Origin of the sequence: Paraburkholderia yinzeri (assembly GCF_046581065.1) — a bacterium.
Lineage (GTDB): Bacteria > Pseudomonadota > Gammaproteobacteria > Burkholderiales > Burkholderiaceae > Paraburkholderia.
Map to the genome: position 1 here is coordinate 1,493,267 of NZ_JBFOCJ010000002.1, position 110,549 is coordinate 1,603,815.

111 protein-coding genes and 3 pseudogenes (2 of these 114 running past the window's edge) are annotated in these 110,549 nt (G+C 65.4%); 62 read left to right on the plus strand and 52 right to left on the minus strand.

The annotated features are described in order from the left end of the window. Positions 1-297 carry the 3' portion of an NADPH-dependent FMN reductase gene (locus WJ542_RS23730; RefSeq protein ID WP_411191919.1) on the plus strand. 258 nt of this gene lie to the left of the window's left edge, so the window shows 297 of its 555 coding nt (coding positions 259-555); the start codon falls outside the window, past its left edge; its stop codon occupies positions 295-297. On the opposite strand, the gene WJ542_RS23735 is transcribed toward WJ542_RS23730, so the two are convergent. Then, positions 282-938, minus strand: coding sequence for a hypothetical protein (locus WJ542_RS23735; RefSeq protein ID WP_411191920.1), 657 nt, complete (start codon positions 936-938; stop codon positions 282-284). The two genes, WJ542_RS23730 and WJ542_RS23735, sit on opposite strands and share 16 nt — an antisense overlap. A gap of 97 nt (positions 939-1,035) precedes the next feature. Next, positions 1,036-3,300 carry a hybrid sensor histidine kinase/response regulator gene (locus WJ542_RS23740; RefSeq protein WP_411191921.1) on the minus strand — a complete coding sequence of 755 codons (2,265 nt, stop codon included), beginning with the start codon at positions 3,298-3,300 and terminating at the stop codon, positions 1,036-1,038. A 419-nt stretch (positions 3,301-3,719) separates the two neighbouring features. Here WJ542_RS23740 and WJ542_RS23745 point away from each other — a divergent pair, with 419 nt between their 5' ends. The 8 genes from WJ542_RS23745 to WJ542_RS23780 all read left to right on the plus strand — a co-directional run bounded on the left by WJ542_RS23745 (position 3,720) and on the right by WJ542_RS23780 (position 11,388). Next, positions 3,720-4,088 carry a response regulator gene (locus WJ542_RS23745; protein WP_411191922.1) on the plus strand — a complete coding sequence of 123 codons (369 nt, stop codon included), beginning with the start codon at positions 3,720-3,722 and terminating at the stop codon, positions 4,086-4,088. After that, the gene (locus WJ542_RS23750; protein ID WP_411191923.1) at positions 4,081-4,704 is read left to right on the plus strand and encodes a chemotaxis protein CheC; all 624 of its coding nucleotides are present in this window, start codon (positions 4,081-4,083) and stop codon (positions 4,702-4,704) included. The genes WJ542_RS23745 and WJ542_RS23750 overlap by 8 nt, the downstream gene beginning before the upstream one ends. After that, on the plus strand, positions 4,701-5,645 hold the full coding sequence (locus WJ542_RS23755; protein ID WP_411191924.1) for a sensor domain-containing diguanylate cyclase: 945 nt from the start codon (positions 4,701-4,703) through the stop codon (positions 5,643-5,645). Before WJ542_RS23750 ends, WJ542_RS23755 begins: the two co-directional genes overlap by 4 nt. 254 nt (positions 5,646-5,899) lie before the next feature. After that, a complete protein-coding gene (gene hpnD, locus WJ542_RS23760; protein ID WP_411191925.1) occupies positions 5,900-6,751 on the plus strand; it encodes a presqualene diphosphate synthase HpnD in 852 nt (283 codons plus the stop codon). After that, positions 6,751-8,022: a hydroxysqualene dehydroxylase HpnE gene (gene hpnE / locus WJ542_RS23765; protein WP_411191926.1), complete on the plus strand. Its 1,272-nt coding sequence runs from the start codon at positions 6,751-6,753 to the stop codon at positions 8,020-8,022. Before hpnD ends, hpnE begins: the two co-directional genes overlap by 1 nt. Beyond that, a complete protein-coding gene (gene shc, locus WJ542_RS23770) occupies positions 8,019-10,079 on the plus strand; it encodes a squalene--hopene cyclase (RefSeq protein ID WP_411191927.1) in 2,061 nt (686 codons plus the stop codon). Before hpnE ends, shc begins: the two co-directional genes overlap by 4 nt. A gap of 20 nt (positions 10,080-10,099) precedes the next feature. Next, positions 10,100-10,816, plus strand: a complete 717-nt coding sequence (locus WJ542_RS23775; protein WP_411191928.1) for a phosphorylase — start codon at positions 10,100-10,102, stop codon at positions 10,814-10,816. 116 nt (positions 10,817-10,932) lie between these two features. Next, a complete protein-coding gene (locus WJ542_RS23780; protein WP_411191929.1) occupies positions 10,933-11,388 on the plus strand; it encodes an acyl-CoA thioesterase in 456 nt (151 codons plus the stop codon). A gap of 105 nt (positions 11,389-11,493) precedes the next feature. Here WJ542_RS23780 and WJ542_RS23785 read toward each other — a convergent pair whose 3' ends face one another. Beyond that, the gene (locus WJ542_RS23785; protein WP_411191930.1) at positions 11,494-12,633 is read right to left on the minus strand and encodes an MlaA family lipoprotein; all 1,140 of its coding nucleotides are present in this window, start codon (positions 12,631-12,633) and stop codon (positions 11,494-11,496) included. After that, positions 12,630-15,260, minus strand: a complete 2,631-nt coding sequence (hpnN, locus tag WJ542_RS23790) for a hopanoid transporter HpnN (RefSeq protein ID WP_411191931.1) — start codon at positions 15,258-15,260, stop codon at positions 12,630-12,632. Before hpnN ends, WJ542_RS23785 begins: the two co-directional genes overlap by 4 nt. A gap of 194 nt (positions 15,261-15,454) precedes the next feature. Here hpnN and WJ542_RS23795 point away from each other — a divergent pair, with 194 nt between their 5' ends. Beyond that, the gene (locus WJ542_RS23795) at positions 15,455-16,057 is read left to right on the plus strand and encodes an MlaC/ttg2D family ABC transporter substrate-binding protein (protein WP_411191932.1); all 603 of its coding nucleotides are present in this window, start codon (positions 15,455-15,457) and stop codon (positions 16,055-16,057) included. Between the two features lie 55 nt (positions 16,058-16,112). Here WJ542_RS23795 and WJ542_RS23800 read toward each other — a convergent pair whose 3' ends face one another. Beyond that, the gene (locus WJ542_RS23800) at positions 16,113-16,748 is read right to left on the minus strand and encodes a response regulator (protein WP_411191933.1); all 636 of its coding nucleotides are present in this window, start codon (positions 16,746-16,748) and stop codon (positions 16,113-16,115) included. Beyond that, positions 16,745-18,229, minus strand: a complete 1,485-nt coding sequence (locus WJ542_RS23805; RefSeq protein WP_411191934.1) for a cache domain-containing protein — start codon at positions 18,227-18,229, stop codon at positions 16,745-16,747. The genes WJ542_RS23800 and WJ542_RS23805 overlap by 4 nt, the downstream gene beginning before the upstream one ends. A 106-nt stretch (positions 18,230-18,335) precedes the next feature. Here WJ542_RS23805 and WJ542_RS23810 point away from each other — a divergent pair, with 106 nt between their 5' ends. The 9 genes from WJ542_RS23810 (at position 18,336) to WJ542_RS23850 (ending at position 28,998) form a co-directional block, all read left to right on the plus strand. Continuing rightward, positions 18,336-19,301 carry a glycerophosphodiester phosphodiesterase family protein gene (locus WJ542_RS23810; RefSeq protein WP_411191935.1) on the plus strand — a complete coding sequence of 322 codons (966 nt, stop codon included), beginning with the start codon at positions 18,336-18,338 and terminating at the stop codon, positions 19,299-19,301. 238 nt (positions 19,302-19,539) lie between these two features. After that, positions 19,540-21,630 (plus strand): carbon starvation CstA family protein, encoded by a 2,091-nt coding sequence (locus WJ542_RS23815; protein WP_411191936.1) that lies wholly within the window; start codon positions 19,540-19,542, stop codon positions 21,628-21,630. Between the two features lie 17 nt (positions 21,631-21,647). After that, a complete protein-coding gene (locus tag WJ542_RS23820) occupies positions 21,648-21,854 on the plus strand; it encodes a YbdD/YjiX family protein (protein ID WP_321911701.1) in 207 nt (68 codons plus the stop codon). Between the two features lie 405 nt (positions 21,855-22,259). Further along, complete coding sequence (locus WJ542_RS23825) at positions 22,260-23,207, plus strand: AraC family transcriptional regulator (RefSeq protein WP_411191937.1); 948 nt, start codon at positions 22,260-22,262, stop codon at positions 23,205-23,207. Positions 23,208-23,328: 121 nt separating this feature from the next. Next, positions 23,329-24,387 carry an ABC transporter substrate-binding protein gene (locus tag WJ542_RS23830; RefSeq protein ID WP_411191938.1) on the plus strand — a complete coding sequence of 353 codons (1,059 nt, stop codon included), beginning with the start codon at positions 23,329-23,331 and terminating at the stop codon, positions 24,385-24,387. Between the two features lie 91 nt (positions 24,388-24,478). Then, on the plus strand, positions 24,479-25,285 hold the full coding sequence (locus WJ542_RS23835) for an ATP-binding cassette domain-containing protein (protein WP_411191939.1): 807 nt from the start codon (positions 24,479-24,481) through the stop codon (positions 25,283-25,285). A gap of 11 nt (positions 25,286-25,296) precedes the next feature. Further along, positions 25,297-26,556, plus strand: coding sequence for a sugar ABC transporter permease (locus WJ542_RS23840; RefSeq protein ID WP_411191940.1), 1,260 nt, complete (start codon positions 25,297-25,299; stop codon positions 26,554-26,556). Positions 26,557-26,581: 25 nt separating this feature from the next. Continuing rightward, complete coding sequence (locus WJ542_RS23845; RefSeq protein ID WP_411191941.1) at positions 26,582-27,310, plus strand: SDR family oxidoreductase; 729 nt, start codon at positions 26,582-26,584, stop codon at positions 27,308-27,310. A gap of 41 nt (positions 27,311-27,351) precedes the next feature. Further along, on the plus strand, positions 27,352-28,998 hold the full coding sequence (locus WJ542_RS23850) for an FGGY-family carbohydrate kinase (RefSeq protein ID WP_411191942.1): 1,647 nt from the start codon (positions 27,352-27,354) through the stop codon (positions 28,996-28,998). Positions 28,999-29,061: 63 nt separating this feature from the next. On the opposite strand, the gene WJ542_RS23855 is transcribed toward WJ542_RS23850, so the two are convergent. Together WJ542_RS23855 and WJ542_RS23860 are read right to left on the minus strand one after the other, a co-directional pair. Then, positions 29,062-29,337, minus strand: a complete 276-nt coding sequence (locus WJ542_RS23855; RefSeq protein WP_411191943.1) for a hypothetical protein — start codon at positions 29,335-29,337, stop codon at positions 29,062-29,064. A gap of 688 nt (positions 29,338-30,025) precedes the next feature. Next, entirely contained in the window at positions 30,026-30,859 is an 834-nt protein-coding gene (locus WJ542_RS23860) for an oxidoreductase (RefSeq protein ID WP_411191944.1), read from the minus strand. A 154-nt stretch (positions 30,860-31,013) separates the two neighbouring features. On the opposite strand from WJ542_RS23860, the gene WJ542_RS23865 reads away from it, so the two are divergent. Next, complete coding sequence (locus tag WJ542_RS23865) at positions 31,014-31,925, plus strand: AraC family transcriptional regulator (RefSeq protein WP_411191945.1); 912 nt, start codon at positions 31,014-31,016, stop codon at positions 31,923-31,925. 44 nt (positions 31,926-31,969) lie between these two features. Here WJ542_RS23865 and WJ542_RS23870 read toward each other — a convergent pair whose 3' ends face one another. The 6 genes from WJ542_RS23870 to WJ542_RS23895 form a co-directional block, all read right to left on the minus strand. Continuing rightward, on the minus strand, positions 31,970-33,007 hold the full coding sequence (locus WJ542_RS23870) for a threonine aldolase family protein (protein WP_411191946.1): 1,038 nt from the start codon (positions 33,005-33,007) through the stop codon (positions 31,970-31,972). A 107-nt stretch (positions 33,008-33,114) separates the two neighbouring features. After that, complete coding sequence (locus WJ542_RS23875) at positions 33,115-33,924, minus strand: AraC family transcriptional regulator (protein ID WP_411191947.1); 810 nt, start codon at positions 33,922-33,924, stop codon at positions 33,115-33,117. A 163-nt stretch (positions 33,925-34,087) separates the two neighbouring features. Next, positions 34,088-34,813: an aspartate/glutamate racemase family protein gene (locus WJ542_RS23880; protein WP_411191948.1), complete on the minus strand. Its 726-nt coding sequence runs from the start codon at positions 34,811-34,813 to the stop codon at positions 34,088-34,090. After that, positions 34,810-36,027: an S-methyl thiohydantoin desulfurase domain-containing protein gene (locus WJ542_RS23885; protein WP_411191949.1), complete on the minus strand. Its 1,218-nt coding sequence runs from the start codon at positions 36,025-36,027 to the stop codon at positions 34,810-34,812. Before WJ542_RS23885 ends, WJ542_RS23880 begins: the two co-directional genes overlap by 4 nt. Beyond that, positions 36,017-38,335 carry a sigma 54-interacting transcriptional regulator gene (locus WJ542_RS23890; protein WP_411191950.1) on the minus strand — a complete coding sequence of 773 codons (2,319 nt, stop codon included), beginning with the start codon at positions 38,333-38,335 and terminating at the stop codon, positions 36,017-36,019. Before WJ542_RS23890 ends, WJ542_RS23885 begins: the two co-directional genes overlap by 11 nt. Positions 38,336-38,870: 535 nt before the next feature. Further along, complete coding sequence (locus WJ542_RS23895; RefSeq protein WP_411191951.1) at positions 38,871-39,821, minus strand: LysR substrate-binding domain-containing protein; 951 nt, start codon at positions 39,819-39,821, stop codon at positions 38,871-38,873. A gap of 157 nt (positions 39,822-39,978) precedes the next feature. On the opposite strand from WJ542_RS23895, the gene gtdA reads away from it, so the two are divergent. The 5 genes from gtdA to WJ542_RS23920 all read left to right on the plus strand — a co-directional run bounded on the left by gtdA (position 39,979) and on the right by WJ542_RS23920 (position 45,270). Then, complete coding sequence (gene gtdA / locus WJ542_RS23900) at positions 39,979-41,040, plus strand: gentisate 1,2-dioxygenase (protein WP_411191952.1); 1,062 nt, start codon at positions 39,979-39,981, stop codon at positions 41,038-41,040. A 138-nt stretch (positions 41,041-41,178) separates the two neighbouring features. Next, positions 41,179-41,877, plus strand: a complete 699-nt coding sequence (locus tag WJ542_RS23905) for a fumarylacetoacetate hydrolase family protein (RefSeq protein ID WP_411191953.1) — start codon at positions 41,179-41,181, stop codon at positions 41,875-41,877. Positions 41,878-41,909: 32 nt separating this feature from the next. Next, a complete protein-coding gene (gene maiA, locus WJ542_RS23910) occupies positions 41,910-42,560 on the plus strand; it encodes a maleylacetoacetate isomerase (RefSeq protein WP_411191954.1) in 651 nt (216 codons plus the stop codon). Positions 42,561-42,592: 32 nt separating this feature from the next. Further along, the gene (locus WJ542_RS23915; protein ID WP_411191955.1) at positions 42,593-43,801 is read left to right on the plus strand and encodes a 3-hydroxybenzoate 6-monooxygenase; all 1,209 of its coding nucleotides are present in this window, start codon (positions 42,593-42,595) and stop codon (positions 43,799-43,801) included. A gap of 95 nt (positions 43,802-43,896) precedes the next feature. After that, positions 43,897-45,270, plus strand: a complete 1,374-nt coding sequence (locus WJ542_RS23920; RefSeq protein ID WP_411191956.1) for an MFS transporter — start codon at positions 43,897-43,899, stop codon at positions 45,268-45,270. 10 nt (positions 45,271-45,280) lie between these two features. On the opposite strand, the gene WJ542_RS23925 is transcribed toward WJ542_RS23920, so the two are convergent. The 4 genes from WJ542_RS23925 to WJ542_RS23940 all read right to left on the minus strand — a co-directional run bounded on the left by WJ542_RS23925 (position 45,281) and on the right by WJ542_RS23940 (position 48,844). Continuing rightward, the gene (locus WJ542_RS23925) at positions 45,281-46,129 is read right to left on the minus strand and encodes a GNAT family N-acetyltransferase (RefSeq protein WP_411191957.1); all 849 of its coding nucleotides are present in this window, start codon (positions 46,127-46,129) and stop codon (positions 45,281-45,283) included. A gap of 655 nt (positions 46,130-46,784) precedes the next feature. Then, positions 46,785-47,399 (minus strand): hypothetical protein, encoded by a 615-nt coding sequence (locus WJ542_RS23930; RefSeq protein WP_411191958.1) that lies wholly within the window; start codon positions 47,397-47,399, stop codon positions 46,785-46,787. Between the two features lie 57 nt (positions 47,400-47,456). Beyond that, a complete protein-coding gene (locus tag WJ542_RS23935; RefSeq protein WP_411191959.1) occupies positions 47,457-48,248 on the minus strand; it encodes a molybdopterin-dependent oxidoreductase in 792 nt (263 codons plus the stop codon). 2 nt (positions 48,249-48,250) lie between these two features. Next, a complete protein-coding gene (locus WJ542_RS23940) occupies positions 48,251-48,844 on the minus strand; it encodes a cytochrome b/b6 domain-containing protein (RefSeq protein WP_411191960.1) in 594 nt (197 codons plus the stop codon). 187 nt (positions 48,845-49,031) lie between these two features. On the opposite strand from WJ542_RS23940, the gene WJ542_RS23945 reads away from it, so the two are divergent. The 13 genes and pseudogenes from WJ542_RS23945 (at position 49,032) to WJ542_RS24005 (ending at position 58,065) form a co-directional block, all read left to right on the plus strand. Further along, on the plus strand, positions 49,032-49,964 hold the full coding sequence (locus WJ542_RS23945; protein ID WP_411191961.1) for an HD-GYP domain-containing protein: 933 nt from the start codon (positions 49,032-49,034) through the stop codon (positions 49,962-49,964). 109 nt (positions 49,965-50,073) lie between these two features. Continuing rightward, positions 50,074-50,607 (plus strand): DUF6431 domain-containing protein, encoded by a 534-nt coding sequence (locus WJ542_RS23950; RefSeq protein ID WP_411188275.1) that lies wholly within the window; start codon positions 50,074-50,076, stop codon positions 50,605-50,607. Between the two features lie 129 nt (positions 50,608-50,736). After that, the gene (locus WJ542_RS23955; protein ID WP_411188276.1) at positions 50,737-52,059 is read left to right on the plus strand and encodes a DDE-type integrase/transposase/recombinase; all 1,323 of its coding nucleotides are present in this window, start codon (positions 50,737-50,739) and stop codon (positions 52,057-52,059) included. A gap of 3 nt (positions 52,060-52,062) precedes the next feature. Next, complete coding sequence (locus WJ542_RS23960) at positions 52,063-52,857, plus strand: ExeA family protein (RefSeq protein WP_411188277.1); 795 nt, start codon at positions 52,063-52,065, stop codon at positions 52,855-52,857. Further along, positions 52,854-53,078, plus strand: coding sequence for a hypothetical protein (locus WJ542_RS23965; protein WP_411188278.1), 225 nt, complete (start codon positions 52,854-52,856; stop codon positions 53,076-53,078). Before WJ542_RS23960 ends, WJ542_RS23965 begins: the two co-directional genes overlap by 4 nt. Positions 53,079-53,254: 176 nt before the next feature. Continuing rightward, positions 53,255-53,905: pseudogene (locus WJ542_RS23970) on the plus strand (HD domain-containing phosphohydrolase); the annotation flags it as partial. 260 nt (positions 53,906-54,165) lie between these two features. Beyond that, a pseudogene (locus WJ542_RS23975) lies at positions 54,166-54,366 on the plus strand (methyl-accepting chemotaxis protein); the annotation flags it as partial. Between the two features lie 315 nt (positions 54,367-54,681). Then, complete coding sequence (locus WJ542_RS23980) at positions 54,682-54,960, plus strand: hypothetical protein (RefSeq protein ID WP_411191962.1); 279 nt, start codon at positions 54,682-54,684, stop codon at positions 54,958-54,960. A gap of 540 nt (positions 54,961-55,500) precedes the next feature. Beyond that, positions 55,501-55,929: a hypothetical protein gene (locus WJ542_RS23985; protein WP_411191963.1), complete on the plus strand. Its 429-nt coding sequence runs from the start codon at positions 55,501-55,503 to the stop codon at positions 55,927-55,929. A 131-nt stretch (positions 55,930-56,060) separates the two neighbouring features. Further along, positions 56,061-56,686: pseudogene (locus tag WJ542_RS23990) on the plus strand (tyrosine-type recombinase/integrase). A gap of 193 nt (positions 56,687-56,879) precedes the next feature. Next, positions 56,880-57,266: a hypothetical protein gene (locus WJ542_RS23995; RefSeq protein ID WP_411191964.1), complete on the plus strand. Its 387-nt coding sequence runs from the start codon at positions 56,880-56,882 to the stop codon at positions 57,264-57,266. A gap of 172 nt (positions 57,267-57,438) precedes the next feature. Further along, complete coding sequence (locus WJ542_RS24000) at positions 57,439-57,663, plus strand: hypothetical protein (RefSeq protein ID WP_411191965.1); 225 nt, start codon at positions 57,439-57,441, stop codon at positions 57,661-57,663. Positions 57,664-57,729: 66 nt separating this feature from the next. Then, positions 57,730-58,065, plus strand: coding sequence for a hypothetical protein (locus WJ542_RS24005; protein WP_411191966.1), 336 nt, complete (start codon positions 57,730-57,732; stop codon positions 58,063-58,065). A gap of 71 nt (positions 58,066-58,136) precedes the next feature. On the opposite strand, the gene WJ542_RS24010 is transcribed toward WJ542_RS24005, so the two are convergent. After that, positions 58,137-58,673, minus strand: a complete 537-nt coding sequence (locus tag WJ542_RS24010) for a hypothetical protein (RefSeq protein ID WP_411191967.1) — start codon at positions 58,671-58,673, stop codon at positions 58,137-58,139. Between the two features lie 649 nt (positions 58,674-59,322). On the opposite strand from WJ542_RS24010, the gene WJ542_RS24015 reads away from it, so the two are divergent. Continuing rightward, the gene (locus WJ542_RS24015) at positions 59,323-59,982 is read left to right on the plus strand and encodes a hypothetical protein (protein ID WP_411191968.1); all 660 of its coding nucleotides are present in this window, start codon (positions 59,323-59,325) and stop codon (positions 59,980-59,982) included. Positions 59,983-60,193: 211 nt separating this feature from the next. Continuing rightward, entirely contained in the window at positions 60,194-60,625 is a 432-nt protein-coding gene (locus WJ542_RS24020; RefSeq protein WP_411191969.1) for a GFA family protein, read from the plus strand. A 252-nt stretch (positions 60,626-60,877) separates the two neighbouring features. Here WJ542_RS24020 and hpnH read toward each other — a convergent pair whose 3' ends face one another. Together hpnH and ispH are read right to left on the minus strand one after the other, a co-directional pair. Then, positions 60,878-62,029: an adenosyl-hopene transferase HpnH gene (gene hpnH, locus WJ542_RS24025; protein ID WP_411191970.1), complete on the minus strand. Its 1,152-nt coding sequence runs from the start codon at positions 62,027-62,029 to the stop codon at positions 60,878-60,880. Positions 62,030-62,041: 12 nt separating this feature from the next. Next, the gene (gene ispH, locus WJ542_RS24030; RefSeq protein ID WP_411191971.1) at positions 62,042-62,986 is read right to left on the minus strand and encodes a 4-hydroxy-3-methylbut-2-enyl diphosphate reductase; all 945 of its coding nucleotides are present in this window, start codon (positions 62,984-62,986) and stop codon (positions 62,042-62,044) included. Positions 62,987-63,406: 420 nt separating this feature from the next. Between ispH and hpnC the strand changes: the two genes are divergently transcribed. Both hpnC and WJ542_RS24040 read left to right on the plus strand, forming a co-directional pair. Then, entirely contained in the window at positions 63,407-64,276 is an 870-nt protein-coding gene (gene hpnC / locus WJ542_RS24035; RefSeq protein WP_411191972.1) for a squalene synthase HpnC, read from the plus strand. A gap of 24 nt (positions 64,277-64,300) precedes the next feature. Beyond that, entirely contained in the window at positions 64,301-65,476 is a 1,176-nt protein-coding gene (locus tag WJ542_RS24040; RefSeq protein ID WP_411191973.1) for a glycosyltransferase, read from the plus strand. Positions 65,477-65,488: 12 nt separating this feature from the next. Here the strand turns inward: WJ542_RS24040 and WJ542_RS24045 are convergent, their stop codons facing one another. Further along, positions 65,489-66,004 (minus strand): hypothetical protein, encoded by a 516-nt coding sequence (locus WJ542_RS24045; protein ID WP_411191974.1) that lies wholly within the window; start codon positions 66,002-66,004, stop codon positions 65,489-65,491. Between the two features lie 152 nt (positions 66,005-66,156). Further along, positions 66,157-67,167 (minus strand): hopanoid-associated sugar epimerase, encoded by a 1,011-nt coding sequence (gene hpnA, locus WJ542_RS24050; RefSeq protein WP_411191975.1) that lies wholly within the window; start codon positions 67,165-67,167, stop codon positions 66,157-66,159. 200 nt (positions 67,168-67,367) lie between these two features. Between hpnA and WJ542_RS24055 the strand changes: the two genes are divergently transcribed. Beyond that, positions 67,368-67,664, plus strand: a complete 297-nt coding sequence (locus WJ542_RS24055; protein WP_411191976.1) for an acylphosphatase — start codon at positions 67,368-67,370, stop codon at positions 67,662-67,664. 57 nt (positions 67,665-67,721) lie between these two features. Here the strand turns inward: WJ542_RS24055 and egtD are convergent, their stop codons facing one another. Beyond that, positions 67,722-68,717: an L-histidine N(alpha)-methyltransferase gene (egtD, locus tag WJ542_RS24060; protein WP_411191977.1), complete on the minus strand. Its 996-nt coding sequence runs from the start codon at positions 68,715-68,717 to the stop codon at positions 67,722-67,724. A gap of 345 nt (positions 68,718-69,062) precedes the next feature. Here egtD and rarD point away from each other — a divergent pair, with 345 nt between their 5' ends. Next, a complete protein-coding gene (gene rarD / locus WJ542_RS24065; RefSeq protein WP_411191978.1) occupies positions 69,063-69,956 on the plus strand; it encodes an EamA family transporter RarD in 894 nt (297 codons plus the stop codon). Here the strand turns inward: rarD and WJ542_RS24070 are convergent. Beyond that, positions 69,953-70,474: an Mpo1 family 2-hydroxy fatty acid dioxygenase gene (locus WJ542_RS24070; protein ID WP_411191979.1), complete on the minus strand. Its 522-nt coding sequence runs from the start codon at positions 70,472-70,474 to the stop codon at positions 69,953-69,955. The genes rarD and WJ542_RS24070 overlap by 4 nt on opposite strands. Before the next feature lie 103 nt (positions 70,475-70,577). Between WJ542_RS24070 and WJ542_RS24075 the strand changes: the two genes are divergently transcribed. The 3 genes from WJ542_RS24075 (at position 70,578) to WJ542_RS24085 (ending at position 73,397) form a co-directional block, all read left to right on the plus strand. After that, positions 70,578-71,306, plus strand: a complete 729-nt coding sequence (locus WJ542_RS24075) for a Crp/Fnr family transcriptional regulator (RefSeq protein WP_411191980.1) — start codon at positions 70,578-70,580, stop codon at positions 71,304-71,306. 193 nt (positions 71,307-71,499) lie between these two features. Continuing rightward, entirely contained in the window at positions 71,500-72,159 is a 660-nt protein-coding gene (locus WJ542_RS24080; protein ID WP_411191981.1) for an HAD family hydrolase, read from the plus strand. After that, complete coding sequence (locus tag WJ542_RS24085; RefSeq protein WP_411191982.1) at positions 72,156-73,397, plus strand: dienelactone hydrolase family protein; 1,242 nt, start codon at positions 72,156-72,158, stop codon at positions 73,395-73,397. Before WJ542_RS24080 ends, WJ542_RS24085 begins: the two co-directional genes overlap by 4 nt. 16 nt (positions 73,398-73,413) lie before the next feature. Here WJ542_RS24085 and WJ542_RS24090 read toward each other — a convergent pair whose 3' ends face one another. Next, the gene (locus tag WJ542_RS24090) at positions 73,414-73,674 is read right to left on the minus strand and encodes a hypothetical protein (protein ID WP_411191983.1); all 261 of its coding nucleotides are present in this window, start codon (positions 73,672-73,674) and stop codon (positions 73,414-73,416) included. A 197-nt stretch (positions 73,675-73,871) separates the two neighbouring features. Here WJ542_RS24090 and WJ542_RS24095 point away from each other — a divergent pair, with 197 nt between their 5' ends. After that, complete coding sequence (locus WJ542_RS24095; protein ID WP_411191984.1) at positions 73,872-74,447, plus strand: nucleotidyltransferase domain-containing protein; 576 nt, start codon at positions 73,872-73,874, stop codon at positions 74,445-74,447. Beyond that, positions 74,431-74,880 carry a hypothetical protein gene (locus WJ542_RS24100; RefSeq protein WP_411191985.1) on the plus strand — a complete coding sequence of 150 codons (450 nt, stop codon included), beginning with the start codon at positions 74,431-74,433 and terminating at the stop codon, positions 74,878-74,880. The genes WJ542_RS24095 and WJ542_RS24100 overlap by 17 nt, the downstream gene beginning before the upstream one ends. A gap of 12 nt (positions 74,881-74,892) precedes the next feature. Here WJ542_RS24100 and WJ542_RS24105 read toward each other — a convergent pair whose 3' ends face one another. Both WJ542_RS24105 and WJ542_RS24110 read right to left on the minus strand, forming a co-directional pair. Beyond that, positions 74,893-75,669 carry a DNA/RNA non-specific endonuclease gene (locus WJ542_RS24105; protein ID WP_411191986.1) on the minus strand — a complete coding sequence of 259 codons (777 nt, stop codon included), beginning with the start codon at positions 75,667-75,669 and terminating at the stop codon, positions 74,893-74,895. 225 nt (positions 75,670-75,894) lie between these two features. Continuing rightward, positions 75,895-76,254, minus strand: coding sequence for a DUF3564 domain-containing protein (locus WJ542_RS24110; protein ID WP_411191987.1), 360 nt, complete (start codon positions 76,252-76,254; stop codon positions 75,895-75,897). Positions 76,255-76,571: 317 nt separating this feature from the next. Between WJ542_RS24110 and WJ542_RS24115 the strand changes: the two genes are divergently transcribed. From WJ542_RS24115 to WJ542_RS24125, 3 genes are all read left to right on the plus strand, one after another. Then, entirely contained in the window at positions 76,572-76,994 is a 423-nt protein-coding gene (locus WJ542_RS24115) for a rubrerythrin family protein (protein WP_411191988.1), read from the plus strand. A gap of 164 nt (positions 76,995-77,158) precedes the next feature. Continuing rightward, positions 77,159-78,496 carry a heterodisulfide reductase-related iron-sulfur binding cluster gene (locus WJ542_RS24120; RefSeq protein ID WP_411191989.1) on the plus strand — a complete coding sequence of 446 codons (1,338 nt, stop codon included), beginning with the start codon at positions 77,159-77,161 and terminating at the stop codon, positions 78,494-78,496. Between the two features lie 48 nt (positions 78,497-78,544). Then, a complete protein-coding gene (locus WJ542_RS24125; protein ID WP_411191990.1) occupies positions 78,545-79,126 on the plus strand; it encodes a DUF3501 family protein in 582 nt (193 codons plus the stop codon). Between the two features lie 44 nt (positions 79,127-79,170). Here WJ542_RS24125 and WJ542_RS24130 read toward each other — a convergent pair whose 3' ends face one another. Continuing rightward, positions 79,171-79,632, minus strand: coding sequence for a GNAT family N-acetyltransferase (locus WJ542_RS24130; RefSeq protein ID WP_411191991.1), 462 nt, complete (start codon positions 79,630-79,632; stop codon positions 79,171-79,173). Positions 79,633-79,749: 117 nt separating this feature from the next. Between WJ542_RS24130 and pdxR the strand changes: the two genes are divergently transcribed. Next, positions 79,750-81,231 (plus strand): MocR-like pyridoxine biosynthesis transcription factor PdxR, encoded by a 1,482-nt coding sequence (gene pdxR / locus WJ542_RS24135; protein WP_411191992.1) that lies wholly within the window; start codon positions 79,750-79,752, stop codon positions 81,229-81,231. Here pdxR and WJ542_RS24140 read toward each other — a convergent pair whose 3' ends face one another. Then, positions 81,232-82,212 (minus strand): aldo/keto reductase, encoded by a 981-nt coding sequence (locus WJ542_RS24140; protein WP_411191993.1) that lies wholly within the window; start codon positions 82,210-82,212, stop codon positions 81,232-81,234. 316 nt (positions 82,213-82,528) lie between these two features. Between WJ542_RS24140 and WJ542_RS24145 the strand changes: the two genes are divergently transcribed. Further along, positions 82,529-83,191, plus strand: a complete 663-nt coding sequence (locus tag WJ542_RS24145; protein WP_411191994.1) for a hypothetical protein — start codon at positions 82,529-82,531, stop codon at positions 83,189-83,191. Positions 83,192-83,204: 13 nt separating this feature from the next. On the opposite strand, the gene WJ542_RS24150 is transcribed toward WJ542_RS24145, so the two are convergent. Next, positions 83,205-83,699 (minus strand): hypothetical protein, encoded by a 495-nt coding sequence (locus WJ542_RS24150; protein ID WP_411191995.1) that lies wholly within the window; start codon positions 83,697-83,699, stop codon positions 83,205-83,207. A gap of 184 nt (positions 83,700-83,883) precedes the next feature. Here WJ542_RS24150 and WJ542_RS24155 point away from each other — a divergent pair, with 184 nt between their 5' ends. Further along, a complete protein-coding gene (locus tag WJ542_RS24155) occupies positions 83,884-84,261 on the plus strand; it encodes a phiTE_015 family protein (protein ID WP_411191996.1) in 378 nt (125 codons plus the stop codon). 4 nt (positions 84,262-84,265) lie between these two features. Here the strand turns inward: WJ542_RS24155 and flhC are convergent, their stop codons facing one another. Next, a complete protein-coding gene (gene flhC / locus WJ542_RS24160) occupies positions 84,266-84,985 on the minus strand; it encodes a flagellar transcriptional regulator FlhC (RefSeq protein WP_411191997.1) in 720 nt (239 codons plus the stop codon). A 249-nt stretch (positions 84,986-85,234) separates the two neighbouring features. On the opposite strand from flhC, the gene WJ542_RS24165 reads away from it, so the two are divergent. Continuing rightward, positions 85,235-86,191: a tyrosine-protein phosphatase gene (locus WJ542_RS24165; protein WP_411191998.1), complete on the plus strand. Its 957-nt coding sequence runs from the start codon at positions 85,235-85,237 to the stop codon at positions 86,189-86,191. 32 nt (positions 86,192-86,223) lie between these two features. On the opposite strand, the gene WJ542_RS24170 is transcribed toward WJ542_RS24165, so the two are convergent. The 3 genes from WJ542_RS24170 to WJ542_RS24180 all read right to left on the minus strand — a co-directional run bounded on the left by WJ542_RS24170 (position 86,224) and on the right by WJ542_RS24180 (position 89,064). Then, positions 86,224-87,486, minus strand: a complete 1,263-nt coding sequence (locus WJ542_RS24170; RefSeq protein ID WP_411191999.1) for an ATP-binding protein — start codon at positions 87,484-87,486, stop codon at positions 86,224-86,226. Then, positions 87,483-88,223, minus strand: a complete 741-nt coding sequence (locus WJ542_RS24175) for a response regulator (protein ID WP_411192000.1) — start codon at positions 88,221-88,223, stop codon at positions 87,483-87,485. Before WJ542_RS24175 ends, WJ542_RS24170 begins: the two co-directional genes overlap by 4 nt. A 79-nt stretch (positions 88,224-88,302) precedes the next feature. Next, positions 88,303-89,064: a lysozyme inhibitor LprI family protein gene (locus WJ542_RS24180; protein WP_411192001.1), complete on the minus strand. Its 762-nt coding sequence runs from the start codon at positions 89,062-89,064 to the stop codon at positions 88,303-88,305. A 398-nt stretch (positions 89,065-89,462) separates the two neighbouring features. Between WJ542_RS24180 and WJ542_RS24185 the strand changes: the two genes are divergently transcribed. Continuing rightward, positions 89,463-90,071: a hypothetical protein gene (locus WJ542_RS24185; RefSeq protein WP_411192002.1), complete on the plus strand. Its 609-nt coding sequence runs from the start codon at positions 89,463-89,465 to the stop codon at positions 90,069-90,071. 72 nt (positions 90,072-90,143) lie between these two features. Continuing rightward, entirely contained in the window at positions 90,144-90,905 is a 762-nt protein-coding gene (locus tag WJ542_RS24190) for a response regulator (protein ID WP_411192003.1), read from the plus strand. A gap of 39 nt (positions 90,906-90,944) precedes the next feature. On the opposite strand, the gene WJ542_RS24195 is transcribed toward WJ542_RS24190, so the two are convergent. The 4 genes from WJ542_RS24195 to WJ542_RS24210 form a co-directional block, all read right to left on the minus strand. Further along, the gene (locus tag WJ542_RS24195) at positions 90,945-91,589 is read right to left on the minus strand and encodes a flagellar basal body L-ring protein FlgH (RefSeq protein WP_411192536.1); all 645 of its coding nucleotides are present in this window, start codon (positions 91,587-91,589) and stop codon (positions 90,945-90,947) included. A gap of 112 nt (positions 91,590-91,701) precedes the next feature. Then, positions 91,702-92,406: a hypothetical protein gene (locus WJ542_RS24200; protein ID WP_411192004.1), complete on the minus strand. Its 705-nt coding sequence runs from the start codon at positions 92,404-92,406 to the stop codon at positions 91,702-91,704. Positions 92,407-92,420: 14 nt separating this feature from the next. After that, positions 92,421-92,591: a DUF6726 family protein gene (locus tag WJ542_RS24205; RefSeq protein WP_411192005.1), complete on the minus strand. Its 171-nt coding sequence runs from the start codon at positions 92,589-92,591 to the stop codon at positions 92,421-92,423. Between the two features lie 68 nt (positions 92,592-92,659). Continuing rightward, positions 92,660-92,845, minus strand: coding sequence for a hypothetical protein (locus tag WJ542_RS24210; protein ID WP_411192006.1), 186 nt, complete (start codon positions 92,843-92,845; stop codon positions 92,660-92,662). A 339-nt stretch (positions 92,846-93,184) separates the two neighbouring features. Between WJ542_RS24210 and WJ542_RS24215 the strand changes: the two genes are divergently transcribed. Both WJ542_RS24215 and WJ542_RS24220 read left to right on the plus strand, forming a co-directional pair. Continuing rightward, positions 93,185-93,322 (plus strand): HHHH-motif protein, encoded by a 138-nt coding sequence (locus tag WJ542_RS24215; RefSeq protein WP_411192007.1) that lies wholly within the window; start codon positions 93,185-93,187, stop codon positions 93,320-93,322. 55 nt (positions 93,323-93,377) lie between these two features. Continuing rightward, positions 93,378-93,824 (plus strand): DUF3761 domain-containing protein, encoded by a 447-nt coding sequence (locus tag WJ542_RS24220; protein WP_411192008.1) that lies wholly within the window; start codon positions 93,378-93,380, stop codon positions 93,822-93,824. 9 nt (positions 93,825-93,833) lie between these two features. Here WJ542_RS24220 and WJ542_RS24225 read toward each other — a convergent pair whose 3' ends face one another. The 13 genes from WJ542_RS24225 to WJ542_RS24285 form a co-directional block, all read right to left on the minus strand. After that, a complete protein-coding gene (locus tag WJ542_RS24225) occupies positions 93,834-94,349 on the minus strand; it encodes an IS5 family transposase (RefSeq protein ID WP_411190446.1) in 516 nt (171 codons plus the stop codon). Continuing rightward, positions 94,241-94,651, minus strand: coding sequence for a transposase (locus tag WJ542_RS24230; RefSeq protein WP_411187075.1), 411 nt, complete (start codon positions 94,649-94,651; stop codon positions 94,241-94,243). Before WJ542_RS24230 ends, WJ542_RS24225 begins: the two co-directional genes overlap by 109 nt. 251 nt (positions 94,652-94,902) lie before the next feature. Then, complete coding sequence (locus WJ542_RS24235) at positions 94,903-96,207, minus strand: NAD(P)/FAD-dependent oxidoreductase (protein ID WP_411192009.1); 1,305 nt, start codon at positions 96,205-96,207, stop codon at positions 94,903-94,905. Next, positions 96,207-97,499 (minus strand): NAD(P)/FAD-dependent oxidoreductase, encoded by a 1,293-nt coding sequence (locus WJ542_RS24240; RefSeq protein ID WP_411192010.1) that lies wholly within the window; start codon positions 97,497-97,499, stop codon positions 96,207-96,209. The genes WJ542_RS24235 and WJ542_RS24240 overlap by 1 nt, the downstream gene beginning before the upstream one ends. A 63-nt stretch (positions 97,500-97,562) precedes the next feature. Continuing rightward, positions 97,563-99,149 (minus strand): DUF3138 family protein, encoded by a 1,587-nt coding sequence (locus WJ542_RS24245; protein WP_411192011.1) that lies wholly within the window; start codon positions 99,147-99,149, stop codon positions 97,563-97,565. Between the two features lie 261 nt (positions 99,150-99,410). Continuing rightward, complete coding sequence (locus tag WJ542_RS24250) at positions 99,411-100,322, minus strand: ABC transporter permease subunit (RefSeq protein WP_411192012.1); 912 nt, start codon at positions 100,320-100,322, stop codon at positions 99,411-99,413. Continuing rightward, a complete protein-coding gene (locus WJ542_RS24255; RefSeq protein ID WP_411192013.1) occupies positions 100,319-101,284 on the minus strand; it encodes an ABC transporter permease subunit in 966 nt (321 codons plus the stop codon). The genes WJ542_RS24250 and WJ542_RS24255 overlap by 4 nt, the downstream gene beginning before the upstream one ends. Before the next feature lie 13 nt (positions 101,285-101,297). Then, entirely contained in the window at positions 101,298-102,452 is a 1,155-nt protein-coding gene (locus WJ542_RS24260; RefSeq protein ID WP_411192014.1) for an ABC transporter ATP-binding protein, read from the minus strand. A 234-nt stretch (positions 102,453-102,686) separates the two neighbouring features. Then, positions 102,687-103,808, minus strand: a complete 1,122-nt coding sequence (locus WJ542_RS24265; protein ID WP_411192015.1) for a polyamine ABC transporter substrate-binding protein — start codon at positions 103,806-103,808, stop codon at positions 102,687-102,689. Between the two features lie 77 nt (positions 103,809-103,885). Further along, positions 103,886-105,319, minus strand: coding sequence for an aspartate aminotransferase family protein (locus WJ542_RS24270; RefSeq protein ID WP_411192016.1), 1,434 nt, complete (start codon positions 105,317-105,319; stop codon positions 103,886-103,888). Between the two features lie 19 nt (positions 105,320-105,338). Next, on the minus strand, positions 105,339-106,673 hold the full coding sequence (locus tag WJ542_RS24275) for a glutamine synthetase family protein (RefSeq protein ID WP_411192017.1): 1,335 nt from the start codon (positions 106,671-106,673) through the stop codon (positions 105,339-105,341). Positions 106,674-106,703: 30 nt separating this feature from the next. Continuing rightward, positions 106,704-107,513 (minus strand): gamma-glutamyl-gamma-aminobutyrate hydrolase family protein, encoded by an 810-nt coding sequence (locus WJ542_RS24280; RefSeq protein ID WP_411192018.1) that lies wholly within the window; start codon positions 107,511-107,513, stop codon positions 106,704-106,706. Positions 107,514-107,824: 311 nt separating this feature from the next. Beyond that, positions 107,825-108,049 (minus strand): hypothetical protein, encoded by a 225-nt coding sequence (locus WJ542_RS24285; protein ID WP_084168570.1) that lies wholly within the window; start codon positions 108,047-108,049, stop codon positions 107,825-107,827. 433 nt (positions 108,050-108,482) lie between these two features. Between WJ542_RS24285 and WJ542_RS24290 the strand changes: the two genes are divergently transcribed. After that, complete coding sequence (locus WJ542_RS24290; RefSeq protein ID WP_411192019.1) at positions 108,483-109,034, plus strand: cupin domain-containing protein; 552 nt, start codon at positions 108,483-108,485, stop codon at positions 109,032-109,034. 101 nt (positions 109,035-109,135) lie between these two features. Next, positions 109,136-110,549, plus strand: partial view of an aldehyde dehydrogenase gene (locus WJ542_RS24295; protein ID WP_411192020.1) — the 5' portion only. It continues 77 nt past the right edge of the window; only the first 1,414 of its 1,491 coding nucleotides appear in the window; its start codon is at positions 109,136-109,138; its stop codon lies off the right edge, out of view.

Genomic DNA, 110,549 nt, shown 5'->3' on the forward strand with positions numbered 1-110,549 from the left:
AAGAACGCGCTCGACTGGGGCTCGCGTCCGTGGGGCAAGAATTCATGGGGGGGCAAGCCGGCCGCCATGCTGGGCACGTCGGTCGGCGCGACCGGCACGGCGCTCGCGCAGCAGCATCTGCGCAATGTTCTCGCCTATCTCGATGTCGCGCTGCTTGCCCAGCCCGAGATGTACATCAAGCACGACGGCAGCCGCGTCAACGAAAAGGGCGAGATTCTCAACGACGACACGCGCAAGTTCCTGCAGACCTTCGTCGATCGTTACGTCGAGTGGGTCAAGCTTCAGCTCGGACGCTGACGCCAGTTGCGTTCTCCCCCGCGCCGCCGCGGTCGCTCAATGCAGCGTCCGGTGGTGCGCCGGCGTGTCGTCCTCGTATTCGAGAAACTCGTCGGGAATCTGCGGGGCGACGTCCTTCTCCGGCTGCGTCGCGACGGGCGCGCCCGGCACTTCGACGGCGTGGCCCATGATGGCGCCTGCGCCCGGGGCGCTGGCTGCCGCGGCGCGTCGTGCTCGGGGGACGGCTGCGTCATCGTCCGGCGCCACACGGCGGTGGCCAGGTCGGCGAGGCCCAGTTCGTCGAGGGCCGAACGCTCGCGCGCCGGCGACTCGTCGGGCGTCGCCCAGCTCCACGGGTCGGTACGAATTGCGACTTCGACGGCATGCTCCGCGCCGAGGGTCGCGCAGGCCAGCTCGGCGTGCGCGTCGTCCATGACGTGGACGGCAAGCAGGACCTTGTCGTCCAGGGTATGAGGCGCACCGCCCACGCGGTGTTCCGTGGCAAAGAAGCTCGCCATGAGGCGCTCGATTCCCGCCAGCACGCCCGGCGCATGCGCCGGCAGTTCGATGTCGCCCGCTGCGAAGCCCTGGTGCAACAGCACGTCCTGCGCATGGCGCGCGTCGTCCCAGGTCCTGAAGCGGCCGGTTACGGTCTGTCTCATGGCACCCTCCTCGATGGGTTGCATCGGTTGCTCACATGATGCGCCCGATCCTGCATCGTGCGTCGCCCGGTGCCGCAATCTTCGTGCCGCGCGCCCCTCAAAGCGTCGCGTCGCGCTCCCGCCTGGCGCGTGACGGCTGCTCGCGCTGAATCTGCTCCAGCATCTTTTCGAGCAGGCCGATATCGAACGGCTTCGACAGCACCCGCACCTCGGCGTGGCGCGCGCGCTCGAGTTCTTCCGCGTAGCCGGTCACGAGGATGATCGGCAGCGCCGGCTCGATGGACTGCACCGCCTCGGCGAGATCGATGCCGTTCATCTCGCCCGGCATGTGGATGTCCGAGATCATGAGGTCGAAGCGCGGCGCGCTCCCGTTAACGGCGCGCGCTTCTTCGATGAGACGCTGCGCGCTCGCGGCGTCGTTGGCGCAGGTCACCTCGTGGCCCATCATCTGCAGCAGCGCCTCGGTGCCGGCGGCGACTTCGTCGTTGTCTTCCACGAGCAGGACGCGCAGCCCCTGGGGCTGTCGAACCTCGTCCGCGCGCGGTTCGGGCGCGCGCTGGGTCGCCGGTGCATGGAGCGCGCGCGGCAGGTAGAGGTGCACCGAGGTGCCCGCGCCGATCGCGCTGTCGATGGCCGCGAGACCGCCCGAGCGTTCGCAGAACGCGAACACCTGCGGCAGCCCCAGCCCCGTCCCCATGCCCTTCGGCTTGGTCGTGTAGAGCGGCTCGAAGGCGCGCGCGAGCACTTCGGGCGGCATGCCGGAGCCCGTATCTTCCAGCGAGATCTGCACGAAATCGCCGTCGAGCGGAAAGCCCTCGCCGGGCCGGAAGCTGATATTGCGCGCGCTTACCGTGAAGCGCCCGCCGTTGGGCATGGCGTCGCGCGCGTTGACGGCGAGGTTGATCAGCGCGAGCTCGAACTCGGCGACGTCGACGAGCACGGGCCACACTTCCTCGTCGATATCGACGACGAGCGACACCTTCGCGCCGAGCGAGGCGCGCAGCAGTTCGCGGGAGGCCGGCAGCCAGCGTCCGACGTGGATGGTCTCGTTGCGCAGCGGCTGCTTGCGCGCGACGCCGAGCAACTGCCGCGTGAGCGACTGTCCGCTCTTGAGCGCGCGCTCGACCGCGGAGAGCTCGCGCTCGAGCCCCGCCGCGCCGCGCCGCCGCGCGATCTGGACGTTTGCCGAAACGATCATCAGCAGATTGTTGAAGTCGTGCGCGACGCTGCCGACCAGGTTGCCGAGCGCCTCCATCTTGCGCGCCTGCCGGTAGGCCGATTCGATCGAGCGCCGCATCGACGCTTCGGCCTGCCAGCGCTCCCAGGCTTCCTCCTCGGCGGCGAGGCGGCGCAGCGAGAGCCAGATCACGCACCAGAGCGCCACGGAGGGCGTGAACATCGAAACCAGCAGCACGCTCAGGTGCGTCCACCAGGCGGCCCAGATCTCCGACGTGCGATAGCCGCACGACACGTACACGGGATAGGAGCCGACACGCCGGTACGCGAGGATCACGTCGTCGTTGACGAGCCGCGAGTGCATGCGCACGACGCCGCTCTCCGCGCCGCGCGCGAGCGCCACGGAGAGCGGCGAAGGGGACGTGACCGAGGTCGCGTCCGCGCGCGGCGGCGGATAGAACGCGAGAATCGAGCCGTCGCTGCGCACGAGGCCCATGTCCATCGGCGAGCCGGCGCCCAGCAGTTCGCGGTAGAACGCGCTGAAGTAGCCGGTGCGCAGCGCGACGGAGACGATCCCCGCGAAGTCGCCCGCGGCGTCCGCGCGCGCGACGCTCATGTTGAATACGGTTTCACCGCTTATCGCCCCCACCATCACGCGCGAGACATGATCGACCGTGCGGCCGGCACGAATGCCGATGAAATCTTCCCGCCCGGCAATCGAGACGGGCGGCGGCGGGGAATAGCGGCTGCTCGCGAGCAGCTCGCCGTCGCGCCCGAAGATCGACACGGACGCGACCTGCGGGTAGCCGCCGCCGATGGCATCGAGCTTCGCGTGGAACTGGGTTTCGTCGGCGCGGATACCGTCGTCGTCGAGTCCCTGCATGAGGTCCACGACGCGCGCATCGAGCGCCTCGTTCAGGTCGAACACCTTCAGCGCGTGCTCTTCCGCCACGCGCACGGTGCGCAGCGTGGTGTCGGCGGCGTCGGCTTCGCGCGTGCGAAGGTCGTTGTAAGCCATGGCGGCGACATAGACGCACGGCAGCACGATCGCGGCGATCAGGAGCGCGATCAGCGTGCGGCGGCGGACCGTGAAGTCGTGGCCGGGCGCCGCCGGAAACGGCGGCTCGTCGTTGCGGTGCGGCGGGGGCGTGCGATCGTCGGGCCGTACGGGACGGTCAGGAGTCATCTTGCAAAGAGCCGGAAAGGCTAAAGCGGGCAACAGAAGCTGACGACATCATAAACGACCGCGCCCCCGCGCTGGTCCCTCGGCCGGTCGACCCGCGGCATCCCTGCCGGCGAAGCCGACCTTGCATGGGGAGAGATTTTTCCCCGGAAATCCAATTCGCGAAATTTCACGAAGCGCAAACGTACACAAAAGCATAATCGCCGATATTTATTTCGGAACGTGATCGATTATTTCCAGTAAATCGTGAAACTGGAGTCGATTCCGTCCATTTCGCTGTTATCGGCGAGTTGCATTTCACTCCGAATGATTCGAGAATCGCGGTCACGTCAAATGGGAGCGTCGCGCCTAAAGAAAGCGCTCGCGCCGCCGTTAAACCGTCCTAATGCATTCCGTCCAACGCACAGTCAATTAGCATACTCATGTCCTTGCCCATCGTGATCGCCGACGATTCGCTGCTTGCCCGCAAGGTGCTCACGAGGGCGCTGCCCGAGGATTGGGACGTCGAGATTTCGTACGCGTCGAACGGACACGAGGCGCTTGCTCACTATCGCGCCGGCCGTGCAGCGGTCATGTTTCTCGACCTCACGATGCCCGACATGACGGGGTTCCAGGTCCTCGAAGCCTTGCAGAGCGAGGATCTGAACTCGTTCGTGATCGTGGTGTCCGCCGATATCCAGCCGCTCGCGCAGGAGCGCGTGCGTTCGCTCGGTGCGGTGGCGTTCGTCGCGAAGCCGGTCACCCAGGAGGCGCTGCTACCCATCCTCAAGGAGTACGGGTTGTATGCCTGATCCAGTCTTCACGGAATTGCAGCGCGACGCGCTCCAGGAAATCGCCAATCTCGGCATGGGACAGGCGGCCACGCGGCTGTCGAGGCTGCTCGACGCGTTCATCGAGCTTTCGGTGCCGCGCGTGCGCGTGGTCGCCGTGCGCGAAGCCGCGCAGGCGTTGCGCGAGATGACCGGCATCGACGGTCCGGTAACGGCCGTGCGCCAGGGCTTCCGCTCGGAGATCAAGGGCGAGGCGCTCGTGATCTGCCGCAGCGGCGAGATCGCCGAACTCGGCCAACTGATCGGCGGCGCCTTTACCGAAACGGCCACCGAAACGCTCACCGAAGAAGAACTGATTTACGACGTCGCGAACGTGCTGACCGGCGCGTGCGTCTCGTCGATGCTCGACCAGCTCGGCCGCCTGCCGGTCTTCACGGCCCCGGGGCTGCTCGGCGAGCAGATCACGCTCGACGAAGTGTTCCAGCCGGGGCTGCTCGCCTGGGACCTCGCCCTGCTCGTCGAAGTGAACTTCGCACTGGAGGACCAGCGGTTCCGCGCCCATCTCGTCATGCTGATGGCCGAGGAATCCATCCATTACGTGAGCCGGGCGATCGACACCATGCTGCATAGTCTATGAACGCACACGCTGGCTCGCCGTCGCTGTCGGATCTCGTGGTCGAACGGGTGGGTTTCGGCCTGTTCGTGCTGGATCGCGAGATGAAGGTTCTGATGTGGAACCGTTTCATGCAGGATCATAGCGGGCGCAATGCCGACGAAGTGATCGGCCGGTCGATCTTCGAAACGTTCCCCGATCTGCCGCACGCGTGGCTCACGCGCAAGGTCGAAAGCGTGTTCCAGCTCGGCAGCTTCGCCTTCAGCTCGTGGGAGCAGCGTCCCTACCTGTTCCGCTTCGACCACGACCGGCCCATCACGGGCGGTGTGGACTACATGCAGCAGGACTGCACCTTCATGCCGCTCATGCGCGAGCGCGAGGTGATCGCGGTCTGCGTGACGATCTCCGACGTGACGCACGTGAGCGTCATGCAGCGCGAGCGCGAGGAGGCCGTGGCCAAGCTGCGCGACTATGCCGACCGCGACGGCCTGACCGGCATTGCCAACCGGCGCTACTTCGAGACGCGCCTCTCGGAGGAGTTTTCGCGCTGGCAGCGGCACGGCGGCGAGTTGTCCGTGTTGCTGTTCGATCTCGACCACTTCAAGAAAATCAACGACCAGTTCGGCCACGTTGCCGGCGACACGGTGCTGCGCGTGATGGCGCAGCGGGTGGCCAACGTCGTGCGCAAGCAGGACGTGTTCGGCCGCTTCGGCGGGGAGGAGTTCGCGCTCATGCTGCCCTGCACGCCGCTGGGCGACGCCATGCGGGTGGCCGAGAAGATCCGGCATGCCATCGGCGATGCGCCGATCGAAGTGCAGGGCGTCGTCGTCCCCGTGACGGCGAGCGTCGGCGCCGCCACGGCGCGCACCGGCACGTCCGGCTACGAAGGCATGGTCAGCGAGGCCGATGCGGCCCTTTATCGCGCCAAGCGCCAGGGGCGCAACCGGTCCGTCGCGCTCGCCTGATTCGCAGCGGGTTCGTCGGAGCCCCGCGGCCGTGTTGCCGCAGGACGGGCATCGCGGCCCGTACGCCGGGGCTTTGCGGGCGGCAGCAGGCAAAGATTGTTATACTTTGGCCCGTTTCCGGCCCTGCGCGCACGTCTCCAGGACGTCCCGCGGCCGGCTGCCTCGCGCGTGGCCGCGCGCGCGGGCGACCCGCAGCATTGCGGGCCCGAATATCTGAAACGCCCCGCATGCGGGCGCCTCCAGCGGAGATCGTCTTGGCCGTTTCCAACCTCGTCGTGGACGATACACAACAAACCGACGCCGCTGCCGCTTCGTCGGGCAGCTCGTTTTATCTGGCGATGCGCATCCTGCCCGCCGCGCAGCGCGACGCCATGTACCAGGTGTACGCGTTCTGCCGCGCCGTGGACGACATCGCGGACAGCGACCTGCCGCGCGCCGAACGCGCGGCGGGGCTCGACCGCTGGCGCGCCGACATCGACGCGTGCTACGCCGGTACGCCGCCCGCGGCGCTGGCGTCGCTGACGCGGCAGATCCATACGTTCGGCCTGCGCCGCGACGACTTCCACGCGATGATCGACGGCATGGCGATGGACGCCGCCGAAGACATCTGCGCGCCCGACGAAGCGACGCTCGATCTCTACTGCGACCGCGTGGCGAGCGCGGCGGGCCGCCTGTCGGTGAGGATATTCGGGATGGACGAGGCGCCGGGCATCGCGCTGTCGCACCACCTGGGCCGCGCGCTGCAGCTCACGAACATCCTGCGCGATATCGACGAGGACGCGGACATCAACCGCTGCTACCTGCCGCGCGAGCTGCTCGCGCGCGAAGGCATCGGGGCGACGAACCCACACCGGATCGCGGCCGATCCGGCGCTGCCGGGCGTATGCGCGACGCTCGCCGAGCGGGCGAAGCAGCATTTCGCGCAAGCCGACGCGATCATGGACGCGGCGCCGCGTGCCCACGTGAAGGCTCCGCGCATCATGTCGGGCGTCTATCGCGTGCTGCTCGAACGCACCCTCGCGCGCGGTTTCGACCTGCCGCGCACGAAAGTCAGCAAGCCGAAAGCGCGGCTGATGTGGATCGTCGCGCGCTACGCGCTGTTCTGATGCCACTGAGGCTCGTCCACGTGATCGGCGCGGGGCTCGCGGGCCTCGCGGCGGCGGTGCGGCTGCAGCGGCGCGGCGTGCAGATCGCGCTTTACGAGGCGGCTTCGCAGGCGGGCGGACGGTGCCGCTCGTATTACGACCGCACGCTCGGCGCGACGCTCGACAGCGGTAATCACCTGATGCTGGCGGGTCACGCGGCGATCGTCGACTACGCGCGCGCGATCGGTGCGGCCGACGAGCTCGTCGGTCCGGCGCAGCCCGGCTTCGCGTTCATGGATCTTGCGGCGCACGCACGCTGGAGCGTGCGCTTCTCGCGCAGCCGCGTGCCGTTCTGGATCGGCGACACGGATGCGCGCGTGCCGGGCACGAGGACCGCCGACTACCTCGCGCTGCTGCCGCTCCTGTTCGCCAAGCCGGGGCGCACGCTCGCGCAGAGCATGCGCTGCGACGGCACCTTGTGGGACCGGCTGCTGCGCCCGTTCTTTCTCGCGGCGCTCAATATCGAGCCACGCGGGGCGAGCGCCGAACTCGCGGCGACCCTGCTGCGCGAGGTGCTGGCGGCGGGCGGCGACGCCTTGCGGCCGCTCTTTGCGAAGAACGGCTTGTCGAGCGCGTTCGTCGATCCGGCCCTGCGCATGCTTCAGCACGGCGGCGCGGCCATCCGGCTCGACGCGCCGCTCAGGGAGATCGTGTACGACGACGCGGCGGGCCGCGTCGCCGCGCTCGATTTCGCGGCGGACCGCGTGGCGCTGGCCGAAGGCGAGGCGGTCGTGCTGGCCGTGCCGCCGGCGGCGGCCGCCGCGCTCGTGCCCGCGATCCAGACGCCGCGGCGCCACACGGCGGTTGTCTGCGTGCATTTCGCCGTGGAGCCGCCGCCGGGGCTCGCCACGCCGATGGCCCTCGTGCACGGCACGGCCGACTGGCTGATGGCCGCGCCCCGGCGCGTGTCGGCCACGATCCACGACGCCCAGGCGGTGCTCGACCTGCCGGCCGAAACGCTCGCCACCAGAGTCTGGGCAGACCTGGCCGCCGCGGCCACGCTGCCGCCCGACCCCTTGCCGCCCTGGCAGATCGTGGCCGAGCCGCGCGCGACCTTCGCGCCCGTGCCCGAAGAGGAGCTGCGCCGTCCCGCGACGCGCACCCGCTGGAACAACCTGATGCTTGCAGGCGACTGGACGGCTACCGGTCTGCCCGCGACGATCGAAGGCGCGATCCGCTCCGGCCGCAAGGCCGCGGATCTGCTGCTGACAGAAAATATGGAACGCCGATGAACGACCTTTCCCAAGCCATGCCGACCGAAGACCTCGCGAGCGGCCTCGCCACCGCCGCCGATCCGTCGGCCGACGTCGTGCCCGCAGTGTCAGCGATGGCACCTGCGATGGCACCCGCTGCGGCACCGGCCGACGCCCTCGACGCCGCGGTCATGCGCGCGACCGACGCGCTGCTCGCGCATCAGCAAGCCGACGGCCACTGGGTCTACGAGCTCGAAGCCGACGCGACGATCCCGGCCGAATACGTGCTGCTCGTCCACTACCTCGGCGAGACGCCGAACCTGAAGCTCGAACAGAAGATCGCGCGCTATCTGCGCCGCATCCAGTTGCCGGACGGCGGCTGGCCGCTCTTCACGGACGGCGCCATGGACGTGAGCGCGAGCGTGAAGGCCTATTTCGCGCTGAAGATGATCGGCGACGCGGAGGATGCCGAGCACATGGCGCGCGCGCGCCAGGCGATCCTCGCGGCGGGCGGCGCGGAAGCCGTGAACGTCTTCACGCGCATCCTGCTCGCGCTCTTCGGCGTGGTGACGTGGTACGCGGTGCCGATGATGCCGGTCGAGATCACGCTGCTGCCGAAGTGGTTCCCGTTCCACCTCTCGAAGGTGTCGTACTGGGCGCGCACGGTGATCGTGCCGCTGCTCGTGCTGAACGCGAAGCGCCCGGTGGCGAAGAATCCGCGCGGCGTGCGCATCGACGAGCTGTTCCACGGCGCGCCCGTTTCCACGGGCCTCAACAAGCGCGCGGGACACCAGAGCAAGGGCTGGTTCGCCTTCTTCCGCGCCGTGGACGGCGTGCTGCGCGTGGCCGATCCGCTCTTTCCGAACTACCTGCGCCAGCGCGCGATCGACGCGGCCGTGGCCTTCGTCGGCGAGCGCCTGAACGGCGAGGACGGCCTGGGCGCGATTTTCCCGGCCATGGCGAACAGCGTGATGATGTACGACGTGCTCGGCTATCCGGCCGATCACCCGCACCGCGCCATCGCTCGCCAGTCGGTCGAGAAGCTGCTCGTGATCCACGAGGACGAGGCCTATTGCCAGCCCTGTCTCTCGCCGGTGTGGGACACGTCGCTGGCCGCGCATGCCCTCCTCGAAACGGGCGAGGCCCGCGCCGAGGACGCTGCGCGCCGCGGTCTGGAATGGCTGCGCCCGCTGCAGATTCTCGACGTGCGCGGCGACTGGATCTCGCGCCGCCCCGACATTCGCCCGGGCGGCTGGGCCTTCCAGTACGCGAATCCGCACTACCCCGACGTGGACGACACGGCGGTCGTCGCGATGGCGATGCACCGCGTGGACGTGCTCGACAAGACCCGCTCGTACGACGAACCGATTGCCCGCGCGCGCGAATGGGTCGTGGGCATGCAGAGCAGCAACGGCGGCTGGGGCGCGTTCGAGCCGGAGAACACGCAGTACTACCTGAACAACATCCCGTTCTCGGACCACGGCGCGCTGCTCGATCCGCCCACGGTCGACGTTTCGGGCCGCTGCCTCTCGATGCTCGCGCAGCTCGGCGAGTTGCCGGCCGCGAGCGAGCCGGCGCGCCTCGCGTACCACTACATCCTCGAAGACCAGGAAGCCGACGGCAGTTGGTACGGCCGCTGGGGCATGAACTACATCTACGGCACGTGGACCGCGCTGTGCGCGCTGAACGCGGCCGGCCTCTCGCACGACGACCCGCGCATGAAGCGCGCCGTGAACTGGCTCGTGCAGATCCAGAACGAGGACGGCGGCTGGGGCGAGGACGGCACGAGCTACAAGCTCGACTACCGTGGCTACGAACGCGCGCCGAGCGTGGCGTCGCAGACGGCGTGGGCGCTGCTCGGCCTGATGGCGGCCGGTGCGGTGAACCACCCGGCGGTGGCGCGCGGCATCGAATGGCTGCAGAGGGAGCAGCGCGAGCACGGCCTCTGGGACGAAACGCGCTTCACGGCAACGGGCTTTCCGCGCGTGTTCTATCTGCGCTACCACGGCTATCGCAAGTTCTTCCCGCTGTGGGCGCTCGCGCGCTATCGCAACCTCAAGCGCAGCGGCACGACGTTCGTGACGGTCGGAATGTGATGGCGGGGGCAGCGGCACCCATGCGCGCAGGCGCGACGCCTGCGCGGCCTGTTATCGCCGTCGCAGGCATGGCGTTCGAGGCGGCCATTGCGCAAGGCGATGGGCGCGACGGCGTCGTGGCGGTTTATGCGGCACGCGCCGATCTGCTCGAGCGCGCGCTGCAGGCGGCGCTCGATCGCGGCGCCTCGGGCATCGTGAGTTTCGGTACGGCAGGGGGGCTCGCACCCGATCTGGAGCCGGGCACGCTCGTCATTGCCGACGCCGTGGAAGGTCCGTTCGGCCGGATCGCCACCGACCCCGCCTGGACGGCGCGGCTTGCCGGGGCGCTGGCGGCGTCGCCGCTCGCGGCGCGCGTGCGGCGCGGCGTGGAGGCGGCGGTCACGGCCCCGCTGACCGGCGCGAGCGAGAAGGCCTTGTTGCATCGCTCGACGGACGGCGCGCTCGCCGTCGACATGGAATCGCACCTGGCGGCGGCCGCCGCCGCCGAACGCGGGCTGCCGTTCGCGGTATGCCGCGCGATTGTCGACCCGGCCTGGCGCAGCCTGCCGAAGGCGGCGATGGCCGGCCTGCGCGACGATGGCACGACGGCCGTGCTGCCGGTCCTGCGCGAGCTTGCGCGCGCGCCGTTGCAGCTCGGCGGCCTGCTGCGCGTCGCCGCCGACGCCAAGGCTGCGCGGCAGACGCTCGCCGCCGCGCGGCGCGCGCTGGCGGCCTCTGGCGCGCTCTTTCCCGCCTGATTCATCCGGAATATTGAAATCCTAGGGAAAACCCTTATTTTTGTTATGATTTAGGTGTTAACCCTGATTTTTCGATGTTGTACGGGGTCGGATCAAATTGCCGGGAGTTGCCAATCATGAATTTTCACACTCGCAAGTGGGTCAAGCCTGAAGACCTGAATCCGAACGGCACGCTGTTCGGCGGCAGCCTGCTGCGCTGGATCGACGAAGAAGCCGCCATCTACGCCATTTGCCAGTTCGACAATCAGCGCGTGGTGACGAAGTTCATCTCGGAGATCAACTTTGTCAGCTCCGCGCGCCAGGGCGACATCATCGAGCTCGGGATGACGGCTACGGACTTCGGCCGCACGTCGATCACGCTGCGCTGCGAAGTGCGCAACAAGATCACGCGCAAGAGCATCCTGACGATCGAAAAGATGGTGTTCGTGAACCTTGGCGAAGACGGCAAGCCCGCGCCGCATGGACGCGAGCGCATCCGCTACGCCGACGAAGCCTATGCGCGCTATCGTCAGACCGCCCACGCGGCGGCCGATGCGGCCATCGAGCCGAGCGAAGCGGACGCGGTGCACTGACACGCTTGCTCTTTCGGCTGCGTTCCGAAACCGGAAAAGAAAAAACCTCGGCAGACGTTATGTCTGTCGAGGTTTTTACATCGTCGAAACCGATCTCGCAACGCGTCAGGGCGCGGAGGCCGGAGCCGGTGCAGCGGGCCTGGTGACGGCATTCGCGGCACTGTCGGCCGACGCGGCAGCAGGTGCCTGGGCGGCAGCGCCCGAAGCGGCCGCCGCAGCCGATGCCACCGCTGGCGCAGCCGCCGTGGCCGCGCCTGACGCGGCACCGGGAGCCGCGGCGCCCGTAACGGCACCGGCCGTGCCCGCACCGCCCGCAGCAGCGCCAGCCGCCGCCGTGCCGCTCGCGCCCGATTTGCCCGGGTCGTAGTAATCCGGCAGACCGTTGTTCGCCCCGCCCTTGTCTGCGCCTTTGCCTCCTGTCGCGCTCGAGCCCTCGGCGCCGCCCGTATTGCCCGTATCGCCCGGATCCTCGTAGTTCGGTAGCCCGTTCGAATTGCCGGGGCTGGCGGAACCCGACTGCCCCGGATCGCCATAGTTCGGCAGGCTCTGGTTGTCCGACTGCGAGCCGCGCAGCAGCGATTCGCGCTGCTGGCGGTAGGCATCGCGCACGAACGAGTACTTGTCGAGCGCCGCCTGCGAGAGCAGGTCGGTGGCGCCGAGCAGGTCCGCCCGCGTGCTGATGAACTGCGCGATGTAGAGCGGATTGCGCACGGCCGGCTCGATGTAGTTGAGCACGTTGAATTTCACGTCGACGGCCATGCCGATGCCGTCGCGCACGTCGCTCGGCCCGAACAGCGGCAGCACGAGATACGGCCCGGCGGGAATGCCGTAGCGCCCCATCGTGAGGCCGAAGTCCTGGTGGTGCTTCGGCAGCCCGGCGGGCGTCGCGAAGTCGACCAGACCGCCCACGCCGAAGGTCGTGTTCATCGCGAGGCGCATCAGGTCCTCGGTGGCGTCGGTGATCTTCAGTTGCAGCAGGTCGTTGGCGAAGTTGCTCACGTCGCCCAGGTTCGAAAAGAAGTTGCTGATCGCCTGGCGCAGCGGCTGCGGCGTCACCTTCGTATAGCCTTTCGCGACCGGCTGCGCGATGGTGCGGTCGATGACGTCGTTGAACTTGAAGATCGCGCGGTTCGCAGGCTCGAACGGGTCTTCCGGCTTGCGGTCGGGGCCCGTGGCGCAGCCCGACGCCGCGAGGAGCGTCAGGGTCGCCGCCGCCATGCCCAGCGCGGCTCGTTTGTTTTTCATTGGTCGATTCCCTGGAGTTGCGATCTTTTGCGTTTTGTCACGCGCGGTTTGCCCATCAGCACCGGCTGGAACACCACGGCGCCGATCAGCGTACAGAAGAGCGAGAGCGCGAGCAGCTTGCCCATGCTCGACGTACCCGGATGGTGCGAGAGCCAGAGGCTCCCGAACGCGGTGGCCGTGGTCGCCGCGGAAAACAGCACTGCGTGTGTGAGGCTCGAATGGAGCAGGCCCGTCTGGCCCTCGCGCCACGCCATCACGAAGTAGATCTTGAACGCGACGCCCACGCCCAGCATCAGCGGCAGCGCGATGATATTCGCGAAATTGAGCTGGATGCCGAGCACCACGCAAAGCTCCAGCGTCACGAGCGCCGAAACCAGCAGCGGGATGAGCGTGCGCAGCACGTCGCTGAACTGGCGCAGCGTGATCCACAGCAGGATGGTGATGAGCACGACGGACCAGGCCGCCGCCTCGAGAAACGCGAGGATGATCACGTTCGCCGAATGCAGGATCGAGATCGGCCCGCCGATGGCGCCCGGCTCCGCGGCCTTCACGGTGTCGGCAAAGCGCGCGAGCATTGGGTCGTCGTTCGGGTCGACGCCTGGCGGCACGCGCGGCGCGATCTCCACGATCGCCTGGCCCGTCGGCGCGATCCAGTCGCGCACCATCGCGGGCGGCAGCGTGTCGCGCGTGATCGGCGAGGGCTGCAACAGGCGCGCGAGCTGCGCGAGCGCGAGCTTCAGCGGCAGGCTGAAGGCCTGCTCGGCGCGATCGCGCGTGGCCGCGTCGGCGTTGGCGAGTTTCGCGAGCGCGGCGGACAGATGCGAGGCTTCCGCCGCACCGGGGCCCGGGTGATCGCCGGCCGCGAGCGCAAGCTGGTTCGCAGCGCGCTTGAGCGTTTCCACACGCACCGCGTCGGTGGCCGGCGCGGACGGCTGCTGCGTGAGCGCGGGCAGCAACTGCTGCGCGGCGCCGGAGATCAGCATGAGCTTCTGCTGCTGGTCGTCGGGGATCAGCGAGCTGAGCGTCGTGGCGCGCCCCACTTCCGGCAGCTTCGAGAGCTTCGCGGCGATCTGGTCGGCGCCGGCCAGCGTGGGCGCGAGCACGCTCACGTCGTTGATCGAGATGACGGGCGAATTCTTCAGCGCAATCAGCGTCGCCATCGACTCCGTGTGCGGGTCCTTCAGATGCAGCGGGTTGAAGTCGAAGCGCAGGTGCAGGAGGAGCGGCGTGGCGCCCACCACGACGATGAGCGTGCCGATCAGCACCGGCTTGCGGTGCGCCGCGAGCCAACGGTCCACCGGCGCGAGAAATGCGAAGCCGGGCGAGGCCTTTTCGCCGCGCGGCTTGAACACGCTGATGAGCGCGGGCATCACGGTCATGTTCGCGAAGTAGGCGACGAACATGCCCACCCCCGCGATCTGGCCGAGTTCGGAGAGCCCTTTGTAGGCCGTGGGCAGGAAGGAAAAGAAGCTTTCCGCCACGGCGATGGCCGCGAGCGTGAGCGGCACGCCGATCACGCGCGCCGTCTTGAGGAGGGCGGCGTCGAGCCGGTCGTCCTGGTAGCGCTCCTCTCGGTACTTCACGCCGAACTGCACGCCGAAGTCCACGCCAAGGCCGACGAACAGCACCATGAAGGCGACCGAGAGCATGTTGAGCGAGCCCACCATCATGAGACCGAGCGCGGCCGTGATGACGAGGCCGATCACGAGCGTGATGAGCACGGCGACGATCAGCTTGCCCGAGCGCAGCGCGAGCCAGAGGATCGCGAGCACGACGACGGCGGTGAGCGCGCCGTTGAACGCCGCACCGTCCTCCACCGAGGCGAATTCTTCGTCGGCGAGCGGCTGTTCGCCCGTCAGGCGCACGCGCGCGCCGTATTCGTTGTCGAGATGCAGCGACGCCGCGGTGGCGCGGATCGCCTGCGAGGCGCTCGCGCCCGCCTTCAGCGCCGCGAAATTCAGCACCGGCTGCACGGTCACGAACGCGAACGCGGGCTGCGTGGCCGAATCCTTGTCCACGAGCGCGCGCCACGAGAACGCGGCCGGCTTGCCGGCGAGCACCTGATCGACCGTGTCGGCGGCGCTGCCGAGCAGGTGCGCCATGTCGGGCAGTTTCACCTGGCCGATCGTGAGCGGCAGCAGCAGCGTGGTCGTGAGCGTGCCGGCCAGACCGGTGAGGCTCGGGTCTTTAGCGAGCTGGTTGACGAGCGGGCGGGCCTGCACGAGCTGGCCCGTGGTCGAGAGCACCTCGGCCGTGGACGGGAACAGGAGGCCGTTGTGCTCGAAGAACGGGCCGCCCGCGGGCTGCGAGACCGCGCTGAATTCGCGCGAGTCCTGCTTGAGCGCGTCGGCGAGCTTGTCGGCGGCGGCGTCCGCGAGTTCGGGCGCGTTGGCCTCGACGACCACGAGCAGCGACTGGCCGCGCTGCGGGAAGGCTTTATCGATGGCGTCGCCGAGCGCGGACCATTGGGCGTCGTTTTCGACGAGGCCGCTGACGTCCGTGTTGATCTTGAAATGTTTGACGACGTATACGCCGCAAAGCGCGGCCAGTACGAGCGCGAGTGCAATGACCCACGCCGCGCGGCGCACCGACCAGGCGACGAGGTGAACGATGAATGGCTTCAGCATACAGGCGAGGGGGCCCTGTCCATGACGGTTTTTTTTCTGGCGAAGCGCGTCAGTATACCGGCACCGCCCATTGCGGCGCGGCTTGCACACACGGGGGGGCGCCGGCAAAGCCGTTATACTGGGCCGGCCGGCCCGCGAGTAGCCCGCGAGAAGCGCGGCGGCCCGGCGCTTGAATCTTACTTCCCGATGAGCGTATGAAACGTTATTTCACTGCATTTGTCGCCGCTGCTGCCTTTGTGTCGGGTTCCGCCTGGGCCCAGAGTTCGCCGGACGCGATCGTCAAGGATGCCGTAGAAGGCACCGTCAAGGCGATGCAGGCCGACCCGCAGGCGCGCGGCGGCGACATGGCGAAGATCACCGAGACGGTCCAGACCCATTTTGTGCCGGCCACCGATTTCCAGCGCACCACGCGCATTGCCATCGGCAAGGCCTGGACGACGGCCACGCCCGACCAGCAGCAAAAGCTCTATGAGCAATTCCAGCTCCTGCTCGTGAAGACCTACGCGGCTTCGCTCTCGCAGTTGCGCGATACGCAGGTGACCTTCAAGTTCCTGCCCTCCAGCACGGGCGCGGGCGCGAAGGACACGGTCGTGCAGTCGCACGTCCTCAGCAACGGCGGCGACGACGCCATCGACTACCGGCTCGAACGCACGGCTTCGGGCTGGAAGATCTACGACATCAACATGATGGGCGCCTGGCTGATCCAGGTGTACCAGACGCAGTTCGCCGACCAGATCGCCAAGGGCGGCATCGACGGCCTCATCAAGTTCCTCGTCGATCACAACGCGCGCACCTGACGCGCTTCCTGCTTTCCTCCGGGCGGCCGTTACCGGCCGCCCACCCGCCTTGCTCTCACTTCCTGCGGTTTTCCACCGCGAACTTGATCAGCTCCGCCTGGCCGTCGATATCGAGCTTGAGGTTGAGCCGGTGCGTCTCCACGGTGCGCACCGAAAGCCCGGTACGCTGCGCGATCTGCTTGCTCGAAAGGCCTTGCGCCAGGGCGTCGAGGATGTCGCGCTCGCGCGGCGTTAGCCGTTCGATGGGCGCCTCTTTCGCCGATGCCTGGATCATGCGCGCGCCCAGGCCCGCGCTGAACCAGGTATGTCCCGCGAGGACGGCCTCGATCGCACGGACGATTTCCGCGGACGGCGAATCCTTCAGCACATAGCCGCTCGCGCCCGCGCGCACCGCCGCGGTCACGTATTCCACGTTGTCGTGCATCGAAAGCATGAGCACCCGGATGGCCGGAAAGCGCTCGTGGAAGAGGCCCGCGAGCGCGATGCCGTTCATCCCGGCCATGCCGACGTCCATCAGCACGAGGTCGGGTTCGACGGCGGCCGCGAGGGCGATGGCCTCGTCGGCATTGCCGGCCTCGCCCGCCACTTCGAGGCCCGCGACCGCTTCGAGCCGCGCACGCAGGCCGTCGCGCACGAGCGGATGGTCGTCGACGAGCACGAGGCGCGCCGGCCTGGATGTGTCGTGGTTCATGGCGTTGCTTTTCCTGCTGATGGCATGGCTTCCGCGGGTTTTTCCACCCCTTCCCGGGCGGCAGCCGCAACCGGCACCCACGCGGTCAGGACCGTGTGGCCGGGCTGCGAGCTAAGCGTGAGCTGGCCGCCGAGCGGCTCCAGCCGCTCGCGCATGTTGCGCAGGCCCAGGCCCGCGCGGGGATCGGCCTGGGCTTGCGCGACATCGAATCCGCGCCCGTTGTCGGCCACGACCAGCGTTACGCCGCCGTTGGTCACGTCGAGCGTGAGGGCCGCGCGCGGGGCCTGCGCGTGGCGCACGATGTTCGTGAGCGCCTCCTGGGCGATGCGAAAGAGCACCGTGTTCACGGCATCGGGCAGTGGCGCGGCACGCGCCTTGGGCGGCGGCGCGGGCGCGCCGGTCTGCGCGAAGACGATCTGCACGCCCGATTCCTCGCCGAGCTCGCGCGTGAGTTGTTCGAGCGCGGCGGCGAGACCCAGGTCGTCGAGCATCGCGGGACGCAGTGCGTGCGAGATGCGGCGCACCTCGCGCAATGTTTCGGAAAGGCGCGTGAGGCCGGTGGCGAGCGAGGCCTCGGCGGCCGGCACGCGAGCCTCGCCTCGCTCGAAGCGCGCGAGCGCCGATTCGAGCAGCAGCTTCACGGACACCAGCATCTGGCTGATACCGTCGTGCAGTTCGCGCGACAGCCGCGCGCGCTCCTGCTCCTGCGACTCGACCACCTGCTGGGCGAGGCGCTTGAGCCTGGCGTCGGCGCTGCGGTGCTCGCTCACGTTGAGCACGAGCGCGCCGAGCGCGATCACGGCGACGCCCGAGAGCGCGATCACGCCGAGCCACAGCAGCGTGCGTTCGATATTGGCCGTGGCGCGCTCGTCGATGTGCGCGAGCGTCGAATCGACGTCGTCGAGATAGATGCCGGTGCCCACCATCCAGCCCCAGCGCGACAGCGGCACGACGTAGCCGAGCTTCGGCGCGAGGCGGCCCGTGGAGGGCCGATGCCACTGGTAGCGCACGTAGCCGCCACCGCGCGAGGCCGCGGCGATGAGCTGCTGGATCGTCAGTGCGCCTTGCGGGTCGCGCAGGTCCCACAGGTTGCGGCCGACCAGATCGGGCTCGCGCGGATGCATCAGCGAACGGCCGTGCAGGTCGTAGACGAAGAAATAGCCGTCCGGGCCGAAGTCCATTTTCTGCAGCACGGTCAACGCTTCGCGCTGGCGGGCGGCGATCTCCCCGGGTGTTGCATCGGCCGGGGCGTCGTAGAGCGGCGCGATCGCGCTCGTGGCGAGCTCGACATAGTGGCGCAGCTCGATTTCCTTGCTCGTCAGATATGTCGCCTGCAGGGTCGCGTGCTGCGTCTGCGCGAGCGTGGTGGCCTGCTGCCGCACGCCGATGCCGATGCCGGCGATGGCGGCGAGAAACGGCACGACCGCGAGCAGAAAGATCTTCGTCTTCAGGCGGTCGTTGAAGAAAAATGGGGCAGGCATGGCGAAGGTCGAGCGCGGGGTGAGCAAGCATAACCGCGTGCGCCGCACCATGCAGGGAAATCGTTGTATATGTTCCCATCCTGAACGATCCGACTGGAACTTGCCGATGCCCCTTCGTCCCCTGCTCGCCTGTTTTGCCGCATCGGCCGTGCTGCTCGTTGCCGCCTGTGGCGGCAACGCATACAACCCTCCCGGCCATCCTGCCGCCACCGCGGCGCCGCTCGTCATCGCGCATCGCGGCGGCACCGGCGACGCGCCCGAGAACACGCTGGCGGCCATCCGCATGGCGATTGCGAACCACGCCGACATGATCTGGCTGACCGTTCAGTTGAGCCGCGACGGCGTGCCGGTGCTGTACCGCCCCGCGGACCTTTCGGCGCTTACCGACGCGAGCGGCCCGGTCGCTTCGAAGACCGCGGCCGAACTGGCGGGCGTCAATGCGGGCTGGCGGTTCGCGACGAAGGACGCAGCCGGCAACATGATTTATCCCTACCGCGCCGCGCCGGTCGGCATCCCCACGCTGGCGGCGGCGCTGGCCGGGATCCCGCCCGGCATTCCCGTGATCCTCGACATGAAGGCGTTGCCGGCGCGGCCCCAGGCCGCCGCCGTGGCGCGCGTGCTGACCGCCGGTGAGGCCTGGGGGCGCGTGCGCCTCTATTCGACCGAAGCGGCGTACCAGCAGGCCTTTGCCGCCTGGCCGCAGGCGCGGCTATTCGAGTCGCGCGACGCGACGCGCGAGCGCCTGGCGACGGTTGCCCTGGCACGAGCGTGCGAGGCGCCACCGCCTGCCGGAACGTGGGCCGCATTCGAATTCCGCCGCCAGGTGGATCTCGTGGAGCGCTTCACCTTGGGCGAAGGTCGCTCGGCAGTGAACGACGCCACGTTATGGAGCGCGTCCGCCGTCCAGTGCTTTCGCACGCATCCCGACGTTCACCTCGTCGCCATCGCCGTCAACAGCGCCGCCGACTACAAGGCCGCCGCCTGCGCGGGCGTCGACGCCGTTCTCGCCGATTCGCCGAAACAGATGGTGCCGGTGCGCGAATCGCTCAGGCGCGGCTATACGTGCCCTTGAACGCGTCCTTGCTACGTATTTTTACGTAGGACGCTTACGTAATTCTCCGGTTGTGGGCGCCTGGGCGAAGGCCAATACTACGGGGCCGCCGCATGGTGCAGCTACGCCATGCGCCGCACCGAAATCCGCTACGCTGCTTCAGGCCTGATTCAGGCACGACGCGCATCGGGGCCCGGTCCGAATCCGGGGAATCGCGCGCGTAAACACCGCGCATAAACACAAACAACAAGGAGACGCCATGAGTCGGGCATCCAGTTTCGTCGTCTGGACGATCGTCGCGCTGCTGGGCGCGTTCGCGTTCGGCACCATCGCGCTCGCGCACGGCGAGCGCATCAGCGCACTCTGGATCGTGGTCTGCGCGATCTGCGTCTATCTGATCGCCTACCGCTTCTACAGTCGCTTCATCGCGAGCGCCGTACTGCAGCTCGACGGTCTGCGCATGACGCCGGCCGTGCGCCACAACGACGGGCTCGACTACGTGCCCACCAACAAATACGTGCTGTTCGGCCACCACTTCGCGGCGATCGCGGGCGCGGGGCCGCTGGTGGGCCCGGTGCTGGCCGTGCAGATGGGCTACATGCCCGGCATGATCTGGATTCTCGCGGGCGTGGTGTTCGCGGGCGCCGTGCAGGACTTCGTGGTGCTGTTCCTTTCCACGCGCCGCGACGGCCGCTCGCTCGGCGACCTCGTGAAGATGGAGCTCGGGCCGGTGCCCGGCGTGATCGCCCTCTTCGGCACCTTCCTCATCATGATCATCATCCTCGCGGTGCTGGCACTGATCGTGGTGAAGGCGCTCACGAACTCGCCGTGGGGCACGTTCACCGTCGCCGCGACGATCCCCATCGCGATCTTCATGGGTCTGTACGTGCGCTACATTCGCCCCGGCAAGATCGGCGAAATCTCGGTCATCGGCTTCGTGCTGCTGATGGCCTCCATCGCGTTCGGCCAGCACGTGCACGACTCGCCCGCGCTCGCCGCGATGTTCACGTTCACGGGCATCCAGCTCACGTGGATCCTGATCGGCTATGGCTTCGTCGCCTCGGTGCTGCCGGTGTGGCTGCTGCTCGCGCCGCGCGACTACCTTTCGACGTTCCTGAAGATCGGCACGATCCTCGCGCTCGCCATCGGTATCCTGATCGTCGCGCCGGAGCTCAAGATGCCGGCCTTCACGAAGTTCATCGACGGCACGGGCCCGGTCTGGTCGGGCAGCCTGTTCCCGTTCCTCTTCATTACGATCGCGTGCGGCTCGGTCTCGGGCTTCCACGCGCTGATTTCGTCGGGCACGACGCCCAAGCTGCTCGATAACGAGACCAACGCGCGCTTTATCGGCTATGGCGCGATGCTGATGGAGTCGTTCGTCGCGATCATGGCGCTCGTGGCCGCTTCGGTGATCGAGCCGGGCGTGTACTTCGCGATGAACGCGCCGCTCGCCGTGCTCGGCACGACGCCCGACGCGGTTGCCCACACGGTCGGCACCTGGGGCTTCGCGCTCACGCCCGACATGCTCACGCAGACGGCGCACGCCGTGGGCGAGACGACCATCGTCGCGCGCGCGGGCGGCGCCCCGACGCTGGCGGTGGGCATGGCGCAGATCCTGCACCAGGTGATAGGCGGCGAAGCGATGATGGCCTTCTGGTATCACTTCGCCATCCTCTTCGAAGCGCTCTTTATTCTCACCGCCGTCGACGCGGGCACGCGCGCGGGCCGCTTCATGCTGCAGGATTTGCTCGGCACGTTCCATCCTTCGCTCAAGCGCACCGAGTCGCTGCCCGCGAACCTGATCGCCACCGCGCTGTGCGTGGCGGCTTGGGGCTACTTCCTCTACCAGGGCGTGGTCGACCCGCTGGGCGGCATCAATACGCTGTGGCCGCTCTTCGGCATTTCGAACCAGATGCTGGCGGGTATCGCGCTGATGCTGGCCACCGTCGTGCTGTTCAAGATGAAGCGCGAGAAGTTCGCCTGGGTCACGGTGCTGCCTACGATCTGGCTGCTCATCTGCACGCTGACGGCCGGCTGGCAGAAGATCTTCGACAGCAATCCCAAGGTGAGTTTCGTCGCGCATGCGCAGAAGCTTTCCGCCGCGCTCGCGGAAGGCCAGATCGTCGGGCCCGCGAAGTCGCTCGAACAGATGCAGCGCATGATCTTCAACGACTACGTGGATGCGGCGCTTTCGGGGCTCTTTATTTTCGTGGTGGTGAGCATTGTCGTGTACGGGCTGATCTCGATTGCGCGTGCGCGCCGGGTCGATCGTCCGACCACACAGGAAACGCCCTATGAGCCGATGCCGGCCGGCGCGGGGTTGGCCCAGCGCGTGGGCGGCGCACATTAACGGAGGCGAGGCGCATCATGTTCTCGGGACTGCGTGACAACGTGCAAACGGCCGGCCGCTATCTGGGGCAGGCCATGCGCCTGATGGTCGGTCTGCCGGACTACGAAGGATATGTCGCTCATATGCGCGCGACCCATCCGGACCGGCCAGTGATGACCTACGAGGAATTCTTCCGCGAACGGCAGAACGCGCGGTACGGCTCGGGGGCGGGGAAATGCTGCTGATGTGCCGCTAGCTGCGCGTGACAGAAAGCGCAACGGGCCGGTGTCCGTTGCGCTTATTTTTTGTCCTTGCCTCAGCGCCAGCGGGCCGCTTCGCCGGAAACCCGTAATCGTGCTGCGTAGGCGCCATGGCGCCATCTCGCGATTCGACCTCTGTCCGTGATCGTGCCACGCGGGGCGAAAGGAACGGGATCTCCGCGAGCTATCTATCCGTCCCCGACCTGTTGCCTTGCACAAAAGTTGACTTTTGATGCGATACGGGCTTACCCGAATGCAAAAAAGTATCAGTCGGCGGTCTTATTTTCAGTGGTGGGATGGCGCTCGCATGGGTAACTTTCAGGTCATGGCGGCGTTCGACAGCAACGCGAGCCCGACAACAAGGAACGAACCGCCGCAGGAGGAAGACAGATGCAAGCCACGGAGGACGCGGCGCCCAGGGATGGCCGCAAGACCTGGATCGACAAGCCGGACCTGGAACTGGTGGCCGTGCCGCGCGACGAGTCGTTCAAGGTGTGGTCGCACGGCTATCCCTATCGCACGGTGCGCTGGCATTTTCACCCCGAGTACGAGATCCACCTCATCACGTCGACCGTGGGCAAATACTTCGTCGGCGATCACATCGGCAATTTCGCGCCCGGCAATCTCGTGATGGTGGGACCGAACCTGCCGCACAACTGGGTCAGCAGCGTGCCGCAGGACGAACGTGTGGACGAACGGTGTCTCGTGCTGCAATTCGATGCCGGGTTCATCGCACGCACGAGCGAGGCGTTTCCCGAATTCCGCCGCGTGGAGCCCCTGCTCGAGGCCTCGCGCTCGGGCCTGCTGTTCCCGTCGAGAACGGGCGCGATTGCCGAACCGGTCATGCGCGAGATGCTGGGTGCGCAAGGGCTGCGGCGCATCGTGCTGTTCATGGCGCTTTTCGATCTGCTCGGCCGCAGTGCCGAGCCCGTGAAGCTCGCGAGCGACGCGTACCGCGCCGACCCCACGCGCTACGCCGGCACGCGCATCAATCACGTACTGGGCTTCATCGGCAAGAACCTCTCGCAGGAGCTGCGCGAGACGGAGCTGGCCGAACTGGCGGGGCAAAGCGTCAGCGCCTTTTCCCGCTACTTCCGCCGGCATACGGGCGTGCCTTTCGTGCAGTACGTGAACCGTCTGCGCATCAATCTCGCATGCCAGCTACTTCTATCAGGTGAACTGAGCATCACCGACATCTGCTATCAGGTCGGCTTCAATAATCTGTCGAATTTCAACCGCCAGTTCCTGCAGCTCAAGCAGATGTCACCTTCGCGCTGGAGAGCGTGGCAACAGTTGAACGCGGCCAGCGCGGCCGCCGACGCGCACGCGCCCGGCTAGCTCACGACAACAGGCCGTGCCGACACGCCGGGCTCAGGTCTTGCGGCGGTGGGCAAGGCTTGTCTGCGGTCCCCCGATAGCCATGGCGGCATCGGCATTTTTCCAACAACGGAGACACCTCATGACCCGACTTTCGACCCCTCTGATCGGCGCCGCCATAGTGACCCTGGCGCTGACCGGCACGACCGCGGCGCTGGCCGCGCCGAGCGGCACCGTGGCCTTTCTGATGCCCGATCACGCCTCGACCCGCTACGAGCAGCACGATTTCCCCGGCTTCAAGGCCGAAATGGCGAAGCTCTGCGCGGGCTGCAAGGTGCTCTACCAGAACGCGAATGCCGACGCCGCGATGCAGCAGCAGCAGTTCAATTCGGTGATCGCGCAGGGGGCGAAGGTGATCGTGCTCGATCCGGTGGATTCCACCGCGGCTGCGTCGCTGGTCCATATGGCGCAGAGCCAGGGCATCAAGGTGATCGCCTATGACCGGCCGGTGCCCTCCACACCCGCCGACTATTACGTCTCGTTCGACAACGAAGAGATCGGCAAATCGATCGCCCAGTCGCTCGTGCAGCACCTGAAGGACGCGGGCGTTGCCACGGGCAAGGGCGGCGTGCTGGAGGTCAACGGCTCGCCGACCGATGCGGCCGCGGGGCTCATCAAGAAGGGCATTCACGAAGGCCTGGAAGGCAGCGGCTACAAGACGCTCGCCGAGTACGACACGCCCGAATGGGCGCCGCCCAAGGCCCAGCAATGGGTGAGCGGGCAAATCACGCGCTTCGGCTCGCAGATCGTGGGCGTCGTGGCCGCCAACGACGGCACGGCGGGCGGCACCATCGCCGCCTTCAAGGCAGCCGGCGTCAACCCGGTGCCGCCCGTGACGGGCAACGACGCGACGCTCGCCGGCCTGCAGCTGATCGTTTCGGGCGACCAGTACAACACGATCCTCAAACCGAGCGAGATCGTCGCGGCGGCGGCCGCGAAGGTGGCGGTGGGCTTCCTCTCGGGCGACAAGCCGAAGGGCGAGACCAGCCTCTTCAATACGCCGACGCAGCTCTTCAAGCCCGCCGTGATCACCGCGAAGAACATCAAGGCGGAGGTCGTGGACAAGGGCTTTGCCAGCGCCAAAGACCTGTGCGCGGGCCGCTATGCCGACGGCTGCAAGAAGCTGGATATCGCGAACTGATCAGGTTTGCAGATGAACGGGGGCTGGCGCGAGCCGGCCCCCGCCTGAAGCAATCCGGAAGCCCTCCGGAAGCAAAAGAGCAGGGACTACCATGACTGAGAACCCCACATCACGCGCGGCGCCGGGCGAGCTCGTGCTGAGTTTGCGCGGCGTTTCCAAGCACTTCGGCGCCGTCTCGGCCCTCACCGACATCGAGCTCGACGTGCATGCGGGCGAAGTGGTCGCCCTCGTCGGCGACAACGGCGCCGGCAAATCGACGCTCGTGAAGATCCTGGCCGGCGTCCATCAGCCGAGCGCGGGAACGATCACGTTCCGCGGCCAGCAGGTCACGCTGTCCGATCCCGCCACGGCGCTCGATCTGGGCATTGCCACCGTGTTCCAGGATCTCGCGTTGTGCGAAAACCTGGACGTGGTCGCGAACATCTTCCTCGGCCGCGAGCTGAGCCCGATACGGCTCGACGAAGTCCAGATGGAAGTGCGCGCGTGGACGCTCCTCAACGAGCTCTCGGCGCGCATTCCGAACGTGCGCGACGTGGTCGCCTCGCTCTCGGGCGGGCAACGTCAGACCGTGGCGATCGCTCGCTCGCTGTTGCTGGACCCGAAGCTGATCATGCTCGACGAGCCCACCGCCGCGCTGGGCGTGGCGCAGACGGCCGAGGTGCTGAACCTGATCGAGCGGGTGCGCGCGCGCGGCCACGCGGTGATCATGATCAGCCACAACATGGAAGACGTGCGCGCCGTGGCGGACCGGATCGTGGTGCTGCGCCTTGGCCGCAACAACGGCGTCTTCTATCCCGATTCATCCAACGCGGAACTGGTGGCCGCCATCACCGGCGCGACCGAGAATGCCGTCTCGCGCCGCGCGGGCCGGCGCCAGGCGCAACAGGACATGCAATGAGAGGTGCGATCATGAGCAAGGAAACCCAGGACGCCACGCCGCCGTCCCCGCTGCTCGACCGCAGCGATGTACGCGTGAAGCACGCCACCGGTATCGGCGAAAGCCTCTCCGCCTTCGTCGACCGGATCCGGTCGGGCGACCTCGGCTCGCTGCCGGTCATCGTGGGTCTCGTCATCATCTGGACCGTGTTCACGAGCCTGAACCCGGTCTTTCTTTCCGCCGACAACCTCGTGAACCTGCTGTTCGACTGCTCGACGGTCGGGGTCATTTCGCTCGGCATCGTCTGCGTGCTGCTGGTGGGCGAGATCGACCTTTCGGTGGGCTCGATGAGCGGCTTCGCCTCCGCGCTCGTGGGCACGCTTTGGGTCAACGAAGGCTGGCCCGTGCTGCTCGCCATCGTGGCCGCCGTGGTCGTCGGGGCACTGATCGGCGCGCTCTACGCGTTGCTGCTGAACCGTCTGGGCATGCCGAGCTTCGTTTCCACGCTGGCGGGCCTGCTCGCTATCCTCGGCATGCAGCTCTACGTCCTCGGCGCCGACGGCTCGATCAACCTGCCCTATGGTTCGACCGTGGTGAACTTCGGACAACTGATGATCATTCCTGCGTTCGTCTCGCACGCGCTCGCGCTGCTGCCGGGCCTCGCGATCGTGCTGATCGGGCTACGCACGCGCGAGCGCCGCCGCGCGGCCCGTCTTTCGGCGCCCTCGGTAGGCAGCCTGCTCGCGCGCGGCGTGGTCATCACCGTGTTCCTCGAACTCGTCGTGAGCTATCTCGACCGGGGGCGCGGCGTGCCGCTGATGTTCGGCCTTTTCCTCTTTCTCGCCGTCGCCATGAATTACGCGCTCATGCGCACGCGCTGGGGCCGTTCGATGAACGCCGTGGGCGGCAATCGCGAAGCCGCGCGCCGCGCCGGTATCAACGTCCACCGCATCTACACCAGCGCCTTCATGCTCTGCGCGGGCCTCGCCGCGCTCGGCGGCGTGCTCACGGCCGCGCGGCTCGCCTCGGCGAGCCAGCAGGCCGGTACCGGCGACGTGAACCTGAACGCCATCGCGGCGGCCGTGATCGGCGGCACGAGCCTGTTCGGCGGGCGCGGCAGCGCGTGGTCGGCCGTACTCGGCATCATCGTGATCCAGTCGATCGCGAGCGGCCTCACGCTGCTGAATCTGTCTTCCTCGCTGCGCTTCATGATCACCGGCGCGGTGCTGGCGATCGCGGTGATCGTCGACTCGCTGGCCCGGCGCTCGCGTGTCACGCACGGCCGCGCGTAATTCCCTGCATCCTGGAGAGTCGTCCATGTCTGAATCGATGAATGGAAAAGTGGCCGCCATCACGGGCGCGGCATCGGGTATTGGCCTCGAATGCGCGCGCACGCTCGTGACCGAGGGCGCGAAGGTCGTGCTGATCGACCGCGCCAAAGAGCGGCTCGAAGCCTGCTGCGCCGAACTGGGGCCGAACGCGCTCGCCTTGCAGGTGGACCTGCTGCAGCCTGCCGAGGTGTCCGCGATGCTGCCGAAGATCCTCCAGCTCGCGGGCGGTCTCGACATCTTCCATGCGAACGCGGGCGCCTATATCGGCGGCGAGGTCGTGAACGGCAATCCCGACGACTGGGACCGCATGCTGAACCTCAATATCAACGCGGCGTTCCGCTCCGTGCATGCGGTGCTGCCGCATCTGGTCGCGCAGAAGTCGGGCGACATCGTCTTCACGAGTTCGATTGCGGGCATCGTGCCGGTGGTGTGGGAGCCTATCTACACGGCCTCGAAGTTCGCCGTGCAGGCCTTCGTTCACACCACGCGCCGCCAGGTGGCGAAGCACGGCGTGCGGGTGGGCGCGGTGGCGCCGGGGCCCGTCGTCACGGCGTTGCTCGACGACTGGCCGAAGGCCAAAATGGAAGAGGCGCTGGCCTCGGGCAGCCTGATGCAGCCGAAAGAGGTCGCCGACGCGGTACTCTTCATGCTGACGCGGCCGCGCAACGTGACCATCCGCGATCTCGTGATCCTGCCCAACAGCGTGGATCTCTGAGCACGTGCGCCGCCTTCTTTTCTCCTGACATGCAAACAGCGATGAGCACAGACAATCCGGCTGCAAGCGCGACCGCAGGCGTACCGCACGGCACGCGCTACGCGATAGGCGTGGACGTGGGCACAGGCAGCGCCCGCGCGGGCATCTTCGATCCCTCGGGTGCGATGGTGGCCTCGGCGAAGCACGACATCACCGTGTTTCACGCGAGCGGCGCGATCGTCGAACAGTCGAGCACGGAGATCTGGAGCGCCGTCTGCCGCGCCGTGAAAGACGCGCTCGCGGCAGCGGCCCTTGCGCCCGACGCGATCGCCGGGATCAGCTTCGACGCCACCTGCTCGCTGGTCGTGCTGGGCGAGGGCGGCCGGCCCCTGCCGGTGGGGCCGACCGAGAAGGACGAGCGCGACATCGTCGTCTGGATGGACCATCGCGCGGTCGGGCAGGCGCAACGCATCAACGAGACGGGACACGCGGTGCTCGAGTTCGTGGGCGGCACGATCTCGCCGGAGATGGAAACGCCCAAGCTGCTCTGGCTGCTCGAAAACCGGCCCCATGTGTTCGAAGCCGCCTGGCAGTTCTTCGATCTGACCGACTTCCTGACCTGGCGCGCGAGCGGCGATCTCGTGCGCTCCACCTGCACCGTCACCTGCAAGTGGACCTACCTCGCCCACGAACGGCGCTGGGACGAAAGCTACTTCCGCGCGGTGGGTCTTGGCGTGCTGGCCGACGAAGGCTTTGCGCGCATCGGGCAGCGCGTCGTGGAGCCCGGCACGCCGCTCGGCGGCGGGCTGACCGCGCAGGCCGCGGCGGAACTGGGCCTGAGGGCGGGCACACCGGTTGCTGCGGGCGTGATCGACGCGCACGCCGGGGGCATCGGCACGGTGGGCGCGGACGGCGCGCCCGAGTCCTGCCTTGCCTATGTCTTCGGTACCTCGTCGTGCACGATGACGACCACACGCGAACCGGTCTTCGTGCCGGGCGTCTGGGGGCCGTACTTCTCGGCGATGGTGCCGCAGGCGTGGCTCAACGAAGGCGGCCAGTCGGTGGCCGGGGCGGCGATCGAGCGGCTGCTGGCGATGCATCCGCTGGCCGCCGAAACGCAGCGCCGCGCCCAGGAAGCGGGGCAGTCGCTGCCGGCACTGCTCGCCGGTCTTGCTGTGCAGGCCTCCGACGATCTTTCGGCGGCGGTCGGGCTCGCGCACGGTTTGCATGTCGTGCCCGAATTCCTCGGCAACCGCGCGCCGTTTGCCGATCCCCACGCGAGAGCGGTGATCGCGGGGCTCGGGATGGAGACGGACCGGGACAGCCTTGTCGCGCTCTATATCGCCGGGATTTGCAGCATTGGCTACGGGCTGCGCCAGATTATCGAAGCGCAGACCGCGGCCGGCGCGCCGATCGAGCGGATCGTGATCAGCGGCGGCGCGGGGCGGCTCGCGCTCGTGCGCCAGTTGCTGGCCGATGCGACGGGCAAGCCCGTGCTCGCGACCGAGGCGGAAGAGCCCGTGCTGCTGGGCGCGGCGATGCTGGGCGCCGTGGCGGGCGGGCTTTGCGAGGACGTGCGCGCCGCCATGGCGAAGATGTCGCGGATCGGTAAGATCCATGCGCCCGCGAGGGGTGAGACGGCGGCCCTGCACGACGCGCGGTATGACGCGTTCAGGCAGTTGCAGGGCGTGGCGAGGGCCATACGTTAGTGCGGTCAATGCGGTTAATACGGTCAATGCGGCCGGCACGACCCGAAGCACGCGACCTGAAGGCTAGCCTTCCCCGGTCAGCCGGCTCAGCAAATGACTGAGGCGGCGGGCTTGCGTGTGCATGATCCCCGGCGTCAGGGCGATCTGCTGCACCCGGTCGAACCAGTAGCGACGGCCGAAGACGGCGACGTGATTGTCGGCTGCGATGGCGGCTTCGAGATGCGCGATGGCATCGTCGAGATTTTGTACCGTATAGGGGCTTTCGCCCGCGAGCCACGTTTTCATGTTCGATGGGGGAGTCACAGTGCGCGCACTGTGATCGGCAAGCTTCGGGTGCATGTGCGTGCCCTGTCTGGTTTCGCCTGTCCAATGCAACCGCTCGACCCCGTTCACCTCACTTGCACGACAGGATCGCTTCGGCGCTCTTCTTTGTGTCGTCCCACTCAGCAACGTTCGAATCGCCCTGCCTCGCTCATGCGAAAAGCAGAGGGTAATCGGTACATTCGGCAAAAATAAGCAGTGCCTGGAAAGCGCCCGGGTCTCGTGAAGGCGCACCGTCCCATGACGGGTCTGGTGGAATTCGCGCAGGCGAATAGAAGATTGGCCGCCGCGCTCTGCCCTCGGAATATGAGCAACGGCGGCCAAGACAGCGGCTCGCCTGGGACATGGCCAGGCGATTCCCGCCGTTTCAGCGTCACGCAGGGGCGCCGTCCTTTGTGGATGCGGACTGGTCGCCAGATAGCGGCACGTGACGACTGCGGTTACTGCACAACTCTCTCTAAATTTATGAAATCGGCGTTTTTAGGTTCCGGACTGACTAAGCAATGACCGTGCCATGTGGGCGCGTCCCTGCTGACGGGAGGTTGACGGCTATCGGGGGCACGCCCCAGGACGATTTCGTCCACAGTTTGGAGTGGGATTGGACGATTTCGTCCAATTTATGCGTGGGAGGGGCGTGATGTGCCGATTTCGTCCACTTTCGGGAATGGTCGGAACGGATTGGGTAGCGCGGCCAGGCATTTTCGATTCAGCCATCCGTCGAGATCGTGACAGCCTCCCACGCACGGATCTCGTCCTCCAGCGCCGACAACTTGCCTCGCACGAGCCCGAGCGCGTCGCTGCCCAGCAAGAGATGCGCCGGGGGCCGGTCCGCATCGATTGCCGCGAGCATGGCGCGCGCGGCTTTCCTGGGGTCTCCCGGTTGCCTGCCGCTCTTTTCTTCGCGAGCCCGACGGACAGGGTCAAAGATATCGTCGTAGTCCGGAATCGAGCGGGGCGTTCGCGTCATCGAGCGGCCGGCCCAGTCCGTGCGGAACGAACCCGGCGCGACGGCGGTCACCGCGATGCCGAAAGGCTTCACCTCTTTGCCCAACGCCTCCGAGATGCCTTCAAGCGCGAACTTGCTTCCGCAGTAGTACGAGATTCCCGGCATGGTGATGTAACCGCCCATCGACGTGATATTCAGAATGTGTCCACGGCGGCGTTCGCGCATGAAGGGCAACACGGCCTTCATCATCGCGACCGCGCCGAAAACATTCACATCGAACTGTCGACGCATCTCCGGCAAAGGCGATTCCTCCATGATGCCTTCGTGGCCATAGCCCGCGTTGTTGACGAGGACGTCGACCGGCCCCACGTTCGCCTCGATTTCCGACACGGCGCCTGCGATGGCGTCGAAGTCGGTCACGTCGAGTACGCGTCCCACAGCGGCATGCGCGGACAGCGACGTGAAATCACGCAATGCCTCCTCGCTTCTCACGGTCCCGACCACGGTGTGACCGACCGCAAGCGCCTCTTGGGCGAGCGCGCGGCCGAAGCCGCTGCTGACGCCGGTGATGAGCAGCGTTTTGCTGGATGTCATGGAAGCACGCTCCGAATGTTGTCTGGAAAGTGCATGCTAGTCTGAGAAGGAGGGCAAGATAAGCCAGATTCCGCTAATTTTCTTGCATAAAACTATGAGAAGCCAACGCGCCTTCCCCGGTCAACCCGAGCTGTCCCCGCGAAGCCAGAAGCGCATGGTTTCCCTGCTGCGCGGGTTGGCCCCGGACGAGGGCTACAACCTGACGGCGCTGCCGGGCGTCCGCATCCTGCGTTCGAACCGGGCGCTGCCGCGCACGCCGGTTCTGTACGATCCCGGCATCGTGATCGTTTGCCAGGGCCGCAAGCGCGGCTACTTCGGCGACGAGCTCTATCTGTACGATGAGCGTCACTATCTGGCCGTGTCCGTGCCCGTGCCGTTTAGCATGGAAACCGATGCGACCCCGGAGCGCCCGCTGCTCGCGCTGTATCTGCACCTCGATTTCGCGATGGCCGCCGAGCTGGCGGCGCAGATCGACCGCGAAGGCCTGACCGAGCGCAGCCAGGCGCCCCGGAGCATGACCTCCACGCCGATGGATGACGCGATGCAAACGTCCGTGTTGCGCCTGCTCGAAGCCATGCATCGGCCGCTCGAAGCCGCCGTGCTGGGCCAAGGCTTGCTGCGCGAACTGTACTTTCGTGTGCTCACCGGAGCCCAGGGCGGTTCGATGCGGGAAGCGCTGGCGATGCAGGGGCAGTTCGGCAGAATCGGCAGATCGCTACGTCTCATCCACGCTGCCTACGCGCAGTCGCTCGACGTGGCGCAGCTTGCCGAAGAAGCGGGGATGAGTGTTCCGAGCTTTCACAGCCACTTCAAGGCGATCACGCAAGTTTCGCCCATGCAGTACGTGAAGTCCACGCGCCTGCATCAGGCCCGGCTGCTGATGTTGCGCCACGACCTGACCGCCGAAGCGGCGAGCCACGCCGTGGGCTATACGAGCGCGTCCCAGTTCACGAGGGAGTTCAAACGGCTCTTTGGCTTGACGCCCGCCGCGGAGGCCAGGCGTATGCGCGAGAGTTTCGCCATTCCCGAGGCGTTCGAGGGGGCAACGTATGTCTCGTCGCACTGAGCTATCTTGCGACCCCGGAGTCGAAAAGCAACCGGGGCGAGCGGTCAGCCCAACGCCAGTCGATTCAAAAAGGCATCGACCCGATGGGTTTCCGTGGCCCACGACGTGACCAGCCGAACCACGGAATGGCGCTCGTGTGCCGGTCCCCACACGTAAAAAGCGAAGTCTTGCTTCAACGCCGCGATAACGGAATCGGGCAAGATCGCGAATACCTGGTTCGTCACCGTTTCCGCCTGAAGCGCGTAGCCATTCGACACGATTCCCGCGGCGAGTCTTGCTGCGGCCGCGTTGGCGTGCTGGGCGTTGGCAAAGAAAAGATTGGCGCTCCCAAACAATTCCTGAAACTGGATACCCAGCAGCCGGCCTTTTGCCAGCATGGCGCCGCGCTGCTTGATGTGGAAAGCAAAGTCCTCTTTCAAGGCGGGATTGCACACCACGATGGCTTCACCCAGAAGCGCACCCACCTTGGTTCCGCCGATCCAGAAAATATCGACAAGAGCGGCAATATCGGCGAGCGTTGCGTCGTTTTTGTCGGAAGCCAGTGCTGCGGCAAGGCGCGCGCCATCCAGAAATAGAATGAGGCCCCGTTCTCTGGCGAGCGCGGAAATTTTCCGCAGTTCCGCAAGCGTGTAGAGCGTGCCGGTTTCGGTCGCGTTGGACAGATAGATCAACCGGGGCTTCGCCATATGCGGGAAATGGGCATTGCTCGCCAGTGCGGCCTCGATATGTTCCGGCGTGAGCTTGCCGTCAACGGCGGGAACGGCGATGAGCTTGTGGCCCGTCGCCTCGATCGCACCGGCCTCTCTCACCACGATATGCCCCGAACTTGCCGCAATGACGGCTTCGTGCGGACGGAGGCAACTGGCGATCGAAACGATGTTCGCCATCGTGCCACTGGCTACGTAGTGGATCGCACCGTCGAACGTATCGCCAAGGCGCGCCTTGATCCGTGCCGTTGCCTCGGCGGAAAAGGCGTCGTCGCCATACGCCGCGTGCTGGCTGGTGTTGGTTTCGGTCAGGACGCGGAGGATGTCCGGGTGCGCGCCCTCGCTGTAGTCGTCGAGAAAGCTGAAAGTCGTCATTCGGTGCTTCTGCGTTGGGTGGAGGCAGCCCAGGAGAGGGGCGAGGCCAGAAATGGCAGCGTACCGACCCATTGCCCGATCGCCTTGTAAAAAATTGCAGGGGTCGCTCAGAAGCGCGCGGGCGTCACCCCGTAGGCGTCGCGAAACGCGCGGGTGAAATGGCTTTGATCGAAGAAGCCGACGGCGTGCGCAATGCCGGTGATCGGCATCTGCCGGTTCGCGGCCATCAAGGCGACGGCCTTTTCCAGCCGCATGCGTAGCAACCAGGCGTGAGGCGTCATGCCGACCGTGCGTTTGAAGCGCTTCAGGAAGCGAAACCGGTCGAGACCGACGAGGAGGGACAAGTCCTCCAGGACGATCTTGTCGGCGAGATGGGCGTCCACGAAATCCCGGATCTGTCGAAGCTGCTGCGGCGACAGCGCGCCGGAAATCGTCTGGGGAGCGGGCTGCTTCAAGCGGGCGAACAGTGATTCCAGCAGTTCGAGAACGAGCGTTTCGTTCGTCATCCCGTCGGCCGTCGTGTGCTGGAGGGCCGCATGGAGGTGGAGCAGCCGGTCGGCGAGGCCGCGGTCTTGCAGCACGATGGCGGGCTGCGAGGGGAAAGCGTGCCTGCCGGTGATTTCCTCGCCGAATCCGTTCAGCAGCGCGGGCGACAGACGAAACGTGTGCAGCGTGTAGGGGTGATCCGCATCGGCGACGCCGTCGTGGACTTCGCCCGGCGGCATGATCTGAACGGCGCCGCGCGCGAGCAGGAACGATTCGCCCCGCAAGGATTGACGCTGCACGCCGCTCGCAACCAGCCCGATATGGCAGTCGAGATGATAGTGGGGTTCGAAGCGAAACCCGGCGTATCGGGCCGTGCCGAGCGTCAAGCCTGGGACGCCGATGGAATGACGGTACTGGACTTCTTCGGACATGACTCATCTTGGGCTCGCCGCCCGCAGTCTGGCGGCCCACCCCGCGCGTTACGCTGTGAACGGGTCATTATCGCAGCTTCATGCTGGATTGCATGGGACTGCGCAGGACCGGAGCACAAGCCGGCGGCACGGCACATGGCGTGCCGTGCCGCTGGCCGCCCGCTCAGCCCTGCAGGCTGACCTTGCTGTACGTCAGCCGGCTTGGCCGCACCTGCATCCGCACGAGCGAGACGAGGAAGCTGAAACCGGCCTGATTCGGATCGATCACCGGCACATAGGCACCGAGCGCCTCGCCAAGCAGCGTCGACACACGGCTGGCAACGTTCACGAACCCCGTGCAGCCGAGCAGGATGGACTGGGCGCCGTCCTCCTTGATCGCTTTCATGGCGGCCTCGAACGTGCGCGCGACCACCACGTCCACGTTCTCCAGTTGAGCGACCGGGCAGTCGATCGCGCGGATCGACACGAACGTGTCCTCGATGCCATAGGTTTGCGGATGCGCGCGCTGCATGGCGAGCGTGCTTTGCAGGATCGTCACGATCGAGAATCGCTGGCTCAGCATCAGCGCCGCAAAGGCGGAAGGCGGAAAGCCGCCGATGATCGGAATGTCGATCACTTCCCGCGCCGCTTCGACGCCGCACATGTCGAAGTCGGTCAGCCAGATGCCGTCGAAGCCGTCCTTCTCGATCGCCTGGGCAAGTTCGACCACCGGCATGCCGTTCTGCAGCCAGTTGGTGCGGTTCTCGATGTCGGGGTGGCCGGACGTGATGTTGCGGATCTCGACCTGTACGTCCGCCGGCAGGACCGGCGCGATGGCTTTCATGATGCGGTCGTTGTACTGCGACGTGGCGACCGGCACGAGCACGCAGATGCGAATTGGCGAGTTCATGCGGCACCGCCTTCGCGACCGTGCGCAAGCGCTTCGAGCGGCACGTAGGGGCCGAGATAGCCGAAGCTGTTCAGCAGGTCCATGAAGCTGTCGAGTATCAGGCCGGGCTTGCGCAGCTCCGGCTCGGCGCGCCAGGCGATCAGCGTGACGGGCCGTTTGCCGATGGCGGGATTCAACTTTCCGTTGTCTTGAACGAGATCGCCGTTGGTGAAGATCGACTGGCCCTCGCCTTCGACGAAGTACGCCACGCTGTCCGGCGCCAGCACGATCGGCTGCGCACTGGCGCTGTCCCACGCGAGCAGCGATTCGTTCTGGTAGACCACCGTGTAGCTACGCTCGCCGGCACGAATGGAGACCTGGCCGCCGTCGAAGCCGCCGCTCGTTTTCACGGCCGCCGAAACGAGCTCGCCCGGCTCGGAGATCGCGCGGGCGGCGATGTCGCAGCGTTCGGCGAGATAGCCGATCATTTGCGAAGGACTGCGAATCTGGCCGGCCTGAACGGTGCGGCCCAGCTCCAGCGCGCGTTTGAGCGTGCCGCGCACCGGCGTGGCGCGGCCGATATCGGCCGGCGTCATCACCCACATTGCGAGGCCGCCGAACTGGCCGAACTCCGGATCGGCGACGACGGGACGCATCATCTGTTCGACGATGGCCGAGACGTCGCGCTGGTGCGACGGGCCGCCGTGGTTTCCCTTGCGCGGCGTCACGTCGAGCTCGACGCAGAGGCCGCCCTGGCTCACGAGGAAAGCCGGGCGCGGATCGATTTCCGCGGCGGCAAACGTGAGCATGGGCAGGGACGGCACGGCGCGGCCCGCGCCGTCGGCGTCGATCACGGCGAGGCCGAGCTTCGCGGCAACGAGGGCCGCCACCGTGAAGCCCAGCGCACCGCTCTCGGGCGGCATCACATAGGCGAGCTTCGCGGGCTGCGAGGCGAGCCGGGCCTGCACGTTCTGCGCGGCGATGACCGGTCCGATCGGGTGGGTGGCCTTGTTGATCGCTTCGGGCGCGCCGAGGTAGGCGACCATGACGGCCGCGCCTTCGGTGGCTTCCTCGACCGACACCACCTTGATCTTGTCCGTGGGGTAGTAGTCGCCCGCGACGAAATGCTCGGCGAGGTGCCGCGCAGACTCGATCGTGCCGCCGCCGCCGCTGCCGAAAAATGCCGCCCCGAGCAGCAGGGGTTCCAGATCTTCCCGGGTTAATTCATAGGCCATGGGTCGTTCCTTTGTTTTGAGGGTCAAGGGAAACATCGCGCCGAAGCTCGGCGAGCAAAGCGACTGCATCGATAATGCGGGTGGTGGACTCGGGCGGGAGCCCGCGCAATCCGCGGTCCAGCGTGTCGATCGCATCGGCCTCGCGGCCGGTGGACCGGAAGAGTTCGGCAAGATAGCGCGCGGCGTCCACGCGCGCGGGCACCGAACCGAAGGCAAGCGCCGTGGAGAGGGCGGTGCGCAGCCCCTGCTCCGCGGCTGTCAGGTCGCCGAGCGCCCATTGCGCGCGCGCCCGGGTGACCAGCAGTTCGCCCAGGTAGGCGCGCTCCTGGCGGGCGAGGGTTTCATCGACGGCGGTGGCGAGTATCGCTTCGCATTGCTCCGCACGGCCGGCGCGCAGCAGCAGTTCGCCGTGCTGCCAGGTCTTGAAGGAATAGAACAGCGCACCGCCGTTGCAGACCATATGGTTATCGTAGCCGTCGAGCATGACGGCTTCCGCTTCGTCGGCGTGGCCGAGCGCGCTCAACTGGCAGCCGCGGAATATCTGGCCGACGCCCCGATAAAAGGCGAAGCCGTTGGCGATCGATACCGATTCGAGCTCGCTCGCGAGCGGCCCGAGCCGCTCCCGATCGTCGAAGAGGCAGGCGAGCCACACGGCGCCCTGCAGATTGACCGCGTGCGCGAGCGCATGCGTGCCCGGTTCGGAAGCGCGCAGGATCAGCATTTCCATCGCGTGCCGGGCCTGCACGAACGCGCCGATCTGGTAGGCGGCGAGTCCTTCGAACGTCAAGGCGAGGCTCGCGAGGTCGATGCCTTGCGAGCCGGTGCGTACGTCGTTGCGGGCTACGCCAAGCAGATGGCCGCGCGCGAGACAGGCGAGCGCCTCTTCGCTGTCGCCAAGCCAGAAGAGCGTATTGGTCATGGCGAAGTGGGCTTCGTCGAGCGAGATGGCATGGCCGCTGTTCTGGGCGCGCTGCAGCATGTCCTGCGCGGTGGCGCGCGCCTGCTTGAGCTGGAGCGTCGTGAGCTGGGTCGTCCAGATGCCGAACTGGATCGCCGCGATCTCGGGCGGCTCGCAAATGCCTTCGCCCACGGCGAGCGCCGCCGCGTAACAGGCCGTGGCTTCCGCGTACAGCCAGCCGTGCACGCTGCGCAGGCTCATGCCGAGCAGCCGGTAAGCGTCGAACTGGAGACGCCGCACCGGTCCCTGTTCGGGGCCGGTCTGCAGCACGTCGAGGCAGCGCCGCAACGGGGCAATGGCATCGGCGAAGCGCGAGGCTTCGATGAGCGCGCTCGCGGTTTCCAGACATTTGTGCGCTTCGCGATGGTGCTCCTCGCGCGATTTCAGGCGGCGCTCGATCGTCTTGCGGCCCACGCCGAGCAGCGTGGCCGCGGCGCTCTTGTTGCCCGCGCTGCGCTCTAGCGCGCGGTCGATCAGCAGATCTTCGGCGACGGCGAGCTTGTCGCGTCCTTCGAGTTGCAGCAGCATGTCGGCAAGGCCGGCGCGCGAAATGGATCCCGCCGTCTCGTTGACGAGAAACGGCTCGAGCGCGTCCACGTCGATGAGCGTGCTTTCGGAGAGCACGCTTAGCCGGCTGATCAGGTTGCGCAGTTGGCGGATATGACCCGGCCAGGTGTGCCGGCTGAGCCGCCGGATGGCGGCCGGGGAAAATTCGAGGCGCCGCGTATGCTGCGAAGCAAAATGCGCGACCAGCGCGGGAATGTCCTCCACGCGCTGGTCGAGTCCGGGCAGCGCCAGCACGAAGACCGCGAGGCGGTAGAACAGATCCTCGCGGAAGAGCCCCTGGCGCGCGAGCTCGCGCAGATCCCGGTGGGTTGCCGCCACCACGCGCCCTTCGAAGCGCATGCTGGTCGAGGCGCCCACCGGGCGGAACGTGCGCGTTTCGAGCACGCGCAGCAGCTTGGGCTGCAGCGCGAGCGGCAACTCGCCGATCTCGTCGAGCAGCAGCGTGCCTTTGCCCACTTGCTGGAACAGTCCCGGGCGGCCTTCGCCCGCGCCCGTGAAAGCGCCTTTGACGTGTCCGAACAGTTCGGCTTCGACGAGATGTTCCGGAATGGCGCCGCAGTTGACGTCGACGAACGGTTGATCGTGCCGCAGGCTGCGCAGGTGCACGCGGCGCGCGACCAGTTCCTTGCCCGAACCGGTCGGCCCGATGATGAGCAGGGCGTGATCGGTGGGCGCGACGCGATCGAGCATGCGGACCAGTTGGCGAAACGCCGGCGCGTCACCGATAAACGCGCCGTGATCCGTTTTGTCTCGCGCGAACGGCACGACGGGGGAAGAACTCATGGCCTGGTGGGCTCCGGAAAAGCGGCGTGTGATTTGACCAGCAACGCGATCTGAAAACAGCCGCGGAACGCCCGTTTGGAGACCTCGCATCGGTCTGCTGCCTTGCGATTGCCTTCCGGTTTTCGGTGCGGGTAGGGGGCGTCCGCGCGGCATAGGCCGGATACGACAGCCTATGCCGACATGATCATTCAAAATTAATTAGTGTGCCAGGTGCCCGATGCGATATTCGCATTACATTGCTGACTCTTTCGTGTCAGAGAACGGGGGCGGCCAGAGCACTTTTGCAGCTTGTTGCCATGCCTGAAAACCCGCCCGGGCATTCGCACAGGATGACCATAAAATTCTGATTCGCCATGCATACAATTCGAATTGGCAGGGGTCATGTTGTGCTTATAATGAGGTCCTCTCAGGTTCTAGCACGGCCCTCGGAATGGCTAGAATCTCCTGACCGTCTCCTTGGAGACGGTTTTTTTTTGCCTCTCCGGCGCTGCCCACGCGCCATGAATTGCTTACCCAATCTTGATGATTAGTATATCTAATCAGGTTGCGAATCGGTATCGACCGCAGCATGGGCACCGTCGCGCAAACAATCGAGCGTGAGTGCGACGGCGCGGCGGCCGAGGCTGTCCGGCCGCCAGTACATCGCCACCGCGCCGGAGCTGCCGAGCGGCATCGGCATCGCCAGCACGCGCAAGATGTTAAGGCATTCGAAGCGTACCGCCGCGCGATGCGAGGCGGCGCCGATCAGTTCCGACTGGTTCAGCAGCGTCACGTTCAGCATCGAAGAGTTCGACTCCACGCAGTCGCGCGGCATGGCCCGACCCGCGGCGGCCAGCGCCGATTCCAGCGCCGTTCGTATGGGCGTGCCCGACGGCCAGACGATCCAGCGATAGTCGAACACGTCGTCCCAGGCGACCGACCGGCGTTTGGCCAGCGGATGGCCGAGGCCGACCACGAAGTTCACGGGATCGCGGTACAGCGTTTCGGTCTGCAACGCGGGATCGAGCTGGGCATTGGCGGCGCGGCCGACCACGATGTCGATTTCGCCGCGCACGAGCAGCGGCATCATCTGGTTCATGGTGCTCTCGACGAGGCGCACCTGCGCGCGCGGCATGCGCTCCACGAGCCGGGCGACCGCAAGCGGCACCGTGTCCGCTGCCGAAACGCCCGAGGTGCCGATCGACACCAGCCCGCTGCCGCCGTCACGCAGCGCGGACATGTCGTCGCGGGCGCTGTCGAGGTGCCCCTCGATGCGCCGCGCGTGCTCGATCAGCGCCTCGCCGTAGGGCGTCGGCCGCAGGCCGCGCGCGTGCCGTTCGAAGAGCGGTAGGCCCACGTCCTCTTCCAGGTCCTTCAGCCACTTCGAGAGCGCCGGCTGGGTGGTGTTGAGCGCCTCGGCCGACTGGCTCAGGTTGCCGGTCTGACCGACCGAAATCAGCATGCGCAGGTGCCGCAGCCGCAGGCGGTCCGTCCAGTCCGTGGTCATGGTGACCTCCTGGAGATATGCCGTAAATCATATACATGAGAACAATTTATGATTTTACAGGGTATAGCTCGTCGGCCTATAAATGCGTTCAGCACAGCAACGATACGAACCGCCCGTTTCGCGCATGGCGCGAGACGGACCAGATCAGGAGACTTTCATGTCCGCTTCCCTGTCCGATAGCGCGCAGGCGTCCGTCCGCGAGGCTTATTACGCGCAGATCGCGCGCCATAGCATGGCGCCGCTCTGGGAATCGCTGCACAGCCTCGTGCCGAAGGCGCCCCTGCCGCTGGCCGTTCCCGCTATCTGGAAGTACGCCGGGCTGCGCGAGCTGGTCATGGAGGCGGGCCGCGTGATCAGCGCGGAGGAAGCCGTGCGCCGCGTGCTGATCCTCGAAAATCCCGGCCTGCCCGGCAAGTCGAGCCTCACGCCGAACCTGTATGGCGGCCTGCAACTGATCCTGCCGGGCGAAATCGCACCGAGCCACCGTCACACGCAATCGGCGCTGCGTTTCATCGTGGAAGGCAAGGGCGCCTGGACCGCGGTGAACGGCGAGCGCACGACCATGCACCCGGGCGACTTCATCATCACGCCTTCGTGGACCTGGCACGATCATGGCAATCCGTCCGTGGAAGAGGGCGGCGAGCCTGTGGTCTGGCTCGACGGCCTCGATATCCCGCTGCTCGCGCACCTCGATGCCGGGTTTGCCGAAAACTACCCGGAGGCCGTGCAGCCGGTCACGCGGCCCGAGGGCGACAGCTTCGCACGCTTCGGCTACAACATGATGCCGGTGCGCCACGTGAGCCACGACCCCACTTCGCCGATCTTCAGCTATCCGTACGAACGCAGCCGCGAGGCGCTCGACACGCTCTACCGCCACGGCGAGCTCGACGAATGGGACGGCGTGAAGCTGCGCTACGTGAACCCCACCACCGGCGGCTGGCCGATGCCCACCATGGCGACCTTCATGCAGTTCCTGCCGAAGGGCTTCAAGGGCAAGACCTACCGGAGCACGGACTCCACCGTGTATTGCGTGGTGGAGGGCCGGGGCACGGCGTACGTCGGCGACACCACGCTGGCCTTCGAGCCGCATGACGTGTTCGTCGCTCCTTCATGGCTGCCGGTACGGCTCGAAGCGGAGACCGACGCGGTGCTCTTCAGCTACTCCGATCGCCCCGTGCTGGCCGCACTGAATCTGTTGCGCGAGGAGCGCAGCCAGTAACGACGCGCCGGGGCGCCGTCGCCGAACTTCCCGCAGGAGACGTGCAACCCGCGCCGCCAAGCTGGTGCGGGCAGGCCTCCTTCGTTCCTAAGCATTCCTGAGTGGGCCGAGTCCCACCGATTGAAGAGAGCAAACATCATGGCATTCGTATTTCCTCCCGAGGCGCCTGTCGCCCTTTCCGTGGCAGGCTCCGACGACCAGTTCGCGGTGCGCCGCGTCTACTGCGTGGGCCGCAACTACGCGGCCCACGCCCGCGAGATGGGCTTCGATCCGGACCGCGAGCCGCCGTTCTTCTTCTGCAAGCCCGATAACGCTGTCGTGCCGGTCGCCTACGGCGAGACGCTCGAATTGCCCTATCCCGCGCAGACACAGAACTACCACTACGAGGCCGAGCTCGTGGCGGTGATCGGCAAGAGCGGCGCGGACATCCCGCTCGAAAACGCCCTCGAATACGTGTGGGGCTACGCCGTGGGCCTCGATATGACCCGCCGCGACCTGCAGATGAAGATGCGCGAAATGGGTCGCCCGTGGGAAATCGGCAAGGCCTTCGATCTTTCCGCGCCGGTCGGTCCGGTTCATCCGGCGAGCCGCGTGGGTCACTTCGACCGGGCCGGACTGTGGCTCACCGTGAACGGCGAAACGAAGCAAAAGAGCGACGTCTCGCACCTCATCTGGTCGGTGGCCGAGACCGTTGCGTATCTGTCGAAGTTCTTCTGCCTTGAACCGGGCGACGTGATCTTCACCGGCACGCCCGAAGGCGTGGGCCCCGTGAAGGCCGGCGAGACGATGAAGGTGGGCGTCGAGCGCCTTGGCGAACTGACCGTGAAGGTGGTCTGAGCCGCCGCGCTTCGGACCGAAGGAAGGGCATCGTGCAACTCTATAGTTTCTTCAACAGCTCGACTTCGTATCGTGTGCGCATTGCGCTCAATCTCAAGGGCGTGGCGTACGAATACGAGGGCGTGAACATACGCGTCGGAGCGCATCGCGACGCGCAGTATGTGGCGGGCGTGAATCCGTCGGCGTCTGTACCCGCGATCGTCGACGGCGATTTCCACCTCGGGCAGTCGCTCGCGATCATCGACTGGCTCGACGCGCGCTATCCCGAGCCGCGTCTCATCCCGGCCGAACCCGAGGCGCGCGCACGCGTGCTGGAGCTTGCTTACCTGATCGGTTGCGATATCCATCCCGTCAACAATCTGCGGATCCTGCGTTATCTGCAGGACGAACTAAAAGTGTCGGCCGCGCAGAAGAACGCATGGTACCGGCACTGGGTGGACGAAGGCATGGCTGCCGTGGAGCGGCTGCTCGAGCGTGCCGCACCGACGCACGAAGGCCCGTGGTGCTTCGGCGCGCAACCTACGCTCGCCGACTGCTGTCTCGTGCCGCAGATCGCGAACGCGCTGCGCATGGGCTGCGAACTGGACGCGTATCCGCGCAGCCTCGCGGTCTACCGGCATGCGAGCGCGCATCCCGCCTTCGTCGCCGCCGAGCCGCAGCGACAACCCGATTACACGGACTGAGCGCCGCGCCCGCTACCCTTCAGGAGACAAACATGGAACAAACCCTTTCAACGCGCCGCGCAATCGTCGTCGGCGGCGGCATCGGCGGACTGGCCGCGGCGCTCGCGCTTGCACGCGAAAACGTGCAGGTGCTGCTGCTCGAACAGGCCGCCCAGATCGGCGAGATCGGCGCGGGCATCCAGCTGGGCCCCAACGCGTTCAACGCGCTCGATGCGCTGGGCGCCGGCGAGGCTGCGCGCAATCGCGCGGTCTTCACGGACTCGCTCTCCTTGATGGACGCGACCAACGCGAAGCCGGTCGCCCGCATCGAAACCGGCGAGCGCTTTCGCGAGCGCTTTGGCAATCCCTACGCGGTGATTCATCGCGCGGACATTCACCTGTCGATCCTCGAAGCCGTGCAGGGCAACCCGCGCATCCAGTTCCGCACGAACACGCAGGTCTGCGGATTCGAGCAGGACGAGCGGGGCGTGACGGTCATCGATCAGCACGGCGAACATTACCGGGCCGACGCGGTGATCGGCTGCGACGGCGTGAAGTCGGCGATCCGCGCGGCCCTGATCGGCGACGAACCGTGCGTGACCGGGCATGTCGTCTATCGCGCCGTGGTCGATGTCGAGAATATGCCGGAGGACCTGCAGATCAATGCCCCTGTCGTGTGGGCGGGCCCGCATTGCCACCTCGTGCACTATCCGCTGCGCGGCGGCCGCCAGTACAACCTCGTCGTCACGTTCCACAGCCGCGAGCAGGAGGTGTGGGGCGTGCGCGACGGCAGCAAGGAGGAAGTGCTCTCGTACTTCGAAGGCATTCACGCGCTGCCGCACCAGATGCTCGACCGGCCCACCTCGTGGCGCCGCTGGGCGACGGCCGACCGCGATCCGGTTGCGCAATGGAGCTTCGGGCGCGCGACGATACTCGGCGATGCCGCGCATCCGATGACGCAATACATCGCGCAGGGCGCCTGCCAGGCGCTGGAAGACGCCGTCACGCTGGGCGCTGCCGTGCGCGAGGCCGACGGCGATTTCGAGGCCGCATTCAAGCGCTACGAGGCCGCGCGCATTCCGCGCACCGCGCGCGTGCTGTACTCGGCGCGGGAGATGGGGCGCATCTACCACGCGAAGGGCGTCGACCGGCTCGTGCGCAATTCGCTGTGGGTCGGCCGCACCCAGGAGCAGTTCTACGACGCGCTTCAATGGCTGCACGGCTGGCGGGCGCAGGATTGTCTCGCCGACGCGCAAGCCTGACGCTCACGCATTTCCTTTCCTCAATTCACGACAAGATCGGCAGGCCGCGCCCGGCGGGCGTGGATCATGCCGGCAATCCTTTCCAGGAGACAGGCATGTCCACCGTGGCATCCATCGATGTGACCGCGTTCATCGACCGGCATCGCGTTTCGCGATTCCAGCTACTGATCGTTACCCTTTGCTTTCTGATTGTCGCGATCGACGGTTTCGACACCGCGGCGATCGGTTTCATCGCCCCCGCCATCCACGCCTGGTGGCACTTGTCGCCGAAGCAGCTTGCGCCGATTTTCGGCGCGGGCCTCGCGGGTCTGATGGCGGGTGCGTTCGTGTTCGGTCCTTTCGGCGACCGGATCGGGCGCAAGCGTCTGCTGCTGGTCTGCGTGCTGGCGTTTGGCGTGGCGAGCATCGTGTCGGCCGCCGCGCCCACGCCGGGATGGCTGATCGCGCTGCGCTTTCTCACCGGGCTCGGGCTGGGCGGCGCCATGCCGAACGCGATCACGCTCACGTCCGAATACTGTCCGTCCGCGCGCCGTTCGTTCCTCGTGACGACCATGTTCTGCGGCTTCACCTGCGGTTCCGCGCTCGGCGGTTTCGCGGCGGCGGCGCTCATCGAAAACTTCGGCTGGCGCTCGGTGCTGCTGGCCGGCGGGATCGCGCCGCTCGGGATCGGCATTGCGATCGCGTTGCTGCTGCCCGAATCGGTGCGCTACATGGTGAACGCACGCGTGCCGGCGGCCGCGATTGCGCGCACGCTCGCGCGCATTGCGCCGGAGCCCGCGCTGAACGGCGCCGTCTTCACGGTCGACGATGGCGGCGCTCATGCTCACGCTCGAGCGCACTCGACCGGGCGGCGCGTTCTCGATCTGCTCACGCCCGAGCTTCGGCGCGGCACGCTGCTGCTGTGGACGACGTTTTTCACGAGCCTGCTCGTGATCTACCTGTTGTCGAGCTGGCTGCCCACGCTCCTGCACACGAGCGGCGCCACGATACGCACGGCGGCTCTCGTCACCGCCATGTTCCAGGTGGGCGGCACGCTCGGTGCGATCGTGCTCGGCTGGCTGATGGACCGCCTGAAACCCTGCAATGTGCTGGCGCTCAGCTATGCGGCGGCCGGGCTCTTCGTCGCGGCCCTCGGCTATCTGACGGCGTCGCCGTGGCTCGCGGCGCTGGCGGTGTGCGGGGCCGGCTTCTGCGTGTCGGGCTCGCAGGTCGGGGCGAATGCGCTCTCCGCCGCGTTTTATCCCACGGCTTGCCGCGCCACGGGCGTGAGCATGGCGAACGGTGTCGGGCGAATCGGCTCGGTGGTGGGCGCCGTGGCGGGCGGCGCGATGCTGGCTTCGGGAATGACGATGCCGGCGCTCTTTGTCAGCATTGCGATACCCGCAGTCGTGGCCGGGTTGGCGATGGCGTTGTTCGGGCTGGTGCTGCACGGCAGCCGCCAGGCCGTGCAGTTGACCCGGGGCGTTTGAGCGGCTTGCGTCATGCCGGGCGCGTCGCGCCGATGGCCGGTTCCCGGCACAGGCTGGCGACGCGGCCATGCGGCCGAAACCCGATCGATTCGTAGATGGCGCCGGCGTAATACGCTTCGTCGGCGACCATGACGAGCTTTTCCGCGCGCCCGGTGGTCAACCTGATCGCCTCGCTCACGAGGGTCTTGCAGACACGCTGGTTGCGATGGTGCTTCGCGGTGGTGACCGACTGGAAGCGCCCCAGGCCATCGAGAAAGAACAGGCCGAGGCTGCCCGCCAGTTCGTCCTCGACGAAGGCGCCCCAGCAGTCTCCCAGGCCGCGCTCGATCAGGTGCCGCCAGGTCGCCTGCAGATGCGCCATATAGCGCCGCGAGCTGGGGGCAAACGGATCGGCCAGGTCGGCAAAGTGCATACGGGACCAGTCGTCCCCGTCTCGCTGCGATTCGAGTCGGCGCACCTCGATACGCGGGTTGATCGCAACGTTGCGGACGTCGTGCGGATGTGCGGCAAGCACCCGGCAGACCGTCAGGTCATAGCCTTGCCGAACCCATGCGTCGGCGCTGACGGGGCTATCGGGCGTTCCGGGTGCTTCAGGCCACACGAAGGTTCGATGCGCGATGCGCGGCGGTGTCCCGACCAGGCGCGCGAAGTCGTGTTCGAGGCGCTCGATATCGCTGTCCGCTGGCCGCTGCCGCAGGAAAAGCAGGTTGCCGAAGAAGTAATCCGGGGCGTCCGGCGTCCGGACGACGACGTAGTTGCCCTCCGAATTGACGGTTCCCGTTTCCCGGAGGAGCAGCAGATCCGTAAAGAGTCCCAGGTTATCGGTAAAGTGCGCGGCAAAGCGTCGCTCGTCGTTCATGAATCGCCTTCCTCGTCCTCATGCAAATGGGCGTTCGATTGTAGCCCGCTCGCCGCGCATCACCTGGATCTTCCGCCCTTAGCCGGTAAGACGAGGCCGATACGGATGGCGTTGCGTCCGCGTAGGAGCCCCGCCGCGTGCTAGACATAGGACTAGTCCGAAATGGTTTAGGCGGCCCCTGCCGCACTCCGCGCAGGAACGGCCAGGGCTCTCTCGGAGGGGTGCTGGACGCATTCCCGCACTCGGGGCGGCCGGTCCTTTCCGCCCCTCCGAATAGGCTCATCGCGCCGAAACCGTCGTTTCTGTGCGAACTGACAAATGGCTGTTGGCGTTAAGAAGCAGTCGTGGGGGGGCGGGGGGAAACGGACGGCTGCCAAGAGGCGGGTAAGGCCAACTGCATCGGGCGGCAGCCGGCCACTTTCTGACAGTCGACTCCGACTCACGGAGCGTTGACAATTGTGCCCGCAAAGGGCGCTACTCCACCCCGCAGATCGACGAAGACAAAAAAGAAGAGCGCACCTCGCTGACTGCGGCTCCGGGTGTATGGTGCCCGCGCCTGTCAATGGCATACGACGCGAGCGGTAGCGATCCTGCTGCCATCCGTTATCGGATTTCACCATTGGGAATCGTGGCAATCAGATACCGGTGGCCGGGCTTACATCGGCGGGACCACGCCATCCTTTTCGACCACAATCACATGGCCGTCGTAACTGTCATTCGCCTCTGGCGTCGCAACGACGAATACCGCCTTGCCAGCCGTCAGATCAGCACGGGTCGCGGGAATCAGCGTCACGACTGGAACGTTGGCCGGCACGGTGACGACGTTATTCCCTCCCTTGTAAGACAGCTTGAGGTCCCGCCCGCTGGTACCCTGCACGACGCTGTCGACATTGGCGTTCGTCATTGTGCTGTTCGTACCGAAGTCCCACGCGTAATGCCCTTCGCCCGTACCGCGCGCGGCATCCGGGAAGACCAGCACTTCCCTCGCCGTCAGCTTGCCGTCCGCCCCGGTCATTGCCGCGGTGCCAACGTAGGACCCGGGCTTGATGTCGGATAACTGGATCGCCTTGACGGCATTGACGCTCACCGAGTCCTTGACCTCAATGGTGACCGTGTCGCCGCTATGGCGGTGCACCTTCAGGATATCGCCGGACACGGACACGATCTCGCCACGAATGCGTTCGGGCTTGCCGGCCGGGGATTGCGCGACAGCGGCACCGGCAAAAGCCAGCGTAACGAGGGAAACAGCGAGTTTGAATCGAATGGACATGAATGCTCCGTATGGTGTGTTGCGTCAAAAGACTCTGTCGTGAGCGGCATTGGCGGTTCAGGAGCCGCCGAACCAGTTGTATCCCTGGTTTTCCCAGTAACCGCCGGGAAATTGATTCGTCACCGTGATGGCGACAATATGCTTCGCGTTCTTGTAGCCGAGCTTCGTCGGCATGCGCAGCTTCATCGGGAAACCGTACTTCGGAGGCAGCACATTGCCGTCGTAGGTCAGCGTGAGCTGCGTCTGCGGATGCAGCGCGGTCGGCATGTCGATGCTGGTCCAGTAGTTGTCCGCACAATGCAGCGCAACATATTTCGCCCGCGTATCGGCGCCGGCGCGCGCGAGGAAATCGGAGAAGCGCACGCCGCCCCATCTGCCGATCGCACTCCAGCCTTCGATGCAGATATGCCGGGTAATCTGGTCCTTCTGGGGGAGCGCCCGCAACTCGTCGAGCGTCCAGTGGCGTTTACCGCCAACCAGCCCGCCCAGTTCTAGACGGTAGGTTCCCGCATCGACGTCCGGCACCTGGTCGATGTCGTAGAACGCATTGAACGGGAACGGGCGCGCGATCATCGACTCCGGATACGTCGGCGCCAGTTTGCGTGGATCGAATAGCAGTGCCTGTGCGTCGTCGTTGAACGCCGACATCTTGCGCAGCATGGCGTCGACCGACTTGTCGCTGGTCAGATCGCATCCCGACAGCAGGACCAGACCGCCGAGCGTGAGAATGCGCTTGCCGAGCAGGCGCCGCGCCGGCGATTCGAGTTCCCGGTGCGCGTCCCTGATGATCGACGCTGCGTCCGGACGGGACATCGGGTCGGGTTTTCGCACGGGTTGACGGGAGCGCATGGTTATCGGCCTCGGATCATGGCGAGCAGGGAGCGCGGCACCAGTGCGACCATGGCCAGGTGAACGGCGAGGAAAGCGACGATGACCGCCATCGCGACAAAGTGGACGACGCGCGCGTTGTCGAATCCGCCCAGCGCACCGGCAAGCACGGGGAATTGCACCGGTTTCCAGATCGCCAGCCCCGACAGCACGAGCAGCACGAGATCGGCAAGCGCCAGGAGATAGGCAAACTTCTGCACCGTGTTGTACTGGCTGAGATCGTCGTGACCGAGCTTGCCCTGAAGTGCCGCGAGCATGTCGCGCGCAATGGCGCGCACGCCGACAGGCAGCAGCTTGTTCCGCAGCCGGCCCGTGATGAGGCCCATCCCGAGATAGACGACGACATTCGCCACAAGCACCCACATGAGTGCGAAGTGCCAGAGCAGTGCGCCACCCAGCCAGCCACCGAGCGTGATCGACGCAGGAAAGCGGATCGCGCGGAAGACTGGCGACGCGTCGTAGACCTGCCAGCCACTCAGGCACATGGCAATAACCGTTGCGGCGTTGATCCAGTGAAAGACCCGCACCCAGCCAGGATGGATTGTGGTGTGACTCAAAGTGGCCTCAACTGAGGGAAGTTTTACAATACCTGGCCGGTTGATTGCTCTGCAGGCGGTTCCTCGCGGTTCATGCCCTGCCATGGGCCGGCGTGACAGTTAGAATCGCAGCCCAAGGCGCGCAGCGGTATCGGTCAAATGTCCGATCCTCGCGCTACGCTGCCTGTTGCAATAACGGACGACATGCATGGATGCAGCGCAGAACGAACACGGAAATTTCCCGGACAGGCACGCGTTGGTGCCGGCTTACGACGCGGTGAAGGCTCTGGCTTTTGTCGGCGATCTCAGCATGGGGCAGCCGACCGACCATTCGCTGCGTACGGCCTGGCTTGCCGCGCAACTGGCCCGCGCAGCCGGCGAACGCGACTTGGATATCGCGACGGCAGTGGAAGCTGCATTGCTGCGCTGGTCGGGCTGCACGGCCAATGCACCTGGATTCTCCGATGCACTGGGCGACGACGTGGCCGTGCGCGAAGCCATGCTGGCGCAACGCCAGGGCTGGGCGAAATCGCTCGATCCGCTCGGCGTACGGGACACATTGATCCCGCTCGCGCAGATTCACTGCGAGGTGTCTGGCGAAGTCGCGCGAATACTGCGGCTCTCCACCGAAACCGAAGCCGCGCTACGCCATATTTTCGAAACATGGGACGGCAGCGGCCTTCCCGACGGACTCTCCGGCACGTCGGTGCCGCGCGCCGTCTTCATGGTGGCGCTGGCCAGCGACCTTGAAATCTTCAGCCGCGTCTATGGCCTGCCCCGCGCCCTTGCGCTGATCGAGGAGCAGTCCGGTATGCGTTACCCGCGCGAACTCGCCATGCTGGTCACAGATCGCGCCACGGACTGGCTAGACAGGCTTGCGTTGCTCGAACCCGCCACGCTGGCCGAAGCAGTCGTCACGCCTCACATGCAGGAGACGACGTCCGTCGAACTCATCGCCGATGTGATCGACCTGAAACTGCCGTGGATGACCGGTTATTCGCGGGCAGTCGCATCTGCCGCCGTCGCATGCCTGGCCCGGCTGGGTGGCGATGACCCAGCTCTCGCCCAGGTGTTACGGCTCGGGCTATTTGAGTTTGGGCGGGGGGTATTTGTCTCGCGTTCGTCCAGGGCGATTTCCTGAATTTCAGCGTGAGCATCGTGCGATGCGGTGGACATGAGATAGGCCGGTACTCCTCTGTTATCGTGAGACGGCTCTCACACCAGCCCACGAACGCAGAACAGCCCGGCCTATGCTTCGGATCGTACATTCCTTTCTCACGCTCGAACAGCATCTTCGCTCCATCGTCACCACGCCCCAGTCCTATCATCCCGGCCGCTGCCCGCACTGCGGCCGCACGTGCCTGTGGGCGCACGGCTTCTATGAACGCAAGGCCGACCGAAGCGTCACCGGCGCGCTCAATCCGGTGCCCGTGCCACGCTATTGCTGTGCCGCCTGCCGACGTACCTGTTCGCGCCTGCCGCTGTGCATCTGCCCGCTGCGCTGGTACGGCTGGGCGTTGCAGCAACTCGTGCTCTGCCTGATCCTCTCTGGCCTGTCGCTGCGCCGCATCGCAGCCCTGGTCGGCATCGATCGCCACACCGTGCGCCGCTGGTGGCGATGGCTCATGCGCTGCAGTGAGGACTTTGCCTTCGCCCTGCGAAGCCGCTTGCCCGAACTGGGCCGCGCAGCCGACACGGCGACCTTCTGGCGCCCCTGCTTCGCGCTCATGTCGCTGTCGCGTGCGATGGCCTGGCTTGATCTGGATGGCCTCGATGTCCCGTGATCGGCTGAACGCAATTCCACACGAGACGCACTGCCGGACGCGGTAACGGGCAACCCACAGGGTCTGCCCACTGCCGCCTGCACGGCATCAGGCGTTTCATGAGGTCTCTTCCACTTCAACGGAGACTTCATGAACGACATCGACCCCGTGGCGCTGTTCCGGCTGTCCGTGCTCGGCCCCATCGTGAGCCGCGAGCGACTCGAACGCGGCGAGCTGCTACAGCTGTTGCGTCAGCTCGCCCTCAAGGAGTACGCGATCCCGGGCTCGCGCCGGCGTCACATCAGCGAGCGCACGTTGCAGACGTGGTACTACGCCTGGCGACGCGAAGGCATCGCAGGGCTCGCCATCCGGCCGCGCACCGACACGGGTCGCTCGAAGCTGCCCGAGGTCGTGCAGGCTGCGGTGCTCGCCGCCAAACGCGAGAACCCCAGCCGCTCGGTGCGCCAGATCCGGCTGTTGCTGGAGGCCACCGGCATCGTGGCGCGCGGCACACTCTCACGCTGCGCCGTGCACCGCCTGCTCAAGTCTCACGACCTCTCGCGTATCGCCAGCCCTACAGTCGTTGCCCAGGAGAAGCGCAGCTTCGTGGCCGAGTACGCTGGCTCCATCTGGTACGGTGACGTCATGCACGGCCCGACGTTCTCGTTTGGCGGGGCGCGCCGCAAGACCTATCTCGTCTCGCTCATGGACGATGCCTCGCGCCTCGTTGCACACAGCGCCTTCTGTCTGTCCGAGACGGCCCTCGAGATCGAGGGCGTGCTCAAGCAGGCGCTCTTGCGTCGCGGAATTCCAAAGATGCTCGTCGTCGATAACGGCGCGGCCTATCGCGCCGCGAGCCTGCAGACCATCTGCGCAGACCTGGGCGTGCGTCTCGTGCATTGCCAGCCTTACCAGCCCACAAGCAAGGGCAAGCTCGAACGCTGGCACCGTACCGTACGCGAGCAGTTCCTCTCCGAACTGGACACCACACACATCCGCGAGCTGACTGACCTGAACGCGCGGCTGTGGGCGTGGCTCGAACAGGTCTACCACTGCGAGCCACACAGCGCGCTGGGCGAGAACGTGACGCCGCTCTCGCGCTACCGGCAGGACCTGCCGCGCATCCGCGCGCTCGGCTCGCTTGCCCCCAGGCTCGATGAGCTGTTCCTGCACCGCGTCGAGCGACGCGTGCGCCGCGACGGCACCGTCTCGTACGAAGGCGCCGTCTTCGAGGTGCCCTATGAACTCAGCGGCCACTACGTCGTGCTCGTCGTCGATCCGCACGCCGGTACGGTCGTGCGTGTCCAGAGCAGGCAGGGCGCTCCACTGGGCGCGGCCACCGCGCTTGATGCGCTGGCCAACAGCCGGCGCCGGCGCAGCAGGACGCCCGCCGTTGCCGCGACTGCAGCGCCCGCTGCCACAGCCAACCTCATCGAACTCGTCCATCAACATCATTACCGTCGCGAGGACTGACACATGTACCGCCAACACTTCGGCCTGCGTTGCGCGCCGCTGGACACCGACGGCACCGATCTGTGGGACGATGGCGCGCTCGCGCGCCTGTCCGAACGCTTCCAGTGGCTGCTCGACAGCCCCGGCATCGGCCTGCTCACCGGGGAGCCCGGCGTGGGCAAGACCGCCATGCTGCGCCACCTCACGCGCAACCTCAATCCGCACCGCTACCAGACCATCTATCTGTCCGAGACCGAGTTCGGGCGCATCGACCTGTACCGCTCGCTGGCCCGCGAACTCGGGCTCGAACCCAGCTACCGGCGCGCGGACCTGTGGCGCGACATCAAGCAGCGCATCACCGAGCTGGCCAACGGCAAGCAGGTCCTGCCGGTGTGGATCATCGATGAGGCGCAGAACCTGCCGCCGGAGTTCTTCCGCGACTTCCCCTCGTTCCTGAACTTCGCCTTCGACGCCCGCAGTCTCATCACCGTGTGGCTTGCCGGCCATCCGGAGCTGGCCCCGATGCTCGAGCGCAACGCTTACGCCGCGCTCTACAGCCGCATCCAGACCCGCGTGCAACTGCAGCCCGTCACCGAGCACGCCCGCTTCGCACAGCTCATCGCCCACGCGCTCAAGGCCGCCGGCTGCAACCACACGCTGATCTCCGAAACCGGGCTCGAACTGCTGCGCCAGGCTTCGCGCGGATTGCCGCGCAATGCCGGGCGTATCCTGCGCACCGCCATGCAGCTGGCTGTGCCCAAAGGGCTGAACCATCTGCCCGACGAGCTGTTGCAGCAGGCGATTGGGGAAATGCGATGAGCCGCCGCCCTCAGCAGCCAGGTCAGTCACGCACACCGTCCACGCGTATCGGGCCACGACCGCCGCCGCTACCCGCGCTCACCGACGAGGCGGCGGCCCAGATCCAGCAACTGTTGTGCGACTGGCTGCTGTGGTTCAGCAGCGCATACGCAGAGCAGATCCAGCGCAGCAGGCAACCATGGTCCGCCCCGGTGCGGCATCACATCGACGATCCGTTCTGAGCGACGGCCCCGGGCGAGCATCCCGGGGCCGTTGCTCTTGCAGCGCGCGACAACATTGCGCCGGGTGTCGATCTACGTCTCGCGTTCGACTGCGGTTCATTCATTCTCGCTGAGCGCGAGACATCCGCCACTGTCTCAACGCCAAATATCTCGCACTACAGAATACCGTTTAGATCGCGACGGAACACCAGGTGTACCAGGCGGGGCTGATTCATGGAATCGGACGGGCTGCGGTGCCCAATGCGATCTGGAATTCACCCGGGCGTTTAAGCGCCGCGGAATGGGAGAAAGTGAGGCTCGTCCCGTACTGGACGGCTCGCGCCGGCAAGCAGACGGGCACACTCGCGCAGGCGGCGGAGCTGGCATCTCATGCCTACGAGCGGTCCGACGGGAGCGGTTACTTCCGCGGCGCCGGTGAAGGCGCGCTGTCGCTCAACGCCCGTGTGCTCAGTGCGGCAGTCGCGTGGGTCGCGCTGGGACAAAAGCGTCCATGGCGCGATGCGCTAACCGCTACAGAAGCGGCCTCGTTAATACGCGCTGAGGCAGACACGGGGCGCTTCGACAGAGAGGTTGTTGAAGCGATGCTCAATGCCGGCGAAGCGCCGTCAGGCAGTGCACGCCCCCGGGAGTCGGCAATCCGGCTTACGGCGCGCGAGATCGAAGTATTGCGTTTCATCAGCCACGGCGCGAGCAACAAGGAGGCAGCCCGTGAGCTCGAACTCAGTCCGAGCACGATACGCACGCACATGGAGAGCGTGTTTCGCAAACTCGAATGCTCGACGCGCGCTGCCGCGACCTTGAAAGCGTCGACACTGGGGCTGCTGTAAGGTCTGCGAAATCAGCACGGTGCGTGGCTCAAGACTGGCGTGGAGCGACGACATGACGAGGTCGTCGTCATGCACGAGACGGCAAGGCACCCTCGAGCTCCGCCATGCGTGCATGGATCTCTGTCAATCCTGCTGCGTCCTGTCCGAAACGCTTTACGAGTTTGGTGCATCGAGGCGGAGGATCAGCAGGCGATGCTCCATCCCGGCCATGCAGCGACATTTGCCGGACGCATTACCTGGGCATTCAAACGTGAGCGGCATCCGGTAGCGTGAACGAGATTTCAGCGGCATCATCCGAGCAGAGCAAGGGGATTGTTCAGGTTAGCCAGGCGGTGACGCAGATGGATTCGGTAACGCAGCAGAACGCGGCGCTCGTCGAGCAGGCCGCCGCTGCCGCGATGTCGCTGCAGTCGCAGGCAGAGGATCTGCGCTCTAACGTTGAGCGGTTCCGGGTGGTGTGAGTGTGGAACCTTCGTCCGCACGGGTTCTTAATGAGTGAAGACCTGAGTCGCGGGCCAGGGTGCCATGGATGTGCCAGTGCGGGCGCAGACGGGCCGCTCAGGGTGGGCAGATCCGGGCTCTCGCCAGGTGAACGATATAGCTTGTAAGCCGGTCCCCTGTTTTTTTGCGATCAACAGACCCCAACGGATCGAGTCATGCCCTTTGCATGAGACGCACGGCCGAAGCGATCTTCACGCCTGGCCGTGGGGCGCTGGTCGGCCACAACCGGTCGTTCGAGATAGTCGGCAAGATAATAGAGAATCCAGAAGACCAAGATGCTAACTGAAGAATTTACCGACGGCTGGAAGCCAATTCATGTTGGATTTGAGGGCGCACCTCTCTCGATCAATGGCATCAATCCGTGGTTGCATGCCGGCAACTGGCGACGGGTGTCTCAGGAACACATTGTCGTTCCGCACCCGGCTTATCCCAGCGAACGTCATCGTGCATGGGTCTATGAAATCACAATTCCTGGAAAGGCAGTTTGCTTCGCAGCCACTGAGCTTTCCAACGGCGTGTGGGGTTTCTACGTGCAACGGGATACCGCTTCATAGTCAAGCTAGGGGCTGTTTTACGGCAACCAGACTGTGCTCGGCCACTTCCGGACGTTCGACAGCGATGCGAAGATGGTCGACAATCCAGACAATGTTTTCTATCGTTACGGCAGTGCATTGGATAGGCAGGCGATGAACACCCGACGGATGGCCATCTCCTCGATTTACTTCGCCAGCTTGCTAATCGGCATTGCCTGTCTGGCTTGGAGCACGGAAAGCTATGATCGAGCCATCTTGGGGGCACCTCGATTCCCGGATGTCAGAAGTGGCAAGACAATTCCGTACAACAATCATGGGACAACCGTGTACCTCACCAAAAAACAGGACCTGATAGAACGGTGGGGCCCTTGGGGATGGCTTGTTTATTGGATAGGAGCACGCTAGATTGCTGCGAGTCTCCGCGTCCGAAAACCTCTGAACGTGCTCTTGGGGACGGACGGATCCAAAGGCTTCAGACCATTTCCGGCCAGGAACAGGCGCTCGACGCGGTGACTCCAATCGCCGACAATTACTGAGCGTCGATTCTTGCGACAGGACGTCTTGAACATTTCATTGAAGCGGCTGCAAAGGGGTGAAATGAAAACAAACTGGAAATTGATTCGTGAAGTTCTAAATGCAGCTATCGATAGTTGCGAGCGGTTGGAACAGGCCGGCTATGCTGAAGAGCATCGCGGTCGTTCTGTCCAGGTAGGCGGGCGACAAGTGAGCGTGCAGGAATTCTTGATTAGTGCGTGGACGCTGCCCGAGAACGTTCGCTACGAAGTAATCCGGGCGCGTCACGACAGGAATCTCGATCTACCTTATGTCCCGGAAACGGCACGGACTCTCACCGCGGTGGCGGCCGCATGTGCAGAACTTATAGGCGCGGGGGATACGCCACCGGCCGAGCCGCATATGCGGGGAATGATTGATTGGTATCGGAACCACTTCGATCCCAATGTGCAGCGCGCAATCTCGGCGGCCCTGTAACCGGTTCTGGGCGGCGAGGATAGGACGATCGAACGTCCGTTTTGTAGAGCGTCCAAAGTCCGAGTTGGGTCGAGCAGCGCCCGTTGTTTCGGACACACACTGGATCTCCCTTCAACTGAAAGGAGATTGTTATGAGCACGCCAACCAATACCGGTCCGTCGCGGGTGCCGTGGAACAAAGGGAGATTGACCGGTCAGAAGCCACCGCTGAAGCTGAAGGAGATTTGGGCGATCCGAGTGCGCCTGCAACTCTCGTCTCGCGTGCGGGACCTGGCCATGTTCATCTCGCTATCGACAGCAAGCTTCGGGCGTGCGATCTGACGAAGCTTCGGGTGCGGGACGTCTGTCATGGGGATCACATCGCTAGTCGCGCGACGATCATGCAGCAGAAGACGCAACGGCCGGTGCAGTTCGAGATCACCGAACAGACCCGCGACAGCGTCGCGACATGGATAAGGTATGCGGGGCTGCATGCAACCGACTTTCTGTTCCCGAGCAGAATTCATGACTCTCCGCACTTGTCGACGCGGCAATACGCTCGGCTGGTCCATCGGTGGATCGCCTCAATCGGTCTGGACGACACCGCTTACGGTACTCACACGATGCGCCGGACCAAGGCGTCGTTGATCTATCGTCGCACGAAGAACCTGCGGGCCGTCCAGTTGCTGCTTGGCCACACGAAACTGGAAAGCACAGTCCGCTACCTCGGCATCGAGGTAGATGACGCACTTGAAATGGCCGAACAGACCGAGGTGTAGGATGGTAGGCCGGTTAGCGAGGGGACGCTGACCGGCCAGGAACGGACCGTCGACATCGCAATAAGGATCGCCAACAATCGAGATTGCTTCCCCAGCAACGAGCGCGGTCATAACGAGCAGCACCAAACTGCTCAGGAATGGTCTCACTGAGCCGATAACACATTGGAGGGCATCGACCATCCGGATATCTGATATGAAATACAAAGAATTCGGCAAGAAAAGCGAGCAGCAAGAGGACTTGTTCGTCATCATACTTTCCATGGAGCTTACGGATCCGGAAAATCTGATTCAGGAAATGCGCGAATGGAAGGAAATCGTGGTCAATTGGTACGACGCCAGAAGGCAAGCTGCAGCGGAAGTCAGGTTTATTGTCGTCTCCGACCCCATGTATCATCAGGCAATCGAGGAATTTACTGAGCTGTGTTATGCAAATGACGTGGATCTGAAGGTCGTATTCAAATCTGCGAAATTGCAACTTGATCTCCACGACGGCAACGGCAATAAAATTCGCGAACGTGTCTTTGAGAAAGGTAAGGACACGTCGAATATTTTCGAGCGCTGGTTCGGTCGATCAAAGTAACGTTCTTGAGTGTCCGCCATGAGTCAAATAGGGTAGCCGCTCAGGGTTGGACTATCCACTCTGCATCAGGCGCTGATCCGCCAGAAGGGGGCAGTCGACGTCGGGACCTGAATCGCCGACAATCGACGCAGGCAGACGCAAGACGTAACTTGGATTAGCACCGGATCCACACATGACTACGAGCCGCGCAAAAACTCGGCTAACTGGCGAGCTTAGTCGCTTCGTCCAGCAGTACGCCCGCAAGGCTCAGGCCTCAGAGCCCAACGACCGGCAATACGATCGCAAGCTCGAAAAGAAGATGAAACGCCTCTCCGCGTCTGAACTATCCGACCTTCTTTCCCAGGATGAGCAAGAGCCAGTTGAGCCGGGCCGTGAGAAAGGGGGAGAACGGCCATGAGCGGTCACTCTCCCCAGACTGCTAGATCGTTGACAATGCGTGCGGGCACAAGAATTCGAGGAAACCATGCGTTTGTGGGCCAAGGCCAACTCACGGGAGTGGCCAAACATAGAATCGGTTCTGATCCTTGGGCTGACCGACGGTGTCCTACTCATCCGTTACTTCTCTTTTTCAGCCCGCGACGTTGAAGGCGATCACTGGTATTTAAATTTGGACGAGGCCAAGCGAGATGCTGAGCAAGGGTATGGTGTCGAGCCGACTGCATGGCAGGCCATGCCCGACGAGAAAGATGAACTTTACCAACTGAGCGTGATGCCGGTCGCCGGATACTCCTACGATACGGATAATGCTGAATGGGTCGCATCTAAATTCACCGATTATTCTCCGAAATCGGGGCAATAAGTTAGGCGGCGATCCGCCAGAAGCAGTCGGTCAACCCGACCCTGTGGATCGTCGACAAACTGCATCGACCATCAGCGCTTCAAGATCACTCGATAGTCCTCATCCCACATACGAGCAATCCAGTAGTCCTTCGCATACCTGGCGACTTGACCGTGCGCTTCGGCGAGGCTCAACGCACGGGCCCATGCAACGTAGTTGAGCAGCGCAACCCGTCGAGCGTCCATCAAGGCCGCAACTTGGTCAGCAGATAACGCGGTGTAGTTGAGGTTGCCATATGGAGGTGTCATTAACCGGGATGGATCAAAGCACCAATCGATCCGCGAACTACCTACCAAATGCTCTCCGCTTAATATCCACGGGTAGTCACCGGCCGCGCGCGGTGCGTTTGTGTGAATCTCGCCAGACTTGCCGCGCAGAAAGCTGTGCCGGAAGACGATAACGTGGGCCAGCATACCCGCTTGGGAAAGCCTGCCACCGCCACGTATCCACCCAAACTGGCAGACCCCGTCCGCCATGTACAGGCTCTTTCCTTCACGGCGAAAGCCCTCGTTCGTCAGGCGCTTTGCGACAGTTTCTTCGAATACCTCGTCGAACTCTTGCGCGTTCATTGTCGTATCGTTTGATCTCGGAAAGCAACTACTCCAATGGTGAACGGCCGCTATTGCGAAATCTGAAGATCCGCAACGGGTCGAATCATGCCCATTGCATGAAAGCCGCGCCCGAGGAAATCGCCGCGCTCGGTCGTCGGGCGCTAGCCGGCCAACAGCGGCCGGTCGACACCGACACGTAGATCGTTAACAATCGTGGCTACACATTTGCTCCGGCCATCTACAGATGAAGGTATCGCGAGATTTCGGAATCGTTGTCCGACGAGCCGCACTCACGGCCAAGAATGTCGATCTCTCGACGGTTAACAACCGTGAAAAAAACCCATGAATGCTGATGCGAACGTACACGCCGAGGTCGATTGGGTCGAGGTGTCTCGGAAAGGGCACGAACTCACGCTACGCCATGGGCGGATGGCTCATATTTTCGCGGCAAGTTTGGCTAGCAAGGCGGAGTCTGCTGGCGACTTCAAGGCGGTCCAATTTTGGCGAGCCGTCGCGCAGAGTCTTTCGCCCCGCGCGTAAATCAACCACATGGATGTTCGCATGCGGCATCTTCTCGATCGCTGTGCGGCCACGAGCCGACGTTCGACATTACCACTTCGATCATCGCCAATCGATGCCTCTCAAGCCGTAGCGGTAGTATGTGCAAATGAATGACGCGAAATTCGACCTCCATCATCCAGCAGACATCACCATCTCGCCTTCGCTCACGGAAGCGGAGCTGACGGGCATCAATTGCTCGCGCAAAGATATGGGCACGGGGTGGGTTTGGTACCGACTTCCAGCATTTCAAGACGGCGAGATTATTGTCAGCATTCCTGACGCCCTCGATTCAATAGAGCTCGCGGCCTATCGGCGGCAAAAAGCAAGGAAGGGAAAGCGCATCGCCAGCTCCATTTCTCTGGCTTTTAGTCGGCCTTGCTTCGAACCGTGGGGTTTGTACTTGCAGAATGCTTCCGATTGGTGCGAGTTGTTGCTAAGTATCCCCAAGGCGTTTTCCGACGACCGAGTTTCCGGAACGATCGAGAAACTTGCACTGTGGCGAACTGATGATCCTACTTTTCAAACATCAATCCGACTCACCGAGGCCGAAGTCCGAGACGTGCTTGAAGCGACTGGCCTGTCAAAGATGGAACATCTCGCCTTCGGAGCGGGATGGAGGTCAGCTGACGAACTGCCGCGAACTTTGATCTTGTCAAAGGTGCTGCCGAACATACTCCGCTCGCTTGCTTCGGCTGAGATCGATCTCACTGTTTTAGATTTGTCGCCAATCGTAAACCTGTCGAGCTGGCATATAGGGAGGGATTGAGGGGCACGAGAGTTCTTTCCCCGTTGCTTCCGAGTAGTGCAAGGGTTCGCTCCGGAGGTAATGTCCGAACGAGCTTGAAAGCCGCCGTCGGATGGTCTTAAAGACCGATGGCGGAAACGGGTCGTCTACGGTCTGCCGCGTCGAGCAGTAGGTGGCCACCAGAAAAGCTGTATCCGTATAATCAAGCCCGATATCGATAGGGGATCGCAATATGAACATTCCTTTCTCAGGCGGTTGTGCATGCGGCGCGGTGCGCTATACCAGCGTGCGGGAACCCGTAGCCATGATCAACTGTCATTGCAGAGACTGTCAGCTCTCAAGTGGCGCTCCTTTTGCGTCAGGCGTCATCGTCATGACCGCCGACCTTGAGATCATTGGTACACCGAAAACATACGCCGTTCGTGCAAGCAGCGGCAGTCTCGCAACCCGCAGTTTTTGCCCTGACTGTGGCACGCCTTTGTTCACGCAAAGCGAAGCTTATTCACAAGTCACTTCTATCCGCTTTCCCTCGCTGGACGACACCTCGGACTTCAAGCCAACGCTAGACATATATACCGCGAGTGCGCAACAGTGGGTGTGCCTTGATCAGACAATTCCGCACTTTCCTCAGTCGCCCCAGCAGTCAAATGAAGTTGATGCTTAATCAGGGTCTCTGCTGAACCGTCTCAGGTCCTGGTCCGATGATGAATTTCAACGTTGGCTTGTAAGGTTTCGGCGGCCGGCTGAGTAAGTCACCTGTCCGGTTTCTTTGGGCTGTCGCGCAGGGTTTAAGCGTTGCTATCCCGGAAGCGATATTTCGGCGCTCGCTCCGATAAGCCATAAAAAGACAAAGGGCGCAGCGGTTTGAACCGCTGCGCCCTTCGAGGCAAGACGTTGGTGAAGTGTCAGCCTGCCATCAGCCTGCCGCGACCGTAGCCGGCTTCTTCGTCTTGGCCGCGCTCTTGATCTCTTCGAGCTTGATCTCGACGTGGCGCGAGAACACGTACTCGGCCGGACGCTGGGTGTCGAGCGGGATGTCCTTCGCGAACGCGCCCGTCGTGCGCGGGCCCGAGAGGGCGACGCGCGCGGCCTTGAGCGGATGCGCGACCGTGTCCATCACGGCCGTCGCCTCGAAGCCGCAATGGACCATGCAGTCCGCGCACTTCTCGTACTTGCCCGTGCCGTACTTGTCCCAGTCGGTGGTTTCCATCAGTTCCTTGAAGGTCTTCACGTAACCTTCGCCGACCAGATAGCACGGCTTCTGCCAGCCGAACACCGTGCGCGCCGGGTTGCCCCACGGCGTGCATTCGTAGGTCTGGTTGCCGGCCAGGAAGTCGAGGAACAGGCTCGACTGGCTGAACGACCACTTCTTGCCGTTGTTGCCGCGCTTGAAGATCTCGCGGAACAGGTTCTTGGTCTTGTCGCGGTTCAGGAAGTGCTGCTGGTCCGGCGCGCGCTCATACGCATAGCCCGGCGACACCGTGATGCCGTCCACGCCGATCTCGCCCACCGTGTCGAAGAACTTCGCCACGCGCTCGGGCACGGCGTCGTTGAACAGCGTGCAGTTGATGTTCACGCGGAAGCCGCGGCGCTTGGCTTCCTTGATGGCCGCGACGGCCTTGTCGTACACGCCTTCCTGCGAAACCGAGTGGTCGTGCGCTTCGCGGTCGCCGTCCAGGTGGACCGACCAGACGAAGTACGGGTTCGGCTCGTAGTCGTCCATCTTCTTTTCCATGAGCAGCGCGTTCGTGCAGAGATACACGAACTTCTTGCGCGCCATGATGCCCTTGACGATCTGCGGCATTTCTTTGTGCAGGAGCGGCTCGCCGCCCGCGATGGAAACCACCGGCGCGCCGCACTCGTCCACGGCTTCGAGGCATTCCTGCAGCGACAGGCGCTGGTTCAGGATGGGATCCGGATAGTCGATCTTGCCGCAGCCGTTACAGGCCAGATTGCAGCGGAACAGCGGCTCGAGCATGAGCGCGAGCGGATAGCGTTTGTTGCCGCCGAAATGCTGGCGGAAGATGTACGCGCCAACGCGGACTTTTTGTAGCAGCGGAATAGACAAGGTGTGTCCTCCTTAAACTTCGCGCGCGACGAGCGGTTGCAAGAGCTTCGACGGCAGCTTGAATTCGACTTTTTCTTCACGGCCCGCCATCGTCGACACCTCGACAGGCCCCAACGCGCGCAGCGCGTCGATCACGTTCTCGACCATCTCTTCGGGGGCCGAGGCGCCCGCCGTCAGGCCGACGGTCGTGACGCCCTCGAACCACTCCGGCTTCACTTCCGAGCCGTCGGCGACGAGATAGCTCGCCACGCCCGACTCGCTGCCGATCTCGCGCAGGCGGTTCGAGTTCGAGCTGTTCGTTGCGCCCACCACCAGCAGCACGTCCACTTCGGTCGACAGCTCGCGCACGGCGGCCTGGCGGTTCTGCGTGGCGTAGCAGATGTCGCGCGTGTCCGGGCCGACCATATCGCTGAAGCGGGCGAGCAGCGCGTCGATGATGCCGCGCGTGTCGTCCACCGAAAGCGTGGTCTGTGTCACATAGGCCAGCGGCGCGTCGAGCGGCAGATCGAGTTTCGCCACGTCGGCTTCGCTCTGCACGAGCAGCACGGTGCCCGGAATCTGGCCGATCGTGCCTTCCACTTCCGGGTGGCCCGCATGACCGATCAGGATCAGCGTGCGGCCTTGCGCAACGTACTGGCGGCCCTGCACATGCACCTTCGTGACGAGCGGGCAGGTGGCGTCGAGCACGTCGAGGTCGCGCTCTTCGGCGGCGCGTTCCACCGTTTTCGCCACGCCGTGCGCGCTGAAAATCGCGACCGCGCCCTCGGGCACTTCGTCGAGCTCTTCCACGAAACGCGCGCCCTTGTTACGCAGGTTTTCGACCACATGGCGGTTGTGGACGATTTCGTGGCGTACGTAGACCGGCGCGCCGTGCTTCTGCAGTGCGCGATCGACAATCTCGATAGCGCGGACAACCCCCGCACAAAAGCCGCGGGGTTGGGCAAGGATCACTCGCATAGGGTGGCGAACTCCGACTGGCGCGCTAGTCGAAGAATCCGGTAAAAATGACTCGTTCGCCGCGCCCATCATATTAATTTAGGTGCACAAGTCCAGCCGGACGTCGGCCCGAGCGAGACTAAACGCGCATTTTAACCGCTTCGCCAACCGTTTGCTGTGACAAGCACTTGGGGTGCGGCGCGGACGCGACGCCGGCCGGTCGCGGCCGGCTGGCACGCCTCTCTCTGCCGTGGGCCGCGGGGTGCGCGCACGGGTCGAGCACGGGTCTCGCAGGCAAGCGCTCAGGCAGGAACGCCAGGCCGGGCGCGGGTTATGCCGCAGTGCAGCACGGCTCCGGAACCCTTACACTAACGCGTTCGCGGGGTTCGCCCGGCTGGCCGCAAGGCGCCGGAGGACCCGACCCCAATCTGGACGCTTTGGATGGAAGCCGACCACTACGACAATTTTCCGGTCGCGAGCGTGCTGCTGCCGAAGGCGCTGAGGGCGCCGGTCGGCGTGATCTACCATGTCGCGCGCACCGCCGACGACATTGCAGACGAAGGCGACTGGAGTCCTGCCGAGCGCCATGCGCGTCTCGCGGATTTTCGTGCCGGCCTCGACGCGGTGGCCGGGGGCCGGCCCGCGTCCGTCCATCCCATGCTGTTTGCGAGGCTCGCCGAGGTGGTGCGGCAGTGCCGGCTGCCGCTCAGGCCGTTCTACGACCTCGTTTCGGCGTTCGATCAGGACATCGATACGGTGCGCTATGCCAATCGCCTCGAACTGCTCGACTTCTGCCATCGTTCGGCGAATCCGGTCGGCCATCTGATGCTGCACCTGATCGACGCGGCGACGCCCGACAATCTGGCCGACTCCGACACGATCTGCACGGCGCTCCAGTTCATCACCTTCCTGCAGGACGTGAGCGCGGACTGGCGGCGCGGCCGCCTGTATCTGCCGCAGGCCGACCTCGCGCGCTTCGGCGTAACCGAGGCGCAGATCGCGGCGGGCGTGGTGGACGACGCCTGGCGCAATCTGATGCGTCACGAGGTGGCGTTCGCGCGTTCGCTGATGGCGAGCGGCGCGCCGCTGGCGCTGCGCGTGCCGGGGCGCTTCGGCCTCGAGCTCGGCAGCGTCGTGCATGGCGGCCTGCGGCTGCTCGAACGGATCGAGCGCGCGGGCTACGACGTGTTTCGCGAGCGCCACGCGCTCGCTCCCGCCGACTGGGCCGTGGTGCTGTGCCGCACGGCGGCCATGTGGCTGTCGCGCCGCACCGGCGTGCGCGCGCCTTCGATCGAAAGTAACAACGCCTGAAAACGCCTGAAAGATAACGACGCGATGACGACGATCCTCTTTGCCCTCTCCTGCCTCTCGCTCCTGATCTGGCTCGTCCTGCTGCTCGGGCGCGGCGGTTTCTGGCGCGCCCGTCCTGCCGCGCCGCTGCCCTTAGTCGAGCCCGCGGCCGGTTGGCCCGCCGTCTGCGCCGTCGTGCCGGCGCGCAACGAAGCGGACGCCATCGGCGAGGCCGTGAGTTCGTTGCTTCAGCAGGACTACGCGGGCGACTTCCACGTGATCGTGATCGACGACCACAGCACCGACGGCACGGCCGAAGCCGCGCGCGTGGCGGCGCTCGCGCTGCAGTGCCCGGAGAAGCTTTCCGTGATCGCGGCGAAGCCGCTGCCGGCGGGGTGGTCGGGGAAGGTGTGGGCGCAGTCGCAGGGCATCGAGGCGGTGCGCACGCTGGGCCTGCCCGCCGACTATCTGCTGCTGACCGACGCCGACATCGGCCATCCGCCGGATGCCGTCGCGCAGCTCGTCGTGCGCGCGCAGGCGGAACAGCGCGACCTCGTCTCGCTGATGGTGCGCCTGCGCTGCGACTCGTTCTGGGAAAAGGCGCTGATTCCGGCGTTCGTGTTTTTCTTCGCGAAGCTCTACCCGTTCTCGTGGGTCAACGACCGGCGCAACAAGACGGCGGCGGCGGCGGGCGGCTGCATGCTGGTGCGTCGCGAGGCGCTGGAGGAAGCGGGCGGCATCGAATCGATCCGCGCCGAACTGATCGACGATTGCAGCCTCGCCGCGCGCATCAAGCATCGTGGCACGGGGCATCACCCGATCCGGCTCGACGTGGCAGCGAAGAGCGTGTCGCTGCGCCCGTACGATTCGTGGAAGGACATCTGGAACATGATCGCGCGCACGGCCTTCACGCAGTTGCACTACTCGGCGTGGCAGCTCGCGGGAACGATCGTCGGCATGACGGTGATCTATCTCGCGCCGCCCGTCGTCGCGCTCGGGCTTGGGCCCAAGGGCTGGCCCGCGTGGCTCGCGTGGGCGCTCATGTGCTGCGCCTATGCGCCGATGCTGGCCTACTACCGGCGCTCGCCGCTGTGGGCGCCGTTCCTGCCGCTCGTCGCGCTGTTCTACGTGGGCGCGACGTTTGCTTCGGCGTGGCGCTTCTGGCGCGGCAAGGGCGGGCAGTGGAAGGCGCGCGTGCAGGCGCCGGCGCAGGGGCGTTGACGTGGCGCAGCCTTAGCGCTGCGTCAGCATCATGTACATCTGCACGACCATGTCCGGCGTGAACGTGAACGGCACCCAGCCGTGGCCCGTATGGCGGAGCACGAGCAGGCGGTCGCCGTTCGACTGCTTCTGCACGGCCATTGCCGGATTCTTCGTCGAAACGAAGCGCCAGCCGGGCGGCAGGTCGGGCGGCGGCTCGGGCTGCATCGAGGCGCGCACGTTCGCGAGGCGCTCGACCAGTTCACCCACCTGCAGCGGATTGAGCAGCACCGTCTTGCCGTCGATCTCCATCGTGAGCTGATTCTGCGAGGGGCGGTCGATCTTCAGCGTGTTAGGAGCGGGCGCGTCGGCCTTTTCCGCCGGAGCGGGCTGCGGCGCTTCAACCGGCACAGCCGCTTGCGCGGCGTGCGCCTTCTCTTCGACAGCGACATCGGCTTGGGTGCTCGGCTGCGCCGCCTCGGTGGCGGCCGCCTGAAGGAGCTGATCGACGCCTGCGTCGAGCGCGCCGATCTGTTCTTGTAGATTCATGCGAGGCTTCCAGGTAAGACCCGCGATTTTACCCACTGCGCGCATGGCTTGCCGTTCCGGCGTTGCGCGCATGTCGCAATAAAAGTTGTAACAGAATGCGATTTTCGCGCGCAAAAGCGCGAAAAAACGGTGCCAGACAGTTCGCCTGCCCGTTAGCGCTTCAGATAGCCCGCTTCGCGGAACCAGGCGAGCGCGTCTTCCAGCCCCTGCCGATAAGGGCGCGCGCGATACCCCAGCTCGCGCTCCGCCTTCGCCGACGTGAAAAACATCTTGTTCTTCGACATCTTCAGCGCATCCACGGTGACGAACGGTTCGCGCTTCGTGAAGCGCGCGACGGCTTCCGCGCCGAGCGCGAGCGGATAGAGCGGCCAGCGCGGCAGCGCGAGAGTGGGCGCCTTGCGGCCGACCATGCCCGCGATGTCGGCGAGCATCTGCTGCAGCGGCAGATTCTCGCCGCCGAGGATGTAGCGCTCTCCAATGCGTCCGTGCTCCAGCGCGAGGAAGTGACCCCGCGCGACGTCGTCCACATGCACGAGGTTCAGGCCCGTATCGACGAACGCGGGGATCTTGCCGGTCGCCGCTTCGACGATGATGCGGCCCGTGGGCGTGGGCTTCACGTCGCGCGGACCGATCGGCGTGGACGGGTTGACGATCACGGCGGGCAGGCCGTCGCGCTCGATCATGCGTTCCACGGCGCGCTCGGCGAGCACCTTGCTGCGCTTGTAGACGCCGATGGCCTGTTCGGCGGTGAGCGGCGAGGTTTCGTCGGCGGAGGCGCCCGAATTCGTGACCTTGAGCGTCGCGACGCTGCTCGTGTACACGATGCGCTCGACCCTGGCTTCGAGCGCCGCGCGCATGGTGGCTTGCGCGCCTTCCAGATTCGCGCGCTCGATCTCGTGCGGGTCCGGCGCCCAGAGGCGGTAGTCGGCGGCCACGTGGAACAGGTAGCGTACGCCGGAGAGGGCGGCGCGCATGGAAGCGGCGTCGCGCATGTCGCCGGTCACGACTTCGGCGTCGAGCGCGGCGAGGTTGGTGCGAGGGCTCGTCGAGCGTACCAGCACGCGCACGGCATAGCCCTTCGCTTGCGCGATGCGGGCGACGGCCGAGCCGACGAAACCGGAGGCACCGGTGATCAGCACGAGGTCGCGGGAGTTGGCGGTCATACGGGATGGACTTCCTGGTCGGTTTGCGCCGGATGGCGCGCAGTCGGGTTCGGTTGCATGCGGTGGCTTCGGAGGCGGCCGTGCCGCCGGCGTGGCACGGATTGTACGTGGCGCGCGGCCGGTGCGGCGGCACGCACGCTCGCGCGCCGTGGCGTCTACAATGCCGCGCAGAGAGTGGCACAGAGACAGGAGATTGAACGATGACTGGACCGGATCTGGATTCGCGCATCGAGACGTACTACGTGCGCGTGCGCGGGACGGTGCAGGGCGTGGGCTTTCGGCACGCAACGGCACGCCAGGCGCACGCGCTGCGCATCCGCGGTTATGTGGCCAACCTGGAGGATGGCTCCGTCGAGGCCGTGATTCAGGGCGCGGCCAACCAGGTGGACCGCATGCTCTCGTGGCTGCGTCATGGACCGCCCTCCGCGCGCGTCACGGAGGTGGTGAGCGAAGAGCGCCACACCGACAAACGTTACGAGCGCTTCGAGCAGCATTGAAGGCTTTCGCGTTGCCCTCGCCGCCGGCGAGGGCAACGCCTCGACGTCGATTCGGCGTTATTTCACCGCAAGCAGACTCTCCGCGAATCCCCACTCCTTTTCGACCCATTGACGCGCGCAGCTGAACCCCGCGTCGGCGGCGATCGCGGGGATTTCGTCGGCGTAATACTTGTGGCTGCTCTCGGTCCAGATCGTCTCTCCCGCCTCCAGCGCGACCGAAAGGTGTGCCGCGCCCACGTGAGCCTCCACGCGGCGCCTCGCGCGCAGATGCATTTCGATGCTGCGTGCGTCGGGGTTGAAGCGCGCGACATGTTCGAAGGCGGCGAGGTCGAAGTTGCCGTCGAGCTCGCGGTTGATGCGCGCGAGCAGGTTCAGGTTGAAGGCGGCCGTCGCGCCGATAGCGTCGTCGTAGGCGGCCACCAGCGTCTCCACGGGCTTCACGAGGTCGGTGCCGAGCAGCAGCGTGTCGCCGGGCTTGAGCATCGCACGGATGTCGCGCAGAAAGCGCGTGGCCGCGAGGCGCGCGAAATTGCCGATCGTGCTGCCGAGAAAGAGCACGAAAAGCTGCTCGCCGGGCGCGCGCCGGCGGCTGACTTCGGCGAGGCCGGCCAGATAGTCGCGCTCGTAGCCGACGATGGAAATGCGCTCGATATCGGCCAGCTCGCGGCGGCACAACTGCAAGGCGGTGCGCGAAATCTCGATCGGGCAGTACGAGGTGGGCCGCTTGCGGCACAGCGCTTCGAGGATGCGGCGCGTCTTGCGGCCGCTGCCGCTGCCGAGTTCGGCAACGGTGACGTCGGCGGGCAGGGCGTCGACAATTTCGCCCGCGTAGCGCGTGAGCAGGCGCTCTTCGGCGCGGGTCACGCCGTACTCGGGCAGCACGGTGATCACTTCGAACAGCGCCGATCCCACTTCGTCATACAGATACTTCGACGGCAGTTCCTTCTGCGGCGCGTGCGTGAGGCCGGCACGGACCTCGGCGGCGAAGGCGGCGACGGCAGGGGAAGCGACGGCGGGGCGGGCTGCGGCGGGGCGGTGCGCAGGACGGGGCATGCGGGCTCCTGGTGCGTTGGACGGCGGCCGGCGGCGCGCACCTCGCGAAGGTCGGGGCGAAGGCGGCTCGCACGGAAGGGCGGTTCCGTAGCCAGACTTTCTGTTCTAGTCCATGCCGGCGCGATCTGCACGGACTAAATCGCGCTTGATCGTGTTTGATCGCTTGCTGGCGGCGGTTACGGCAGGCAGCATCGCGCGTGCCTGGCGTGCCGCCCATCACGGCCGGCGCGCCGGGCGACTAAAATGCCGGCTCGCGGCCGCACCTACCGGCCGCTGCCTGTTTCATTACACGATTCCAATGACAATGCCTTTATCCGTGCGCCGCCACCCGCACGCAGCCCGCCGATGAACCATTACGAGCCTCGGCGCGGGATCGCGCTTGCCGTGGCGGCCTCGGCCCTGTTCGCGCTGATGTCGGCCTATACGCTGCTGCTCGCGCCGCTCTCCGGCCTCGATATTTTCGCGTGGCGCGTTATCTGGACCATGCCGGGCGCGCTGGCGCTGCTGCTGCTGCGCGGCCGGTGGCCGCAGTTGCGCGCGCTCGTCGTGCGTATGGCGAAGGAGCCGCGCACGGCGCTCGCGCTTGCGGTAAGCGCCGCGCTGCTCGGCCTGCAACTCTGGCTGTTCCTGTGGGCGCCGCTGCACGGGCGCATGCTGGATGTCTCGCTGGGCTATTTCCTGCTGCCGCTCATCATGGTGCTGATGGGGCGTTTCTACTATCACGAACGGCTCGACGGCCTGCAATGGCTCGCCGTGGCGTGCGCGGCGGTGGGCGTGGCTCATGAGCTCTGGGCCACGCATGCCTTCTCGTGGCCCACGCTGCTGGTCGCGTTTGGCTATCCGCCGTATTTCGTGCTGCGCCGCAGGATCCACGCGGACTCGCTCGCGACCTTCGCCGTCGAAATGGTCCTGCTGACGCCGGTCGCCGTCTTCGAGGCTTGGGCGGGCGGCTCGACGGCGCTGCTCGATGCCCGCCCCTTCCTCGAATTCGTGCTGCTGCCGGGGCTGGGCGCGCTCAGCACCGTGGCGCTCGCGTCCTATCTCAAGGCGAGCCGCCTGCTGCCCATGGCGCTCTTCGGCATCCTCGGGTATGTCGAACCGGTGTTGCTCGTGATCGTTTCGGTGACGCTGCTTGGCGAGCACCTGGGCGCGCGGGAACTGGCGACTTATGTGCCGATCTGGCTCGCGGTGGGCCTGACGGCGGTGCACGGCGCGCGGCTCGTGCGGTTGTCGCGCTAGCGCGCGGGCCCCGCCTTCGCTTCGATCGCCGCGCGTAGCGCGGGCCGCCATCCGAGGCCGAACAGCGCCTCGGCGAGCACGAACAGCGGCCCGACAATAAGGCCGATCACGTCGTCGACGAAGGCGGGCTTGCGATGCTCGTAGGCCGCGTGGCCGACGAACTGGAACACCCAGCCCACCACGAACAGCGCGATGCCGCTGCCTAACCACACGGCGGTGGACTGCGCCGCAAGCCAGGCGCCGAACGCGACGCAGGCCGCGGAGATGACGGCCATCATCAGCCCGAGCGGCACATCGAGCACGAGGTAGTACACCGTCGCGCCGCCGAACAGGAGCCATGCCGGCGAGAGAGGAAAAGGCAGGGGAAAAGGCAGCGCGCCGGCCGTCAGCGCCGGGCGCGCGAGCAGCACCGCGAGTGCCAGCACGATCAGCGGGATGCCGACGAAGTGCGTGGCGATATTGCGAGCGTCGCGATGATAGGCCGCGTACTGGGTCAACTGATCGGTCAGGTTTCTCATGGATGCCCCTCAATCTCCAAAATCATTATGATCGTCGGGTACTCGTGTACAAGACCTTCGCCTGCCCGACAATCTCCACACCGATTTCGCTTCGACGTCACCCGTGCGTTCCGACCGGCCTCACTCCCCCCACGACGATCCCGCGCTACCGGCCATCGCGGCGGCGCTCGAACGCAGCGCATGGTTCCGCGGCCTGCCCGACGCGCTGCGGGCCGCGTTGCGCGCCGCCGGCCGCGTGCGCACGGTCCGCGCGGGCGAACGCCTCTTCATGCGTGGCGACCCCGACGACGGCGTCTACTGCGTGCTGGAAGGGGCGGTGCGCGTGGGGGCGGCCAGCATGGGCGGCCGCGAGGCGCTGCTGGCGGTGGTCGGGCCCACGAGCTGGTTCGGCGAGATCACGCTGTTCGATGGCGGCCCGCGCACGCACGACGCCTATGCGGAGCGCGACTCCACGCTCTTTCACGTGCCGCGCGCGCCGCTGGCGGCGCTGCTCGACGCCACGCCGGCCTGGTGGCACGCATTCGGCCTGCTCCTGACGCAAAAGCTGCGCCTCGCCTTCGACGCGATCGAGGAGGCGGCGCTACTGCCCGCCGCCGCGCGCGTGGCGCGCCGGTTGCTGGTGCTGGCCCGCAGCTACGGCGAGGAACCCGGCGGAGGGGGCGAACACCGTGTGGTGAGCGTGCCGCAGGAAGATCTGGCGCTGATGCTGGCGCTTTCGCGGCAGACCGTGAACCAGATCCTGCGACAGTTCGAGCGCGCCGGCCTGGTGGTGCTGCGCTACGGCCAGATCGAGATCGCGGATGCGGCGCGGCTTGCCTTGGCCGCGGAGTAAGCGGTAGTTGGCGGTCAATGACGCTCAACGTGAATACATATTGATTTAATCGATCAATATAACAGCCGCGGCGGCCGGTTCGTTTGCCGTGTTTTCCCCGCTTTTTCTCATTAACCCGCACAATGAGGGCCGGTTCCGCCAGGCAACACTGCGGCGCTCTTCCCTTCCCCTCACTGTTTCACCGTTTCGTTTCATGACCGACCGCGTCGTTGCCGCCTTCGATTTCGATGGCACCATCACTACTTCGGACAGCTTTCGAGCTTTCCTGCTTCAAACCGCGAGTCCGGCGCGTTTCGCGTTCGCCGTGCTGCGTTGTCTGCCGTGGCTAGCGGGCATCGCGCCGGGGTGGTCCGGGCGGGGCCCTACCAAGGCTCGCTTTCTGTACGCCGCCGTGGGTCCCGTGCGACGCGAGGTGCTCGATGCGGCCGCGCAGCGCTTCGTCGAGCAAGGGCTGCCCGCGCTGGTGCGCCCCGAGATGGTCGCGCGCGTGCGCGAGCATCAGGCGCTGGGCCACGAGGTGGTGCTGGTGAGCGCCTCGCCATCGCTGTATCTGCGCAAGTGGGCGGCGACGGTAGGCATCGGAACGGTGCTGGCGAGCGAGCTGGAATGGCGCGACGACGTGTACACGGGACGGCTGGCGGGACGTAACTGCTGGGGCCCGGAAAAGGTCGCGCGGCTGCGCGCCTGGTGGGGCGATCGCGCGCCGGCCACGTTGTACGCTTACGGCGACAGCCGCGGCGACCGCGAAATGGCGGCGCTTGCGAACCATGCATGGATACGCGGAACCGTGCCGCTGCCGCCGCTCGCGGCTACGATCAACCCATCGGCTCGACCGGAAGGAGACATCTCATGAAAGGACAGTGGACCCAGGTGACGTCGCGCGACGGCGGAGCATTCCGCGCCTATACGGCGCTGCCTCCGGAAGGCAGCGGTCCGGGCCTCGTGCTGCTGCAGGAGATATTCGGCGTGAACGCGTACCTGCGCGACATGGCCGACCGTTACGCGGAAGAAGGCTACGTCGTGATGGTGCCGGATCTGTACTGGCGGCTCGAACCCAATCTCGATCTGGGCTACGAGGGCGAGGACCGCGCGAAGGCGTTTGCGTTGCTGGAGCGCTTTGACGACGATCTCGCCGTGCAGGACGTCGCGGCAACGCTCGACGCGCTGCGCGCGCATCCCGCACACCGCGGCAAGGCCGGCGTGCTTGGCTATTGCCTGGGCGGCCGGATCGCGTTTCTCGCGGCGGCGCGCACCGATGCCGACTGCGCCATCGGCTACTACCCGGTGGGTATCGAACAGCACCTCGACGAAGCGGCACGCATGGGCTGTCCGCTGATGCTTCATTTCGCGGCGCTCGACACCTATTGCGACGCCGCCAGTCGCGAGCAGATCGCGCGGGCGCTCGCGGGCAGGCCCGGCGTGGAGCTCTACACGTACGAGGGCTGCAACCATGCGTTCGCCTCGCCTTCGCGGCCGAATTACGACAAGCCGGCCGCGATGATGGCGTACTCGCGCTCGCTGGCGATGCTGCGCCGCGTGCTCGGCCCGATCTACGATTTCAATGCGCTCTGGGAGGCGCACTGTTATCACGAGTTCGTGACGCGCAAGCCGGACGACGTCATGCCGACGATGGTCGCCGAACCCTATGTGAACCACGTTCCGACCATGACGGGCGGTGTGGGCCGCGACGAGCTGAAGCGTTTCTACACACATCATTTCGTCAACGCCAATCCCGCGGATACGCGCCTCATCCCGATCTCGCGCACGATCGGCCCGGATCGCGTGGTGGACGAGTTCATCTTCTCCTGCACGCACGACCGCGAGATCGACTGGCTGCTGCCGGGCCTCGCGCCCACGGGCAAATACTTCGAAGTGCCGATGCTCGCGGTGATCTGCTTTCGCGGCAACAAGCTCTATAACGAGCACATCTACTGGGATCAGGCTTCGGTGCTGGCGCAGATCGGCGCGATCGACCCAACGGGCCTGCCGATCGCGGGTGCGCTGAGCGCGAAGAAGCTGCTGGACGAGACCTTGCCGTCCAATACGCTGATGGCGCGTGCGTGGAGTGCGAGCGAAGGGAAGCCGTTCTAGATGGCGGCGCGCGTGCTTAGCGAAACGGATTGTCGACCAGGCCGGGCTTCTGGTCCGGGTCGTCGGCGATCTTCGCGGGCAGATGCGGATCGGCCTGGAGTTTGCGCACGACGTCGTCCAGCGCCGCCTTGAGCGCGAGTGCGGCCGCGAGGCCGCGCCTGTCGCGCGTGAATTCGAGCGTGCCCGCCAGGATCACCCGCGTCGTGCCGTTCGTGACCGTGAGCGCGTCGCCCTCTACGTTCAGGACATCGTCGTCGTTTGCGTATGCGTCGAACACCTCATCCTCCTTGAGCCGTCAGCGTTGCGATGGCGGTCCGCATTATAGAAAAGAAGCTGCACACGACTGCCTTGCTTCGCTTGATACCCAAACTGGGTATTTAAGTACCCAGTTTGGGTATAGAATCGGTGGGCAAGTGCCGCCAACCGCCGATGCGCCCCTTACGGGTACAGAGGTATCCCCAAGGGCATCCTCCTATGAGCATTGCCGACTTTCTCTTTCCTGCCGGAATGCAGGGTGTCCTGGCGCTCGCATTCAACGCCCCGGACCGTGTCTTCAAGCTGACCGAACTCCTCGAGGCATCTCCGACGGGGCGCGGCAACGTTCAGCGGCAGATACAATGTTTGCTCGATGCTGGCGTGCTTGTCGAGGACGAGCGCATCGGCCGTCAGCGCCAGATCCGGGCAAATACGTCGTTCGCCTTGTATCCGGAACTTCGATCTATCGTGCTCAAGTCCTTTGGGGTAACCGAGCCGTTTCGGACAGCACTTGCACCATTTGCCTCGCAAATCGACGAGGCATTCATATTTGGATCCGTCGCAAAGGGAAGTGACAGCTATCTGAGCGACATCGATCTGATGGTTGTCGGGGATGCTCCCATTCTCGAACTATCGGATGCCATGCTGAAGCTGGAGGCCGAATTGCGCCGACCGATCCATATGTCGCTCTACCATTCGGCAGAATGGATCCGATTGAAAGCGGGGGATAGCATCGTGGCTTCGATCGATCAAGGACCCAAGCTTCAGATACTTCCGAATGAACCGGCCACCTGAGTATGAAAATCTGATCAAACGTAACGTGTTCGTGGCACAACCTGCGATGCCAGGCGCCGTTCAGCCCAATCTCGGCAACGCTGCGGAATTTCTCGAAGCGGCGCAACAGCTTGTGGATACCCGGGAAATTTATCTGCCTGCTTTTTTTGCGGCATATGAAGGCTTGTTTCAGATGGTTCAGGCCATTCTGGAGTTCTATGAAGTGCGCATCAAGGATGCGGGCCGCAATGCGGCGATCCAGCGCGTCTGCGCGGATCTGAAGATGAGTAATGCGGAATTCGCACTGGTTTCCAAGGCGCACGGTAGACGTAACAACACGTCCTGCATCTCGCCTTTTCCTCCCATATCGAGAGCGGAAGCGCAGGCGCTCATTGCTATTCTGAGGCAGTACCTTCCCGTAGCAACAGCCTTGACCCAGCCTGCAAATATCTGATCTGCGCAGCACTCACCAAAACCACCTGCGCACGACGAACGTGCGACCGTTGAACGACACCTTCGTCTCTCCGCCGGCGTCTTCCGGAATGCCGGGGAATCGTATCCCGCTTTGCTGCTCCAGCGAGCGGACCGACTGCACCTCGTAATGGTCAGCGCTCGTATTGTCCGCGACGATGGCGAACGCCAGCCGTTGCGACGGCACGTACACCACCTTGAAGACCTGCGTGGGCACGAGCACACGCGTCGCTCCGATCGTTTGCAACTGCGCACCCGCGAAAAGCGGTCCCGTCACGACATAAGCCTCGCCATATTTCTCGGCAAGGCGCCGCACGCCCGTTTCGATGTGCGCCCACAGGTGCTGGTTATTCACCCGGTTCTGCGGCACCACGTTCGCCAGCGAGAACGACTCCGCCATCGCTTGCGGATTCCAGCGGTTGCCGGCCGGGCTCATATGCCCGCGGTCGAACCCGCTGCGCCGGTAATCGGCAAGCGTCGCACCTTCGCCCTCCGGCAGCCGGTCGTCTTCGAAAAAACGGTTGGTGCGCGTCATGTCCCTGGCGGCTTCCAGATGATCGCGCGTGAGGTGTTCGGCGGACCAGAGCGGACCGTGTGTGATACCCGAGTGCAGCACCACGAAATCCAAGTAGCAGAGCATGCGCGTTTTCGGCGCCATGCGCGGATTCGTGAGAGTCGGGAACTGGCCGTCGGGGACGAGGGCGGAACAGTCCGGCGCGGCGAACGCATGGCTCGCCAAGGCCATCAGGAGGCAGGCAAACAGCTTCTTCATCGATAAAACGATCGGGCGCCGGTGCAGGCGGGCTGAAAGTATAGCGGCGGTGTGCGTGCGCGACTATCCGCGCCGTTGCGGCGCAGCATATCGAACGCGCGAGACGCGCCACGGCGCGGCGTTAACCGCGCCGTGGGCAATCGAACGATATTCGGAAGAAAGCGATTCCGGGAGAAACCGAAGCGGAATGAGGGGTGGGGGGGCGCGATGCGCCCTGGCCCGCGCTCAGCCCGCGAACAGGGCGTGTTCGGCGCGTATGGTCTGGCGGTCCACCGCCTGCAGCCGCCATTGACCTTCCATGGGCGAATGCGTTGTTTCGCACGACCAGGTGGCGTCGCCGTGCGCCGAACTGATTTCCTGGCGGCGATTCACGTAGAGGCCACGCAGTGTGCAGAGCGGCGAAGTGTCGAGCGGCGCGCAGAGCGACGTGACGCCGTCGGTGTCGCGCAACTCGCCCCATTCGGGCAAATCGATGCCGTCGTGCGATTCACGCGACCAGCGGTGCTGGTCGGTGTCGAGCCAGAGGACGGCGTAGTCATGATTGACGGTCGGGTCGGAACCGTTGATCAGGATCGTAAGTCGCATGTGAGCTCCGGGAGAGCGTGTAGGGAGGGGAGAGGCAATTAACTACTTTAGAACGCACGCGCGCGATGGCAAGAGGGCAATACCCATGCCGGCTGCGTCTTTTGCGCGCGGGCTGATATGGAACCGGCACGGTATTTGCGCTGGCGCCTTTCGGCGCGGCTATCGGCGGGATTGAAAATGACAATTGGGAAGGCAACCGCCACCTCCTAGATTGATAGATGCGGCGCGCCCGCTCCGCTCTCCTGCTGCATCGCACGAACGTACGTTTGCGGGCCGTGCAGCGTCCCCACATATCACGCTGATGGATGGAGGTACAGATGTCACAGCTAAAAGGCTCGAAGACGGAACAAAACCTCAAGGATGCTTTCGCAGGCGAATCGCAAGCCAATCGCCGTTATCTCTACTTCGCGGCGAAGGCCGACGTCGAAGGCCAGAACGACGTAGCCGCCCTGTTCCGCTCGACTGCCGAAGGCGAAACCGGCCACGCGCATGGCCACCTCGAATATCTGGAAGCGGTCGGCGATCCGGCCACGGGTCTGCCGTTCGGCACGTCGCGGCAAAACCTCGCGGCGGCGGTTGCAGGCGAAACGCACGAATACACCGACATGTATCCCGGCATGGCGAAGGTCGCGCGCGACGAAGGCTTCGACGAAATCGCGAACTGGTTCGAGACGCTCGCGAAGGCGGAGCGTAGCCACGCCAACCGCTATTCGAAGGCGCTGGAAGCGTTGGTGGACTGATCGCGTCAGTCATGCGGCGGCGGCCGCACGGGCACGGCGTGCGTGCGCGTGCGGTCCCGTCGCAGGCGTTCTACGATGCACGCCGGGTGCGCATCCGGCGTGCAGCGAGCGCATAGCCGCGCGGCCGCGCTCGCGCCCTCATAAAAATCAGAACGGGAGACGTCATGCCCCACAAGGAAGGCAGTCTCGAAGCGCCGACGCGGCATCCGCTCGACTGGCAGTCCGAAGCGTTCTACGACAAGGAAAAGCTGGACGACGAGCTGGCGCGCGTGTTCGACATCTGCGCCGGCTGCCGGCGCTGCGTTTCGTTGTGCGGCGCGTTTCCCGCGCTGTTCGATCTCGTCGACGAGACCGACACCGGAGAAGCCCACGAGGTCGACAAGGCCCAATACGGCCAGGTCGTCGACCAGTGCTACCTCTGCGATCTCTGTTACATGACGAAGTGTCCCTACGTGCCGCCGCATCCGTGGAACGTAGACTTCCCGCATCTGATGCTGCGCGCGAAGGCCATCGAATACCGCACGAGCGAGGTGAAGCTGCGCGACCGCGTGCTCTCGAATACGGACGCACTGGGCCATCTCGCGGGCATTCCGGTCGTGACGCAGACCGTCAATGCCGTGAACCACACGAGGCCGATGCGCGCCCTCATGGAAGACGCGTTGGGCGTGGACCGCAAGGCCTGGCTGCCCGATTTCGCCACCCGCAAGTTCCGCAGCGCGGCAAAGCGGGCAAGCGCCGGCGAGGTGCGCGACGGCGAGCGTACGCCGGGCAAGGTGGCGATCTACGCCACGTGCTACGTGAACTTCAACGAGCCCGGCATCGGTCACGATCTGCTGGCCGTGCTCGATCACAACGCGATTCCCTGGGTGCTCGTGAAGAGCGAGGCCTGTTGCGGCATGCCGCTCCTCGAACAGGGCAATCTGGACGGCGTGGCGCAGAAGCAGGCGCAGAACATGCCGGTGCTCGCGCAATACGCGCGCGAAGGCTATGCGCTGCTGGGCGCGGTGCCGAGTTGCGTGCTGATGTACAAACACGAGCTTCCGCTCATGTTCCCCGGCGACCCCGATACGCGCGCCGTGAGCGTGGCGTTCTGGGATCCGTTCGAATACTTCGTCTCGCGCCATCGCGACGGCCTGCTGAAGACCGATTTCCGCACGCCGCTAGGCAACGTTTCGTATCACGTGCCCTGCCATGCGCGCGTGCAGAACATCGGGCGCAAGACCTCCGACCTGCTTTCTCTGGTGCCGGAAACGAAGGTCAACGTGGTCGAGCGTTGCTCGGGCCACGCGGGCACGTTCGGCGTAAAGAAGGAATTTCACGCGATGGCGATGAAGATCGGCACGCCGGTATTCAAGCAGATGGCGAACGGCGAGCCGAACTTCATTTCGTCGGATTGCGCGCTGGCGGGCCATCACATCGCGCAGGGCATTAGCGAGAACCAGCTTGGCGATCCGCCGCTCGCGCACCCGCTCACGCTGCTGCGGCGCGCCTATGGCATTTGAGGCCCGCGCGCGGCTTCCCCATTCACTGCATTGCAAGAGGCACGGACGATGACTATCGCGAGAAACTCGCTGCTGACCCTGGAGGCTTACGCCAAGGCGCGCAAAGACATGCGCGAGCGCATCATCGAACACAAGAAGCGGCGTGCCGTCGCGCTCGGCAATCACCTCACGTTCCTGTTCGAGGACGAGGACACGATCCGCTACCAGATCCAGGAGATGCTCCACATCGAGAAGATCTTCGACGAAGCGGGCATTCAGGGCGAACTGAATGCCTATCTGCCGCTCGTGCCCGACGGCAGCAACCTGAAGGCGACCCTGCAGATCGAGTACGCGAGCGAGATCGAGCGGCGTGCCGCGCTGGGGCGGCTGATCGGCATCGAGGACCGCGTGTTTCTGCAGGTGGAAGGCGAGGCGCCCGTCTACGCGATTGCCGACGAAGACCTCGAACGCGACAACGCCGAAAAGACTTCGGCCGTGCACTTCGTGCGCTTCGAACTCACGCCGGCGATGAAGGCGCGCTTGCGCGAGGGCGCGGCGCTCATGATCGGCTGCGACCACCCTAACTATCGTGTGCCGACGCAGACCATAGACGGCGACACGCGCGCCTCGCTCGTTGCCGACCTCGACTAAGGCCGGATTCGATATCGAAGAGGCCCGCGCGTGCGCCGTATCGGTCACACGTCCTTGCGGTACATGACGAAGCCGGGCTTGTCGGCCACGTTGTCGTAGAGACGCATGGCCGTATGGTTCGTTTCGTGCGTGTGCCAGTAGACGCGCGGCGAATTCGCGGCCTTGGCAGCCGTATAGACGGCCTCGATCAGCGCGCGGCCCACGCCCTTGCCGCGCTCGTCCTCCACCGTGAAGAGATCCTGCAGATAGCAGATCGGACCGTCTAGCGTCGTGCTGCGGTGAAAGATGTAATGCACGAGGCCGACGACGCGTGGCCCGCGCAGCGCGACGAGCGCATGCATCGGTTCGAGGCCGTCGAAGAAGCGCGACCACGTTGCGCGGGTGATCGACCCGGGCAGTGCCGTCGGACCGAAGCGGCCGTAGAAGCGGTTATAGCCGTCCCAGAGCGGGAGCCATGCGTCGTAATCGGCCGGTGTGACGGGGCGGACTTCAAGCTGTGCGGACAATTTCGTTCTCCTGTATTCGTTACGGGCTCGTATTGCGCGAAGGGCAATGCCCCCAGCGTAAGCGAACTGTGGCACCATTGTTAGCCCCACCGTAACCGCGATTCATGGAGCCACCCGTTGGACTATGCATTGATGATGGCGGCCTACGCGCGCCGCGCGGCACGCAGGCTTACGCGACAAGACCTGCTCTACGAAAGCCTGCGCCGTGCGATTCTAGACGGCGACATCGTCGAAGGCGCGCGGCTGGCGTCGAGCCGCGCGCTGGCCGAGCAACTGGGCATGGCGCGCAACTCGGTGCTGTATGCCTACGAGCGCCTCGTGGAGGAGGGTTTCGTCACGGCCACGCGCCATGGCTCCCTCGTCAATGCCGTGACGCCGGGCGGCGGCGCGGTGCCGCATCCGCCCGCGGCACGAACGGCCGGCGCTTCCCGAACGCTTGCGCGGCGCGTGCTCGAATTGCCGCCGCGTCGCGGCACACGCGACGGCGCCACGGCGTTGCGCCCGGGCGTGCCTGCGCTTGACGCATTTCCGTTCGTGCAATGGCGTACCTCGCTGGAGCGCGCGATGCGGCGGCTACGCACGAACGATCTGGGCTACGGCGACAGCGCGGGCCACCCGTCGCTGCGCGAGGCGATTGCGCAGTATGTGCGCGTGTCGCGCGGCGTGCGCTGCCAGCCGCAGCAGGTGTTCATCACCAACGGCACGCAGTCGAGTCTCGATCTCTGCGCGCGCCTGTTCGCCGATCATGGCGAACGCGTGTGGATCGAGAACCCCGGCTATCTCGGCGCGCGTTCCGCGCTGCTCGCGGGCGGGCTGCAGCTCGTGCCGGTGCCCGTGGACGCCGCGGGCATGGCCCCGCGCGCGGCGGACTGGCACGAAGCGCCGCCGCGGCTCATCTATCTCACGCCGTCGCACCAGTACCCGCTCGGCAGCGTGCTGAGCCTCGAACGGCGCCTCGCGCTGATCGAGCACGCGCGCGCGTGCGGAGCATGGATCATCGAGGACGACTACGACAGCGAGCTGCGCCACGACGGCCCGCCGCTGCCCTCCATCCAGGGCCTCGCCGACGACACGCCGGTGGTCTATCTGGGCACCTTCAGCAAGACGATGTTTCCGGCATTGCGCATCGGCTTCATGGTGGTGCCGGCTGGCGTGACGGGCGCGGTGGCGGCGGCCGTCGGCACGCTCGAACGCCAGGGGCGCGTGGCCGAGCAGATGGCGCTGGCCGAATTCATCGAAAGCGGCCGCTACGCGCGGCACCTGCGCCGCATGCGCAAGCTTTACGAAGAGCGGCGCGATGGACTCGTCGCCGCGATCGGGCGGCATCTCGCAGGCATGATGACGGTCTCCGCGGACGCGGGCGGCATGCATCTGAGCGTGCGCCTCGACGCGCCGCTGCGCGACGTCGACGTGAGCACGGCCGCGCGCGTGCACGGCCTGCACCTGTCGCCGCTCAGCGCGTATTGTCTCGGCGGACCCGACATGCCGCGCTACAACGGCTTTCTGCTGGGCTATGCGGAGGCGCCCCCGCCCGTGGCCGACGCGCTGATGGCGACGCTCGCGCGGGTGATACGCGAGCTGGCGGCGGGCGGCGGTTGATCACTCGTGTCCCGCGACGGCGTGCGGGACGTACGGCGCTTCGAGCGCATCGACTTCTTCGTCGGTGAGTTCGAGCGAGAGCGCCGCGACAGCATCTTCCAGATGATGCGGCTTCGAGGCGCCGACGATGGGCGTGGTGACCTCCTGCTTCTGCAGCATCCACGCGAGCGCGACCTGCGCGCGCGACACGTTGCGCGCCTTCGCGATCGCGCCGACCGCCTCGACGATCGCGCGGTCGGCCTCGGCCGTGGCGTCGTACAGCTTGTGGCCGTACGCGTCGCTTTCCTCGCGTGCGCTCGTGGCATTCCACTCGCGCGTGAGGCGGCCGCGCGCGAGCGGACTCCACGGCATCACGGCGACGCCCTGGTCGGCGCACAGCGGCAGCATCTCGCGTTCTTCCTCGCGATAGAGCAGGTTCAGGTGATCCTGCATGCTGACGAACGAGGTCCAGCCGTTCAGGTAAGACGTGTAGAGCGCCTTGCTGAACTGCCATGCATGCATCGACGAGGCGCCGATATAGCGCGCCTTGCCGGCCTTCACGATGTCGTGCAGCGCTTCGAGCGTTTCCTCGATGGGCGTGTCGTAATCCCAGCGGTGGATCTGGTAGAGATCGACGTAATCGGTGCCAAGGCGCCGCAGGCTGTTGTCGATCTCGGCGAAGAGCGCCTTGCGCGACAGGCCCGCGCCGTTCGGGCCGGGACGCATGCGGTTGTACACCTTCGTTGCGATCACCACGTCCTCGCGCTTGACGAAGTCGAGCAGCGCGCGGCCTACGATCTCTTCCGAGGTACCGTCCGAGTAGGTGTTGGCGGTGTCGAAGAAGTTGATGCCGACGTCGAGCGCCTGGAGGAGCAGCGGGCGGGCGGCGTCGGCGCCGAGCGTCCACGGATGCGCGCCGCGCTCGGGCACGCCGTAAGTCATGCAGCCAAGACACAGACGCGAAACTTCCAGCCCGGTCGGGCCGAACCTGACGTATTCCATTGCTGTCACTCCTTGTGCGAAAGCGGATGAGGCCGCGCGGCGCGGCGAGGACGGCGCCGGCGCGTTGGGGAGACTGCGGCTAGGGTACCCGAGCCGCCGAAGATGCGCAGAAAGCTGGCCAAACGACGACAAGCCGGTACGGCGATCAAACATCTAATTTTGAGAAAGCGCGTGTAACGGGATTTGTGCTAGTTTGCGTTTGGTTATATTTATCTCAAACAAGATAAATCGACCCATGTGATTCGGAGTCCATACCGATAGGCCGATACGCGGAGAATTCAAGCAGGATTCCGTTCCGCACTCACCGCCCTTTCCCATGCCGACTGACTACACCGCCTCGTTCGCCCTCTGGGTCGTCGTTCGTTCCCACTGCCGCCCCGACGGCTCGCGCATCGTCGAGCCCGCGTGGACCGGCGATGGCGAGCAGAGCGGCGTAGCCATTTTCGTTTCACGCCTCGATGCACACATCTACGCGACCCTGCGTAACGTTCGTCTTCCCGGCGACGCCCCCGACAACTGGCATTGCATTCCCTTGCAGGCGTTCGATCTGCATGCGTACGCCCGCGACCAGAACGGCAGCGTGAACTGTGCCATGGCGTTCGGCTTTGTCTGCGACGCTGAAGGCGCGCTGGTCATCTCACGCGGCGCGCCGTGCCCGAGCTACTTCGAACTCACGTTCGACCCGCCGGAGGGTATCGCCGAAGTGGTATTTCACTTCAGCCAGGCGGCGTTCGAAGGGATGTGCGCGCTATGGCGGGAGGTCGGCGCGCATGCGCAGCCGCAGTCGATCAATCGCGCCGAGGTCATGAGCGACGGCGCCTTCGCATGGCTGCTCGATATCGCGCTGAGCGTCGCGACCGAGACCGGCGCCGAGGCCGAAGCCGATCACTGGACAGTGTTCGAGCCGCTCTCCATGCGCTGGCTCCGTGCACCGACCGAGGCTTACGTGATGCAGGAGGCGAAGCCGACGTTGCACTGACTTCGCGCCGCGCTCACACGAACAGCGAGACGATGCCGCCTATCGTGAGCCCCGCGGCTATCCATCGGCCGGTGGAATAAGCTTCGTTCGGGTCCGCGGGCAGGTCGGGGCGCTCCAGACCGAGCATGCCGTCTACCAGCGAGCGTATGGGTTGCGCGTTGGCCTCGTTGTCGGTCCCGCTGTCGGTGTCGCTCGTGTCGCCGGCATTGCTGGCAGTTAGCTGATCCGCGGGATCGTCCACCACGATCACGACATCGTTGCCGCCGTCGATCTCGACGCCCTCGCCGTCGTCGTCGCCGCCGTCGTCGGCCGCTGCGGCGGCATAGGCCGCCGGCGAGATGTCGACCGCGTCGTCCTGCGAGGCGGGCGCCGGCGTGCTCGTGCCGGAAAGCGTCGAGTCGTCGTTCGCCGGCAGGCCCGCGGCAGACGCGGCGATGCCCGCGCCCGTGTCGGGCAGGTTCGCCGCTACGCTGCCGGACGAGACCGGCGTCATACCTACTGGTTCCATGTTCGCCTCCTGAGGGCATGTCACACGCCCGGAGGATGTTCCCACGCCGCGACTGCGTATCGGTCCACGAAAAGCGCGCAAAAACTAGCGGTATTTCGCAGCGCCCGGAATCGTAGAGGCTGACACAATGGCGGCATCGCAGGTTGTGCGTGCACCCATGTACGCCGACGCAAACGTATGCACCATGAAGCACACCTTAACGTCGAATGTGGACGAACCCGACGCGCAAGCGGGTTCCGTCAGCCTCTATCGCGGGGCTGATTTGAGCGAGCCTTCGCGGCGCATGCTGTTCGAGGCGCTTTACCGCGCGCGGTATCTGCAGGCGCATGCGCGCCTGCCCGATGCGCTGGAGCGCGATCACAACGACGACTACGTCCAGAGCGGTCCGCAGATCGCGTGGGAAATCTGGCAGGCCGCGCATGCGCGCGTGCTGGAACTCGCCGCGCAGATTTGCGAGCGCCGCCAGGACGCCCATACGAGCCAGTACGACAAGGCGGTGTGCCGCCTCTGCGCGCGCGATATTCGTGCGTTGCTGCGGGCGATGGACCGAAGCAGTATTTGAGCCGTCAGACCGGTTCCGAAAGGGCCGCACGAGCGATGTGAGTCGTGCGGGCCAGTGCGTGCCGCGAGTTGATCGTGCGCGACACTTCGTCGAGCATCACCATCATTTCCTCGGGTACGTCGCCGTAAAGGGAACCGGCGCGCGGCGGCATCTCGAACGAGACGGGCGTACGTCTTTCGTCGTCGCCGGCTTCGCGCATCGCCGCTTGCGCAAGGCGAGTGGTTGCCGCGCGCGAGGGCGGCGCACAGACGCAGCAAACGGATGGCTTGTTCGTTTCGTGCACGTGCCGCACGAAGCGTCCCGAGCAGACGGGACAGAACGCGAGCGTCAGGAGTCCGCCTTCGAAAAAGCGCAGCAGGGTCCACGCACGCGTGAAGCTGAGCACGCGTTCGATGCCGGTGCAATAGCAGTGCTCGATATAAAGCCGGTAGGCGCGCGTGAGCGCATCGAGGCGCGTGCAGCGCGCCACGTCCCGGAGAAACAGATAGATGTTGTAGAAGAGCGATGCATGGACGTTCGGCAACCACGTGAAATACCAGTCGGCCGAAAACGGCAGCATGCCCTTGGGCGGCGACGCACCCTTGAGTTCGCGATACAGCCGGATCATGCGCGTTCGCGAGAGCCTCAGCTCTTTTTCGAGTACCGGCATGCGTGCGCCTAGCTGGATGAGCTCGATGGCGCGCAGCACCTCGCGCGCATCTTCGGTCACACTGCCTTTGTACATGACGCGGAGCTCTCCATGAGACAGGCGCGGCAGCCACGGCGGCCGGGCGCGGGTTCCTGAATGTGCTGGCGATTATAGAAGCGCGCTTATTAGCGTCAAGGCTAATATTCTGGAGGGGTTGGGAAGACTTTTTGTCGTTTGCGGCCAGCCCGGAAGGATGGCCTCTTTTAATACCGATTATCATAGAGCCCTGTTGCGCATCCCGCGCGGCTCGCGGCATCGCGAGCGCCTGTTATCGACTGCCAATCAATGATTTCTCGTTTCTCCGCCTCGTTCGCTTCGTCTCGCGAAGACCGCAAGCGCGCGCCTCGCCGCGTGCTCGACGGCATCCTGGGCAGCTTCGGCGGCGGCGCGCCGGGCCATGCCGGGGCCGCACCCGCGAACGCACCGCGGCGTGCACTGATCAAGGGCACCGTTAGCGTGCTTGCGCTGGGCAGTTGTGCGAGTACGCTGCTGAGCGCCTGCGGCGGCGATTTCTCCGGCGGCAGCGGGTCACAGGACGATGCCACGCCCACCCTCAAGTCGGTGGCCAACTTCCGCGACCTGGGGGGCGCTGCGCCCGGCTATGCCACGAGCGACGGCGCACACGTGCGGCGCGGGCTGATCTATCGCTCGGACGCGCTGACTCTCAGCGCTGCCGATGCCGCGACGCTGCAGAGCCTTGGCGTGACGACCGTGTTCGATCTGCGCACGCCGGCGGAAAGCGGCCAGACGCCCGACGCGCAGGTCGCCGGGGCGAGCTATGTGGCGATCAACGTGCCCGGCACGGCCACGCCGCCTTCGTTTGCGGGCATGTCGGCGCAGGAGCTGGATGCGGCCATGCAGGGCGAGTGGAATGCATTCGTCGCCGGCCGCGTGCAGGCCTCGGCTTACGGCGAGCTGCTGAACCAGATCGCGCAGACGGCGGGACCGCAGATCATCAGCGGGGGGACGGGCGTGGACGCGGTGGGATGGGCGAGCGCATTGCTGCTTCTCATTGCGAACGTGCCGCTCGAAATCGTCGTCAAGGACTTTCTGCTGACGAATGCGTACCGTTCGACGGGCGCAGACGCGGTGAACGCCGCTCCGCCCGTGCAGAGCCGCTATTTGCAGACCGCCTTCGACGCGCTGCAGTCGAACTACGGCGATCTCAACCGCTACCTGACGGTGGGCCTCGGCCTCGCGCCTGCTACGATCGACCTGCTGCGCAGCCGCCTCGTCGCCTAGGCGAGTGTTAGCGCGCGCCGCTCCGGTGCGCGTCAGGCGGCGGGCAGCACGATCCGAACGCGCAAGCCGCCTTCCGGATGATTCGAAAGCTCGCAGCGGCCGCCCTGGTTGCGGGTGAGGCGGGTGACGATTGCGAGGCCGAGCCCGCAGTGGCCCTCGCCGCCGCGAGCTTCGTCGAGCCGCACGAAGGGCTTGAGCGCGGCGGCCACCCGTTCGGCGGGAATGCCGGTGCCGTGATCGCGCACTTCGATCGACCAGTGCTGGCCTTCGCGGCGCGTGGAAATCTCGATGGGCGGCGCGCCGTGTTCGAGCGCATTGTCCACCAGATTCGAAACGAGGCGGTCGAGCAGCGTGCGCGGCATGCGAAAGCCCGGGCCGGCGCGCAGATCCAGCCGGAAGAGTTCTTCGTCCTCGTCGGCGGTGTCGGCGCTGAACTGCTCGCGCAGCAGCGCTTCGACTTCCACCTCGGGGCTCGTTTCGGGGCGCTGGCGCGCGAATTCCAGGAACTGCTGAACGATGTCGTTGAGCGAATCGACCTCGCGGATGATCTGTTCGCGCTCGCGTTCCGAGCCCAGCATGCTCGCGCGCAGCTTGAGCCGCGTGAGCGGCGACTTGAGATCGTGCGCCACGCCCGCGAGCATGACGGCCTGGTCGTCGTCCGCTTCGTTGAGCTGCTTCATCATGCCGTTGAACGAACCGATCAGCTCGCGCAGTTCGTGCGGCCCGCGTTCGTTCATGGGCGCGGGCCGCTGGCCCGTACCGAACGCCCGCGCGGCCTGGGCAACGCGAGAGAGCGGACGCTGCATTTGCCATACCGCAAGCAGCGAAAGGACGAGCGACATGGCCAGCAGCGCGCCGGCCTCGAGCATGAGGTTAGGCGGCGGCGGCAGGTCGATGGGCGCGACGATCCATACGGAACGGCCCGCAAAGCGTATCCACAGCGCGTGCGAATGGCTCGCGTCGGTGAGAATGTCCGTGCCCGGCGGCAGATCGCGCAGCAATTGCCGGCGCAGATCGGCGAGCGGTTCGTGCGTGGGCGTTTCCAGATGGACGTCGGCCGGCATGTTCCAGGTGGGCACGAGGTGCACGCGCAGCGCGGGCGCGAGTTCGACCTCGTTGGGCGCCGCTCCGTTCGCGGCGTGCAGCATGAGCAGCAGGCCGCGCTCGAACCCTTCCAGCTCGTGCCGGCGCGGCTGGTGCGCGAACACGGCGAACCAGCCTGCCTGGATCGCGAAGAGCACGAGCGTGGACATCAGGGCCATGCGCCCGAACAGCGTGTTGAACGGATTGCTCATGCGCCAATGACGGCACCGCTCGCCCCGCGCGCTTCTTCCGGCACCGGCACGAACACATAGCCTTTGCCGCGCACCGTCTGCACGTAGCGCGGCGCCGAGGGGTCGTCCTCGATCACGCGGCGCAGGCGCCAGATCGGCACGTCGAGGCTGCGGTCGCGAAACGCAAGGCCGTCTGCATGCAGCAGATCGTGGATCAGCACGCGCGACATCACGCGGTACGGATTGCGCGAGAAGATCTTCAGCAGTGCGAATGCGCCGTCTCTGAGCGCGACATGCTCGCCGTCGCGCAGCAGGGTGCGCGTGGCGAAGTCAAGCTCGAACGGACCGAAATGAAAGCGCTCGCGCAGCTCCGGCGCACTCGGCACGATGTCGCCGCGCCTGCGCAGCACGGTCTGGATGCGCAGCAGCAGCTCCTGCGGGTCGAAAGGCTTCGCGACGTAATCGTCCGCGCCGAGTGTCAGACCCGCAATGCGATCCACCACCGTGCCGCGCGCGGAAGCGAAGATCACGGGGATGGTGTCGCCCTCGGCGCGCAATGCGGCGAGAGCCCGCAGACCGTCGGTGCCGGGCATCATGACGTCGAGCACGACCACGGACGGCCGCTCGCGTTCGAGCCGCCGACCGAGATGCGTGGCGTCGTGCAGGACGGAGGCCTCAAAGCCATTTGCTCTGAGGAATCGACAGAGGAGATCGCGCACGACCGGATCGTCGTCGACGATGAGAACGTGTGGACTCATGCCGAAATTTTATTCGATGTCGACGTTCCGGCGAAAAAGCCGATCCAGCCGATTTCTTACCTATCCTTACACGCGCGGCTTACCGGACCGTAACTGCGCCTTCCTGCGTTTGGGCCTGGAGCGGCGTTTGCGGCGGCGTGGGCGTTGCCGCCGCGGCAGTTGTCGTTGCGGCTGTCGTTGCCGTTGCCGTTGCGGCCGCTGTTGCCGCCGGCGCCGACACGGCAGCCGGTGCCGCGCCGTGTGCCGCCGCAGCCTCGGCAAGATGCTTCTGGCGCGCGTCGGCGGCCACGCCGCTCGGCATCTTGTGCAGATGAAGCTTCGAATCGGGCTGCGCCTCCGCTTTCGCGGCAGCATTCGGGTTTTCGCAGGTAATGCCCTTCATCTCCAGCACGGCGTCCTGGGCCGTGGGCGCCAGTTGCTGATCGACCACGCCGGTGCGCACCCGCTCCGCGCTCGCCTGTTTTCCATGCTGCAGATCGCCCTGGAGTTCGGCGATGCGGCGGTCGTACCAGTCCGCCACGCACGCCTTGTCCTTGCAGTTGTGCTGGCGCCATTGCCACTGGCTGATACGGTCGGCTTCGAGCGCGGTCGTATCGGGCGTGGCCTCGACGGCGCTGCGATACAGGGCGGCCAGCTTGTCGTCGAGCGCGGAAAGTTGCGGATCGCTACAGACGAGCCGTTCCGACGCGGACGCATTGTGCGGGCAGCGGAAGCTCGCCGCGTGCGCGAGCGATGCGCCGGCCAGCGACGCGAAGAGTACGAAAGCGGGAACGAGCGCGGCGCGGCGCGAAATGCGGTGATTCGGCATAGAGGCGCGATGAGGATTCGGTTGTCGGTTCATGGCGGGTTCGATTGCATTGAAGTGACAAGGGCGGCAGGCCACGCGCGCACGGCGCCTTCGAGCTGGCTCGATTGCGCGTGCCGTGCGGGCTGCCGGCGCTTTGCCGTAGGGCGCGCCAGTCAAAGTTAGCGCAGCCGTGCTCGCGCAAAGGTCCGCTCAAGGGTGGCTTCGGGCGGTTGCTTACGAAACATTTCAAATAGGGCCGGTTAATGAAACCACTGGCGTAATGAATGGCGCGAGCCGCTTACCGTGCGGGAGATTCGCGAAGACCCCGGAAGCCGTAGCCAACATGGACCGGTGTCCGGAACATCGAAGCCTGCATGCCGGGCCGATCATGAATGCGATTTTTGCGCGCTGCGCGCCGTGTCATTCAACGTATCGCATTCCTTATTGTCTCCATGACCCCGGAAATCTGCTCTTTCTCCACCGGTATCGATCTGCGCGCGAGGCCCTGGCGCGCGGCCGCGGCTGCGCTCGCGGCGTCGTTCGCGCTCAACGGCTGCGCCTGGACGCTCATCACCGCCGCCGACGCCACGGGCTCCGTGATCCAGGCCGGCTACGCAGTCGCTTCGAACTACTCATCGCCCAGATTCTTCACCGGCGAGCCCGCGAACGTCGGCTCGATCTGCATCGAACTCAATCCCATGGTGACGTCTGCCGACTTCGTCCCCTCGCTGCAGCTCGCACTTGCGGAACGCGGCGTGCGTTCGGACCTCTATAGTCCCGGCACCGAGCCGATCAGTTGCGAGGCGAGGCTCGTCTATAACGCTTCGATCGAGTTCGGCAAGCCGACCTTTTCCGACGAAAACCGCGCCTACCTTTCGACCATCAACATCGCGATCTTCGAGCACAACCACATCGTTTCGACCGCGCACTACGAAGTGCACGGCCTCGGCACCGATCGCTATTCGAGTGCGGCGGTGAAGCTCAAGGGCATGGTGGATCAGATGGTGGTCGACCAGCGCAAACTGGGCGGCACGTTCGAATCCGCTTCGAACGGCCAGTAGGGCAAGCACCGGGAAAGGAACGGAAAGACTCCGGACCTTTGCCCACCGACCCACGTCGCTTACGATCTCCGCATGGCAAATACCGTCTTTCTGGTCGACGACGACGCCGTGGTGCGCGACGTCACCGCTGAATATCTCCAGATGCGTGGCTTCAGCGTCACGGCGCTGCCGTCGGCGCGCGCCTTGCAGCAGCGTTTGCGCATCGAGCGGCCGCAGATCGTCGTGCTCGACATCATGATGCCCGAGCTCGACGGCATCAGCGCGCTGCGCGAGTTGCGCGCGAGCGGCGACGATGTGCCCGTGATTCTCCTCACGGCGCGCAACGAAGTGATCGACCGCGTGCTGGGCCTCGAATTCGGGGCCGACGATTACGTCGGCAAGCCATTCGATCCGGGCGAACTCGTTGCCCGCATCCGCACGGTCATCCGCCGCCGAGGCGCCAATGCAACGGGCGCGCCGGAGAGCCGCGCGTCGTTTCGCTTCGGGCCGTACGAACTCGACTTCCGCTCGCGCGAACTCTATCGCGGCGAAGAGCGCATTCCGCTGCGTTCGAGCGAATTCGCATTTCTCAAGCTGTTCGTCAATCACGCGATGACGATGCTCACGCGCGAGCAGATCATCGAAATCATCTATGGCGAGGCGGGGCGCTACCGCAACCGCAGCCTCGACGTGGCGATCTGGCGGCTGCGCCGGCTCATCGAAACCGATCCTTCCGAACCGCGTTACCTGCAGACCGTCTGGGGCCGGGGCTATGTCTTCGTGCCCGATGGCGAAGTGGGGTATGCGGAGCGCTGCGTCGAGATGGCGCTGGAGTTGCAGCGCGAGGACGAGTGAAGCGGCTAGCCGGGCGGCGCCTGCGCGCCGCCCGGCGGATCAGAACGTCAGCACGCTCAGGAACATGCGCTGAAGCCAGCCCACCGTCGTGGCGTCGTTGAGCAGGCCGTGGCCGACCTCCTCGATGCGGGCGTTGGCGATCTTGCCCGATTCGACATAGTTGTTGGCTTCGACGTCGTTCGGGTTGACGATGCCCGAAAGCCGCAGACGCTGATGCTCGCCGCTCATCGAAATCAGCTTTTCCCCGGAAACCACGAGGTTCCCGGTGGGCGTCTTGCTGATCACCGTCACGGCGAGCGTGCCGGTCATGTCGCTCGTCAGCGAACGTTTGCCCGTGCCGTCGAACGAAGTCGAAGCCGAGCCGATGTTGAAGAGGTGCGCCAGACGCGCCGCCGCGGCCGTGGACTGATCCGCGGCCGTGGCCGTGATATCGCTCGAACGATTGGCCGAGGCATTGGCATTGTCGCTGCCGCTATAGGTTTCGGAAAGGCGGATCGTGAGTACGTCGCCAATGCGCTGCGCACGCGGCGTTTCGTACAGCGCGACGGCCGTGCCGGGCTGATAGATCGAGCCCGCGGTGTTCACGTTCAACGGCAGATCGGCAAGCGGCGGCGTCATCGGCGTGTTGACGATCGAGTCGGGGGTCGAACAACCGGTGCAGAACGCGGCGAGCGCGATCGCCATCCCGCAGATGGAAATTAAGGATGCCGACGGATTGGCACGCGCGAGGGAAGAATGAACGCGAAGGGTCTTCATCGGTTGGATCGAATAAGCATTCTTGGGGTGCGCGTGGGGCTCAACCCTCGTCGAACTGGCTGACCCGCATGGTCCGCATGCCGGACGCCGGATGCGGGCTGACGGACTTCAGCGTGTAGGTGAGCGTGGCGCGGTCACCGTCGGGCAGCAGGCAGAGCGTGATCGTGCTCGACGCGTTTTCCCACTCGAAGAGCGGCAGCGTGGTGTCGCCGTGCAGATGCGGTGCGCCGTAGCGCGAGGCGAGCATGTTGCGCAGGTCGAGCGCGGTGGGGCGATCCACGACGAACGACATTTCATAGAGCCGCAGCGGTTCGCCCGGCGCATCGTGCGCGAAGCGCAGCACGTGATCCGCGGCGGGGGCGCCGGCCACGACGGCTTGCGAAGGCGCCCAGCCGTCGAGGGTGCGATGCGCCCATCGGCAGGCGACCGTGGGACTCGCGCGGCTCTTCATCAGCATGCCGATGTCACCGCCCAGCACGTCGGTCTCGCATACCAGGGTACTCTCGTGCGGCGTCGCGCGCACCATGCTAGACGCGCGTAACGCTTCGAGCGGGATGCCAAGCGGGATGCCGCGAAACGAGAAAGGCAGGTTGTCGCGATCGTGCGCGCGAGCATGGGGAACCGCATGGACAACAGGTTTCGCGTTTGCGTCCGCGTCGGCATGCGGGCGCGAATCCGCGCGTGCGGTCGGCGTGCCGAGACACGCCGCGCAGAGGACGATGGCCAGCAGCGATACCGGTTTCATCGAAAGGACCCGGATCAGTCGATCGCGTCGGCACACGTGTCGAACGGCGCGGCAGCGGGATGACCGACCACCGGCACGATCTTCAGCGTTGCCGAAGCGACCCGGCAAGGAAAGGCTGCCACCGCGCAACTGCTGAGCGGCAGCGCAAGGCAGGCGAGCGAGACGGCCGAAGCGGCCCGTGTCATGCGTACTGCGAAGCGATGTCTTTGCACGGCTCGAGACGGAGCGGCAGACATGGGCAGCGGCGCAGCACTCATGCGGTGGTGTTGATGTTCTGGCCGAGCGGACCGGAGGGTGGCGTCGGCCGCACCGTTTCCTGCTGGCTCGACGGCGTGTCGGCGTTCCCGGTGGTGTTGGTGCTTTTCGTGCTGTGGCCGCCGGCTGTCGAGTTCAGCGCGTTGGGGAACGGATTGCTGACGGGGCCGATAGGGCTGGTCATGAGGCGAGTCCTTGACGAGAGTGAGACGAAAAAGAGGGCGCGCCGCATCGAGGCGCGCCCCGACCAAAGCGCCGAAGGGGAGGGTCTCGGCGCCGGGCATGCAAAGTTTCGCGGCGAGGCGGGGTTGGCGAAGCGGGAATCAGGAGGGGGCTTTGACGGGCGCCTTACGAGGTCTTGCGGGGGCGTACGGGGGGCAAGCAGGGGGCGCCGAGTGTACCGTCGTGATAAAAATGTTAAAGATGGTCAAAATGCGGACGACGATGTGCACGTATTTCGGATCTTGCCGTTAATGAGACAGCAGCTCGACCACCGGCTGCTCGACCACCACGGAGAACCGTCATGACTCGCATTGCAAGGATTCTGGCCGCGACGACCGTCGCATTCGCCGTCCTCACGCCGGCCATCGCCAACGCCCACTCGCACCGAGTGTGCCATTTCGACCATCACCACCATCGCGTGTGCCACTGGGTGAAGTAAGCCCGGAGCGCATTCGACGAACGACCTGCAGCCATTCAGAATGAACGGAGCCCTAATGAAAAAATCAGTCTTTTTTGCGGCACTTGCCGCCGGTCTGTGCGTTTCGCTGGGCAGCTTCGCCCAGGTTCCGGCCAGCGCGCCGGCAGGCACCACCGGCCTGTGCAAGGACGGTTCGTTTAACAGCAGCGCAAGCAAGAAGGGCGCGTGCAAGGGGCACAAGGGGTTGAAGACCTGGTACGGTGCCGCCGCGAGCGGCACGGCCGCAGCCAGCGCGCCCGTTGCCGCAACTCCGGCAACGGGTGCCCCGGCGGCGGCCGCGTCTACCGCCGCCGCGGCAACACCGGGTGGCGGTCCTGGCCAGGTGTGGGTCAACACCAAGTCCAAGGTCTACCATTGCCAGGGCGACAAGTTCTACGGCAAGACGAAGCAGGGCCAGTACATGTCGGAAACCGCGGCCAAGGCCGCCGGCGACCACCCGGCCTACGGCAAGGCCTGCTCGTAAAAGGCCAGTTCAAAATGGCCGCTCAGCTCGGCTGAAGATGTTCCAGCAGACGAGAGAGCAGCCGAGTTTGAGGAACGCTTCGTGAATGTCAGATCGGCGTTCGAAGCGGATGCGAAGACGACGGAAACCATGGAGCCACGAATGAGTCCGTTCGACGACCCAACGGAATTTGCCGAGGCCGCTGCCGTGTTCGGTGCGGCGTCTGGCGATGACCGGTCTGATACCGCGTTCGCGAAGTCGGTGGCGATGCGAGTCGGAATCGTAGCCACGGTCGGCGTAGAGGACCTTGGGCTTGCGAAGCGGTCGGCCGCGAGTGCCGCGAATCGGCGGGATAGCGTCGACCAGCGGCAGCAGTTGCGTGACATCGTTGCGGTTCGCGCCGGTCAGGATCACGCTGACAGGAACGCCATTCGCGTCTACGAGGACGTGATGTTTGGACCCTGGTCGTGCGCGATCGGTGGGGTTTGGCCCAGTTTTTGGCCTGCCCCAACGGCGCGCACGGACGATGAATCGACAGCCGCATATGAGAAGTCGAGCTGGCCGGATTCGCGCAGCTTGTCGAGCAGCAGCCCGTGCAGTTTGTCCCACACTCCGGCTTGCTGCCAGTCGTGCAACCGACGCCAGCAAGTCGCTCCAGAGCCGAAGCCCAACCGGGTCGGCAGATGATTCCATCGCATCCCTGTCTTGAGCACGAGCAGGATGCCATTGAGTGCCGCACGGTCCGAGACCGGCAGGCGCCCAGGGTATCGCCTGTGTCGCGGCTTGGGCGGCGGAAGTAGTGGTTCGATCAGTGCCCACAGCGCGTCATCGATGATAGGTGCCGGCATTCCTTGATCCGTTGTTCAGGCATCCAAGGTTAACCGTTTCACGGGAAAGTAAACAGCCCTTCCGGGCTCTTTTTGAACTGGCCTTTAAGCGATACCGACGGCCCCGTCCGCGATTCCTGCGGGCGGGCCGACTTTTTTCCGCCTGATGGTGAGTGGGGCGCGCACGAGGGAACTTGCGTTTCGTCGCATCGTGGCAGGGACGGCACACCTGGCGGTTCCGGACTCACTCGGCCACGTGCGCCGCTTCCCCCTCAAAACATTTCCATCACCCGGTGATACATCATCCCGATCTCGAGCGCCGGCTTTCGCCACGCCGGCCCACCGGGAAAGCGCGCATGCCGCAGCTTCGCAAACAGATCGAACGAAGCCGGCTCGCCCGCAATGGCCTGTGCGACCACCCGCCCCGCGATGCCCGTCAGCGCGACGCCATGCCCTGAAAATCCCTGCACGTAGTAGTAATTCGAATCGATAGCGCCGAAATCGGGCGCCCGATTGCGCGTCACGTCCACGAACCCACCCCACGCATACTCCACGCGCGTGCCATCCAGTTGTGGAAACACGTCGGTCATGCGCTTGCTCATCGCCTCGGTCAACTGCGCGGGCGCGGCACCCGTCGAATCGGCGCGGCCGCCGAACAGCATGCGGTTGTCGGCGGAAACGCGGAAGTAGTCGAGAAAGAAGTTGTTGTCGCACACCGCCGCGCGCTGGGCGATCAGCGCATCGGCGCGTTCGCGGCCCAGCGGTTCCGTGGCGATGATGTACGAGGCGATCGGCGCGATGCGCGCGGCAACGGGCGTGGGCAGCACGCCTCCCGGCGCGGCATTGCAGCATGACACGACGAAGCGGCAACGGACTTCGCCGCGCGGCGTCTGCACTACGGGCCGCGCGCCGCGTACCACTTCTTGTGCGCGCGTGTGCGCGAACAATTGCGCGCCTTCGCGCCGCGCCGCTGCGGCGAGGCCGAGGCAATACTTGAGCGGGTGCAGGTGGCCGGAGAACGGATCGTATACGCCCGCCAGATAGCGTTGCGACGCCACGCGCGCACGCGTGGCGTCGGCGTCGAGCCACTCCAACCGGTCATAGCCCCAGCGCGAGCGCGCGGCGTCCATCCACGCGCGCAGGTCGGGAATGCGCTTGGGCTTCGTCGCGACGGTCAGGTAGCCCGCCGTGAAGTCGCAATCGATGCCGTAGCGTTCGATGCGCTCGCGCACGAGCCCCACGCCTTCGATGGAAAGCGCCCATGCGGCGCGCACGCCTTGCGGGCCGAGCTGCTTTTCGAGCACTTCGTCCTTGGCGAAGCCCACGAGCGTCTGGCCGCCGTTGCGTCCCGAAGCACCCCAGCCGGGCCGGTGCGCGTCGAGCACGATGACCGAGAGGCCGCGCGAGCGGCATTCGAGCGCAACCGACAAGCCGGCGAAGCCGGCGCCGATCACGCACACGTCGGCTTCATGCACGCCTTCCAGGACGGGATCGTCCTCCGCGGGGCGCGTGGCCGTGGCTTCGTAGTACGAGTGGCGGGCGAGTGCGTCCGCCTGGGCGTCGAGCTTTGCGGTCATCAGAGCAGATCCTTCATTCGGTACCATGCCATCGCGAGCACGAGGGCGGGGGTTCGCAGTGTAGCGCCACCGGGGAAATCGCGGTGGCGGATCTTGCCGAACAGGTCGAAGCGCGCGGACTGGCCGTCGATCGCCTCGGCAATCAGCTTGCCGGCCAGGCCGGTGGTGTTGACGCCGTGTCCCGAGAAGCCCTGCGCGAAATACACCGTGGGCTTCAGGCGTCCGAAATGAGGCGCGCGGTTCATCGTGATGTCCACGAAGCCGCCCCATGCGTAGTCGACCTTGACGTCGGCGAGCTGGGGGAAGGTCTTGAGCATGTCGCGGCGCATCGCTTCGCCCAGGTTGCGCGGCGCGAACGTCGAATAGCTCACCTTGCCGCCCCACAGGAGCCGCGTGTCGGGCGCCGGCCGGAAGTAGTCCAGCACGAAGCGGCTGTCGCAGACCGCCGTTTGCGCCGGCATCAGCGCAGCCATGCGTTCCCTGCCGAGCGGCGAGGTGGCGATCACATACGTGCCCACCGGCATGATCTTGCGCGAGAGTTCGGGCGCCAGCGTGCCGAGGTAGGTGTTGCAGGCGAGCACGACGAACTTCGCACGCACCCTGCCGCGCGCGGTTTCGACGACATGGCCGCCGTTTTCGTCGCGAATACGCGTAACGGCGCTGTCCTCGTAGAGGCGCGGGCCGGCCTCCACGGCCGCCCGCGCGAGGCCCAGCGTGTAGTTGAGGGGATGCAGGTGGCCGCTATCGGGATCGTAGAGACCGCCGGGATAGCGCGAGGACTGCACGTACTGGCCCGCGCCGTTCGCGTCGACATAGCGGAACCGGTCGTAGCCGAAGCGCGTCGCGGCTTCGTCGCGCCAGCGCTTGAGTGCGTCGACGTCGCGTGCCTTGTTCGCGGCCGTGAAGTAGCCGGGTGTCAGCGCGCAGTCGATCTGGTGCTTCGCGACGCGCGACTTCACGATGTCGAGCGTTTCCAGGCCCATGTCCCAGACCTGCTTGACCTCACCATCGGACATGAAGAGCTTGAACGTGTCGATGTCGCACGCGAAGCCGCCAATCAGCTGTCCGCCGTTGCGTCCGCTCGCGGCCCATCCGACCTTCGACGCCTCGACGATGGCGACCTTATGGCCACGTTCGGCGAGATTGAGCGCCGCCGAAATACCGGTGAGGCCGGCGCCGATCACGCAGACATCGGCGTCGATCGTGCCTTCCAGGACCGGATGGCGGGTGGTGTCGTTGGCGGTGGCGGCGTAGTAAGACGGGGCGTGAGGCTGATTGGCGAATTTGAGCATAAAGTTGTGCTTGCAAATAAAAAGCGGACGGCGCCGCAGAGGCCGCCATCCGCCGCGCTCTCGTCAGAACGAGTAGATGAACTGCGCGCCGAGCAGGTCGTTGTTCCTGCTGTACGAACCGTCGCTGCGCAGGAACACCTGCTGCGTGGCCCAGTCGTGGCGATACTCCACCTTGACCGTGATCTGCTGCGTCGGATAGAACAGCAGGTCCAGCGTCACGTCCTGGCGGGTGGCGCCCTTGCAGTCGAAGCCCAGACCGCCGTTGGCCTGCGAATTCGCAAGGCACTCCGAACCAATGCCGAAGCCGTTGTACGGGTCCATGCCGTTGCCGTTCAGCGCAATGCCGCCGCCCCCGCCGCCGTTCTTGCCGTCGGCCAGCACGTCGTAGCGCGCCGTCACGCCCATGCGGCCCACCACCGGAGCGTTGAACTTGTGGTGCGCGAGCAGCGACAGGCCGTACCACTGCGCGTTGCCGCCGTTGTACGCCGCACGCTGCTGCTGGCCGTAGTCCACTTCGGCGTTGTACTGCGTGTCCGCGAGCGTGTAGGTGGCATCGGCCTCGCCGAAGAAGAAGTAGCCCCCCGAGCTCGTCGCCTGGCCACCCGGTCCGTAGACCACCTGGCCGTCGGCGTTGGTGGCGCTCGAGAGCGTCTGGCGTCCGATGTTGAACGAGCCGCCGATATCCAGCGCGCTGGACCACGTGTAGTCGGTGCGGGCCGTGAAGGTCGGGATCTTGTTGCTGGTGGTGATCGGGTCGCCCAGCGCGTTGGTGCCCGTCTGCGTGACCGAGCCGTAGGTGCGGTACTGCTCGTTGCCGACCATGAACTTCCACGCCCAGTTGCTGCCGTCGGGCGACCAGTTCCAGCCCACGCCCACGTAGCTGCCCGGATCGGAGAAGTCGTAGAGCAGGCCGTGGGTGAGGGTGAGCATCTGGTTGGACTGCTGCACCTCGTAGCCGCCGAAGCTGGGCATCAGACCCGCGACGAAGGTGCCCGTGGCGGTGACCGGCACGGTGATGACGGCGGTGTTCAGGATGTCGTCGCCGGTGCTGCCGTGCTCGTTCTGCAGCAGCGTGATGCCGTTGCCGCGGTTGGGCATGAGGGTGACTTCGGCAGACGGCGCCATCGGTCCGACCCCGAAGGTCTTCTTGATGTCGAGGTAGAGGTCGCCGAAGGTGCTGTTGAAGTAGTTATAGGAGCTTTCGTGGTTCGCGAAGAGGAACGACGAGGTGCTCGCGGCGCGGTTGTAGATGTAGCTCGGGTCGATGTAGCCGGTGATCGAGAGGCCGGCGATGGGGCCGGTGTTGGCCGCGTCGGAGAGCGAATCGACCTTGAGCTGCTGGTTGGCGACCTGCTGCTTGATGGCGTCGAGATCGTCGTTGGTCAGGTGCGCGGGCGCCTTGCCGTAGCCGGGCGAGGAGGCGTCCACTTCCTGGGCCGGAGCGGCGGCTACCGGTGCTGCTGCCGCTGCGGTCTGCGCCGTGGCCTTCGTGTTCTTCGACTGCGCGAGCTCCGTCTTCAGCGATTTCACTTCTTTCTGCAGCGAACTGAGTTCCTGCTGCAGGGCCTTGATCTGGTCGCTGGTCGTATCGGCCATGGCCAGGCCTGGCAGGGCTCCGGCTACCAGCAGACAGATTAACTTCTTCCTCATCAACATTCTCCTTGTGGGTCGTTCCTGCAAAGACTTCGGCATGGGGTGCGCAAACCCCCGTCGGCGTGCAGTCCGTCCCCGGGACCGCCCGCCCTTCTTCCGCACGTGGACCGTGCGCTGTCGCTTCGCTTTGTGCTTCGGGTTGTGCTTCGGTGTACTACGGATACAGGTTCGGATGTCTCTCAGGCCCTGCGGGTGCTTGCGGTTCGGGCCGTGGCTGGATCGCAACCCGACCCGGAGCGCGCCGGAATCAGGCGCGAATCACGCCGCGCGGCGTCCCAGCGGCGCCCCCACGGCGCCCACCGGCGCGGCAGGCGGCTCCGCCCCGGCCGGATCGGGCTGGATGAAGGCCATCTGCATGTCGCGCATGCGTTTCTTCTCGCGGGCCATCATGATCTGGTTGGCCACGATCACCCCGATCGTCACCGCGCTGATAAAGAGCGTGGCCAGCGCATTCATCTCGGGATTGAGCCCCAGGCGCACCCGCGAGAACACCACCAGCGGCAGCGTGGTCGAGCCCGGGCCCGAGAGGAACGCGGAGAGCACCAGATCGTCGATCGAGAGCGTGAACGAGAGCAGCCAGCCCGAGATGAGCGCCTGCGAGATCAGCGGCAGCGTGATCACGAAGAACACCTTGAAGGGTGTCGCGCCCAGATCGAGCGCGGCCTCCTCCAGCGAGCGGTTCATCTCCTTGACCCGCGACTGCACGATGATCGCCACGTACGAGACGCACAGCATCACGTGGCCGATCCACATGGTCAGCACGCCCCGGCCCTTCGGCCAGCCCAGGAACTGCTCCATCGCCACGAACAGCAGCAGCAGCGAGATGCCCTGGATCACCTCGGGAATCACCAGCGGCGCGTTGATCATGCCCGCGAAGAGCGCAAAACCCCGGAAGCGCCCCATGCGCGCGAGCACATAGCCCGACCACGTGCCGATCACGACCGAGGCGAACGCGGTCATCAGGCCGATCTTCAGCGACAGCCACGCGGCGTTGAGCAGTTCGTCGTCCTGCAGGAGCGCGGCGTACCACTTCAGCGAGAAGCCCGACCAGACGGTGACGAGCTTCGATTCGTTGAAGGAATACACCACGAGGCTGATGATCGGGATGTACAGGAACAGAAAGCCGAGTGTAAGCACACCGGTGGAGAGGGTGCGGTTGGGCCTGATCATTTGCCTTGCTCCAGTTGCCTGACCTGGTTGTGCTGGAAGAGGGCCATCGGCACGAGCAGCAGCAGCACCATCGCCACCGTGACGGCCGAGGCCATCGGCCAGTCCATGTTGTTGAAGAACTCGTCCCACATCACGCGGCCGATCATGAGGGTGTCGGCGCCGCCGAGCAGTTCGGGGATCACGTACTCGCCCACCGCGGGGATGAACACGAGCAGGCTGCCGGCGATGATGCCGTTCTTCGAGAGCGGCAGCGTAATGCGGGTGAAAGCGACCCAGGGCTTCGCGCCGAGATCGTAGGCGGCCTCGAGCAGGGTGAGGTCCATCTTGACGAGGTGGGCGTAGAGGGGCATGACCATGAAGGGGAGGTAGGAATAGACCATGCCGATGTAGACGCCCGCGTCGGAGTGATAGAGGCGCAGGGGCGAGTGGATGAGGCCGATGGCCATGAGGGCGTGGTTCAGGAGCCCGTCGTCCTTGAGGATGCCGATCCAGGCGTAGACGCGGATCAGGAAGGAGGTCCAGAAGGGCAGCATGACGCCCATCATGAGGAGGTTGCGGGTGGCGGGGTTCGAGCGGGCGATGTAGTAGGCGACGGGGTAGCCGATGAGCAGGCACAGGAGGGTGGAGACGGCCGCCATCTTCAGGGAGCTGATGTAGGTGGCGATGTAGAGGTCGTCCTGGAGGAGGAAGGCGTAGTGGCCGAGCTGCAGGGCGAAATGGACGACGCCGTCCTTCATCCCGACGAGGTTGGTGTAGGGGGGCACGGCCATCATCTGGTCGGCGAAGCTGATCTTGAACACGAGCACGAAGGGCACGGCGAAGAAGAGCGTGAGCCAGAGGAAGGGCACGCCGATGACGGCGGTGCGGCCGGAGGGCACGAAGCGGGAGAACAGGCGCGAGAAGACGCGCAGCGCGCCGCCGGAAGCGGCAGAGGCATGGGTGGAGGGCAGGGAAGTACTCATGGTGTCCTCTTCCTCATTGCGTGAGCACGACGCCGCTGGCGGGCGACCAGGAGACGTAGACGTCGTCGTTCCAGGCGGGCGCGCCCTCGCTCATGAGGTGCGAGCTGGAGAGGTTGGAGACGACCACCTTGCCGCCGGGCAGGCGCACGTGGTAGAGCGAGTAGCTGCCCATGTAGGCGACGTCGGAGACGACGCCGCGTGCCCAGTTGTGGGGCGTGCCGGGCTTCTCGCGGGTGACGCGCACGCGCTCGGGGCGCACCGAGATGCCCACGGGCATGCCCAGCGGCCCGGTGATGCCGTGGCTGACGTACATGCGCGTTTCGAGGTCCCCGCTCTCGACGAAGATGTGGTCGGGCTCGTCCTCGACGACCTTGCCCTCGAAGAGGTTGGTCGAGCCGATGAATTCGGCGGAGAAGCGGCTGTTGGGGAATTCGTAGACGTCGGAGGGCGTGCCGGTCTGCACGATGCGGCCCTCGCTCATGACGGCGAGGCGGTTGGCCATGGTCATGGCCTCTTCCTGGTCGTGGGTGACCATGACGCAGGTGACGTCGACCTTGTCGATGATGCCCACGAGTTCGAGCTGGGTCTTCTGGCGGATCTTCTTGTCGAGTGCGGACATGGGCTCGTCGAGGAGCAGGAGCTTGGGGCGCTTGACGAGCGAGCGGGCGAGCGCGACGCGCTGCTGCTGTCCGCCGGAGAGCTGGTGGGGCTTGCGCTGGGCGTAGCGGCTCATCTGCACGAGGTTCAGGGCGTCGGCGACGCGTTCCCTGATCTCGTTCCTGGGCGTGCCTTCCTGCTTCAGGCCGAAGGCGACGTTGGCCTCGACGCTCATGTGGGGGAAGAGGGCGTAGGACTGGAACATCATGTTGACGGGGCGCCGGTAGGGGGGCAGCGTCGCGAGGTCTTCGCCGTCGACGTAGATGCGCCCGGAGGTGGCGCTTTCGAGGCCGGCGAGCATGCGCAGCAGGGTGGACTTGCCGCAGCCGGAGCTGCCGAGCAGGGCGAAGAGTTCGTTCTTCGCGACGCTCAGGCTCACGTTGTCTACCGCGGTGCTCTCGCCGAACTTCTTGACGACGTTTTCGATGCGGACGAACGCGTCGTTGGTGGTGGCCTTGGTGCCCGATGCACCCGCGGCCGGATTGGCGTTGACTTGTGGCGTCGATTTCATGATGTAACCTTGGTTCCTGTCTGATCGCAGGCGCGAACGGTCCCGCACGGGGCGCATGACGCGACTCGCGAAATAAGTACTGCGAACGGAGCTCGTTGGGGGTTGCGCGCGTCGTCAGGGGAAAAGGGCGCGGCGCGCGCAACCGGACTTCGGACTACGACTGATGGCGCGGAGAGGTCGAGCGATCCCTCCGGCGCACTGTCTCCTTCACTCTCCTTCAGGGGTTTTGCGCAATCAGTGACCCGTCTTGAGCTGCGCCCACAGACGGTTTTCCAGACGCAGGATGTCGGCCGGCATCGGCTTCATCAGCGTCATCTTCTTCAGAACGTCTTCCGGCGGGTACACGGTCGGATCCTGAACCACGGCCGGCGTCACGAACTGGTGAGCAGCCTTGTTGGCGGTCGGGTAGAACACTTCGTTCGTGATCTGTGCGTTGACCTTCGGATCTTCGATGTAGTTGATCCACTTCATCGCGGCTTCGGGGTGCGGAGCATCCTTCGGGACGACCATCACGTCGAACCACAGCAGACCGCCTTCCTTCGGGTTGGTGAACTTGAGGGTGTACGCGCGATGAGCTTCTTCGGCGCGGCGGTGTGCGATGCCGACGTCGCCCGACCAGGCCACAGCAACGCAGATGTCGTTGTTCACGAGGTCGTTGATGTAGCCCGACGAATTGAACTGGGTGATGTACGGGCGAACTTTCTTCAGGACTTCGAAGGCAGCCTGGTAGTCGGCCGGGTTCGTGCTGTTCGGGTCCTTGTGCATGTACTGCAGCACGGCGGCGAATACGTCCACGGCCTGGTCGAGGAACGACACGCCGCAGCCCTTCAGCTTCGAGAGATATTGCGGATCGAACACGAGCGCCCAGCTATCCACCGGCGCGTTGTCGCCCAGCGCCTTCTTGATCGCTTCCTCGTTGTAGCCGATGCCGTCGGTACCGAATGCCCAGGGCACGCCGTACTGGTTGCCCGGGTCGGCGTCCGCGATCATGTGCATGAGGACGGGATCGAGGTTCGAGAGATTCGGCAGCTTCGACTTGTCGAGCTTCTGGTACACGCCGGCCTGGATCTGCTTGGCCATGTAGTTCGACGTCGGCACGACGATGTCGTAGCCCGAGCTGCCTGCGAGCAGCTTGGCCTGCAGCGTGTCGTCGCTGTCGTAGTTGTCGTACTTGACCTTGATACCCGTTTGCTTTTCGAAGTCGGGGATCGTGTCCTTCGCAATGTAGTCGGACCAGTTATAGACGTTCAGAACGTCGTCCGCCGCCTGGGCCTGCTGGCTCGAAGTGGCAGTAAGACCTGCGCACAGGGCCAGGGCAGCTGCCGCGACCGCATGACGAAGATGACAAACACTCATGTTGTTTTCCCCTGAAGGTGAAGGTGGACCGGCGGCGTCTTTACCCCGTAACGCGCCGCCGGTCCGGACAAGTGGTGTTACAAGAAACCCAGTTGTTGCGCGGTTGCGTCGATGGCCTTCTTCGCCTTCGACACGATTTCGTCAATCTCGGCACGCGTGATCACGAGCGGCGGCGAAAGCAGCATCCGGTCACCCGTCGCACGCATGATGAGATTGCCGTTGAAGCAGAAGTCGCGGCAGATCGTGCCCACGTCGCCGCCGTTCGCGAAACGCTTGCGCGCCTTCGGATCTTCGGCGAGCTGGAGGCCGGCCACGAGGCCGACGCCCGAAATGTCGCCGACGATCGGATGGTTGCCGAAGGTTTCGCGCAGGCGCTGCTGGAAGTACGGGCCGGTGTCCGTCTTCACGCGCTCGATGATCTGTTCGTCGCGCAGGATCTTGAGGTTCGCGACGGCGACGGCAGCCGCCACCGGATGGCCCGAGTACGTGAGACCGTGGTTGAAGTCGCCGTTCTCGATGATCACCTGCGCCACGCGGTCGTGCAGACCCACCGCGCCCATCGGCACGTAGCCGCTCGTGAGGCCCTTGGCCAGCGTGATGAGATCGGGCTCGAAGCCGAAGTGCTGATGCGCAAACCATTCGCCCGTGCGCCCGAAGCCGCCGATCACTTCGTCGGCGCACAGCAGGATGTCGTACTTGCGGCAGATGCGCTGGATTTCCGGCCAGTAGGTCGAGGGCGGGAAGATCACGCCGCCCGCGCCCTGGAACGGCTCGCCAATGAAGGCCGCCACGTTTTCCGCGCCCACTTCGAGAATCTTCGCTTCGAGCTGCTGCGCACGCGCGAGGCCGAACTCCTCGGGCGTCATGTTGCTTTCGGCTTCGCCGAAGAAATACGGCTGGTCGATGTGGACGATATTCTCCACCTTCGAGGGCATCTGCTCGTGCATGTAGCCCATGCCGCCCAGCGTGCCGCCCGCGATGGTCGAACCGTGATAGCCGTTCTTGCGCGAGATGACGACCTTCTTCGAAGCTTTGCCCTGCGCGAGCCAGTACTGGTGCACGATGCGCAGCACCGTGTCGTTGCCCTCGGAGCCGCTGTTGCAGTAGAAGAAGTGGTTGAACGGGCCCGGCGCGACTTCGGCGAGCATCGCCGAAAGTTCGATGACGGGCGGATGCGTGGTCTTGAAGAACGTGTTGTAGTACGGCAGCTCCTGCAGTTGCTTGTAGGCCGCATCCGCGAGTTCCTTGCGGGCATAGCCCACGTTTACGCACCAGAGGCCAGCCATGCCGTCGATGATCTGGTTACCTTCGGAGTCCCACAGATACACGCCCTTGGCCTTCACGATCACGCGGCTGCCCGCCTGGTTGAGCGAGCCCATGTCCGAGAACGGATGGATGTGGTGCGCCGCGTCCAGCGCACGATATTCGGCCGTCGAGCGTTGGGCCTGAGCGCGCAGCGTCGTCGGCGCGGGTTGCACCAGGCCGGCGGGGGCGTCGATTCGGTAGCTCATTGCTTGTCTCCTTGCTTCGTTACACGTGCAGCAGCAGATGCTTGCGTTCCCACGAGCTGATCACGCGGAAATACGCTTCGTATTCGGTTTCCTTCAGCGCCAGATACGCGCGCACGAACTTCTCGCCGAGGATGTCCTTCAGCGGCTCGCACGCGCCCATCAGCGAGAGGCCTTCTTCGAGGTTGCGCGGCAACTGGTACGGTAGTTCGTAACCGTCGCTGAGCAGCGGCTCGGTGGGCTTGAGGTGCTGCGTCATACCGAGGTAGCCCGCGGCGAGCGTTGCGGCGATCGCGAGGTACGGATTCGTGTCCACGCCCGGAATGCGGTTTTCGACGCGGCGCGCGGCCGGCGACGAGTACGGCACGCGGAAGCCCACGGTACGGTTGTCATAGCCCCATGCAACGTTGATCGGCGCAGCCATGAAGCGCGACAGGCGGCGGTACGAATTGATGTACGGCGCGAAGATCGGCATCAGCGCCGGCGTGTACTTCTGCAGGCCGGCGATGTACGCGTAGAACATGTCGGTGGCCTTGCCGTCCGCGCCCGTGAAGAGATTCTGGCCGCTTTCGGCGGAGACGAGGCTCTGATGTATGTGCATGGCCGAGCCGGGTTCATTCTCCATCGGCTTCGACATGAACGTGGCGTACATGTGGTGGCGCAGCGCGGCTTCGCGCACCGTGCGCTTGAACAGGAACACGCGGTCGGCGAGGCCCAGCGGTTCGCCGTGCATGAAGTTGATTTCCATCTGCGCGGCACCAACCTCGTGAATCAGCGTATCGACTTCGAGGTCCTGAATATCGCAGTACTCGTAGATGTCTTCGAAGAGCGGGTCGAATTCGTTGACGGCTTCGATCGAGTACGCCTGGCGGCCCGTTTCCGGACGACCCGTGCGGCCGATGGGCGGCGCGAGGGGAATGTCCGGATCCTTGTTCATGTCGACGAGGTAGAACTCCAGTTCCGGCGCGATGATGGGCTTCCAGCCCTTCGCTTCGTAGAGTTCCAGCACGCGGCGCAGCACGCGGCGCGGCGAGATTTCGACAGGCGTGCCGTCGAAGTGCACGCAGTCGTGAATCACCTGGGCCGTGGGATCGACGGCCCACGGAATGATGCGGATGGTGGAGGGGTCGGGCACGCAGACCATGTCGGGGTCGGTGACGCCCGTGAGGCTGCCGTCTTCCGGATAGTCGCCGGTCACGGTCTGGATCATCACGGCCTGCGGCAGCCGCATGGATTCGCCCGATTCGAACCGGCTGCGCGGAATGATCTTGCCGCGTGCGATGCCCGCCATGTCGGGGATGATCGCTTCGATTTCGGTGATGTGGTGCTTCTTCAGGAATTCTTCGATTTCATGCATGTTGGTTCTCTCTGTCTGGTACGGGTCGGCTCAGGCGTGGGCGGCGCGAGGCGCCGCGGCGTTCTGCCGGTCGGCCCCGCCCGGTATTCGGGCCAGCATGCGTGCGCGGCAGGCTGCGCCGAAGGCACGGAAAATAGCGGTGGAAAGGGCGTCTTCAGCGTGCTTCCACTCGGGATGCCACTGCACGCCCAATGCGAAGGCGGGGGCGTTCGCCACGCTCACGGCTTCGATCAGGCCATCGGGCGCAACCGCTTCGGCAACGAGTCCCGCGCCGAGCGTATCGATTCCTTGCCCGTGCAACGAGTTGACGCGAGCCTCGCGGGCGCCCTGCAGGAAGCGCTGCAGCATGCCGCCGGCAGCGAGCGTGACCGCATGTGCCGGACCATATTGCTGGTCGAGCGGATCGGCCTTGTTCTCGCGGTGATCGTTGAGCCCTTCCACGTTATGCACCTGCTGGTGCAGCGTGCCGCCGTACACCACATTCATTTCCTGGAAGCCGCGGCAGATCGCGAGCACGGGCACGCCCGCCTCGATTGCGGCGCGCATGAGCGGCAGCGTGGTTGCGTCGCGGTGCGGATCGTGCAGCGTGCCCGGCTCGCTCGCCACGCCGCCGTAGCGATACGGCTCGACGTTCGAGTAGCTGCCCGTGAAGAGCAGCCCGTCGACGGCGTCGAGCACGTCGGCCGTGGCCTGGCGCTCGCCGAGCGCGGGCAGCACCAGCGCGAGTGCGCCGGCGCCGTCCACGGCTGCGGCGATGTACTTCTCGCCCGTCGTGTGCGACGCGTGGGATCCCACCATGGTTCGGTCGGCGGTAACGCCGATCAGGGGTTTCATTCGCATGGCTAAAGTTCGACTTCCTTGACCCGGGCAATGCTCTATTCACGGATATAACGTGTATTGCAGGGATGCCGCGGGCGTGACATGACCTTGCAACCCTGCACGAGGCAAGGCCGCAACCTGGTTTGCAGCGAGAGCGTAGCTAACGCATCGCGCTGCGCGTGGAGATCATGTAGGCGGTTCGTTTCGTACTGCGATGTGGCCAGACCGGAGACGCAGCCCTGTTCGGGCGCGCACGGCCACCTCGCTCGCGAGCGGCGGCACGCGGCCACGCAGGCGATCGACGATAACGAACGGCGCAGGAAGGAGAGGCGCTAGGGCAGCAGCGACGCGACTTCGTCCGTGTGGACGGCGATGAAGGCGCGTGCGGAGACGGCGTTATGACGCCGAACCGACCGGCGGGACAGTATCGTGAAGATGGACAGAAGCAGGCGAGAAGCAAGCCTGCCGCTACTGCCATCGGCGATGGCGGCCGAGTCACTGCGAAGACACCTCGCATGACTTCGATCCCATCTGACCAGAGGGCCACGGACTCTCACAATTGCACTCGACTGGGTGACGTTGAACAGGGGCATTCCGGTCAAAAAAGCGTAAACGGTAAATCCTGATTCGACCGGAACGCGGCTGGTGCCAGATGCCCTTTGCATCGCTAAACGTCTTGCTGCACCGGGTGCTGCAAGATGTGCCGCTACAAGAACTTCATGACTTCCAACCTGTGGTCCAGCATATACGAGCCAAAATGGGCGTCAATTATTTTTTACGCTTTTTATGTCAGCACTTTCCCGAGTTCCCCTGCAAATACGCTGATGCACGGAACCTGTGCGCACCATTCTGAATATTTCGAATGCCTTACAGGGGTTTGTACCGACAGAAAAAAAAGCCAAGTGATTAGAATATTCAACACGTCCGCGCCGGGTCTGCGTGCGCGCTCTTTCGTCTACGGTTCCTGAAAACGTGTCCGAGTCTGCCTCGATGTCCACCGAAGTCGCTACGCGGCTACGCTACGTCCGCAAGCGGTATGGTCTGTCCCAGCGCGAGCTTGCCAAGCGCGCGGGCGTCACCAACGGCGCGATCTCGCTGATCGAGCAAAGTCGGGTCAGCCCCTCGGTGGGGTCGCTGAAGAAGCTGCTCGAATGCATACCGATGAGTCTTGCGGAGTTCTTCACGTTCGACCTGAGCGAAGGCGGCAGCGTGGTGTCGCGGCGCGGCGAGATGCCGAATCTCGGCAACGCGTCCATCGAGTTCTATCTCGTGGGCGCGAACGTGAAAGACCGCAACATGGGTATCTTGCGCGAGGTGTACCAGCCGCTCGCCGATACGGGCCCCGAAATGCTCACGCATGCGGGTCACGAAGGCGGCATCGTGGTGTCCGGACAGATCGAGCTGACCGTGGACGGCACGACGTGGCTGCTCGACCCCGGCGACAGCTATTACTTCGAAAGCCGTCTTCCGCACCGTTTCCGCAATCCGAGCGCGGATCAGGTTTGCGAAGTGGTGTCGGCGAATTCGCCGCCCACTTTTTGATCGCGCCCACCCCGGCCGCGAGCCGCCGCGCAAGCGTGGCGTGCCCGGCCCGTCGTACCCAACCGCACAACACTGCGCACAAACAACACTGAGGCATCCTGATGGAAAAGAAAACTCTCGCTTACTGGCAGGACAAGGCTGCGACGCTCTCGATCGAAGGCCGCGCATTCATCGACGGCGCGTATCGCGATGCCTACTCGGGACGCACGTTCGACTGCGTGAGCCCGATTGACGGCCGCGTGCTTGCGAGCGTCGCCGACTGCGGCGCCGCCGATGTGGACGCGGCCGTGGCCGCCGCGCGCCGCGCGTTCGACGCGCAGGTGTGGGCGGGCCTGAATCCGCGCGCGCGCAAGGCGATCCTGCTGCGCTGGGCCGCGCTGATGCGCGAGCACCTGGACGAACTCTCGCTGCTGGAGACGCTCGACGCGGGCAAGCCCATCGGCGACACGACCACGGTGGACGTGCCGGGCGCGGCGTACTGCGTCGAATGGTTTGCCGAAGCGATCGACAAGGTGGGTGGCGAAGTGGTGCCGGCCGATCATCATCTCGTGGGCCTCGTCACGCGCGAGCCGATCGGCGTGGTAGCGGCTGTGGTGCCCTGGAACTTCCCGATCCTGATGGCTTCGTGGAAATTCGGCCCGGCGCTCGCGGCTGGCAATAGCGTCGTGCTCAAGCCTTCGGAAAAGTCGCCGCTTACGGCCATTCGCGTCGCACAGTTGGCTCACGAAGCGGGCATTCCGGCCGGTGTGTTCAACGTGCTGCCGGGCGGCGGCGAACCCGGCAAGCTGCTCGCGCTGCATCGCGACGTGGACTGCATTGCGTTCACGGGCTCGACGGGCGTCGGCAAGCAGATCATGCAGTACGCGGGCCAGTCGAACCTTAAGCGCACGTGGCTCGAACTGGGCGGCAAGTCGCCGAACATCGTGCTGGCGGACTGCCCGGACCTCGACCGCGCCGCCAACGCGGCGGCCGGCGCGATCTTCTACAACATGGGCGAGATGTGCACGGCCGGTTCGCGCCTGCTCGTGCATCGCGACATCAAGGACGCGTTCCTCGCGAAGCTCGTGGAGGCCGCGCGCAACTATGTGCCGGGCAATCCGCTCGACCCGAAGGTTTCGATGGGCGCGATCGTCGACAAGATCCAGCTCGAGCGCGTGCTCTCCTATATCGAGGCGGGCCGCAAGGAGGCAAAGCTGCTGCTGGGCGGCGAGCGCGTGAACGAGGCGAGCGGCGGCTACTATATCGAGCCGACCGTGTTCGACACCCATCACGATGCGAAGATCGCGCGCGAAGAGATCTTCGGGCCGGTGCTCTCGGTCATCACGTTCAGCACCATCGACGAAGCGGTTCGCATTGCCAACGATAGCGACTACGGCCTCGCGGCCGCCGTCTGGACGGCAAACCTCACGAACGCGCATGAAATCTCGCGCCGCCTGCGCGCGGGCACCGTGTGGGTCAACTGCTACGACGAAGGGGGCGACATGAACTTCCCGTTCGGCGGCTTCAAGGAGTCGG

Excerpts from the sequence above, each read along its gene's own strand:
- WJ542_RS23735 (WP_411191920.1), bottom strand. The coding sequence starts at position 938 with ATGAGACAGACCGTAACCGGCCGCTTCAGGACCTGGGACGACGCGCGC.
- WJ542_RS23740 (WP_411191921.1), bottom strand. The coding sequence starts at position 3,300 with ATGACTCCTGACCGTCCCGTACGGCCCGACGATCGCACGCCCCCGCCG.
- WJ542_RS23745 (WP_411191922.1), top strand. The coding sequence starts at position 3,720 with ATGTCCTTGCCCATCGTGATCGCCGACGATTCGCTGCTTGCCCGCAAG.
- WJ542_RS23750 (WP_411191923.1), top strand. The coding sequence starts at position 4,081 with ATGCCTGATCCAGTCTTCACGGAATTGCAGCGCGACGCGCTCCAGGAA.
- WJ542_RS23755 (WP_411191924.1), top strand. The coding sequence starts at position 4,701 with ATGAACGCACACGCTGGCTCGCCGTCGCTGTCGGATCTCGTGGTCGAA.
- hpnE (WP_411191926.1), top strand. The coding sequence starts at position 6,751 with ATGCCACTGAGGCTCGTCCACGTGATCGGCGCGGGGCTCGCGGGCCTC.
- shc (WP_411191927.1), top strand. The coding sequence starts at position 8,019 with ATGAACGACCTTTCCCAAGCCATGCCGACCGAAGACCTCGCGAGCGGC.
- WJ542_RS23775 (WP_411191928.1), top strand. The coding sequence starts at position 10,100 with ATGCGCGCAGGCGCGACGCCTGCGCGGCCTGTTATCGCCGTCGCAGGC.
- WJ542_RS23780 (WP_411191929.1), top strand. The coding sequence starts at position 10,933 with ATGAATTTTCACACTCGCAAGTGGGTCAAGCCTGAAGACCTGAATCCG.
- WJ542_RS23785 (WP_411191930.1), bottom strand. The coding sequence starts at position 12,633 with ATGAAAAACAAACGAGCCGCGCTGGGCATGGCGGCGGCGACCCTGACG.
- hpnN (WP_411191931.1), bottom strand. The coding sequence starts at position 15,260 with ATGCTGAAGCCATTCATCGTTCACCTCGTCGCCTGGTCGGTGCGCCGC.
- WJ542_RS23795 (WP_411191932.1), top strand. The coding sequence starts at position 15,455 with ATGAAACGTTATTTCACTGCATTTGTCGCCGCTGCTGCCTTTGTGTCG.
- WJ542_RS23800 (WP_411191933.1), bottom strand. The coding sequence starts at position 16,748 with ATGAACCACGACACATCCAGGCCGGCGCGCCTCGTGCTCGTCGACGAC.
- WJ542_RS23805 (WP_411191934.1), bottom strand. The coding sequence starts at position 18,229 with ATGCCTGCCCCATTTTTCTTCAACGACCGCCTGAAGACGAAGATCTTT.
- WJ542_RS23810 (WP_411191935.1), top strand. The coding sequence starts at position 18,336 with ATGCCCCTTCGTCCCCTGCTCGCCTGTTTTGCCGCATCGGCCGTGCTG.
- WJ542_RS23815 (WP_411191936.1), top strand. The coding sequence starts at position 19,540 with ATGAGTCGGGCATCCAGTTTCGTCGTCTGGACGATCGTCGCGCTGCTG.
- WJ542_RS23820 (WP_321911701.1), top strand. The coding sequence starts at position 21,648 with ATGTTCTCGGGACTGCGTGACAACGTGCAAACGGCCGGCCGCTATCTG.
- WJ542_RS23825 (WP_411191937.1), top strand. The coding sequence starts at position 22,260 with ATGCAAGCCACGGAGGACGCGGCGCCCAGGGATGGCCGCAAGACCTGG.
- WJ542_RS23830 (WP_411191938.1), top strand. The coding sequence starts at position 23,329 with ATGACCCGACTTTCGACCCCTCTGATCGGCGCCGCCATAGTGACCCTG.
- WJ542_RS23835 (WP_411191939.1), top strand. The coding sequence starts at position 24,479 with ATGACTGAGAACCCCACATCACGCGCGGCGCCGGGCGAGCTCGTGCTG.
- WJ542_RS23840 (WP_411191940.1), top strand. The coding sequence starts at position 25,297 with ATGAGCAAGGAAACCCAGGACGCCACGCCGCCGTCCCCGCTGCTCGAC.
- WJ542_RS23845 (WP_411191941.1), top strand. The coding sequence starts at position 26,582 with ATGTCTGAATCGATGAATGGAAAAGTGGCCGCCATCACGGGCGCGGCA.
- WJ542_RS23850 (WP_411191942.1), top strand. The coding sequence starts at position 27,352 with ATGAGCACAGACAATCCGGCTGCAAGCGCGACCGCAGGCGTACCGCAC.
- WJ542_RS23855 (WP_411191943.1), bottom strand. The coding sequence starts at position 29,337 with ATGCACCCGAAGCTTGCCGATCACAGTGCGCGCACTGTGACTCCCCCA.
- WJ542_RS23860 (WP_411191944.1), bottom strand. The coding sequence starts at position 30,859 with ATGACATCCAGCAAAACGCTGCTCATCACCGGCGTCAGCAGCGGCTTC.
- WJ542_RS23865 (WP_411191945.1), top strand. The coding sequence starts at position 31,014 with ATGGTTTCCCTGCTGCGCGGGTTGGCCCCGGACGAGGGCTACAACCTG.
- WJ542_RS23870 (WP_411191946.1), bottom strand. The coding sequence starts at position 33,007 with ATGACGACTTTCAGCTTTCTCGACGACTACAGCGAGGGCGCGCACCCG.
- WJ542_RS23875 (WP_411191947.1), bottom strand. The coding sequence starts at position 33,924 with ATGTCCGAAGAAGTCCAGTACCGTCATTCCATCGGCGTCCCAGGCTTG.
- WJ542_RS23880 (WP_411191948.1), bottom strand. The coding sequence starts at position 34,813 with ATGAACTCGCCAATTCGCATCTGCGTGCTCGTGCCGGTCGCCACGTCG.
- WJ542_RS23885 (WP_411191949.1), bottom strand. The coding sequence starts at position 36,027 with ATGGCCTATGAATTAACCCGGGAAGATCTGGAACCCCTGCTGCTCGGG.
- WJ542_RS23890 (WP_411191950.1), bottom strand. The coding sequence starts at position 38,335 with ATGAGTTCTTCCCCCGTCGTGCCGTTCGCGCGAGACAAAACGGATCAC.
- WJ542_RS23895 (WP_411191951.1), bottom strand. The coding sequence starts at position 39,821 with ATGACCACGGACTGGACGGACCGCCTGCGGCTGCGGCACCTGCGCATG.
- gtdA (WP_411191952.1), top strand. The coding sequence starts at position 39,979 with ATGTCCGCTTCCCTGTCCGATAGCGCGCAGGCGTCCGTCCGCGAGGCT.
- WJ542_RS23905 (WP_411191953.1), top strand. The coding sequence starts at position 41,179 with ATGGCATTCGTATTTCCTCCCGAGGCGCCTGTCGCCCTTTCCGTGGCA.
- WJ542_RS23915 (WP_411191955.1), top strand. The coding sequence starts at position 42,593 with ATGGAACAAACCCTTTCAACGCGCCGCGCAATCGTCGTCGGCGGCGGC.
- WJ542_RS23920 (WP_411191956.1), top strand. The coding sequence starts at position 43,897 with ATGTCCACCGTGGCATCCATCGATGTGACCGCGTTCATCGACCGGCAT.
- WJ542_RS23925 (WP_411191957.1), bottom strand. The coding sequence starts at position 46,129 with ATGAACGACGAGCGACGCTTTGCCGCGCACTTTACCGATAACCTGGGA.
- WJ542_RS23930 (WP_411191958.1), bottom strand. The coding sequence starts at position 47,399 with ATGTCCATTCGATTCAAACTCGCTGTTTCCCTCGTTACGCTGGCTTTT.
- WJ542_RS23935 (WP_411191959.1), bottom strand. The coding sequence starts at position 48,248 with ATGCGCTCCCGTCAACCCGTGCGAAAACCCGACCCGATGTCCCGTCCG.
- WJ542_RS23945 (WP_411191961.1), top strand. The coding sequence starts at position 49,032 with ATGGATGCAGCGCAGAACGAACACGGAAATTTCCCGGACAGGCACGCG.
- WJ542_RS23950 (WP_411188275.1), top strand. The coding sequence starts at position 50,074 with ATGCTTCGGATCGTACATTCCTTTCTCACGCTCGAACAGCATCTTCGC.
- WJ542_RS23955 (WP_411188276.1), top strand. The coding sequence starts at position 50,737 with ATGAACGACATCGACCCCGTGGCGCTGTTCCGGCTGTCCGTGCTCGGC.
- WJ542_RS23960 (WP_411188277.1), top strand. The coding sequence starts at position 52,063 with ATGTACCGCCAACACTTCGGCCTGCGTTGCGCGCCGCTGGACACCGAC.
- WJ542_RS23965 (WP_411188278.1), top strand. The coding sequence starts at position 52,854 with ATGAGCCGCCGCCCTCAGCAGCCAGGTCAGTCACGCACACCGTCCACG.
- WJ542_RS23980 (WP_411191962.1), top strand. The coding sequence starts at position 54,682 with ATGCTAACTGAAGAATTTACCGACGGCTGGAAGCCAATTCATGTTGGA.
- WJ542_RS23995 (WP_411191964.1), top strand. The coding sequence starts at position 56,880 with ATGAAATACAAAGAATTCGGCAAGAAAAGCGAGCAGCAAGAGGACTTG.
- WJ542_RS24000 (WP_411191965.1), top strand. The coding sequence starts at position 57,439 with ATGACTACGAGCCGCGCAAAAACTCGGCTAACTGGCGAGCTTAGTCGC.
- WJ542_RS24005 (WP_411191966.1), top strand. The coding sequence starts at position 57,730 with ATGCGTTTGTGGGCCAAGGCCAACTCACGGGAGTGGCCAAACATAGAA.
- WJ542_RS24010 (WP_411191967.1), bottom strand. The coding sequence starts at position 58,673 with ATGAACGCGCAAGAGTTCGACGAGGTATTCGAAGAAACTGTCGCAAAG.
- WJ542_RS24015 (WP_411191968.1), top strand. The coding sequence starts at position 59,323 with ATGAATGACGCGAAATTCGACCTCCATCATCCAGCAGACATCACCATC.
- WJ542_RS24020 (WP_411191969.1), top strand. The coding sequence starts at position 60,194 with ATGAACATTCCTTTCTCAGGCGGTTGTGCATGCGGCGCGGTGCGCTAT.
- ispH (WP_411191971.1), bottom strand. The coding sequence starts at position 62,986 with ATGCGAGTGATCCTTGCCCAACCCCGCGGCTTTTGTGCGGGGGTTGTC.
- hpnC (WP_411191972.1), top strand. The coding sequence starts at position 63,407 with ATGGAAGCCGACCACTACGACAATTTTCCGGTCGCGAGCGTGCTGCTG.
- WJ542_RS24040 (WP_411191973.1), top strand. The coding sequence starts at position 64,301 with ATGACGACGATCCTCTTTGCCCTCTCCTGCCTCTCGCTCCTGATCTGG.
- WJ542_RS24045 (WP_411191974.1), bottom strand. The coding sequence starts at position 66,004 with ATGAATCTACAAGAACAGATCGGCGCGCTCGACGCAGGCGTCGATCAG.
- hpnA (WP_411191975.1), bottom strand. The coding sequence starts at position 67,167 with ATGACCGCCAACTCCCGCGACCTCGTGCTGATCACCGGTGCCTCCGGT.
- WJ542_RS24055 (WP_411191976.1), top strand. The coding sequence starts at position 67,368 with ATGACTGGACCGGATCTGGATTCGCGCATCGAGACGTACTACGTGCGC.
- egtD (WP_411191977.1), bottom strand. The coding sequence starts at position 68,717 with ATGCCCCGTCCTGCGCACCGCCCCGCCGCAGCCCGCCCCGCCGTCGCT.
- rarD (WP_411191978.1), top strand. The coding sequence starts at position 69,063 with ATGAACCATTACGAGCCTCGGCGCGGGATCGCGCTTGCCGTGGCGGCC.
- WJ542_RS24070 (WP_411191979.1), bottom strand. The coding sequence starts at position 70,474 with ATGAGAAACCTGACCGATCAGTTGACCCAGTACGCGGCCTATCATCGC.
- WJ542_RS24080 (WP_411191981.1), top strand. The coding sequence starts at position 71,500 with ATGACCGACCGCGTCGTTGCCGCCTTCGATTTCGATGGCACCATCACT.
- WJ542_RS24085 (WP_411191982.1), top strand. The coding sequence starts at position 72,156 with ATGAAAGGACAGTGGACCCAGGTGACGTCGCGCGACGGCGGAGCATTC.
- WJ542_RS24095 (WP_411191984.1), top strand. The coding sequence starts at position 73,872 with ATGAGCATTGCCGACTTTCTCTTTCCTGCCGGAATGCAGGGTGTCCTG.
- WJ542_RS24100 (WP_411191985.1), top strand. The coding sequence starts at position 74,431 with ATGAACCGGCCACCTGAGTATGAAAATCTGATCAAACGTAACGTGTTC.
- WJ542_RS24105 (WP_411191986.1), bottom strand. The coding sequence starts at position 75,669 with ATGAAGAAGCTGTTTGCCTGCCTCCTGATGGCCTTGGCGAGCCATGCG.
- WJ542_RS24110 (WP_411191987.1), bottom strand. The coding sequence starts at position 76,254 with ATGCGACTTACGATCCTGATCAACGGTTCCGACCCGACCGTCAATCAT.
- WJ542_RS24115 (WP_411191988.1), top strand. The coding sequence starts at position 76,572 with ATGTCACAGCTAAAAGGCTCGAAGACGGAACAAAACCTCAAGGATGCT.
- WJ542_RS24120 (WP_411191989.1), top strand. The coding sequence starts at position 77,159 with ATGCCCCACAAGGAAGGCAGTCTCGAAGCGCCGACGCGGCATCCGCTC.
- WJ542_RS24125 (WP_411191990.1), top strand. The coding sequence starts at position 78,545 with ATGACTATCGCGAGAAACTCGCTGCTGACCCTGGAGGCTTACGCCAAG.
- WJ542_RS24140 (WP_411191993.1), bottom strand. The coding sequence starts at position 82,212 with ATGGAATACGTCAGGTTCGGCCCGACCGGGCTGGAAGTTTCGCGTCTG.
- WJ542_RS24145 (WP_411191994.1), top strand. The coding sequence starts at position 82,529 with ATGCCGACTGACTACACCGCCTCGTTCGCCCTCTGGGTCGTCGTTCGT.
- WJ542_RS24150 (WP_411191995.1), bottom strand. The coding sequence starts at position 83,699 with ATGGAACCAGTAGGTATGACGCCGGTCTCGTCCGGCAGCGTAGCGGCG.
- WJ542_RS24155 (WP_411191996.1), top strand. The coding sequence starts at position 83,884 with ATGAAGCACACCTTAACGTCGAATGTGGACGAACCCGACGCGCAAGCG.
- flhC (WP_411191997.1), bottom strand. The coding sequence starts at position 84,985 with ATGTACAAAGGCAGTGTGACCGAAGATGCGCGCGAGGTGCTGCGCGCC.
- WJ542_RS24165 (WP_411191998.1), top strand. The coding sequence starts at position 85,235 with ATGATTTCTCGTTTCTCCGCCTCGTTCGCTTCGTCTCGCGAAGACCGC.
- WJ542_RS24170 (WP_411191999.1), bottom strand. The coding sequence starts at position 87,486 with ATGAGCAATCCGTTCAACACGCTGTTCGGGCGCATGGCCCTGATGTCC.
- WJ542_RS24175 (WP_411192000.1), bottom strand. The coding sequence starts at position 88,223 with ATGAGTCCACACGTTCTCATCGTCGACGACGATCCGGTCGTGCGCGAT.
- WJ542_RS24180 (WP_411192001.1), bottom strand. The coding sequence starts at position 89,064 with ATGAACCGACAACCGAATCCTCATCGCGCCTCTATGCCGAATCACCGC.
- WJ542_RS24185 (WP_411192002.1), top strand. The coding sequence starts at position 89,463 with ATGACCCCGGAAATCTGCTCTTTCTCCACCGGTATCGATCTGCGCGCG.
- WJ542_RS24190 (WP_411192003.1), top strand. The coding sequence starts at position 90,144 with ATGGCAAATACCGTCTTTCTGGTCGACGACGACGCCGTGGTGCGCGAC.
- WJ542_RS24195 (WP_411192536.1), bottom strand. The coding sequence starts at position 91,589 with ATGGCGATCGCGCTCGCCGCGTTCTGCACCGGTTGTTCGACCCCCGAC.
- WJ542_RS24200 (WP_411192004.1), bottom strand. The coding sequence starts at position 92,406 with ATGAAACCGGTATCGCTGCTGGCCATCGTCCTCTGCGCGGCGTGTCTC.
- WJ542_RS24205 (WP_411192005.1), bottom strand. The coding sequence starts at position 92,591 with ATGACACGGGCCGCTTCGGCCGTCTCGCTCGCCTGCCTTGCGCTGCCG.
- WJ542_RS24210 (WP_411192006.1), bottom strand. The coding sequence starts at position 92,845 with ATGACCAGCCCTATCGGCCCCGTCAGCAATCCGTTCCCCAACGCGCTG.
- WJ542_RS24215 (WP_411192007.1), top strand. The coding sequence starts at position 93,185 with ATGACTCGCATTGCAAGGATTCTGGCCGCGACGACCGTCGCATTCGCC.
- WJ542_RS24220 (WP_411192008.1), top strand. The coding sequence starts at position 93,378 with ATGAAAAAATCAGTCTTTTTTGCGGCACTTGCCGCCGGTCTGTGCGTT.
- WJ542_RS24230 (WP_411187075.1), bottom strand. The coding sequence starts at position 94,651 with ATGCCGGCACCTATCATCGATGACGCGCTGTGGGCACTGATCGAACCA.
- WJ542_RS24235 (WP_411192009.1), bottom strand. The coding sequence starts at position 96,207 with ATGACCGCAAAGCTCGACGCCCAGGCGGACGCACTCGCCCGCCACTCG.
- WJ542_RS24240 (WP_411192010.1), bottom strand. The coding sequence starts at position 97,499 with ATGCTCAAATTCGCCAATCAGCCTCACGCCCCGTCTTACTACGCCGCC.
- WJ542_RS24245 (WP_411192011.1), bottom strand. The coding sequence starts at position 99,149 with ATGAGGAAGAAGTTAATCTGTCTGCTGGTAGCCGGAGCCCTGCCAGGC.
- WJ542_RS24250 (WP_411192012.1), bottom strand. The coding sequence starts at position 100,322 with ATGATCAGGCCCAACCGCACCCTCTCCACCGGTGTGCTTACACTCGGC.
- WJ542_RS24255 (WP_411192013.1), bottom strand. The coding sequence starts at position 101,284 with ATGAGTACTTCCCTGCCCTCCACCCATGCCTCTGCCGCTTCCGGCGGC.
- WJ542_RS24260 (WP_411192014.1), bottom strand. The coding sequence starts at position 102,452 with ATGAAATCGACGCCACAAGTCAACGCCAATCCGGCCGCGGGTGCATCG.
- WJ542_RS24265 (WP_411192015.1), bottom strand. The coding sequence starts at position 103,808 with ATGAGTGTTTGTCATCTTCGTCATGCGGTCGCGGCAGCTGCCCTGGCC.
- WJ542_RS24270 (WP_411192016.1), bottom strand. The coding sequence starts at position 105,319 with ATGAGCTACCGAATCGACGCCCCCGCCGGCCTGGTGCAACCCGCGCCG.
- WJ542_RS24275 (WP_411192017.1), bottom strand. The coding sequence starts at position 106,673 with ATGCATGAAATCGAAGAATTCCTGAAGAAGCACCACATCACCGAAATC.
- WJ542_RS24280 (WP_411192018.1), bottom strand. The coding sequence starts at position 107,513 with ATGCGAATGAAACCCCTGATCGGCGTTACCGCCGACCGAACCATGGTG.
- WJ542_RS24290 (WP_411192019.1), top strand. The coding sequence starts at position 108,483 with ATGTCCACCGAAGTCGCTACGCGGCTACGCTACGTCCGCAAGCGGTAT.